This window comes from Mycolicibacterium chubuense (assembly GCF_001044255.1).
Lineage (GTDB): Bacteria > Actinomycetota > Actinomycetes > Mycobacteriales > Mycobacteriaceae > Mycobacterium > Mycobacterium chubuense.
On record NZ_JYNX01000060.1, the window covers coordinates 165,612 to 274,989 of the forward strand.

Below are 109,378 nucleotides of genomic sequence, written 5' to 3' on the forward strand. Positions count from 1 at the left end.
GCGCGGGCGGGTATCAGCCGTCCGCTCCCGAGGTGCCGGAGCCGGAGTCGCTGCCCGTCGTCGCGCCGCACATGGCCGAATCCGACGACGTGACGCCGGGACAGTGGTCGAGTCTGCGGTGGTTCGAACGACGCATCGTCGACGCCGACCGGTCGCCGCCGGCGCGGTCGCGCATCTGGTGGCGGCCCGACGGCCCGGTGCCCGACGAGGTGGCCGGTGACACGACGATGACGGCCGCGCTGGTCGCGTACCTGTCGGCGGTGACGCTGACCGAGCCGGCGTACGCGGCGCGCGGGAAGGTCGGGGCGTCGGCGCAGCGCGATCATTCGGTGTGGTTCCACGGACCGGCGGATCTGTCGGACTGGCTGCTCTACGACCAGTCCTCGCCGAGCAGCACCGACACGCTGGCGCTGGCCGGCGGGACCATGTTCAACCGCGACGGCCGGCTGGTGTGCACGGTGCGCCAGGAGATGTACTTCCCGCCCCCGCGCGCCTAGCCGCCCGGGTGGGCGCGGCGGAAGGCCTCCACCGCGGTGGGCAGCGTCGGGAAGATCCGGTCCTCGCCGATCGCGTCGATCAAGCCGGCGGCGACCAGGTCGTCGTGCAGCTCTCGCTTCACCCGTGCCATCGCGAATTCGATTCCGCGACTCTGCAATTCGGTCCGCAACTGACCGAGGGCGTCGAGTGCGGTCAGGTCGACCTCGACGTTGGCCTCCGCGTTGAGCAGGAACCACCGCACCGGGTCGGCGCTGTCGTCGACCGCGGCGAGCGCGCGCTGCCGGAAGTTCTCGGCGTTGGCGAAGAACAGCGGCGCGTCGTAGCGGTAGACCAGCAGCCCGGCCAAGGGGCTTGCCGTCGGATAGTCGTCGATGTCGTGCATTCCGGCCAGCCCCGGCACGAATCCCAGGATCGCGTCGTGGGGCCGGGCGACGCGGCGCAACAGTTCGAGCACCGAGACGGCGATCGCGGCCAGCACGCCGTACAGCGCGCCGAACGCCAGCACGGCCACCGTCGTCGTCACCGCGAGCAGCCACTCGCTGAGCCGGAACCGCCGCAGCCTGCGGAACTGGGCGATGTCGATCAGTCGCAGCGCGGCGTAGACCACCAGGGCGCCGAGCACGGCGGTCGGGAACAGCGCGAGCACTCCCCGCCCCGCGATCATCACCAGCAGCACGACGGCGAGCGCCACCAGCGAGTACACCTGGGTGCGGCTGCCCACCGATTCGCCCAGCGCGGTCCGGCTCGCACTCGAGCTGACGGGAAAGCCGTGGCTCAGCCCGGCGCCGACGTTGCAGGCCCCCAGCGCGCGCAGTTCGGCGTTGGCGTCGATGCGCTCGGACCGGCGCGCTGAGAACGATCGCGCGGTGAGCACGTTGTCGGAGAAAGCCACCAGGGCGATGCCGACGGCGGGAATCACGAGCCCGACGACGTCTGCAGGCCCGACCCCGGGGAAGCCCAGGGGTGGCAGACCGCTGGGGATCGGGCCGACCAGCCGGATGCCGTCGTCCTGCAGCGCGAACACGGCGACCACGACGGTGGTGACCAGGATGGTGATCAGCGGCCCGGGCCAGCGCGGGATGAACCGGGCCAGCCCCAGCAGCAGCGCCAGCGCGCCGACCGACAGGGCGACGGTCGGCCACTGCACTCCGTCCAGCCCGGACACGAACGACCGCAGCTGGCCGGTGAACTCCTGGCCGTCGACCGGGGTGCCGGTCAGCTTGCCGAGCTGGCCCGCGATCATCAGGACGGCGACGCCGGTCAGGTAGCCGACCAGCACGGGCTGGCTGAGCAGCTCGGCGAGGAACCCGAGCCGGACGACGCCGGCCAGCAGGCACACCGCGCCGACGAGCACCGCGAGCACCGCCGCCAGGGCGGCGTAGCGCACCGGGTCGCCGTGGGCCAGCGGGGCCAGCGCCGTGGCGGTGATCAGCGCGGTCGTGGATTCGGGGCCGACCGAGAGTTGCCGCGACGAGCCCAGCACCGCGTACACGGCCATCGGCACGAGCGCCGCCCACAGCCCGGTCACCGGCGGGAGACCGGCCACCGTGGCGTACGCCATCACCTGAGGGATGAGGTAGGCCGCGACCGTCAGACCGGCGAGGACATCGCCGCGGAGCCAGGACCGCTCGTAGTCGCGGTACTGCGCGATCGTCATTCTCGACATGGAAGCACGGTCACAGGCCGGGCCGGCGCAAGACGGCGCCGAACGGGTACACGGGCGCGATGAGCAGCACAGACCAGCGTGACCTCGGCGATTCCGACAGCCCGATCGAGGACGCCCTCGAAAAGGCCTTCAACCGCATGGTGGACGAGGGCACCCAGCGGCTGCACCGCACCTGGCGCGAGGTACTGGTGACCGGGTTCTTCGGCGGCACCGAGGTGGCGATGGGGGTGCTGGCCTACCTGTCGGTGCTGGTGGCGACGGGTGACCCGCTGCTGGCGGGGCTGGCCTTCTCGATCGGCTTCCTGGCGCTGCTGCTGGGCCGCAGCGAGTTGTTCACCGAAGGGTTCCTGGTGCCGGTCACCACGGTCGCCGCCAAACGCGCCAGCGTTGCGCAGCTGGTCAAGCTGTGGAGCGGCACGCTGGCGGCCAACCTCGTCGGCGGCTGGTTGATCATGTGGCTGGTGATGACGGCGTTCCCGAAGCTGCACGCCCAGACCATCACCTCCGCGCAGCACTACGTCGACGCGCCGCTGTCCGCGGAGTCCATCACGCTCGCGTTGCTGGGCGGCATGGCGATCACGCTGATGACGCGCATGCAGCACGGCACCGATTCGATGCCGGCCAAGATCGCCGCGGCCGTGGCCGGGGCATTCCTGCTGGCCGGTCTGCAGATGTTCCACTCGATCCTGGACTCGCTGCTGATCTTCGGTGCACTGATCGTCGGCAACACCTCGTTCGGATATCTCGACTGGCTGTCGTGGTTCGGCTACACGGTGGTCTGCAACATCGTCGGCGGTCTCGCACTGGTCACGCTGCTGCGCCTGATCCGCAGCAAGGATCGGCTCAAAGAGGAACGGCGCGAAGCGGATTCACCGACGGGGGAGTCCCGTTAGATAGGCGCGACCCGGTCGAACCACGGCGCCGCCCGCTCCAGCTGGGCACCGAGCTGGATCAGTCGCGACTCCCCGGCCAGCGGCGCGACGAACTGGACCCCGAGCGGCAGACCGTCGGCCGTCCAGTGCAGCGGCAGCGAGATCGCCGGGCGCCCGGTCAGATTCGCCAGCTGGGTGTAGGGCACCCAGCCGAGGTTGTCGTCGACCATGTCGTCGACGATCTTGGTGTAGCGCAGCAGCCCCGCGGTCCGGGTCTTGAGCAGGACGTCGGCCGAGCGGGCCAGCGCGGCGGGCAGGTCGAACGCGCCGATCCTGGGCGGCGGGGTGGCCAGTGTCGGGGTGAGCAGCAGGTCGTGGGAGGAGAAGAACGCGGTGAGCCGGCGGGTGTGTTCGTGGCGGCGCGCCACGGCGTCGACGTAGTCCACGCCGCTGGTGGCGCGGCCCAACGCGGCCATGATCAGCGTGTCCCGTTCGAAGGACGCGTCGCCCGCCCCGGTCAGCCGCTTGGCCTCCTCGACCTCGAAGGCGATCGAGACGAACCAGGTCAGCAGGAAGTCTCGGGCCAGCGCGGCGTCGTCGAAGGGAGCCTGCGGGAGTTCGTCGACGTGGTGGCCGAGGTCGGTCAGCACCCGCACGGTGTTCTCGACGGCGGCGTAGGCCTCCGCGTGGGGATGGGGGGTGATCGCCGACGGCACCCGCACCCCGATCCGCAGCGGGCCGGGGTCGGCATCCAGGCAGGACACGAACGACGCGTCCGGCATGCCGGGCACGTACGGTCCGCCGGGCTCACCGCCGCGCAGCACGTCGAGCATGGCCGCGGTGTCGCGCACGGTGCGGGAGACGACGCCCTGCACGGCGGCGCCGTGCATCGGCTCCGCGGCGCCGGGCCCCGAGGGCACCAGTCCACGACCGGGTTTGAGGCCGACGAGCCCGCAGCAGCCCGCCGGGATTCGGATCGACCCGCCGCCGTCGCTGGCTCCCGCACAGGGGACGATGCCCGCGGCGACGGCGGCGGCCGCTCCGCCCGACGAGCCGCCCGGGCTGTGGGCGAGGTTCCAGGGGTTGCGGGCCGGCCCGTGCGCGACCGGCTCGGTGACCCCCTTGGCGCCGAACTCGGGGGTGTTGGTCTTGCCGAAGATCACCAAGCCGGCGTCGAGCCAGCGTTGCACGACGGTGGAGTGCTCCGGCGCAGGTCGCGACGCCAGCGCACGTGAACCTGCACCGGTGGGTGTCCCGGCGTAATCCTGGCCGAGATCCTTGATCAGGAACGGCACGCCGGCGAAGGGGCCCTCGCCGTGCGCGGGCGCCGGGATGTCGCGCACGATGGCGTTGATCCGCGGGTTCACCGCCGCGGCGCGGTCACGGGCCAGCGTCAGCAACTCGGCCGCCGACACCTTGTCGGTGGCGACCAGTTCGGCCAGGCCGGTGGCGTCATAGGTCCGGTATTCCTCGAAGTCCATGGCCTGACCGTAGGTGGCCCCGCCCGCCCGGGGAAGGGTTTCGAATCGTTATCAAGGTTTGTCTCATTTGTCACATGGGTAACTTCAGTAACGACGCGGACGACGCGGTCCGACGCGCCACCCACCCGAAGAAAGTGACGAATGGATCATCCTCATGAACACAATCCTGTACTTCAGCGCCCAGGGCCCCGTTTATGAGACGCGTGCCTACACCAAGGCCGACGTCGACCGACTCATCCACGACCGCGGGCTGCAGTCTCTAGGCAGCGCCGACCGGCAGTTCGATTTCTGGTTCAGCTCCACCACGCCGGGGTGCCAGCGCCGCGTCAACCGCCGCGCCACTGAACTACTGCTCGCCACAACGAACTTCACTGCGAAGACCGTCCCGCTGCTGCGCGGAGCGGTGGTCGTCGCCACCCACGACGCCGACGGTGACCTCGACGGGCTGAGCTGGCAGCAGCTCGATCAGCTGGCGGCCCGCAACCGCTCCCTGAGCGCCCGCGACGAGCGGATCCTGAGCCGGCGGATCACCCGGGATCTGCAGCGGGCGCGCCGCGCCCCGCAGGCACCTGCGCCGGCTGCCGTGCCCGTCGCCGCCCGGCCACGCACCACCGCGACCCGCTAGCTCAGCCGAACTGCGCGACCCGCTCGGCGAGCTGGTCGAGGATGCGCAGCGACTGATCGAGCGGCTTGGTCGGCAGCAGCAGGCCCAATTCCCCGAAGCCGAGTTCTGCTGCGGCACTCCAGTACTGCGGATCGTTCGGCGCGGCGAACATCGTCAGCGGGACGTCGTGCCCGGCGCCCTCGGTGATCTGGTCGATCCGCATCCGGAGCCGTTCGACCGGCAGCGGGTTGGAGATCCAGCCCGCCTTGTGCCGGATCACCCTCTTGACCGTGGCGTCGGAGTCACCGCCGATCAGCACCGGCGGGTGCGGTGTGCGCACGGGCTTGGGTCGGCAGTAGGACGGGTCGAAATCGACGAACCGGCCGTGGTACTCGGCGGGTTCGGTGGTCCACAGCGCCTTGATGGCCTCGATCCGTTCGTCGAGCAGCGCGCCGCGCGTCTTCGGATCGGTGCCGTGATCGCGCAGTTCCTCGATGTTCCAGCCGGCCCCCACTCCGAGCACGAATCGCCCGCCGGAGATCAGGTCGATGCTGGCGGCCTCCTTGGCGGTGATGATGGGGTCGCGCTGGATCAGAAGCGCGATGCCGGTGATCAATTCGATGGTGGACGTCACTGCGGCGGCGGCCGCCAGCGTGACGAACGGGTCCAGTGTGCGGTAGTAGATCGACGGCAGATCACCGCCCAGCGGATACGGCGACTGCCGGCTGGCCGGAATGTGGGTGTGCTCGGCGACGGCCAGCGACGTGAAGCCGCGCTCTTCGATCGCCCGTGCCAGGGACACGGTGTCGATGGTGTCGTCGTTGACGAAGGTGGAGATGCCGAACTTCATCTGACCGAGGTTATGCCTGCGCGCATCTCAGACGTACTCCAGGGTGGTCATCATTCCGGCGTCCATGTGATAGCCGTTGTGGCAGTGCAGCATCCACACCCCCGGGTTGTCGGCGTCGAAGGCGACGGCCACCGACGTCATCGGCGCGACGATCACGGTGTCCTTGCGCGGGCCGGGCGCTCCGTCGGAGCGCAGCACCTCGAAGGTGTGACCGTGCAGGTGCATCGGGTGCCACATCATCGACCGGTTGACGAAGTGCAGCACGGCCCGCTGGCTCTCGGCGACGGTCAGCGGGACGGCGTCGGTGAAGGGCCGTCCGTTGATCCGCCAGTCGTAGCCCATCATGCCGCCGGACAGCACCGCCTGCAGTTGCGCGTCGGGCGGCGCGGGGGCGAGCCGGACGGGCGCGGCGGCACTCAGGGCGGCCGCGGTGGCCACCCGGCCCGCCAACTCGGCCGGCCGGAAGTCCGGGCCGGGATCGCTTCCCACCCGGGTGCGCAACAGTGCACGCGCCGCACCGTTCTTACCTTCGGCGACCGCCACCAGAGGGAAGACGCCGTCGGCCGCGGTGACGAGCACGTCGTAGCGTTCCCCCATCCCCAGCAGCACCGCATCCACGTCGACGGGTTCGACCGGATATCCGTCGGTGTGCGTGACCGTCATCGGGTGACCGGCCAGCGCGACGCGGAACGCGGTGTCGGCCGCGGCATTGATGAACCGGATGCGCAGCCGCTGCCCGGCGCGCGCTGTGAAACCGGTTGCCGCCGAGGGGATGCGACCGTTGACGAGGTAGTAGGGATAGCTGACATCGCCACCGTCGCCGGCGAGCAGGGGGCTTGCCGCGCCGCCCATGCCGTGCATCGACATCCCGCGCGACCGCAGTCCGTCGAGAATCTGGTGCGGGTCGGGGCCCACGCCCGCGGTCCAGTCGTCGAGCACGACGATCCACTCCGCGTCGTAGTCGCCGGGTTCGGCGGGATCGTCGACGATCACCGGCAGGTACAGCCCGTAGTCGGTGTCCAGCCCGGCGTGCGGGTGGGCCCAGTAGGTGCCGGGTACCGGTGAGGTGAACCGGTAGGTGAAGTCCGCGCCCGGGGCGATCTCGGGGGTGGCCGGCGCGGCGCCGTCCATGTCGTTGCGCAGCGCGATGCCGTGCCAGTGCACGGAGGTCGGGTGGTCGAGGCCGTTGGTGACGGTGACCGCCAGCTCGTCCCCGACGTTCCCCCGCACCACGGGGCCCGCCACCCGGCCGTCGTAGGCGAGGCTGCGGACCACCGGACCACCGAGGTCCAGGTCGCTCGATCCGGCGCGCAGGTGCGCGGTGACGGTCCGTCCGGTGTGGGGACGGGCTGCCTCGGTGCGGGCGATCGCCTCGGTCAGGCCTGCTGCGGGTTGCCGAGGGGCGGGCGGTGCGGTGGGCCGCGCACACGCGCTCAGCGCGGCACCCGCCGCCGCGGCGGCCAGAAAGCTCCGCCTGCTCAGCGCCATCGGGTCATACCGCCGCGGCCGTTCCCTTTTCGGACTCTTCGTGAACGTCCGTCTCAGCGCCCGCGTCACGTGCCTGGCGATCGTGGGGCGGAAGCTGCGCCGTTTCGGGTGGACGGCGCCAGCCGAGGTAGCCCAGGGTGACACTCAGCGCCGAATAGACCGCGGCCTCGGTCCACATGTAACCGACGCCCCATCTCCGTCCGAGGAACACCGGTTCGTCGACGACTCCGCTCGAGGTCGCCACGGCATAGGCCGCGTGGGCATAGGCCAGCGCGGCGAACGACCCGGCGAAGAACTTGCATGCCTCACGATTCATGATGGCTCCTTTTCCCGTTGCCGCTCCAGTGTCGGGCCGGGTGGCCGCCGTGGACAGGGCCGTAAGACCCCCGATGGCGCCCTTGCTATGGCAAGGCTTGGTTTGCTGGCAGAGTGCTGCGAACCTGGTTACGGTGACGCGGTGGCCATCCCATCGCATCCCGCCGAACCGCATGTCGGTTCCGTTGCCGCCAAGCTGAATTGGTTACGGGCCGGAGTCCTGGGGGCAAACGACGGCATCGTGTCCACTGCCGGCATCGTCGTCGGTGTCGCCGCGGCCGTGTCCGAGCCCGGCCCGATCCTCACCGCCGGTATCGCCGGTCTTGCCGCCGGGGCGGTGTCGATGGCACTGGGGGAGTACGTGTCGGTCAGCACGCAGCGCGACACCGAGAAGGCGCTGCTCAGTAAGGAGCGCCGGGAGCTGCGCGACGACCCGGCCGCCGAGCTCGACGAACTCGCCGCGCTCTACGAGCAGAAAGGCCTGACGCCGGCCACCGCGCGCACGGTCGCCGAGGAGCTCACCGACCACGACGCGTTCGCCGCGCACGCCGAGATCGAATTGGGTATCACGCCAGGCGAACTGACCAACCCGTGGCAGGCGGCGCTGTCCTCGGCGCTGTCGTTCACCGTCGGCGCTGTGCTGCCGATCGTGGCCATCATCTTGCCGCCCACCGCGTGGCGCATCCCGGTCACCGTCGTCGCCGTGCTGGCGGCGCTGGTCCTCACCGGAGCGGTCTCCGCCCAACTCGGCGGGGCGCCCAAGCAACGCGCGGTGATGCGCAACGTGATCGGTGGCGGGCTCGCGTTGCTGATCACCTACGGCATCGGTCACCTCGTGGGCGCGGCCATCGCCTAGCTCACGGTGTAAGGAATCCCGTCAGGGGTATAGCAGCGCGATGACTTCCTCCCCAGCGCCCGTGCCCGAGGATCTCCGGCGCCTGGCCGCGGCCCACGGGGTCGCGACGTCCTACCGCAACGAGCGCCGTGAGCCGGTGCACGTCGACGCCGACGTCGTCATCCGGGTGCTCGGTCTGCTGGAGGTCGAGGCCCGCTCCGAGGAGCAGCGCCGCGCTGAACTGTCCCGGCTCGAGGAGCGCAGCCGCGCCGGGGTGCTGCCGCCCACACTGGCGGTCCGGCTGACCGGGCAGCCGCGCCCGGTGCCCGGGGCGACGATGCTGATCGCCGAGGACGGCACCCGGACCGACGTGCGCGACGAGATCCCCGCCGACCTGGCGCCCGGTTGGTACCGGCTGCACACTGGCGACGGGCAGGAGGTCACCGTGGTGGCGGCTCCCCCGCAGGTGCCCACCGCGCCCGACACCTGGGGCTGGATGCTGCAGCTCTACGCGCTGCGCTCCGATCGGTCGTGGGGCATCGGTGACCTGGGTGACCTTCGCGAGTTCATGGACTGGACGGTCACCGAACACGGCTGCGGCGCAGTGCTTCTGAACCCGCTCCACGCCCCCGGCCCGACCCATCCGGTACAGCCGTCGCCCTACACCCCCTCGAGTAGGCGGTTCGCCAATCCGCTCGCGCTGCGCATCGAGGACCTCGAGGCCTACCGGCAGGCCGATCCGGCGACCCGCGAGGAGATCGATGCGCTGCGGGTGTCGGCGAGCACCCCGCGCATCGACCACGATCTGGTGTGGGCGGCGAAGCGCTCGGCGCTGGAGGTGCTCTGGCGCTCGGCGGGCCGGCCCGATCCGCTCGCTGACGCCGCGACCTCCGACGGTCTGCGCGACTGGGCCACCTACTGCGCGTTGGCCGAACGGCACGGCGGCCGGTGGAGCCGCTGGCCGGAAGCGCTGCGTGACGTCTCCGGTGCGGCCGTGGCGTCGGCCCGCCGGGAGTTGGCGCCGCGGTTGGCGTTCCACGCGTGGGTGCAGCAGCGCTGCGCCGAGCAACTCGCCGCGGTGCGGGACGCGGGCCGCACGTCCGGGATGGCGCTGGGCGTGCTGCACGATCTGGCGGTCGGCGTCGACGCCGACGGCGCGGACGCGTGGGCGCTGGCCGATGTGCTGGCCACCGGTGTCAGCATCGGCGCTCCGCCGGACAACTTCACTCCGCGCGGCCAGGATTGGGGGCTGCCGCCGTGGCGTCCGGACCGGTTGGCCGCCAACGGCTATGCCCCGCTGCAGGACATGCTGCGCGCGGTGCTGTCGCACGCCGACGGGCTGCGCATCGACCACGTCGCCGGGTTGTGGCGGCTGTGGTGGATTCCGCCGGGCGACGGCCCCGATCGCGGCACCTACGTGCACTACGACGCCGAGGCGATGCTGGCGGTGCTGGCGCTCGAAGCGCACCGCGCAGAGGCCACGGTGGTCGGTGAGGATCTGGGTACCGTCGAGCCCGAGGTGACTCAGGCGTTGGCGGACAACGGGATGCTGGGCTGCGCGGTGGCGTGGTTCACCCGGGACCTGGACGTTCCGGACGAGCCGTTGCTGCCGCCGGCCCGGTGGCCGGAGCGGGCCGCCGCGAGCATCTCCACCCACGACCTGCCGACCGCGGCCGGGTTCCTCCAGGGGGAGCACGTGCGGGCGCGCGCCGACCTCGGCCTGCTCGACGACGTCCCGGCCGAGCAGGCCAACGCCGACAAGGAACGCGCAGAGTGGTTTACGCTGTTGACCTCCGAGGGCCTGCTGGCCACCGACGAGCAGTCCGACGAGTCGGCGGTCATCCTCGCGATGCACCGCCTGCTGGCCCAGACGCCGAGCCGGCTCAAGCTCATCTCGCCCTACGACGTCATCGGCGAGACCCGCCAGCCGAACCTGCCGGGCACGGTCGACGAGTATCCCAACTGGCGGTTGCCGCTGCCCGAGACGCTCGAGCAGTTGCGCACCGATCCTCGCGTCGCCGCGATCACCGCGGCGTTCCGCAGGGCTCCGTAGTCAGCGCAGCTGCGGCAACACGTCGCGCTGGAAGGTGCTGAAGAACCCGTCCAGGTCCGGGCCGATCTGCTGCACGTAGATCTCGTCGACGTCGGCGTCGACGAACTCCCGGATCTGGGCGACGTGCGCGTCGACATCGGGTCCGCACGTCACCGACTCGGCCACCATGTCCCGCGGCACCAGAGACGAGGCCGCCTCGAAGTCGCGGGGCCGCGGCAGCGTCTGCGCGAGCTGGCCGGGTAGCGACTCGTTGGCCCACAGCCGGTGCGCGGCGTCGAGTCCGGCGTCCGCGTCGCGGTCCCAGCTCACCTTGGTGCCGGCCTGCACCGGCTTGTCGCCGCCCCCGCCCTCGCGGAAGGCCTTCACCAGCTCGGCGTCGGGCATCGTGGTGCAGAATCCGTCGCCGACCCGGCCGGCGAATTCTGCTGCCTGCGTTCCGAATCCGGACACGTAGATCGGAACGGGCTGCTGCGGGCGTGTGTAGATCCGCGCCTCCTGCACCTCGTAGTGCTCGCCGTGGTGGCTGATCTCTTCGCCCTTGTGCAGCAGGCGGATCACGTCGATGGCCTCCTCGAGCATCTCCAGGCGCACACCGACCGACGGCCACGGGTCGCCGAAGATGTGCTCGTTGAGCAGTTCACCGCTACCGACACCGAGCACGAACCGGCCGTCGAGTTGGACGGCGGCCGTGGCCGCGGCCTGGGCGATGATCGCGGGGTGGATCCGCATCGTCGGACACGTCACGGCCGTGCTCACCGGCAGCGAAGTCACCTGGGAGAGCGCGCCGATCACGCCCCAGACGAACGGACCCTGGCCCTGCGCGTCGTTCCACGGGTGAAAGTGGTCGGAGATCCACAGGGCCTCGAAGCCCGCGTCCTCCGCTCGTCTGGCCTGGTCGACCAGGCTCTGTGGGGTCCACTGCTCACTCGACAGGAAGTATCCGATCTTCGCCATGCCGGCGCGGTTACCCCGCGGCGGCACCTTCATACCTGGCCTGCCGGTCGCGTTCCGTCAGGCAGAGGATTGACGACGGCGGAACGGGGTAGAGCCCCCGCATGAACCTTCATCGCGCGCTCGCGGCTGTCGAGCGTTTCCGCGTCCTCGACGGCGTCGCGGCGACGGCCTCCCGGGTCGCCGGCACGGCGGTCGACCGTGCCCGGCTCGGCGGGGTCCTGCGCGGCTCCTGGCTGGGTCACCCGGTGCACCCGCTGCTGGTGACGGTGCCGATCGGGGCGTGGACCACGTCGGCGGTGTTCGACGTGGTGTTCAAGGATCCCGCCGCCGCTCGCCGGCTCGTGGGGATCGGGCTGTTGGCCACCCCGCCCACGGTGCTGGCCGGCTGGGCCGACTATGCGCTGCTGAACCGGCCGCAACAGCGGGTGGGTCTGGTGCATGCGGCCTCGAACGGCACAGCGGTGCTGCTGTTCGCCCTGTCCTACCGCGCCTACCGCCGTGAGCGCCTGCCGGCCGCGCGACGCTACTGCCTGCTCGGGCTGGCCGCGATGGGGGTGGGCGGCGCGCTGGGCGGCCACCTGTCCTATGCGCAGGGGGCCGGCGTGTTCCGGTGGCAGCCGGTGCGGGCGCTCACCGACCGCAGCCCCCGCGAATACCTGCACGCGGCCTGAGGATTCACAGGTCGAGCACGACTGGCTCGACCGGCTGCGCACAGCAGATCAGCACGTTGCCCTCGGCGGGCGGCTCCAGCGGTTCGGGGGCGTAGCGGACCGCGCCGGCCAGCAGCGCGGTCTCGCAGTTGTGGCACACCCCGGTGCGGCACGACCAGCGGGTGGGGACATCGCAGGCCTCGGCGAACTCGAGCAGGCTCGCGGCGGGCGGCCCCCACGGCGCCGTCATCCCGCTGCGGGCGAACTGCACCTCGGGTCCCGGCCCGGGTGGCCCGGCGGGCTGGTGCGGGGGCACCGTGTGGGCGGCGATACCCGGCGTGAGGGCGGGCCCGGCGCCGAAGATCTCGGTGTGCACCCGGGCGGCGTCCAGCCCGTGAGCGAGCAGCGCCGCCTCCATCTCGGTCATGAACACCTGCGGGCCGCACACGTAGGCGCTGGCGTCACGGGGTACGTCGAGGCCGTCCAACACCGCAGCCTCGAGCCGGCCGCGCTCGCTGTAGTCCACCCCGGACCGGTCGTCCGGCGCGGGCCGGCTGTACATCACGTGAAACCTGCTGCCCGGCAACTGCTTCAACAAATCTCGCGCCTCGGCGGCGAACGGGTGCTCCGTGCCGTCGCGCGCTCCGTGCAGCCACCACACCTGCCGGGTGGTCCCTGCGGCGGCGAGCACGTGCAGCATCGACAACACCGGCGTCACCCCGACGCCGGCGGAGACCAGGACGACGGGCGACTCGTCGACGGAGAGAAGGAACGTTCCCCGGGGCGCGGCGACGTCGAGGAGGTCGCCCGGGCGCAGCCGGGAATGGACGTATCCGCTGGCCGCGCCGTGGGGCTCCCGCTTGACGCTGATGCGGTATTCACCCCCACCGGGCGCATTGGACAGGGAGTAACTGCGGACCACGGCGGCCGATCCGTTCGAACCGGGGATGCGCAGCGTGATCGCCTGTCCGGCAATCCAATCGGGCAGCGGTGCGCCGCTCGGGTCGGCGAGCACCACGGACCGCACCGAGCGGCTCTCGTCGTGAACGTCGCGCACCGACAGCGCGCGGAACCCGGTCCACGCGGGCGGCGGGCCCGTGACAGCGAGCCCCGGATTGCCGGTCGTCTCGTTCTCGTCGGCCAGCGCACGCAACGACGTCTGCCAGCCCGGGCTCAGCGCGGGAATGCGCAGCGCGCGGTCGAGGGCGTCGCGCGGGTGGCCGGGAAGGTAGAGCAGCGCGTCGATCTCGGCGACCGTCATGCGTTCGGGGCCGTCGGCGACCTTCTCGATCTCCTGACCCGCTTCGAGCTCGCCCTCGGTGATGACCCGGCAGTAGAACCCGGGCCTGCGGTGCGCGACGAGCAGGGCGGCCATCCGTGGTTCCCCGATCCGCATTCCTGCGCGGTAGCAGGTGACCCGCGGCTGGGTCACCTCGAGAACCACGCCACCCACGCGGTACCGGTCACCGATGCACACCTCGTCGTCGGGCAGCCCCTCGACGGTGAGGTTCTCCCCGAGCAGGCCGGGCATCAGGTCGTCGCGGCCGAATTCGCGGGCCCAGTGCCGGTAGGAGTCGAGTTGGTAGACCAGCACCGCCCGGTTCTCGCCGCCGTGCCCGCCGAGGTCGCCCTGGCCGTCGCCGTCGACGTTGAGGCGCCGCACCATGCGGGGCCCGGCGACCGGTTCTTTCCACGCCCCGGTGTAGACGCTGCGGTTGTTCCAGGCGATGTCCCGGGGCATGCCGACGTTGACGGACACGAGGGTGGCCATCGCGCCATCCTCCCGTCCGTCGGGTTGCAGCGCAGCCGAAAGCGATTACCGCGACCGCCGCGCGGGTACCGGGAAGAAGAGCACGCGTTACAGACATACCGAGAACTGTCACGCGGCGACCGAAAGGACCGACATGACTTCCGCCGAATCAGCCGAACCCGACGATCAGGCCGACGATGTGCTGACGACCCCGGCCACCCCCGGCGCAGAAGCGCTGCCCACCACCGAGGACGACGCACCCGCGACCTGATCGCGCGGCGGTTCGCGCCCTGCGCGCGGTGCGCTGCGCTATGACAGAGCGATGGCAGACAGCCTCCGCCCACCCGGAGCCCCGACCGCGTTCCGCTATCCCGATGTCGGCCCGCGGCGGGCTCGGCTCCGTTCGGCGATCCGGCGGCTGACCGGGGTCGACCCGTTCCCGTCCGATGCCGTCGCCCGCGCCTTCATCGACGGTCTCACCGAGGGCGATCCGGTGGCCGAGCGATTCGTCGCGCAGACCTATCACGGCGCGATGGGCGCCCGCCGGGCCCGCGACCTTGTCGAGCGGGCCCAGCGCGACGGCATCGACAGCGTCCCCGACGCGCCGGAGTCGATGCGGGCGCTGTTCGAGGAGTTCGAGACGCTGCCCGACTGGGTGCAACCCGATCTGGTCGAGCGGGGCGCGGCGGTGTGGCGGCGCTGGGCCTACGCGCTGGGGGCGCTCGGCAACGCAGGCACCACCGACACCTACACCGAGGGCTGGCTCGCCGTCCCGCTGTCGCTGTCCGGCGGGTACGCCGGCCGGCGTGCCCTGCACCGCTACCTCGAGACGTCGCGCTGGTGGATCGAGGTGTGCCGTCCCGGCGCCATCCTGACGCCCGGTTCCCTGGGGCGCAGCATCTCCCTGCACGTGCGGATCATGCACGTCAGCGTCCGCGAGCGGGTCCGGCAGCATCCCGAGTGGGATGCGCAGCGCTGGGGGCTGCCGATCAGCCAGTCCGCGATGCTGCTGACCCTGCTCGGCGGCAGCGTCGCACCCGCGCTCGGGCTGTTCCTGCTCGGTCATGTGACCTCTCGGGCGGAGATGCGCGCGGTGCTGCACTTCAACCGGTACTGCGGTCATCTGGTCGGGGTGCGCTGCGAGGGCTACTTCCCCGAGACGGTCGCCGACGCATGGCGCATCCTGCTGATGGCGGACTCCGCGCGCAGCCACGACAGCGGCTCCGACGGAGCCGAACTCGTCGAATCCTTCGTCCCCGCCTTCGCGCCCACCCCCGCACACCGCGGCCTCGGCCGGCTGCGGGCCGAATACCACTACCGGGTGCAGGCGGGCTACCTCGGGCTGTACATGCTGCCGTGGAATCGCCGCCGCTACCGGTTGCCGTCGGCGGCGCCCGGAATCGCGTTGCTGGCTTTGCGGTTTCCGGTGGTCACCGCGCTGGAGATCGGCCGGCGGGTGTCGCCGCGGCTGGACCGGCGCTGGCAGCGGACGAACCTCGAGCGCTGGGAGCGCTGGCTGCGCTGGCAGTCGGCGGGGAAGACGGCCGAGTTCGAGGCGGCAGCGCCGTTGCGTCGCTGATGTAACCCGCCCGCCTACTTCTTGACGAGACCACTCGCCGAGAAAGGCAGCCCGCCCATGTCCGTCCTGTCCACCCGTGCCCTACCCCTCGACCAGTTGACCGCCACCCGGGCATCGGGGGCGGTGGTGCTGATCCGCCTGTACGTCGGCCTGATCTTCGCCGGCGAGGGGGTGCTGAAGTTCCTCCGTCCCGACACGCTGGGACCCGGCCGCTTCGCGAAGTCGGGGATCCCGTCGGCGACGTTCCTCGCCTACGGCGATGGGACATTCGAGATCATCTGCGGGGCAATGATTCTCGCCGGGATCCTGGTTCGGCTGGCGGTCCTCCCGATGATCGTGGACATGATCGGCGCCCTGACCATCACCAAGATGCCGCTGCTGTGGCACGGCGCGCCGCTGTATCCGACCGAGGGCGGCTTCTGGGATTTCTTCCACGAGGGACGTCTGGAGATCGCCATGCTGTGCGGCAGCATCTTCCTGCTGATCGTCGGCGCCGGGGGCGTCTCGCTGGACCACCGTCTGGGGCGCCGGTCATGACGCTCCCCACCTTCGGCGCCCTCCTGGCCGCCTGCGCCTGTGCCGCCCTGGTGTCGGCACCCCCGTCGGTCGCCGACACCAGTCCGTTGGTCCCCTACGGCACCAGCCCACAGGTGCAGATACCCGTCGCCGTGCACTCCTGCAACGACGACGAGATCGACACCACCGCCGGCTCGATCGACCTCCCCTTCTGACCGTGCATCCACAGCGAATCGGCAGCCTGATTCGACGACGCCCGTCATGACCGCAGGACACAATGAGATGCCCGGGTCCCGCGATGCGCAGACGCCACCCTGGCGCGGGAGGCTCCGGCCGGTGACCGAGACGTCGTATCCGAACTGGGACGCGGTGTACCGCGACAACGTCACGTGGGTGTACCGCCTGATGTACGCGAAAGTCGGCAACAAGCCGGACGCCGAGGACCTCACCGCCGAGGTGTTCATGACGGCGCTGCGCCCGATGCGGGTGTCGGCGACCGTGCCCGAGGTGCGTACGTATCTGCGCAGGACGGCGCGGACCGTGCTGGCGTCCTACTGGCGGCACCGGATGGGCCGGGAGGTGACGACGATCAGCGACGATGTGGACGACATGCCCGAGGCGCCCGAGCGCGAGGTCGCCGACGCCGCCGCTCCCGGCCGGGTGCGCGGACTGCTGGACGCTCTGCCCGACAACTACCGGCGCATCCTGGAGCTACGGTTCCTGCACGCGATGAGCATCCGGGACGCAGCGGGGCAGATGGGGATCAGCGTGGCCAACGCGAAGGTGTTGCAGCACCGGGCTTTACGCATGGCCGCCCAGAAAGATGCGGAGGGCACGCCATGAGTGACCGGACGGTGCGCGAGTTCGTCGAGGATCTGCTGCGGGGCCGGGCCACCCGGCCGGCGCGTCCCGACGAGTTCGAGGCCGCGCAGATGGCGGCGGCGATCGAGCTGCGTGCCGCCCGCACCGGCAGCGACGCCCCCAGTGAGGACTTCGTCGCCGACCTCCATCGCCGACTGGCCGCGGAGACGGCCGGCGAACATCCGCCCGCCGCACGGGTCTCGGGTACCCGTCGGCAGGTGGTCGTGGGCACCGGTGTCGCCGCCGCTTCGGCAGTGGCCGGCATCGTCGTCGGCCGCAACCTGCTGGCGTCCAAAACCCGCGTGCCGCAGGCGGAGCCGGCCCCGCAGGGGACGCTGGAACCCAACGGCGGCACCTGGCGGGCGGTGGGCGCGGCCGCCGACCTGCGCGCGGGCGGCGCCCTGGCCTTCGACCTCGGCTCGGTGAGCGGATTCGTGCACCGCCGCGACGGCGCGCTGCAGGCGGTCTCGGGGGTCTGCACCCACCAAGGGTGCAAGCTGTGGCTCGACGCGCCGGACGGGCGGCTTCGCTGTCCCTGCCATTCGACGTCGTTCTCGCTGACCGGGCAGACGCTGACGCATCAACTGCCCGTCGCTCCCCCGCCGTTGCCACGGATCGAGGTGCGTGAGAACAACGGCGTGATCGAGGTTCTCGCCCCCACCGAGCCCGCATGATGCCCGAGAGGTCCCCGTTGCGGGCGCGCCTACGATGAGGTGATGGCCGAGCAATTCGCAGTCGCCGACGTCCCTTTCACCCACGACCCCTGGGTCGCGTCACCCCAGCGCTACACGGAGATGCCGTACCGCAGGGTGGGCTCCTCGGGGCTTCTACTGCCGGCCGTCTCGCTGGGTCTCTGGTACAACTTCGGCGACAACCGGCCGTTCGACACCCAGCGGGAGGTGTTGCGGCACGCGTTCGACCGTGGCATCACCCACTTCGACCTGGCGAACAACTACGGCCCGCCGTACGGCTCGGCGGAGGAGAACTTCGGCCGGATGCTGCGCCGCGACTTCAAGCCGTACCGCAACGAGCTGATCATCTCGACCAAGGCCGGCTGGGACATGTGGCCCGGTCCGTACGGTCAGCTCGGCGGTCGCACCTACGTGCTGAACAGTCTCGACGAGTCCCTCGACCGGCTCGGGCTCGACTACGTCGACATCTTCTACTCCCACCGCATCGACCCGAACACTCCGCTCGAGGAGACGATCGGCGCGCTGGACACGGCGGTGCGCTCCGGCAAGGCCCGCTACGTCGGGATCTCGTCGTACTCCCCCGCGAAGACCGCCGAAGCCGCGGCGATCGCCCGCCGGCTCGGCACCCCGCTGGTGATCCATCAGCCGTCGTACTCGTTGCTCAACCGTTGGATCGAAGACGAGTTGACCGGCAAGCTCACCGAGGCCGGCATGGGGGCGATCGCGTTCACCGCGCTGGCGCAGGGGTTGCTCACCGACCGCTACCTGAAGCAGCCGGCGGGCGGCGTGGAGCGGGCGACGGCCCGGCCGACGTTCGACGACGATCAGGTGACCGATGACGTGGTGGAGCGCCTGCGCGGCCTCGCCGGTATCGCCGACCGCCGTGGCCAGTCTCTGGCCCAGCTGGCGCTGGCGTGGGTGCTGCGGGACCCGACGGTCGCCTCGACGCTGATCGGCGCCTCCAGCGTGGCCCAGCTCGACGAGAACCTCGGCGCGCTGAAGAACCTGGAGTTCAGTCCCGACGAGCTCGAGGAGATCGACCGCTACGCCGTGGATTCCGGTATCGACCTGTGGCGCGAGAGCTCCGACGTCTGAGCCGTGGTCACCCCGGAGACGCTGGGCGCGTGGGTGATCAAGTGCAATCCGCGCCGCACGCCGGTCGACGCCATGCGCGCGGCCGGGCGCGCCCGGCCGCAGTGGTGCGTGGCCGGCAACTACCGCTCGCGGTTGATGCGCGCCGATCAGCGGGTGCTGCTGTGGGTGACCACGCACCGCGACCGTGGGATCTGGGGCTGCGGCCGGCTGCTCGGTGAGCCGGTCGAGGAGGACGGTCGGCTGCACGTGCCGGTCGACATCCCGCTGCTGCGCCGGCCCGTGACGGCCGCCGAACTGGCCCGTCTGCCGGGCCTGCGGTCGATGGAGGTGTTCCGCGCGCCGCAGCAGGCGAACCCGTCCTGGGTGAGCCGGGCGGAGTGGTCGCTCATCGACGCGGTGCTGTCGTCGCAGTGAACCTCACATCAGTCCGGCGCGGGCGGCGATCAGCGCGATGTCCGCGGCGCGCTCGATCAGCGAGTCGTCGATGGGGTCGCCGGTGGTGACCAGCCGGTAGAACAGCGGGGCGCGGAACGTCGAGAGCAGTTCTCCCGCATCGCAATCGGCGGGCAGCTCGGCGCGTTCGATCGCCCGGGCCACCACCGGCCGGGCGCGCGCGGCCTGGTGGTCGAAGTAGCGGCGGGTCGCCTCGCCGAGGCGCTCGGAGCGCAGCCCGGCGGTCAGCACCATCGCCGCCACCTGCCGGCCCACCCCGCCGTTGAGCAGGTCCGCGAGATCCCGGCCGAGGGCCAGCAGGTCGGTCTCGATGCTTCCGGTGTCGGGAACCGGAACCGCTTCCACCGACCATTCGGTGAGGGCGTCGACCAGCAGGTCGTCCAGGGTCGCCCAGCGCCGGTAGACGGTCGTCTTGTTCACGCCGGCCCGCGCGGCGATCGCCTCCATGCCGAGCGCGGGGTAACCCGTCTCGGTCAGTTCGTCGACCGCGGCCTCGAGGATCGCCCGGCGGACCCTGGCGCTGCGCCCGCCGGTGCGCACACCGTGGTTGACCTGCCGGTTCGTCACGTCGGCTGCCTCGCCGGAATGGTGTGCCGGGTTCTCGCGTTGCGCACCTCATGAGCTTAAAGCAACACTCCGGTGCGTTAAGCAACCGACACGAGAGGACGCCGATGCCGACGACGATGAAGGCCATCCGGGTGCACCGGTTCGGAGGTCCCGAGGTGCTGCGCTACGAGACGGTGCCGATGCCCGAGCTCGCCCCCGGCGAGGTCCTGATCCGCGTGCACGCCGTCGGCGTGAACCCACCCGACTGGTACCTGCGCGACGGCTACGCCCGCCAGGAGTTGCCGCCCGACATGCGGCCGGTGATCACGCTGCCCGCGATCCCCGGTTCCGATGTGTCGGGCGTCGTCGCGGCCGTCGCACCCGACATCGCCGACACAGCCGACATCGCCGTCGGGGACGAGGTGTTCGGCATGATCCGCTTCCCGTCGTTCGGGGACAGCGCCGCCTACGCCGAGTACGTCGCGGCCCCCGTGACGGATCTCGCGCGCAAGCCGGCCGGCATCGACCACCTGCACGCCGCGGCGGCGCCGATGTCCGGCCTGACCGCCTGGCAGTTCCTGCTCGAGCTGGGTCATGAGACACCCAATCCCCTTCAGCCGCAAGCACATCGACCGGTTCCACTGGCCGGTGCGACGGTGTTGGTCAACGGGGCGGCCGGCGGTGTCGGCCACCTCGCGGTGCAGCTGGCGAAGGCCCGCGGTGCGCACGTCATCGCGGTGGCCTCCGGCCGCCACACCGATTTCCTGCGCGAACTGGGTGCCGACGAGGTCATCGACTACACCGAGCGCACTCCCGAGGACGCCGTGGCCGGCCTCGATCTCGTCCTCGACACCGTCGGCGGACCGGCCACCGGCCGATTCCTGCGTAGCCTGCGGCGCGGCGGGGCGCTGTTCCCGGTGTTCCCCGGGTTCTCCGACACCGCGGAGGCGGCCGCACGCGGTGTCACGGTGTCGATGACCCAGGTCCGCTCCAACGGCGCGCAGCTCGCCGAACTGGGCCGGGCGCTCGACGACGGCACGGTCAGGATCGCCCTCGACAGCACGTTCGGCCTCGCCGAGGCGCGTGCCGCCCACGAACGGGCCGAGCAGGGACATCTGCGCGGCAAGATCGCGCTATCGGTCCTCGGGTAGGGCCAGCTCGTCGCCTCCGATGCCGGCCACGCCCGTCAACGCGCTGACCGCGCGGCCCAGCGGACCCGAGGCGAGCCGCGCACCGGCGTGCACGACGCGGATTCCGGTGCGGGAGCGCGGGTTCGCGAGCCGGAGCACCTCGGCACGGACGGTGGGGGCGGTCTTGACGAACGGCTGCATGGCGGTCTGGTACCGCGTCAGCGCGGCGGCCGGGTCGGGTCCGGCGGCCAGCTCACCGGCCAGCAGGTAGGCGCCGATCAGCGCGAGGCTGGTGCCCGCGCCGCCGAAGGTGGCGTTGCAGAACGCGCTGTCCCCGAGCAGCCCGATGCGGCCTCTGCTCCAGGACGACGGGTGCACCTGGCCGACGGCCGAGAAGTACATCGGCGCGCCGTTGTCGAGTTCGTCGAGGATGCGCGGGGCCGCGCCGCCGACGTCGGCGAAGGTGGCGCGCAGCAGGGTGATCTGGTCCTGCTGGCCGAGGTCCTCGAGGCCGCGCACGTCGGACAGGAAGGACAGGATGGCCCGGGTGGTGCCGACGTTGTCGGGCCGCAGGTGCACCCCGCGTGACTTGGTCACGTGCTGCCAGTTCCACCAGCGGTCGTCGGTGTCGCGGCGCGGCAGCGTGACGTAGGCGAAATACATGCCGAGGTTGTGCACCTCGGCGGAGCTGACGAACCGGCGCGAGCGCGAGCGCAGCCCCTCGGCGATGACGAGCAGGTCGGCGTCGATCGCGGTGCCGTCGTCCAGCGCGGCGGTGACGTGGTCGCCGTGGTCGGTGACATCGGCCAGTTGGGTGCCGAACCGGTAGTCGGTGCGGTCGGCGGTGCGCTCGACGAGGATGCGGGACAGCTCGCCGCGCAGGATCTCCAGTTCCGCGGTCGGTCCGTCGGGCCGCCCCGATCGCGCCACCGGGAACGACGCGGCGGGTGTTCCGTCGGCGGTGACGAACCGGGTGCCGATCTCCCCGGTGGTGGCGGCGCGCACCTCGCCGTCGATGCCCATGCGACAGATGACCTCACGGGCCGCGCCACGGATGTCGACGTTCTGCCCCTCGTCGCGTCGCTGGGGGTATCGCTCGAGCACGGTGGTGCGCCAGCCGCGCGCGGTGAGTTGGTGAGCGAGAGCGGGTCCGGCGACGCCGGCACCCGAGATGACCGCATGGAAGGGCACGTGTCATTGTGCCTGAGGCCTTCGGACAACGAAATCCGTAGCACATCGAAACGAATTGGCCTCGGCGTCAATTGCGCAGCTGCAGGGCGCCACAGACAACTCCCAGCTCGCAACGGGATTGGCGATAATCGCCCCAGACCTTCCGCTCAAACGAAATCCGTATTATCTTGACATTGGTTGAGCTTCCAGCCCACGGGACGTGCTGTGATCAGCACCTGCATGACCGAGTGGCCGACCAGCATCCACGTCCGGTGTTCACGAGTTCAACTGATCCCCGAGGTTGACACATGACCGCCGTCGAGAAGCAACACAGCTTTTCGTTCCCCAGAATCCCCCGCGACGACGAATTACGTTGCGGCAAAGCCACATTCGCGTCTCGGTACTGTTCGGCGACCCGCGTGGCCGTCGCCGTCGTCGGCGAGATCGACGCGCTCAACGGCCGCGAGTTCGGCCGGTACGTGGAGCGCCACACCCGAGTGTCGAAGCAATTGGTCCTCGACCTGCGCGCTGTCGATTTCTTCGGAACGGCCGGGTTCACCGCGCTGTATTACATCAGCGTGCACTGCGCGCGCAGCGACGTCGATTGGGTCATCGTCGGTCGCCGCCCGGTCCGGCAGCTGCTGTCGGTCTGCGATCCGGATTCCGAACTGCCGTTGGTCGACGACCTGTCCGCGGGGCTGGCGCGGCTGGACCGCCTGGCACACGGGGTGCAGCACGTCATCTGGACCGCGCAGGCCGGATGGCACCGGCCGTCACCGGCCGAGCGGGCCCCACGTCGTCGTCTCGGCGAGCGAACGCCGAACCGCTGAGGGCAGTGTGGCGGCGCCGGCGGCCGGCGGACCGATGCGGATCAGGATCTGCGGGTGGGCGCGGCCGTCGAAGATCTCGCACGCCAGCGCGAGCCGGTCCCGCGTGGAACGCAGCGGTTCGGTGAGCGGGCACGACGCCAGGCCCAGCGCGGTGGCCGAGAGCAGCAGGTGGCTCGCGGCCTCCCCCGCCCGCAGCCGCGCCAGATCGTCCTCACCGTCGGTGGCCAGCACCACGAGCATCCCGTCGTCGTCGCGGTGCGCACCGTCGGCTTCCCGGCCGTACTGCAGCTGCACCTGGCCGTCCTCGATCCGGCGCCAGCGGTCCTGAGGCACCACGTTCAACTGCACCCCGAAGCGCGCGGCGCGGAACAGCATCAGCTCGACCGTGGTCGGCGGCAGCACCGAGCCGCCGTATCCGCGGCGGTCCGACCGTCGTCGCGGGATCACGTCGACCAGTTCGCGGGACGCCGGACGGGGCGACGATTCGATCACCTCGAAGGACGCGAGGCGGCCCGCGCGATCGGGGAAACGGCGGATGCGGGCATCCCAGCCGGCCGCGGACAGCGCCAGCGCACAGTGGTCGAGCACCGCGCCGCAGGCGAGCAACACGTCGCACCGGTCGAACGGGCTGTCCCCGAGGCTGCGGTCCCAGTCGGCGTCGAGGTGCAGCCCGGCGGCGTCCACATGCCATCGCCACGGCTGCGAGTTCTGGGCCGACGGCGCCCACGCCGCAGCCTCCAGTACCGCCTCCAGCGTCGCGGTGTCGGGTCCGCTCACCAACGCGCTCACCTTCCGTATCGAACAGTTCGACCAAAAACTCTACGCGGCGAGCGGCGGTCTACGCGTCGATGATCGCGACGGCTCTGGTCCAGCCCGCTGATGCGGCGTCGACCTTGACCGGGAAACAGCACACGGTGAAGCCGGTGGACGGCAGGGCCTCGAGGTTGTGCAGCTTCTCCAGGTGGCAGTACCCGATGTCGCGGCCGGCCTTGTGGCCCTCCCAGATGATGGAGGCGTCGTGGGTGCGCGCGTAGCGCTGCGCGGTGAGGGAAAACGGCGCGTCCCAGCTCCAGGCGTCGGTCCCGGTGAGCCGGACGCCCTGCTCGAGCAGGTGCAGCGTGGCCGCCCGGCCCATTCCGCAGCCGCGGTCGACGTAGTCGTCGTGGCCGTAGCGGGTACCGGCGCTGGTGTTGACCACGACGATCTCCAGCGGCGAGAGGGTGTGGCCGATGCGGCGCAGTTCGGCGTCGACGTCGTCGGGGGTCACCACGTATCCGTCGTCGAGATGCCGGAAGTCGAGCTTGACCGCCGGCTGGAAACACCAGTCCAGGGGCACCTCATCGATGGTGATGGCCTGCTCGCCGTGGTTCATGGTCGACGCGAAGTGGTACGGCGCGTCGAGGTGGGTGCCGCTGTGGGTGGTCATCGACACCCGCTCGATCGCCCACCCCTCGCCGTCGGGGAGGTCCTCCTCCCGGGCGCCGGGGAAGAAGGACAGCACGTCGGCGACGGTGTCGCGGTGCGTCAGGTACTCGATCTGCGGCCGCAGCCCGGGCGGATCCGACGCGATGCCGGCCTTGAGCGGCACCGAGATGTCGATCAGCGTGCGCATCGCCCGGTGCCCGGCTGGATCACCAGCCCGCGTTGCGGGCCAGGTCGATCGCGTACTGGTTGACGAAGGTGCCTGCTCCGGGTTCCCCGCGACCGCACGAGCCGTCGGATTCACCGGGCCGCTTGATCCACAGGAAGGCGTCGACCTGCGGGTTGCCCGTGTTCGCGGTGGGGGCGACGCCGAGCGCGCGGCCGTCGGGATTGCACCAGTACAGCGGGTCGCCCTCGACGGGTCCGGCGCCGTTGCGGGAGGTGTCGATGACGAACGGCTTGCCGCCCGTCATGCCGGAGATCGCGTTGCCGTAGCCGATCTCCTCGTCGGTCGTGAAGAAGTTCGCGGTGTTGAGGCTGAAGCCGCGGGCCTTGGCGACGCCGACCTGGTTGAGCCGGTTGGCCATCTCGTCGGCGCTGACCCAGCGCGAATGACCGGCGTCGACGTACACCGCGGTGGCCGGATTGCGGGTCAGCGTGTCCACCGCGTACGAGATCAGGTCGAAGCGCTCCTGGCGCTGATCACCGGACAGGCAGTCGGCCATGGCGAGCGCGTCGGGTTCCAGGATGACCGTCGCCGGGCCCGAGCCGATGGCGCCCGCGACGCCGTCGATCCAGCTGCGGTAGGCGCCCGCGGAGCCGAACCCGCCCGCGGCGAAGCTGCCGCAGTCGCGGTGCGGGATGCCGTAGAGCGCCAGGATCGGCATGGTGCCCGCGGCCTGCGCCGTGGCGATGTACTTGGCGTCGACCGCGGGTGTGGAGAGCTGATCCATCCAGTACGCGGTCGGTGTGTTGACCACCCGGTCGAGCGTTGGATTGCCTGCGCCGCGTGCGGCACGCATGCCCTTGGAGTCGGGATTGACGTAGAAGGGCAGTCCGGCCAGCGGGTTGCCGTCGGCGGCCAACCGGATCGCCGGCTGCGGTGTCGACACCAGGCCGGCGACCGCGAGGAAGGCCATGAGCGGAACGGTCCAGCGCGCGATGGCGCGGGCAGCGCGGGAGATCACCCCGAGAAACATAGTGCGGGTCGCCGACCTCGCGCCAATCCGAGCGGCGCTCAGCCCGCGACGGCGGCGCCGCAGATTCCGCACACCTCGAGCTGCCTGCGCTTCCACCGCAGGACCGGGATGAAGAAGACAGTGAACTGGCGGAACTGCCGCATTCGCGTCCATTGCGTGGTGTTGTGGCAGCGCGGGCAGGTCCGCATGTCTCCGACGCCGAGGTACTTCTGCTTGGTGCCGATGCCGAACAGGAAGAACAACACGTCACCACCGTAGAGGCGGGAATAGGTGACATGTCACGCAGGTTGCAGCGGGAGTCAACGGCAGGGAAAGGAAGACATCATGGGACAGCTGGACGGCAAGACAGCATTGGTCACGGGCGGAACCTCCGGAATCGGACTGGCGACCGCGCAGCGGCTGGCCGCCGAGGGCGCGCACGTCGTCATCACGGGTCGCCGGCAGGAAGCGCTGGACGCGGCGGTGGCCTCGATCGGCGAAGCGGCGACCGGCGTCCGTAGCGACGTGTCCAAGATCGAGGAACTCGACGCGGTCGTCGACGCCATCCGGGCGCGCGGCAATGGCCTCGACGTCGTGTTCGCCAACGCCGGTGGCGGCGAGTTCGCCGCGCTGGCCGACATCACCGTGGAGCACTTCACCTCCACATTCACCACCAACGTCGGCGGCACGCTGTTCACCGTGCAGAAGGTGCTGCCGCTGCTCAACAAGGGCGCATCGGTGATCCTCGCGGGATCGACCGCAGCGTCCAACGGCACTCCGTCGTTCAGTGTCTACGCCGCGACGAAGGCGGCCATCCGGTCCTTCGGCCGGACGTGGGCGGCCGAACTGGCGAGCAGCGGCATCCGGGTCAACACCGTGGTGCCGGGACCGGTGGAGACGCCCGGACTCGTCGGGCTGGCGCCCGGCAGCGAGCAGGAACTGCTGGACGGGGAGGCGGCCAAGGTGCCGCTGGGCCGGGTCGGCAGGCCCGAAGAGCTCGCGGCGGCGGTGTTGTTCCTCGCGTCGGATCAGAGCAGCTTCATGACCGGCGCGGAGCTGTTCGTCGACGGCGGCGCAGAACAGGTGTGATCACTCGGCCGGCGGGCCGAAATCCGGCGGCGGCAACGTCCCGCGCCGCAGGATCGAGTCGTAGACCGCGGCCAGGATGTCGGCGAGCGCCGCTTCCTGGCCGCGGTCGATGTCGGAGAAGACCGTGCTGCGCACCCACGCCGCATGCACGGGGACTGCCGCATGAAACCGCTGCGCGCCCTCCGCGGTCAGGGTGACGTCGGTGGCGCGGCCGTCCTCGGCCGACTGCAGCCGCTCGATCAAGCCGCGGCGGGCCATCCGCTGCAGGTGATGGGACAGCCGGCTGCGCTCCCAGCCGATCACCGTCGCGAGGCTCGACAGCTGCGCCGTCCGCTCCGGCGCGTTGTCGAGCGCGTTGAGCACCGTGTAGTCGCCGAGCGACAGACCGCAGTCCCGCTGCAGGTGCCGGTTCATCTCGTATTCGAGCCGGTGATAGACGCGCATGTAACTGACCCACGCGCGCTGCTGGGACGCGGTGAGCCCGTCCCGCGCCGCCTTGTCCGGCCGTCCTGCCATGCCGATCAGTGTCGCGCGCCGCGGGGCCGTCGACTGTGGGGGCTGTGCACGTGTTTCGGCGATTCGGCGTACACAGGCCCCACACTCGCGGTCCGGGATCGCCGTCGATCGCCTGTCGCGCTGCGGGTTACTGTGCAGTCCATGACCGCACCGGCAGAAACGTCTCCGCTCGAAGCCCGCGTCGGCCACTACTACCAGATGGACGGCACGTACCTGGTGGGCCGCGAGAAGCTGCGCGAGTACGCCCGCGCCGTTCAGGACTACCACCCCGCGCACTGGGATGTCGCGGCCGCCGCCGAGCTGGGCTACCCCGACCTGATCGCGCCGCTGACCTTCACCTCCGCCCCGGGCATGCAGTGCAACCGGCGCATGTTCGAGGAGGTGGTGGTCGGCTACGACACCTACATGCAGACCGAGGAGGTCTTCGAGCAGCACCGCCCGATCGTGGCCGGTGACGAGTTGAAGATCGACGTGGAGCTGACGTCGGTGCGCAGGATCGCCGGCCGCGACCTCATCACGGTCACCAACACGTTCACCGACGCGGACGGGGAGCGGGTGCACACGCTGCACACCACCGTGGTCGGTGTGACCGCGGAGGACATCGGCGCCGACGTCAAGACCGCGGTGCAGAACGCGATGATGCACGACATGAACATCCTCGACATCGGCGGTTCGGATGCCCAGTACCACAAGACGATTCGGCCCGAAGGGGCGATCCGGGTGTCCGAGGGCGGCCTGACCCGCACACCGGGGAGCCGCTCGTTCGACGAGCTGGCGGTCGGCGAGACGCTGCCCGTGCACCACACCCGGCTCTCCCGCGGTGACCTGGTGAACTACGCCGGCGTGGCCGGTGATGCGAACCCGATCCACTGGGACGAGGACATCGCCAAGCTCGCCGGGCTGCCCGACGTGATCGCCCACGGCATGTTGACGATGGGCCTGGGCGCCGGCTTCTTCTCGTCGTGGTCCGGCGATCCGGGGGCTGCCACCCGCTTCGCCGTGCGGCTCTCCTCACCGACGATCGTGCCGGCCAAGGAAGGCGCCGACGTCGAGTTCAGCGGCAAGGTGAAGTCACTGGATCCGGCGACGCGGTCCGGGGTCGTCATCGTCGGCGCGAAGTCCGCCGGCAAGAAGATCTTCGGCCTCGCGACGCTCGAGGTCCGCTTCCGCTGAGCGCGACCGGGTCAAGGGGTGTGCCGGGCCGCCAGTCGGCTGTAGGCGGCGGTGAAGGCGCTCGCCCCCGCGAGGAGTTGCTCGCGTTCGCGGTTGCTCATCTGCGCCGCGACGCCGCCCATGCGCTCGACCCGCTGGGCCACGACCTCGTCGAGCACCGACCGGCCGGCGGCGGTCAGCTCGAGCAGCGTCGCGCGCCGGTTGTGGGGCGGGATGCTGCGCGTGATGAGTCCGGCCTCGGCGAGCCGGTCACTGAGCCGGCTTGCGCTCGACGGCGCCAGATCGAGGTCCTCGCCGAGCTCGGTGACCAGACTGGGTCCCAGGCGCTCCAAGGACTGCAGCGCACGCAGGGTGGATAGCCCCACCCGTTTCTCGATGTCCTCGAGCACGAGGACGTTCAACGCGAGGAGACCGCGCGTCGCGCGCTCGAGCTGCGCCGCGTAATCGGTCGTCTCTGTTCGTCGCGCTGCCATCAAGCACGCAGCATACATCCAGCTCACACGTCTTCCACCAACACTATTTTCGCCAGTTTGGATATCATCCATATTGGATACTTTGCTTCTAAGCAACGAATGGGAGACGTCATGGCGCGAGACACCCGCGGTCCGCTACCGCCCGAGACCGACAACCTGCGCCGGGTCAGCGTCAACCCGTCGCACTGGCGGCAGGTTCGCCGGCTGCTGGCTGCGGAGGCGTTGGCCATGGGTCTGCTCGGCGTGGTCGGCCTGATCGGAGTGGCCGTCGACGACCGGCACGCAGGGTGGCGCGTACTCGGGGTGCCTCTGACCCCGTGGCTCAGTGCCGTTCTGGTGGGCATCGGGGCAGCGGCGGCCATGGCACGCACGCGGCGGCAGGTGGCCAAGGTCTTCACGCTCACGATGAGCGCGGTCGCCGTCGCGGTGATGGTCATCTGCGGGGTGGCCTCGGCGCATCGCGACCCCGGACCGCTGGGATTCACCGCGCCGGCGATCCTGCTGTGGACCCTGCTCTTCTGCTGGAGCATCGCGTTGGCGATATGGGTGCTCCCCGACCAGATCGAGGGACCCGCCTGGTTGCCTCGCCGGCGCGGTACCGATTCCAGCGGGCGGGGGCGACGGTGACCGCTCGGATCGGCAACCCGCACGTACTGCGGGAGTACGCCCTCCTCGCCGACGGATACCGCGGTGCGCTGATCGGACCGCGCGGGGAGATCAGCTGGATGTGCGCGCCGCGATGGGACAGCGATGCCGTGTTCTCCGCGCTGATCGGCGGCACCGGGGCGTTCGCGATCACCCCTCGGGGACGCTTCGTCTGGGGCGGGCACTATGAGGACGGCAGCCTGATCTGGCGCTCGCGCTGGGTGACCACCGACGGCATCACCGAGTGCCGCGAAGCCCTCGCCTACCCCGGCGACCCGCACCGTGCCGTGCTGATGCGCCGGCTCGTCGCAGTGCGCGGCGATGCCTGCGCGACAGTGACGTTCGCGCCTGGTGCCGGATTCGGGCGGCACGGCATGGACGACCTGGTTCGTGACGACCACGGCCGCTGGCACGCCTCGTGCGGCCCGCTGCGCATCACGGTGCACGGCATCGCGCATGCAGAGGTGACCGACGGCTCCGTCGGTGTCACTGCCCTGCGCTGCGATCTGAAGCTGGCGCAGGGCCGCCATCACAACGTCGTCGTCGAGTTGTCGGATCGTCCCGGTGCCGCACCGTTGCCGCACCCCGACGCACTGTGGAATGACACCGAGAACGCCTGGGGTGCAGCGCTTCCGGCGTTCACAGCGAGCGCCGCTCCCCGCGACGCCCGGCATTCCTATGCGGTGCTGCGCGGCTTGACGACTCCGGGCGGAGGCATGGTGGCCGCCGCGACGATGAGCCTGCCCGAGCGCGCCGCACAGCGTCGCAACTACGACTACCGCTACGTGTGGATCCGCGATCAGTGCTACGCGGGTGAAGCCGTGGCCCTCGACGGACCCCACCCGGTGCTCGACGACGCCGTCGGATTCGTCGCTGCGCGCCTGCTCGCCGACGGCCCCGATCTTCGGCCCGCCTACCGCGTCGACGGCACCGCGGTACCCGACGAGAGCTCGCTGCGGCTGCCCGGCTATCCCGGCGGCACCGATGTTCTCGGGAACCACGCGCACAGTCAGTTTCAGCTCGACGTCTTCGGCGAAGCGCTGCTGCTCTTGGCCGCGGCCGCCCGGCACGACCGGCTCGACGGTGACAGCCGTCGCGCCGCCGCCATCGCGGCGTCAGCCATCGCGCAGCGATGGCGTCAACCCGACGCCGGTGTGTGGGAACTGGAGACCCGGAACTGGGCGCACTCGCGGCTGACCTGTGTTGCCGGCCTACGGGCGTTCGCCACGCACGCCGAGCAGAAGGACGCGTCGCGGTACCAGACGCTGGCCGACACCATCCTGGCGTCGAGCACCGATTGCGTGCATCCGAGCGGGCGCTGGCAGCGCGCTCCCGACGACCCCCGTGTCGACGCCGCATTGCTGGTCCCCGCCCTGCGTGGTGCCCTCCCGCCCGACGACCCGCGCAGCGTCGCGACGTTGCGCGCCGTGCTCGACAAACTCGAAGACGACGGGTTCGTCTACCGGTTCCGCCATGACGATCGGCCGCTCGCCGAGGCCGAAGGGGCGTTCCTGCTGTGCGGGTTCTGGACTGCGCTGGCGTGTCTGCAGCGCGGCGACGTCGTCGGGGCCACCCGGCACTTCGAACGCAACCGCGCCGCCTGCGGACCGCCCGGTCTGTTCGGCGAGGAGTACGACGTCGAGCAGCGCCAGCTCCGGGGCAACATCCCGCAGGCGTTCGTGCACGCCCTGCTCATCGAATCGTCGCTGCGCCTCGCGCACCCACCCCAGCTTTCGAAGAACAGCATCGGAAAGGAAGCGTCGTGACCGTCATCCCGCCCCGCACCGTGGTCGTCACCGGAGCCAGCGCCGGCATCGGGCGTGCCGTCGCACGCGCCTTCGGACGGCGCGGAGATCGGGTAGCGCTGCTGGCCCGCGGTGCCGCCGGCCTGCGCGGCGCCGCCGAGGACGTCGAGGCCGCCGGCGGCCGGGCACTGTGCCTACCCGTCGATGTCGCCGACTTCGACCAGGTGGACGACGCCGCCACCCGGGTCGGGGACACCTTCGGACCGATCGACGTCTGGGTCAACGTGGCCTTCACCTCGGTGTTCGCCCCGTTCACCGAGATCGAACCCGCCGAGTTCCGCCGCGTCACCGAGGTCAGCTACCTGGGGTTCGTGCACGGCACCATGGCGGCACTCACCCGCATGAGACCGCGTGACGCGGGCACCGTCGTGCAGGTGGGGTCGGCTCTCGGCGCCCGCGCCATCCCCCTGCAGTCCGCGTACTGCGGCGCCAAACACGCGATCAACGGTTTCACCGAATCCGTCCGCACCGAACTGATGCACGACCACAGCAACGTGCACATCACCGTCGTGCAGATGCCGGCGCTCAACACCCCGCAATTCGACTGGGTGCTGTCCCGGCTGCCCCGCCACCCGCAACCCGTTCCACCGATCTATCAACCCGAGGTGGCCGCCCGCGCGGTGGTGCGGGCCGCCGATCATCCCCGGCGCAAGCAGTACTGGGTCGGTGCCAGCACCGCCGCGACCGTCGTCGGGCAGCGCGTCATGCCGGCCGTGCTGGATCGCTACCTCGCGCGCACGGGTTACTCGTCGCAGCAGACCGGCGCGCCGGTCGATCCGGACCGGCCGAACAACCTGTGGGAGCCGCTCGACGAGGATCCCGGCACCGATCACGGCGCCCATGGATCCTTCGACGACCGATCGCTGAGCGGCTCCCGGCAGATCTGGCTGTCGCGGCATGCGCGCGCACTGTCGATGGCCGCCGCGGGCGTGGCCCTGACCGCCGGCGGGGCTGCGCTGACTCACTACCGGAATTAAACCGCAACACCTTTCGAAGGAGGCGACATGTCAGACACCGTGGGTGACGTCCTACTGGCCCGGCTGCGGGACTGGGGCGTCCGACAGGTCTTCGGGTTCCCCGGCGACGGCATCAACGGGCTGCTCGCCGCGTGGCAGCGCGCCGGCGACGACCCCCAGTTCGTCCAGGCCCGCCACGAAGAGATGGCGGCGTTCGAAGCGGTCGGCTTCGCCAAGTTCTCCGGCCGGGTGGGGGTGTGCGTGGCCACCAGCGGTCCGGGCGCGGTGCACCTGCTCAACGGGCTCTACGACGCCAAGCTCGATCACGTCCCGGTGGTCGCGATCGTCGGCCAGACCGAACGCTCGGCGATGGGCGGCTCCTACCAGCAGGAGATCGACCTGCTCAGCCTGTTCAAAGACGTGTGCAGCGAGTACGTCCAGATGTGCACCGTCCCGCAGCAACTGCCCAACCTCATCGATCGCGCCATCCGGGTGGCCCTCAGCGAAGCTGCGCCCACGGCGATCATCGTGCCCTCCGACGTCTTGGAGCTGACCTACGAGCCGCCGGGCCACGCGTTCAAGCAGGTGCCGTCCAGTCTGGGCATGTCCGAGGCGCGGGTGGTCCCCGACGATGACGCGCTGCGCCGCACCGCGGACCTGCTCAACGCCGGCGACAAGGTGGCCATGCTCGTCGGACAGGGTGCCCGCGGATGCGCCGCCGAGCTGACCGAAGTCGCCGACCTGCTCGGCGCCGGTGTCGCGAAAGCCCTTCTGGGCAAGGACGTTCTGTCCGACGACCTGCCGTGGGTGACCGGCTCTATCGGGTTGCTCGGAACGACGGCGAGCTGGCATCTGATGCAGGGCTGCGACACCCTCCTCACCGTCGGGTCGAACTTCCCCTACACCCAGTTCCTGCCCGACCTCGACCAGGCTCGCGCCGTGCAGATCGACCGCTCCGGCAAGTGGATCGGGATGCGCTACCCCTACGAGATCAACCTCGTCGGCGACGCGAAGAGCACGCTGCAGGCGCTGATTCCGTTGCTGGAGCGCAAGACCGACCGGTCCTGGCGCGACAGGATCGAGAAGTGGGTGGCGAGTTGGTGGACCACCGTGCAGCGCCGGGCGATGACCGATGCCGACCCCGTGAACCCCATGCGCATCTTCTGGGAACTGTCCGAGCGGATGCCGGACAACGCCGTCATCGCCGCCGATTCGGGTTCGTCGGCCAACTGGTACGCGCGGCATCTCAAGTTCCGCGGCGACGTGCGTGGCTCCCTGTCCGGCACGCTCGCCACGATGGGACCCGGAGTGCCGTACGTGATCGGGGCGAAATGGGCGCATCCCGACCGGCCCGCCATCGCGTTCGTCGGCGACGGGGCGATGCAGATGAACGGCATGGCCGAACTGATCACCATCAGCAAGTACTGGAGACAGTGGACCGACCCGCGCCTCATCGTCGCGATCCTGCACAACAACGACCTGAACCAGGTCACCTGGGAGATGCGCGCCATGGAGCACTCACCGAAATTCGAAGCGTCGCAGAGTCTTCCCGACGTTGACTTCGCCGGGTTCGCCCGTAGCCTCGGCCTGCACGGCGACAACATCGACGATCCGTCGGTGCTCGGTGACGCGTGGGAGCGCGCTCTGGTCGCCGACCGGCCCACCGTGCTCGACGTGCGCTGCGACCCCGATGTACCTCCCATTCCGCCGCACGCCACCTTCGACGAGGCGAAGTCGCTCGTCGAGGCAGTTGTCGGCGGTGACGAGGACAGCGCGGGATTCATCAAGCAGGGCATCAAACAGAAGGTGCAGCAGTACTTCCCGAGCGAGAAAAAGGACCGCTGATGAGACCCGTGCGCGCCGCGGTGCACGCCATCCGCACCGGACGTTTCGAACGCACCCTCTCCGCGCTGACCGCTGCCGGAGCCGCCGTCACCACCGCCGAGATCTACCTCTCCCACGACGGCGCCAGCTTCGGCAACCGGATGATGTACTGGCCGGTCGTCATCCTTCCCACGGCGGTACCGGCCGGGTTGGCCGGGTTCTTCTCCCGGCGCGCCGCGCACACGGTGTTGCCCGCCGCCAGCGCGCTGATCGTCGCCAACGGCGTGCAGGGCACCTATTTGCACTGGCGCGGAATCCGGCAGCGGCCCGGCGGGCTCACCAGATACAACATGGAATCCGGGCCGCCGGCGTTCGCGCCGCTGCTGGCCTCCCTGGTCGGAGGGATGGGACTGCTCGCGTCGCTGCTGCGCCGGGAGGACCTGCCCGGGGACGGGAGGCGATGATGTCGCTGCGCTCCACGCATCAGCGCGGCGTCACCCCTCAGGGTCGGGGCCGCTTTCCCGGCTTCGACGTGCTGGCACAAGCCCACGTGTGGGACGAGGTCACCGCCGGTGTCGTCTTGGGCCGACTCGCCCCGCCGACCACGCCGGCGTTCTTCACCGTCGACGAGGTGGCGGTGGCCGAGCCGCTGCTCGATCTGCTGCTCGCCCAGGACACCGAGCCGAAGGTCCCGGTGTTGGCGTTGATCGACATGAGGCTGGCCGCGGGCGAAACAGACGGATGGCATTACGACGACATGCCCGAGGACGGCCAGGCATGGCGCGACTCCCTGGCCGCACTCGACAACGACGCCCACGAGCACTACGGCGCCGGCTACGGCGAACTCAGCCTCGCCCGGCAGGCCCGGCTGCTGCAGGACGTCCAGGACCACGCCGATGCGGGACACAGTTGGCACGACCGGCCGGCCCGCCACGTGTGGAGTCTGTGGACGCGGTACGCCTGCACGGCGTTCTACTCGCACCCATGGGCGTGGAACGAGATCGGGTTCCCCGGCCCCGCCTACCCCCGCGGTTACCTCAACCCCGGCATCAATGCCCGCGAATCCTACGAGGTTCCTGATCACCGCGACATCGACCCGGTGCCCTTCGCCGCACGGGTGGAGGCCACCCGCCGCGCCGACGCAGACCTGCCCGAAGGGCGCACCCATGGGTGACGGGAGCGCCGTGCGGGACCGCAACGCGTCGGCCTGGCTGCTGCCCCACAACGGTGTCCGCACCGATCACCGGCTGCGCGCCGACATGCGCCGCTATCAACCCGACGACGAGGTCGACGTCGTCATCGTCGGGGCCGGGGCCGGAGGCGCCACCCTCGGGCAGCGCCTCGCCCGCGCCGGGTGGAGCGTGGTGTTGCTCGACGCCGGGCCGTTCTGGGATCCGGACGCGGACTGGGTCAGCGACGAACGCGGCTCCCACGGCCTGTACTGGACCGATGCCCGTCAGATCGGCGGCGACGATCCGGTGCCGTTGGGCTCCAACAACTCCGGGCGCGGTGTCGGCGGATCGATGGTGCACTACGCCGGTTACACACCGCGGTTCCATCCCTCCGACTTCCACACCCTGAGCAGCGACGGCGTCGGCGCTGACTGGCCCATCGACTACACCGAACTGCGCCCCTACTACGAACAGATCGAAGCCGAACTGCCGGTGGCCGGCCAGGACTGGCCGTGGGGCGACCCGCACCGCTATCCGCACAGTCCCCACCCGGTGAGCGGCAACGGGTTGATCGCGCTGCGTGGTGCCGATGCCCTGGGCGTCGACATGCGTGTCGGGCCGGTCGCAATCCCCAACGGCCGCTTCGGCAACCGCCCGCACTGCATCTACCGCGGCTTCTGCATCCAGGGCTGCAAGGTCAACGCCAAAGCCAGCCCGCTCATCACCCACATCCCCGACGCCCTGGCGCACGGCGCCGAGGTCCGGCCCGACTGCCACGTCAGCCGCATCCTCGTCGACGACACCGGATCCGCGACCGGCGTGGTGTATGTGCACGACGGTGTGCTGCACCGGCAGCGCGCCCAGGCCGTCGTCGTCGCCGGCTACTCCATCGAGACGCCCCGACTGCTGCTGCTGTCCTCCTCGTCCCGGTACCCCGACGGCCTCGGCAACGACCACGACCACGTGGGCCGTCACCTCATGGTCCAGGGCGCTCCGCAGGTCGCGGGACGCTTCGCCGAGGAGATCCGCATGTACAAGGCGCCGCCCCCAGAGGTCAGCAGCGAGCAGTTCTACGAAACCGACCCCAGCAAGCCCTACCGACGCGGCTTCTCCATCCAGACCGTCAGCCCGCTGCCGATCACGTGGTCTGAACACGTTGCCGCCCAGGGTCATTGGGGCCAGACGTTACGGGAGTACATGCGTGACTACGTCCACTGGGCCACCCTGGGGGCTCTATGTGAGCTGCTGCCGCTCCCCGGCAATCGCGTCACACTCGCCGACGAGACGGACGGGCACGGTTTGCCCGTCGCACACTTCTCCTACAGCCAGTGCGACAACGACAGGCAACTCATCGATGCCGCGAGCACCGTCATGTCCGACATGCTGCGGGCCGCGGGCGCCGAGGAGGTCATGACCATCAACCGCTACGCCCACCTGGTCGGCGGTGCGCGGATGGCGGCCAGGCGGCAGGACGGCGTGGTCGACGGGGAGCACCGCGTCTACGGCGTCGACCGGCTCTACGTCGTCGACGGCAGCGTGATGCCCACCCAGGGCGCGGCCAACCCGGCCCTGACCATCATGGCGCTCGCGGCGCGCGCCGCGGGCCTGATGAAGCGCCACGCTGTCCAGTCGTGAACGCCCAGAAGGGATGTGAGGCAATGGCATCGACGCGAATCGACGGGCTCGACGTGGCGGTCTACACCGTGCCGACCGAGCGGCCCGAAGCCGACGGAACGCTGCGGTGGGACTCCACCACCGCGGTCGTCGTCCACGCGCACGCCGCGGGTCTCGTGGGGCTGGGATGGACGTACAGTTCCCCGGCCGCCGCCGGGGTCATCGTTCACCATCTGCGCGACGTGGTCGTCGGCCGGCACGCGGCGGACCTGCCCGGCGCCTTCACCGCGATGAAGCGCGCGTGCCGCAATCTGGGCACCCGCGGCCTGGTCGCCCAGGCTGTCAGCGCCGTCGACATCGCCCTGTGGGATCTGCGTGCCCACCTGCGCAACCTGCCGCTGGCCACGCTATTCGGCCGCTGCCACAGCACCGTTCCCATCTACGGATCGGGCGGGTTCGTCAACCTCGACGACGATGAACTCGCCGCGCAGGTCCAGGTATGGCGCGACGCCGGGTGCACCGCGATGAAGATCAAGATCGCGCAGTGCTGGGGTAGCGATCCTGAGCGAGACCTGCTGCGCGTCAGGGTGTTACGTTCGCTCGCGGGCGAATCGGTCGAGCTCATGGTCGACGCCAACGGCGGCTATTCGGCCGGCCAGGCCCGGCGCGTGGGGGCCGCCCTGGATCAGCTGGGCGTCACCTGGTTCGAGGAACCGGTCAGCAGCGACGACATCGAAGGACTCGCCGCCGTGCGTTCCGCCGTCCGGTGTGACGTCGCGGCCGGCGAATACATCGCTGACTGTTACGACGCGCGCCGGCTCGCGCCTGTCGTCGACTGTTTGCAAATCGACGTCACCCGCTGCGGCGGATACACCGGCTGGCTGGCCGCAGCAGGCATCGCCGCGGCACACAATCTCGAGGTCTCGGCGCACTGTGCACCGGCCCTGCACATTCCGGTCGCTGCGTCCGTGGCGCGGCTGCGCCACCTCGAGTACTTCATTGATCACACGCGATTGGAGGCTGAATTGTTCCACGGTGTGCCCATTCCCACCGGCGGCCACCTTCCTGTGACCACCACCCGGCCCGGGCATGGCATGACGCTCACGCCGGAGGCGCAGATGTACCGGGAGGCGCCGTGCTGAGCGGACGCTACCGCACGGTGGAGATCTTCCGTGCGGCATGGGGCGCGGCGCTGCTCATCGCCCCGGAGCGGGTGCTGAACGCCACGCACAGCGCTCCCGTCGACGCCGCGAGCCGCGTCGTGACGCGTGTGCTCGGTGCGCGTCACCTTGTGCAGGCGGCACTGTCCGGACTCCGGCCGGACCCCGACGTGCTCGCGATGGGGGTCTGGGTCGACGCGGTGCATGCACTGACCGCATCACTGCTCGCAGCCAGCGACCCTCGCCGCGCCCGGGCGGGATACACCGACGCCGTCATCGCGGGCGGATGGGCGGTCGCGGGCTGTCACGATCTTCGCCGCGGCCGTGTCGCTCCGCGAGAGCACCAGCGTGTCCGCGACGGGCTCGCCGCCCTGGTCCTTCGGCACGTTCCGGGCGGCCGCCTGATCCGTGGCCAGCAGCGGGCCTAAGAGTTCATGCCCGGGTTCGCCGCCTCAGACCGCCGCCGACGGCGCCGCGTGATCACGAAGCGCAGAGCCCAGATCACGACGCCGGCCAGCACGACGTACTGCAGGGTCGCCGTGTACGGATCGATGGCGTGCCAGTTGGCGCCCAGCGCGTAGCCCGCGGAGATGAGCGCGGTGTTCCACACCAGGCTCCCCAGCAGCGTCAGCACGGTGAAGACCGCGGCGTTCATCCGCTCGGTGCCCGCGGGCACCGAGATGAAGCTGCGGAACAGCGGCACCATCCTGCCGAAGAACACCGCCTTCGTTCCGTGGCGGGCGAACCACGCGGTCGTCTTGTCGATGTCCTCGGCCGCCACCAGCGGGATGCGCAGCGCGAGGCCACGCATCCGATCGTGCCCGAGCCACGCGCCGAGCCCGTAGAGCACCCAAGCGCCGATCAGCGAGCCCACCGTCGCGCCGATAATCGCCTCGGCCAGCGACAGGTCGCCGAGCCGCGCGGCGAAGCCGGCCATGGGCAGGATCACCTCGCTCGGAACCGGCGGGAACAGGTTCTCGGCGGCGATCGCGAGGCCCGCGCCGAGGCCGCCCCACCGCTCCATCAGCTCCACCGTCCAGCCGGCGACGCCGTCGAGCTCGATCGCGGAGTGGGTCGCCAAGACGCAGCCTTTCGTCGGGGGGTGTCCCCGGCGAGGGTACCGACGTCAGCGATGCAGGGTCAGCGCCAAGCGGGCCCCGTCGGGCAGTTCACCGGGTGGAAGCAGGGCGATCCAGCCGCCGCGACCGAGCACGATCTCGATGAGTTCGTCGACGGCGTCGTCGATGACGTCGGGTCGGTCCACCTCGTCGGTGGGGATCAGACTGTCCCCGTCCTGCCCCAGCCGCGCCGGGTAGAAGAAGTCCTCCTCGACGGCCAGCAACTCGGGGCGCTCCCAACGCGCGGCCAGCCAGGCGCTGTTGATGTCGGTCAGCACCCGCCCGCCTCCGGCGCGCTGCTCGACGAGATCGAGTGCCTCCTGCGCGCGGGAGCGCAGGTAGTCCTGCAGGACGGGGCGGGTGAGCGCGGTCAGCTCGTCGGCGCCGGTGTGCAGGTGGCTGCCCTTGACGACGCCGGCCAGGCGCCCGGTGTTGCGCGACAGGTGATGGAATCGCGAGGCGGTCGGTTCGGCGGCGACGAGCACCAGCGGCATGGGGTCCAGGCGCAGGGCCACGCCGAGCGCCCGATCGACCCTTCGCAGGAAGTCGGTGGGACGCTCGTCGGCGCGGCTGCGTCGCGCGCCGAGCGTGCGCCGGCGGGCCGGGAACCCGCCGGATGCCGCCGGGGTGAGGACGCCGCCGCGGTCGTGGAGAAGGCGCGCTTCGTTGGTCGACAGCAGCAGGACGGCGTGGTGCGGGGTGTGCTGGAGGGCACGCACCAGGTCGCGGGTGGCGAAGGTGGGGTCGATGACGCACCGGTTCACCACGGGCACAGGCAGATTCACACGTCGCCGGTCGGCGGCGCTGACGAACAGCGCGACGCCGCGGTCGGTCGGCCGGCCCGCCGCCTCGGCGATCATCGCGTGGAGGGCGGTCACCAGGCTCTCCGGGTCGGCGTCGAGGTGGCGGGAGTCCTCCGCCGCCAATCGGCGCGCCGCGCTCGCCGCCAGACTCCGGAGCGTGCTGATGTCCTCGCCGTGCATGGTGGACCCCGGGCGGGTGGTCGCCAGGATCGAGATGCTCGGATAGGCCCGCATCGCCTGCAGTTCGGTGACCTGTTGCGCGGTCAGAATGGTCTGGGCAGCGCGGGGTGTGGTGGCAGTGGACATGCACTCCTCATCTCGTCGAAAGATGAGGTCTCGCTCGACCCGCAGTCGCGGGTGCCTGGCGCCGGATCCGGTGGGCCGGAACGTGTTGACGACGCCGGGCTTGGTGAGGTACTCCCCTCGTCCGCCAGAGTGCCGACGTTCTTTCGAGGTGTCAAGCGTCGATGCGCTTGCGGGGCAGCAACGCCGCGGGCAGGTAGGCGACCGCGATCATCAGCGCGGCGACCACGAACACCATCGTGTAGGCGTGGGACAGGTCGTGCATCACCTGGTCGGCGAAGCCGGGGTGCATCGCCTCCGGCGGAAGCGCCGCCGGGTCGAGCGGTCGACCGGTGGCGCTGGCCTGTTCCTGCAGTGCAGCAACCTGATTCGCCGTGGCCACTGCGTCGCTGCGGTTCACCTGGTTGGTCAGGATCACCGACATCACCGCGGTACCGATCGAACCGGCGACCCGCTGGTTGACGTTGATCAGCGTCGACCCGCGGGCGATCTGCTCGGGCCGCAGCGTCTGCACGGCGGCGCTGGACAACGGCATCATGGTGGCGCCCATGCCGAACCCGAACACCACCAGACCGGTGATGAGGACCGGGACGTAGGCGTCCTGATGCCAAGCTCCGTAGGCGAACACGCCCATTCCGGCCACCATCAGGGTGATGCCCGTCAGCACGATCTTGCCCGGGCCCTGCCGGTCCACCAGGCGGCCGGCCAGCGGCATCGTGATCATCGCCCCGAGCCCCTGCGGAATGACGTGCAGCCCGGACTGGAACGGAGTCAGATGAAAGACCTGTTGAAAGTAGCTGGGCAGCAACAGGATCGCACCGAAGAACGCGGCCGCGAACACCAGCATCGCGGCGTTGGCGACGGCCATCAGGCGGTTCTTGAACAGGCGCAGATCGATCAGCGGGTGGGTCGTCCCGCGGAGGGCGTGCAGGACGAACGCGGCGTCCAGCAGAGCGCCACCGCACGTCGGCAGCCAGACGTGGACGTCGGTGACGCTGTTGTGCTCGGGCAGCGAGGACACGCCGTAGAGCAGGCTCGCCAGCCCCGGGGACAGCAGCAGCATGCCGACCACGTCGAACGGCTCCGCGTCCGACGGCTCGTCCCTGGCGAAGATCAGCGCGGCGAGCACCAGCGCGAGAACGCCGATCGGCACGTTGATCAGGAAGATCCACCGCCAGCCGTAGTCGTCGATGAGCCAGCCGCCCAGCACCGGTCCGGCGACCGGTCCGAGCAGCATCGGGATACCGAGAACCGACATCAGCCGGCCGAGCCTGCGGGGGCCGGCTTCGCGGGTCAGGATCGTGAAGACCAGCGGCATCAACATGCCTCCGCCGAGCCCCTGGATCACGCGGTAGAGGATCAGCTGGGTGATGTCACCCGCGGTGGCACAGAGCAGGGAGCCGGCGGCGAACAGCACCACCGATCCGAGGAACAGCCGCTTGGTGCCGAACCGGTCGGCCGCCCATCCGGTCAGCGGGATCACCGCGGCGAGCGCGAGGGTGTATCCCGTGGCGGTCCACGCCACCACCGCCTGGGTCGAGCCGAAGTCGGCGATGAAGGTGCGTTGGGCGACGTTGACGACGGTGGTGTCCAGGATCGTCATGATGGCCGCCAGCACGCAGACACCGGCGATGCGGAGAAGGCGGGCGTCGAGGCGGTCGGACTCCGTTGCGGGTTCCGCGCGCCGCTCACGGGCGGGCGCTCGCGGGACCGGATTGTCGACGCGGTGGACCACGGCGGCCTCCTCGAGTTCGAAACAGAGACCCGCTAACAATTCCCGGGCCCACCCCGCACCAAACGCTCGGGAATGCTTGCAGCCCTTCCTGTGTGGTTGCTGTGAGCATGCGTCGAGAACAGTTAGGCCGGGTAACCTTTTGGACGGAGCGTAAGGAGTCTTCGCGTGGATCTCGGAGTGTGGGGTGACCTCGCGGCGCTGGCCGCGGTGGCAGAGATCGTCTTCGCCACCTGTGTGTTCGTGTACATCACCCGGTTGGAGCGGCGGACGTCGCATCCGCTGGGTGACCAGGTGGGTGCCCATAAAGCCGTGCTCGCCAAGGTGCGCAAGCGTGAGCCGCTGACCCGCGACGAGGCCGACTACGCGGCCGAACTCGTGGCCGACGCCCGCTCCCCGCTCGCGTACGCGATCCCCGCTGCGCTCTTCACGCTCGGCTTCTTCTACGTCGTCGGCTGCCTGTTCGTGCTGCACCTGGACGGCGGACACCCGTCGTTCCGCACGTTCATCGGCGGCATCCCGATGCTGACGTCGATGAACATGGCCGGCCAGCTGCGCAGAGTCGCGCACCTGAAGGGCAAGCTGCGGGACATCGAGGTGCTCGACGCCGAACCGGTCGAGCAGCGCATCCTCGCCCGCGTCTGATCCCGCGGACCCGCCCCGCCCCGCCCCCCGCGGAATAGCATTCCCGGCTGCGATCGGTGCCTCGAGCACAACCCGGAATGCGCTTCCGCGGCACCGTGGGGCCCCGTCAGCAGCGGCGCCCGGCCGGGCTACTTCCCTGCGGGCTTGACCGCCGGGTCGTCGTCCTCCCACAGCAGCAGCTGACGCACCGCCGCGCGTGATCCGTAGGGCTGCAGCATCTGGCTGGCGGGGCGCGGGCGCACCCGCAGCGGCCACCAGAACCAGCGGCCCAGGAGAGCGGCGACGGCCGGGGTCATGAACGAGCGGACGATCAGCGTGTCGAACAGCAGCCCCAGCGCGATCGTGGTGCCGATCTGGCCGAGGATGCGCAGATCGGCGAACACGAACGACGCCATGGTGGCGGCGAACACCAGACCGGCCGCGGTCACCACTGCGCCGGAGCCTGCCATCGCGCGGATGATGCCGGTGTTCAGCCCGGCGCCGATTTCCTCCTTGAACCGCGCGATCAGCAGCAGGTTGTAGTCCGATCCCACCGCCAACAGCAGAATGATGGCCAGCGCCAACACGATCCAGTACAGCTGGATGCCGAGCAGGTCCTGCCAGATCAGCACCGACAACCCGAACGAGGCGCCCAGCGACAGCGCGACGGTGCCGACGATGACGAACGCCGCGACGATGCTGCGCGTGATGAACACCATGACGAGCAGGATCAGGCACATCGCCGCGATGCCGGCGATCATCAGGTCGTACTTGGCTCCGTCCTGAATGTCCTTGTAGGTGGCCGCAGTTCCGGCGATGAAGATGCGGGAGCCGGCCAGCGGGGTACCCTTGACGGCCTCGCTGGCGGCGTGCCGGATCGAGTCGATGTGCGAAATGCCCTCGGTGGTCGCGGGATCGCCCTCGTGGGTGATGATCATGCGCGCGGCCTTGCCGTCCGGGGACAGGAACAGCTTGAGCCCGCGCTGGAACTCCGGGTTGGTGAACGCCTCCGGCGGCAGATAGAAGGAGTCGTCGGTCTTCGACGCGTCATACGCCGCACCCAGTGCCGTCGAGTTCTCCAGTGCCCGCGAATTCTGGTCGTTGATGCCGGACTGCGTCGCGTAGTTCGTCATCGTCAGGTCGCGGTTGGTCTGCTGGTTGGCGATCTGCGGCGGAATGAGCGCCAGCAGCTTCGGTTGCAGCGCATCGAGTTTGGCGATACTGCCGGCCACGTTGGCGAGCTGGTCGGTCAGGTCGTTGATCCCGTCGAGCGCGTCGAACAACGAGCGCAGCGCCCAGCAGATCGGAATGTCGTAACAGTGCGGCTCGAAGTAGAAGTAGTTGCGGATGGGCCGGAAGAAGTCGTCGAAGTTGGCGATCTTGTCGCGCAGGTCCTGGGCGGTGGCCACGGTCTGCGCGAACGCCTGGGTCTGCTCGTCGGTGACCGCGGCCGACTGCTGCTGCAGCGCGTACTGCTGGCGCAGGGTGTTGATGGAGTCGTTGATCACGCCGACCTGCTTGAGCAGGTCGGCAGTGCGGGCCTGCTGGAACGGCAGCGCGTTGATCTGTGCGGCGCTGCTGGCGCTGAGCTGGAACGGGATCGACGTGTGGTCCAGCGGCGTGCCGAGCGGACGGGTGATCGACTGCACCTGCGCGATGCCGTCGGTGTGGAACACCGCCTTGGCCACCCGTTCGAGCAGGATCATGTCGGTCGGGTTGCGCAGGTCGTGGTCGGCCTCCACCATCAGCAGTTCCGGTTCCAGCCGTGCCTGGGAGAAGTGCCGCTCGGCGGCAGCGTAGCCGACGTTGGCCGGGGCGTCGGCCGGCATGTAGGTGCGGTTGTCGAAGTTGGTCTTGTAGTTGGGCAGCGCCAGCAGACCGATCAGGGCGATCGCGATGGTCGCGACGAGGATCGGGCCGGGCCAGCGGACGATCGCGGTGCCGATGCGCCGCCAGCCGCGGGTGTTCATCGGGCGAGCGGGCTCGAACAGACCGAAGTGCCGGCCGATGGACAGCAGCGCCGGGGCGAGGGTCAGCGCGGCGACCACCGCCACGAGCACGCCGATGCCCGCGGGCACGCCGAGGCTCTGGAAGTACGGCAACCGCGTGAACGTCAGACACAGCACCGCACCGGCGATCGTCAGGCCCGAGCCGAGAATGATGTGCGAAGTGCCGTGGTACATCGTGTCGAAGGCCTCGACGCGGTCCTGTCCGGCGTAGCGCGCTTCGTGGAATCTGCCGAGAATGAAGATCGCGTAGTCGGTGCCCGCCGCGATCACCAGCAGGGTCAGCAGGTTCGTCGAGTACGTCGACAGGTTGATGATGCCGGCGTTGGCGAGCACGGCGACCACACCGCGTGACGCGGTCAGCTCGATCATCACGGTGAAGATCACGAAGAACACCGTGGTGAGGCGGCGGAAGTAGAACAGCAGCATCACCGCGATGACGCCGATGGTGATCAGTGTCGTCTTCAAGGTGCCCTGCCGGCCGACCTCGAACTGGTCGGTGATCAACGGCGCGGGTCCGGTGACGTAGGCCTTCACCCCCGGCGGGGCCGGGGTGTCGTCGACGATTCGGCGCACCGAGTCGACGGACTCGTTGGCCAGCGACTCACCCTGATTGCCCGCCAGGAAGACCTGCACCAGCGCGGCCTTGCCGTCCGAACTCTGCGAGCCGGCCGCGGTGAGCGGATCCCCCCAGAAGTTCTGGATGTGCTGGACGTGCTTGGTGTCCTGCTCGAGTTTCTGAACCAGGCCGTCGTAGTAGCGATGCGCATCCGCACCCAGCGGTTGATCCCCCTCGAGGACGATCATCGCCGAACTGTCGGAGTCGTACTCCTGAAAGTCCTTGCCGATGCGCTTGCTGGCCTGCAGGGACGGCGCGTCCTTCGGGCTCAGCGACACATTGTGAGATTCGGCGACCGTCTCCAGCTGCGGCACGAAGACGTTGGTGAGAACGGCGGTCGCCAGCCAGAACAGCGCGATCAGCACCGAGAAGCGGCGGATGAGGGCAGGGACCTTGTTCATCCGGACGTTCATCCGGACTTGTCCAGGCAGAAGGTGTAGGCGTTCAGGGTGTTCACCTGCTTCTCGTCTTTGACCGCGTCGTCGATCGTGATGCGGCAGCCGATGGAGTCGCCGTTCGCCTGGGCGGCGACGTTGACGAACACGGCGGGGTCGGTGGTGACGGCGTCATACGACCAGGGCAGCGGGACGTCGACCGCCTTCTGCGGCTGGGCGTGGACGTCGAGGTAGGTGATGGTCGCGGTGGTGCCGGGCGACCCGAAGACGTCGAGGACGACATGCTTGGGGTTGAACGGGACGATCTGGCTGTCGGATCCGCTGGCGGTCGTCGTGACGTCCTCCGAGGCGAAGATGCCGCGCAGCCGGTACACGGAGAACCCGGCGACCGCGATGACCACGACGGCGACCACCAGCGTCCAGCGTCGGCCGAGCCGCCGGGCAATCGAGACCCGCTGCATGCGTGACCCTTTCAGGAGCGGCGACGCCCACGGACGCGTCCACGTCGGTCCGGCGATCTATAGGGTGACTAATCAACTTCGTTGACGGTACGACACGGCACCGGACTCCACAACATCGGCCGGCGTCCCTGAGTGTCTGCTGGGAAAGTGCTGGGAGCCAGGGCGTTCCGGTCAGGCCCCGGCGGCCGCACGGACCCGTTCGGCGATCGCATCGCCCAGCATGCCCGTGGTCGCCTGTCCGCCCATGTCGGGGGTCAGCACATCGCCGCCGCGCGCGAGAGTGTCCTCGATGGCCGCCACGATCGCGTTCGCGGCCGCGGGCTCACCGAGATGGTCGAGCATCATCGAGGCACACCAGATCTGGCCGATGGGATTGGCGATGCCCCGTCCCGCGATGTCCGGGGCGGACCCGTGCACGGGCTCGAACAGGCTCGGGTATCGCTTCTCGGGGTTGATGTTCGCGCTGGGCGCGATCGCGATGGTGCCGGCGCACGCGGGGCCGAGGTCGGACAGGATGTCGCCGAACAGATTGCTCGCGACCACCACGTCGAACCAGTCGGGGTGCAGGACGAAGTTCGCCGTGAGGATGTCGATGTGGTACTTGTCCACCTCGACATCGGGATAGTTCTCGGCCATCTGCAGAACACGTTCGTCCCAGTACGGCATGGTGATCGAGATTCCGTTGCTCTTCGTCGCCGACGTCAGATGCCGCTTCGGGCGGCGTCGAGCGATGTCGAAGGCGTAGCGGAGGATGCGGTCCACTCCGACGCGGGTCATCACCGTCTCCTGGATGACGGTCTCGCGGTCGGTGCCTTCGAACATCCTGCCGCCGATGCTGGAGTACTCGCCCTCGGTGTTCTCGCGCACCACCACGAAGTCGACGTCGCCGGGGGCCCGCCCCGCCAGCGGGCTCGGCACGCCGGGCATCAGCTTCACCGGCCGCATGTTGACGTACTGATCGAAGTGCCGACGGAACTGCAACAGGCTGCCCCACAGTGAGATGTGGTCGGGGACCACGTCGGGCCAGCCGACGGCCCCGAAGAATATGGCGCCGAACCCTCGGAGCTCGTCGAACCAGTCGGTGGGCAGCATCGCGCCGGTGCGGGTGTAGTAGTCGGCGCTGGCGTAGTCGAAGTGTTCGTAGGCCAGGGTGAGATCGAAGGCGGCCGCCGCCGCGTCGAGCACCTTGAGCCCCTCCAGCACGACCTCGGTTCCGATGCCGTCGCCGGGGATCACGGCGATGCGGTGGGTGTCGGTCATGCGGGGGCTCCGTTCGCGGCGGGGATGCCGTCCAAGCCTGCCGCACTCACGGTGCCCGGGTCGATCCCGGTACGCCCGCTCACCGCGGCGACGAGGTCGTCGTAGGTCCGGCACACCACCGTGGCACCGGTCGCCGAGGTGACCGTCCAGCCCGACGGCAGGGCGACGACGCGGTCGCGCTTCAACAGCGCGGTCATGCGCCGGGCGACTGCCATGCGCCGGCGCGGGCCGCTGACCCACTCGGCGGCCCAATCCGGCGGCGCCCCGGCGCATCCGCCGCACATCAGGGCATCACGTCGCCCGAGTTGGGGCCGAGCACCTGCCCAACGTAGAGGTTGCCGCCGGGGTCGGAGGCGAGCAGGACGGCGGTCGGCGCGATCTCGGCGGGCGTGCCGAACCGACCCAGCGGCAGTTCGGCGCGTTTGTCACGCTTCCACTGGTCGTCGATGCCCTCGACCATGGGCGTGTCGATCGGCCCGGGCGCGATCGCGTTGACGAGCACGCCGTGCCCGGCGTTCTCCAACGCGATCGACTTCGTCATCGCGATGACGCCGGCTTTGGCCGCGGCGTAATGCGCCAGTGAGACACCGCCTTTGAGGGCCAGTTGCGAAGCGACGTTGATGATCCGGCCGCCGCCCTGATCGAGCATGGGCCGCAGCGCCGCCCGGTTCAGGAGGAACACCGCGGTCAGGTCGACATCGATGGTCTCCCGCCACATCGCGGCGGGCATCTCGACCGCGGGTGACTGCGTGAGGATGCCGTGGGAGCAGACCAGGATGTCCAGCCGGCCCTGATCGCCGACGATGGTGTCGACTAGAGCGTCGACGGCCTGTTCCGATGTCGCGTCGAGGATCTCGCCGCGGCGGGCGCCGATCTCCGCGGCGACCTCGGCCACCCGTGGGTCGCGGTCGGCGATGACCACCTCCGCGCCCGCGTCGACGTAGGCGGCGGCGATCGCCCGGCCGATGCCCGACGCCCCGCCCGTGACCAGTGCACTTCTACCTTCGAGCACCGTACTCATCACCTCATCCACCGATCATGTTGTGTCAGTCGCGCATCGCCACGGTCAGTGCGCCGTCGACGACGATCGCCTGACCACTGACGTAGGACGCCTGCGGGCTGGACAAGAAGGCGATGACCTCGGCGACCTCGCGCGGGTCACCGACGCGGCCCCATGGGATGTAGCCGCCGGCACGTTCGAGCCCTTCGGGGCCCAGCGAGTTGACCGCGTCTGTGGACTGCGGCGTTCTGATGAGCCCCGGGATGATCGCGTTCGCGCGAATCCCGCGCGGCCCGTATTCGACGGCGAGGCTGCGTACCAGACCCAGCACTCCGGCCTTGGCGGTGGCATAGTGCGCGTGCGCCTGCCAGCCGTACACCCCACCGGCGATGGACGAGATTGCCGTGACCGATCCGCCATCGCCCATGTGCCGCAGGCCCGCCCGTGCCGTGCGCATCACCCCGTGCAGGTCGACGTCGAGAAGGTCGTGCCACTGCTCGTCGGAGAGGGTGTCGAAGGCGGCCTCGCGCAGGATGCCGGCGTTCGCGACGGCTACGTCGAGCCGGCGCCACGTCGAGACCAGCGTCTCCGCGAAGGCGTCGACGGAGTCCGTGGACCTGACGTCCACCTCGACGATCATCCCTTCCCCGCCGCCGTCGCGCACGTCTTTCAGCGTCGTTTCGGGGTCGTGCGGATCGCCCGGGAACGTGCCGATGCCGACACGAATCCCCCTCTCCGCCAGGCATACTGCTGTCGCAGCACCGATTCCCGACGCGGCGCCGGTGATCATCGCGACCGGCTGATCGGACATCACTGCACCTCCGTGATGGTCTGGGCGCGCTGCATCGCCTCCGAGGCGCTGGGCGGGGCGACCTTGCGGGCGCCGAGCACCACGACACCGGAGATGACCGTGCCCAGCGCTCCCACCCACAGCGCCGCGGTGGAGTACCCGATGCTGGCCGCGGTGAGCCCGGTGAGGATGAAGCCGGAGATGATCGCACCCGGCTGCGACATCGCGCCGATGAACGCGCTTCCCGTTGCGCGGCAGTCGGTGTCGAAGCACTCGGCCTGGAAGAACATGATCGCGGCGTAGGGCCCGAGCAGGAAGAACAGCCCCATCATGTAGGTGACGAGGACGTAGCCGGGGTTTGACGGCCCGAGCAGCATCGCCGCGAAGAACACCCCGGCCGCCAGCCATCCGACGGCGATGGTGTTGCGGCGGCCGAACCGGTCGCCGGCCCAGCCGTGGGCGAGGTAACCCGCGATGCCGACGATGTTGGACAGCACCACCAGGATCAGCGTGCTGGAGGCGTCGATGCCCTTGCCCAAGGAGTACCGCGACAGCGTGCTGCCGCCGCGGGTGTCGGCCCGCGTGGCCATNAAGCGGAAGGCGACCGATGCGGGTTCGTGACGTCGAGTGGGCGACGCTCGCCGACTCCGTCCTGTCCCGAGAATGTCTGGATGCCGAACCAGTTCAGCAGCCACGCCAGCGACAGCACGACTGTGTTGCGCAGGTGCTTGCCGGTGAAGATCCGCTTCATCGGTGCCGCGGTCTGCTCCACGGTCGCGGTGGCGGCGGCCAGGGCGACCGCTTCGTCGTTCTTGCCTTCGCGGCGCAACGCGCGGATGCGGTGCTGCGCCTCGAACTGTGGGCTCTCCTTGAGCGTGCGACACAGCAGGGCGACGAGAACGGCGGGAATCGTGGCCAGCAGGAAGGCTATTCGCCAGGCGTCGGCCCCGAAGATCGCGGTGATCACGGCGACGAAGCCCGCGGCCAGAAGCGCACCCGTCGGCCAGCCGGTCTGCACCATCGAGTAGACGAACCCGCGGCGCTTCTTGATCGCCTCGTCCTCGGTCACCTCGTAGAGCTCGTTGAGGTAGGTGGCGTTCACCGATTGCTCGGCCAGGCCCAGCCCGCTGATCGATCGGACACCGATGAGTGACGCCGCACCCATGGTCGCGGCGGTGGCCGCCGAGGACGCGGCGGTGCCGCCGACGGAGATGATCATCCCCTTGCGCCGCCCCAGCTTGTCGACCATAGGGCCGACGGCGAGGACGACGATCGCGGTACCGACGCTGACCAGGGTGGAGACCAGCAGCGCACGGCTCGTCGACCAGCCGAACGACTCCGAGATGCGCGGCAGCAGAGTGCCGAACAGGATGAAGTCGTACACCGCGATGGTCCAGGCGATGAAGGAGATGCCCGACGCCCGGCGCGTCTCTTTCCCGGTGACCCGCCGCAATCCGGGGACCTTCGGGGTGTGAGGTGTTGACATGAGACTGAAACCCTTCGTGTGGGTGGATCAGTTGCGCGGACGCCGTTTCTTGAAGTCCTCGGCGATGGTGTTGAAATTGGCCCAGGTGACACCGTCATGGGAGTTGATGTGCTCGATCAGACGCTCGAGCATGAGCAACACCTGGGGCCGTCCTGAGACGTCGGGGTGAATGGTGAAGGTGAACACCGCGTACTCCGATTCGCGGTAGACCCAGTCGAATTGGTCGCGCCACATCTCCTCGATATGGCGCGGGTTGACGAACCCGTGGCTGTTCGGGCTGCCCTTGATGAACATCATCGGGGGCAGGTCGTCGAGGTACCAGCTGGCCGGAATCTCGACCAGGTCGGTCTCCTCACCGCGCACCAGAGGCTTCATCCACTCGGCCGCCGGCTTGTCGTAGTCGATCGGTGTCCACGAGTCGCCGACGCGCACGTAGTACGGCTCGAAGTCGCGGTGCATCAGCGAGTGGTCGTAGGTGATGCCGCGTTCAACCAGCAGTTCGTTGGTGACCCGGCTGAACTCCCACCACGGTGCGACGTAACCGGTGGGCCGGTTCCCGGTGCGGGTGGTGATGAGATCCAGGCAGTAATCCAGGATCTCGGATTCCTGTTCGCGCGTCATCGCGATCGGGTTCTCGTGGCTGTAGCCGTGCACCCCGATCTCGTGGCCGGAGGCGACCACGGCGTCGAACTGCTCGGGGAACGTCTCGATGGAGTGGCCGGGCCAGAACCAGGTGGCGGGCAGGTCGTACCGCTCCAGCAGGGCGTTCAGGCGGGGCACGCCGACCTCGCCGGCGAATACTCCGCGGGAGATGTCGCCGGGCGAGTTCTCACCGCCGTAGGAACCGAGCCATCCGCCGACCGCGTCGACGTCGATGCCGAACGCCACGAAGATTTCTTTTGCCATGAGTCATTCCTCCTTGTTGTCTTCTTCATCGGCAAGGTCTGCACAGGCCGCGATCATCGATCTGACCCGGTCGGGCTCGGCCTTGTTCTCAGAGAGCCACAGCGCCAGCAGGATTCGCAGCTGAGTGGCCGGTAGTCCCGATGCGGTGGGCACACCGGCGGCCACCAGGTCGGCCCCGCCGCCGTCGCCGTAGACGCCCCGCACCGGCCCCTCGGGCACCCTGGTCGACAGCACGACGGCCACGTCCGTGCCGACGAGTCCGCGGATCGCCGTCACCACCACCGGATTGGCGTTGCCGATGCCGGTGCCGGCCAGCACGATGCCGCGAGCGCCGGCCGAGACGGCTGCGGCGATCAGCACATCGTCGGCGCCCGGATACATCTCGAGCAGATCGACCCGCGTACCGTCGAATGCGGAGGTCGGGCGGGGCAGCGGCGGGGGACGCCGGGGCACCGCGTCGACGGTCACGGTGCCGTCGGACACCGTCCCGACGGTGCCGCAGGCGGCCGACCGGAACGCATCGAGCGCAGTGGTGTGCACCTTGCGGGTCGCCCGCGCGGGCAGCACCCGCCCGGCGAAGACGATCAGCACGCCGAGACCCCGGCACTGCGGTGCCGCGGCGGCGAGCACCGCGTCCGCGAGGTTGCGCGGGCCGTCGCCGTCGAGCGCGTCGCCGGCCCGCTGCGCACCGGTGAGGACGACCGGTCGCTCGTCGTCGTGCACCAGGTCGAGCAGGATCGCGGTCTCCTCCATCGTGTCGGTGCCGTGCGTGATCACGATGCCGTCGACGGGGTCGTGCGAACGTCGCAGCAACGCGTCGACCGCGTCGCTGATGGACCGGAGATGCCCCAGCGTCATGCGGTAGGAACCGACCGTCATCAGGTCATGGGTCTCGACCTCGATGTCGCCGAAGACCGCGCCCTCCAGAACCGCGGCGGCCGTGCGCGTGGCGACGACGCCGCCCTCGGTGGCGGTCGAGGCGATGGTGCCGCCGGTGGCGATCACCGCGATCCGCGTCATCCCGCGTTCTGACATGTACCGAGTGAACCACGACACAATCGTTGTCCGCAATCGTTTGTGTAACTTCGGACAAACGTTTGTGTAAATCGCCACGTAACATTCGGGCGTGTTGTTAGGGTGAGTCCCACATCACGGAGGTGGATGGCGGTGGCGGCACAACAGGGTCCGATGACCCTACGGAAGATCGCCGATGAGCTCGGTGTGAGTCCGTCCACGGTGTCTCGCGTCCTGGCCACTCCCGGCAGCGAGGCGCTGCGCTGGGGTTCCGCCGACACGGTCGCGCGGATCCGCGCGTTCGCCGAACAGCACGGCTACTCCCCCAACCCGCAGGCGTCGAGTCTGCGCACCCGCCGCTCCGGCTTGATCGGCGTGCTGGTGCCACGGCTGCAGGACTACGTGCTGGCAACCATCTACGAGGGCATCGAGGAAGCCGCCTCCGAGGCGGGGCTGTCGACGTTCGTCACGAACTCGCGCGACGTCACCGAGAACCAGCGCGCACGCACCCGCATGATGATCGACCGCCGCGTCGACGGTCTGATCTACGGCGACGCCCACCTCGACCACGAGTTCCTCGACGAGGTGCACGAGCAGGGCATCAAGTTCGCGCTGGTGTCGCGCAGCGCGGGGAACTATCCGTCGGCGACGGTCGACGACCACAAGGGCGGATGGCTCGTCGGCCAGCACCTCGCCGAGACCGGCCGGCGCGACGTGGCGATCCTGGCGGGCCTGGAGTTCACCTCGACGGCCCGACTCCGATCGACCGGCTGTGTGGAAGCCCTGCGGGCCAACGGGATCGACGTTCCGCCCGAGCGCATCGTGTACTCCGGCTTCGATCCTGCCGGCGGCCGTGCCGCCATCGAGCAGATCCTGGCCGGCGGTTCGGTGCCGGATGCGATCTTCGCGACCAACGACTTCGCGGCCATCGGCGCCTTCGGAGTTCTGCGCGACCGCGGCATCCACGTGCCCGACGACGTCGCCCTCGTCGGTTACAACGACACGCCGCTGGCCGAGGGCGGTGCGGTCCCGTTGACCACCATCCGCTCCCCGATGCACGAAATGGGTCGGTGCGCCGTGGGATTGCTGCTCGAGGTGCTGGCCGGCAGACAGCCCGAGTCGGTGGTCCTCGAACCGGAGCTGATCGTGCGCGGCAGCAGTATGGCGTCGGGCACGAACGTCGTAGGCTCGATGGGTGCTGGGCCCGCCCGGGATTCGGTTCCTGTCCCTCGGTGACCGCCGGCTGGCGTACGAGGTGCGCGGGCCGGCGGACAGCGCTGAGCCGCCGCTGATCGCCCCGGCCTGGTGGGTGAGTCACCTGGAGCTCGACTGGCAACACCCCGGCGTGCGCCGGTTCTGGGACGGCGTCGCCGCCGACCGGACGCTGATCCGCTACGACCGCCTCGGCGCCGGCATGTCGGACCGGGAGGTGCGCGAATCCGACCTGACGCTCGAGCACGAGGTGGCGACGCTGCGCGCGCTCTGCGATGGGCTCGGGCTGGACCGGGTGTCGCTGGTGGGCGGATCGTCGGGAAGCTGCACCGCGGTGGCGTTCGCTGCGACGTATCCCGAGCGCGTGGACCGGCTGGTGCTCTACGGCAGCTACGCCTATGGCGCTGAGCTGACTCCGCCGGGGGTGGCCGACGCGATCGTGGCGGCGATCGACGCGCACTGGGGCCTCGGATCGCGGGTACTCGGTGACATCTTCCTCAGCGGCGCCGACAGCGCCGAGCACGACCGTTTCGGGCGCCTGCAACGCGAGTCGGCCACCGCGCAGACGGCCGCAGCGCTGCTGAGGCTGGTCTACCGACTCGACGTGCGCGACTGCCTTGCCGGCGTGCGCGCACCCACCACCGTGGTACACCGCCGCGACGACCGGGCCGTCCCCTACCGACTCGGACGCGAGGTCGCAGCCGCCATCCCCGGCGCGACATTCGTTCCGCTGCAAGGTACGTCGCACTTTCCCTGGCACGGTGACGTGGACCCCGTCGTTCGCGCCTGCCGAACCGGACTGGCGGAGGCGCAACCGGACGAGCAGTCGCCCGACCCCGGACCGCTCTCGTCGCGCGAGCGGGAGGTGCTCCGCTGCGTGGCGCGCGGACTCAGCGACCACGAGATCGCCGAGCACCTGGTCGTCAGCCCGCACACCGTGCACCGTCACGTCGCCAACATCCGCCGCAAGCTCGGCAGCCCGTCCCGCACCGCCGCGGTCGCCGTCGCGGCTCAGCTGGGCTTGCTTTGACGTCACCCGAACCGGCCATCGGGCCGCAATAGCCGGCTCGGGCGATGCGCCCACCCTGCTCCCACCCCTACCTTCAGGACATGAACCAGGCCTGGCTGCGCGTGATGGCACTGCTCTACGACCCGTTCCTGTGGTGGGGCGAGGCCGTCGGAATGCGGCGTCGGCGGCGCGCTGTGCTCACCGCCGCCCACGGGCGCGTCCTCGAGATCGGCGCCGGCACGGGCCTGAACCTCCTTCACTATCCCGACAGCGTCGATGAGCTGCTCCTCACCGAGCCCGAGCCCGGGATGCGGCGGCGGCTGGCCAGGCGGCTCGATCGGCACGGCCGCGCCGCCCGCATCATCGACGCTCCTGCCGAACGGCTGCCCCTGCCCGACGCGTCCGTGGACACCGTCGTCGCGACACTGGTGCTGTGCACCGTGGCCGACCCCGAACGCGCCCTGCGCGAGATCGCCCGGGTGCTGCGCCCGGACGGGCAGCTGCTGTTCATCGAGCACGTGCGTGCGCAGTCGCGGTGGCTCGCCGTGTGCCAGGACGCGATGCTGCGGCCGTGGCGGGCGTTCGCGGGCGGATGTGTCTGCAACAGAGCGACTTTGGAGACCATGAGTGCCTGCGGCTTCACCACCGAGACCGGCGATGCGGCCTGGCACGGAATGCCGGCCATCGTGCGTCCGCTCGTCGTCGGGCACGCGAGGGTGTCGTCTCACCTGCCGGTGCACTGATCGTCCGAACAGGCCAGTTCGCGCTGGGCTCTGGTGTCAGACCAGCATCTGCCGGTACTCCTGAGCCGGCTCACCGGCGGCGGTCGCGAAGTCCTCGAGGACCGCAGCCAGCAGGTCGCGCTGCTCGGGCGCCATCTGTCGCAGAGCCCGCCGGATCGCGTTGCGTCGGTGCCGGATCACCCCGTCGATCAGCGCCTGCCCGTCCGCGGTCAACGTGAGCGCGATGTTGCGCCGGTCGGCGGGGTCTTCACGCCGGTCGACCAGGCCGATCTTCAGCAGCCGATCGACGAGCCGACTGGCGTTGGACGGATTGACCTGCAGCGCGTCTGCAACAGCGGCGAGGTTCATCGCGCCGCGGGTGGCGATCATCATCAGCACCCGGAGCTGGGGCACGGTCACCACGTCGTCGACGGTCATGATCGACGCCGCGGTGATCCCGACCAGCGCGCGGGAAGCCCGCATCACGGACTCGATCTGGTCGTTCGTCACACCCGAAGTGCTGCGCTCGGCCATCCCGCCCCCGCTCGTCAGAGTCATCAGTTCTCAGTGCACAAATATTGCTTGTTTGCAACAAGTGCGTACTGGCAAGTCATGGTACATGCAGGCAATGACGGTGCGGCCGGGAAGCGCCGGAACACTCCGTGTGGACGATATGGGCGAGCCGCGACCCGGACCCGACGACCTGCTGGTCGACGGTCTCGCAGTCGGCGTGTGCGGAACGGACAAGGAGATCGTCAGCGGGCGCTACGGATGGGCACCAGCCGGGCGGGACAGGCTGGTGATCGGCCACGAATCGCTGGGTCGGGTCACCGAGGCCCCACCCGGGAGCAGCTTTCACACAGGTGACCTGGTGGTCGGCGTCGTGCGCAGGCCCGACCCGGTGCCGTGCCGGGCTTGCGCCCGTGGCGAGTTCGACATGTGCCGCAACGGCCGCTACACCGAGCGGGGCATCAAGGAGATCGACGGCTACGGCGCGCAGCGCTGGTGTGTCGAGGCCGACTATGCGATCACGATCGACGAGCGACTCGCCGACGTAGGCGTGCTGATGGAACCGACCACCGTGGTCGCCAAGGCCTGGGAACAGGTGTGGCGGATCGGACAGCGCGCCTACTTCGAGCCCGAACGCGCGCTGATCACCGGAGCCGGGCCCGTCGGTCTGCTCGCGGCCATGCTCTCGGTGCAGCGGGGGCTCGACACGCACGTCCTGGATCGGGTCACCGACGGACCCAAACCGGGCATCGTCGCAGCGCTGGGCGCGACCTATCACCACGACGACATCGACACCGTCGCGGCACGGCTCCAGCCCGACGTGGTCATCGAGGCGACCGGTGCCGGACCCGTGGTCTTCGGGGCCATCGCGAATACGTCGACCTACGGAATCGTCTGCCTCACCGGGGTCTCCGCGGCAGGGCGAGGGCTGAAGATCGACGCCGGCGCGGTCAACCGCGAGCTGGTGCTCGAGAACGACGCCGTGGTCGGCTCGGTCAACGCCAACCTGCGGCACTACCGTCAAGCCGCCGATGCGCTGGCCAGGGCCGACAAGGACTGGCTGGCCGGCCTGATCACCCGCCGCGTTCCCCTGCACCGCGCCGCTGACGCGTTCACCGCCGAACCCGGCGACGTGAAGGTGATCGTCACCCTCGATGGCTCGGACTGAGCGTGACATAGCGAGCACAGCATCTCCACCCGCGCAAATGCTGACTTGTGGGCAATCATTGCGACAACGCATCTATTCACGTAGAAAGGAGGTAGCACTCCTGTCCACGACGGAAGCAGGAAGAACGACCATGACCGGTGCGCTCACTGCCTCGGATGTCACCGACCCCGACGTGGAGGATCTGCGCCGCGAGGTCGCCCAGTTACGCGAAAAGCTCACTACCCAGCCCGTCATCGAACAGGCCAAAGGGATGTTGATGCAGACTTTCGGCTTGGACGCCGGCGGTGCGTTCGACATCCTCCGGGTGCTGTCGCAGAACGGCAATGTCAAGCTGCGCAGCATTGCAGGAGAGATCGTCGAGGCCTGGACACGTGACGGACCTCGAGCCGACTTCGACCGCGCCTCCGATCTTCTCGTCGACCTCCGCGAACGCCTGCGGGGCAACCACCCCTGGCACGGCGCGGATGCCGACGGCTGACCGATACACCCGACACGAGGAGAATGACGATGCGGCCATCATCCCGTCGCCTGACGGGAATCGTGCTGTCGTTGTGCGCCTTTTCCATAGTGACTCTCACCGGTTGTTCCGACACCTCCCGGCCGGGTTCGTCCAACCGCGGCTCGGGATCCGCACCGGGAGCCGTCACCATCGAGAATGCCTTCATCGTCCCCACTTTCGTGCCCGGACACTGCGCCATCCAGCAGGGCACGGGCGGCAGGCTTCGCTTCACCGTGAGCAACGCGCGGCCGGCGGGCCAGGTGCGCCTCGACTCCATTTACACAGAGGCGGTCGCCGATTCGAACATCCTGGTCGGCGTGGACATACCCGCCAAGTCCAGCATCGGCTTCGGCCAGCCCAGTGCCGCGCAGGTCGACCAGGCGGGAGCCGTTCCCGCAGTGCGGCTGGACGTCATCGATCCCGGGCTACGACCGGGCATGTCGGCCGACATGACGTTCCGCTTCGACCAGGCCGACGACGTCACGATGGCCGTCCCCGTCGAGGCCTGCCCGACACAAGACAGGTGAGGTGCGCTTCATGCGATGGATACTGCTGTTCACGGGAGTGGCCGCCATGTTGGTCGGCGGCGTGGGACTGCTGACCCCGGTCTCGGTAGACCCCCGGCGTGTGGTCGTCAGCTGCGGGACCGCGGTGTCACCGGACATGCCCGTTCCCCCCGGGGACGATGACGCGGCGGTCGACCCGGATTACGCGCGACTGTGCCGCATGGAAGTGACCGATCGGCGACTCTGGACCATCACGCTGTTGGTCGTCGGTGCAACGACGACCGCCGCCGGAGTCGCTTACGCCCGACGGCGCGCCCAGGCCGCATCGAACCGGCTGCGCTAGGCCGACTTCTCCTGCCGCGCGGTATAGCTCTGGTGCACAGGCGATTCCCAGGTGTACGGCTCGTCCGGATGTCCGGATCCGCCGAGGATGAATGCCCGGTCACTGCGATTGGCTCTCGCGATCGTGGCCAGCCAGGTGCCGACGGTACTGAACCGGTTCCGCACCCCGGTGAGAAAGGCGATGTGGATGAATCCCCACCCGAGCCATCCGAGCAAGCCCGCGAGTTTGATCGGACCCGCCTGCAGCAGCGCGTTGCCGCGGCTGATGTAGGCCGCCGATCCGAGGTCGCGATAGCGGTAGTTCTTCCGGCGCTCGCCGCGCAGTTCGCGGCGGATGCAGGCCGCGGCGTGCAGACCGCCCTGCATGGCGTTCTCCGCTACCCCGGGGAGTCCGTCGCGCCCGGCGAGGTCACCGATGACGAACACCTCCGGATGCCGGGGCACCGACAGGTCGGCGTCCACCGCGATGCGTCCCGACCGGTCGGTCTGCGCGCCCAGCGCGGCGGCGACATGCCGCGCGAAGGGCACGGCTTCCACGCCTGCGGTCCACAGCACCGTGCGCGTCGCATACTCCTCGCTCGGGCCACCGTCTTTCGGGCTGACCGTCACGCCGTCGCGCCGTACATCGGTGACGTGGGCGCCGAAATGCAGTTCCACACCGAGCTCCTCGAGCGTGTGCTGTGCGCGATCGGCAAGCGCCGGCGCGAAACTCTTCAGCACCCGGTCGCCGCCGTCGAACAACAGCACCCGCGCCTCCTCAGGATCGATGCTGTGGAACTGATTGGCCAATGTCCGTGTCGCCAATTCCCTGATCTGCCCAGCCAATTCGACACCGGTCGGGCCGCCCCCGGTGACGGCGAAGGTCAGCCACTGGTCGCGGTCGGGGCCTGGCGGCAGCGTCTCGGCGATCTCGAACGCGGCGAAGACACGACGGCGGATGCTCAGCGCGTCGTCGAGCGTCTTCATGCCGGGCGCCCAGGTCGCGAACTCCTCCTTGCCGAAATAGGACTGCCGCATGCCCGCCGCGATCACCAGGTAGTCGTAGTCGAGATCGAAGGTGGTCTCGTCGGGACGGCGCGCGGTGACGCGGCGCGCGTCAGCGTCGAGCCGGACGGCTTCACCGAGCAGGGTGGTGACGTTGTGATGGTGTTCGAGCTCCTGCCGTAGCGAACGGCTGATCTGTCCGATACTGAGAGTCCCGGTGGCGCACTGGTACAGCAGCGGCTGGAACACATGGCATGCCGCACGGTCGAGCAGCGTGACATCGGCGTCGACGTTCTGGAAGCGACGGGCGCAGAACAGTCCGCCGAAGCCTCCGCCGACGATGAGGACCTTCGGACGAGAATTACCCATACCCCGGCGGTACCCGTTCCCGGCCCGATTACCCCCGAGGCGTCATCCGGCGAGCGCCGGGCGCAGAGCACGCCGCCAGGCGAGCGGATTGAGATTGCGGAACGGATCGTTCTCGCGCCGCGTCCGCAGGTCGTCGAGGATCTCCTCCAGCGCGGTCTGCGTCTGTTCCTTGACGGTGGCCTCCCACTGCGCGGCCGGTGTGCGCGCGGGCCGGGTCGTGTCGATCGGGGAGCCGAACCGCAGGTACATCCGCTGCGGCCGCGGCACCATCGTCGGGCCGATACCGCGCATGAGCGGGATCCCGACGCCGGTGACGCCGTGCAGGCGTTCGCCGAGGCCGCGGGTCATCCGCTCCCAGGTGCCGCCGCGCTCCACCAGGCTGTGATAGACGTCGTCTCCACCGACCAGCCCGACGGGGACGATCGGGTAGTCGTGGGCGATGGCCAGCCGGGCGAACCCGCTGCGTCCCTGCCAGAGCAGCTGGTACTCCTCGCCTTTGAACTTGAGCATGTCCCGCCCCCCACCGGGGAAGACCAGCACCGTCTCGCCCTGGCGCATCAGCTCGGCGCCGGTCTCGGGGTCGCCGACCACCGCGCCGGCCGCCTCCATCACGTCGCGGCCGATGCCGCGCATGTCGGCAAGCTGGCGGGTGGCCAGCCCGCGGACGCGGACACCGAGCTCGCGGTGCACGAAGTAGGGGGTCAACACGATCTCGGCCCATCCCGAGGTGGTGTGGTTGCCGACGAGCAGGAAACGTCCGTCGCGCGGCAGGTTCTCCAGCCCGTCGACGTAGATCCGGGAGAGGTCGACGACGGGTCCGATCAGGTCGGCGACGGTGAAGATCGCCTTCTGCACGGCCTGAACTCGGCCGGCTCGATCAACGAATGGATTGGTCACGGTGGTCTCCTCGTCCCGGGATGCCGATCGACGGTCGACACCGAGCGTACCCGAGGAACTGACCAGACGACCGATTTGGTCAGTTTGATCAGTCAGGGTCCGCCGATCGCTATAGTCACCCCGGTGAGCCCTGCGCCCGTCGGCCTGCCCGAACAGCACTCGACCAAGGCGGCGCGCCTGCTGGCCGCGGCGAGTGACCTGCTCCTCGGCCGGGGTGCGCGCGGCTTCACCGTGGCCGACGTCGCCCAGCGCGCCCACGTCGGGAAGGGCACGGTCTACCTGTACTGGCCGACCAAGGAGGATCTGCTCATCGGCCTGCTCGGTCGGGGCTTTCTCGGCCTGCTGGACGACCTGATCCGTCGACTCGGCGACGAACCCGACCTCGCGCGTCCGTCCCGGTTCTGCCCGACCATGCTGGACGTCGCGACGAGCCAACCGCTGCTGGCCGCGCTGCAACGCCATGACGACGACCTGCTCGGCATGCTGACCGACCATCCGCGCTCGGTCGCTCTCCACGAGGCGCTCGGCCCGAGCGCGGTGATCGGTGCGGTGCTCCCGGTGTGGCGCCGCCATGACTTGGCCCGAACCGATTGGGACACAGCTGATCAGGCGTTCGCACTGCACGGACTCGTCACCGGAATCGCGTTGTCGATCGTTGGTCCTGCGCCGGGTCCCCGTCCCGCGGACTCTCCGCTCACCGTGCTGGGCGCCTCGGTGACCGCGCTGCTGGGGCCCGAGCGAGCGACTCAGAAGCAGATTCGTTCAGCGGCAACCGACATCATCGAGTTCCTGAACCGCGGCCGGGAAACCGCGCTGGGGCTGATCGCCTAGGTCCAGGCCCGATCTCGCCAGCGCCATGCGGCGTCGAGCAGGAACTCGTGCAGTGAGCGCGGCGGGCGGCCCAGCAACCGCTGTACGTCGTCGGTGACCGGCTGGTTGCGACCGATTTTGGTCAACGTGTAGACCGCGGACATGAATCCGATGGTGTCCCAGCCGACTCCGCGGCGCCGCAGTCGCACGGCGAACCGTGGCAGGCTGGGGTTGACGTAGCGGATCGGGCGGCCCAGCGTGGCCGTCAGTTCAGCGGCGACCTCATCCATGGTCAACGGCGTCGGCCCGGTGAGGTGGTACACCGCGTCGCGATGGGCATCCGGGTCGGTGAGTACGGTCGCGGCCACCTCGGCCGCGTCACGCGCATCGATGAACGTCGTCTTGCCCCTGCCGGCAGAGATGAAGAGTTCGTCCGCATCGGCGATGTCGACACCGTGGGTGGAGATCGCCCGGTGCAGATTCTGCATGAAGAAGCTGCACCGCAGAACGGTGGCCGACATGGCCGAATCGCGCAGTGCGGCCTCCACTGTGTGGTGCGGGATGAAGCGCGCCCGGTCGGCGCCGAACACCGAGACGTACACGACGTGGCGGCAGCCGGCGCGCTCGGCGGCGTGAATGAACGGCACGATCGCCTGGCGCGCGGCACGATTCCCCGGCAGCGGAAAGAGCAGGAACAACGCCTCGACGTCCTCGAGCGCCTGAGCCCACGTGGTGCGATCGAAGAAGTCCAGGCGCACGGGCTCGGCCGAGGTGCCCCCCGCGAGCTGCACGGGATGGCGGCTACCGACGCGCCAGGGTCGCCGGTATCGCCGGCCGAGAAGGTCGACGAGCTCGTGGCCGACGTTGCCCGTCGGGCCGGTCACCAGAAGCACGCGGATCTCCTCCCGAGGGTCGCTGACGGAGTTCTCTGCAGTCCATGATGGTCGTCATGGAGGCGACGCGGGTGGATCGCTGGTTGTGGGCGGTCCGCTTGACCAAGACGCGGCCCGATGCGGCCGAGGCGTGCCGGGGCGGGCACGTGCGCGTCAACGACCGGCCGGCCAAGCCGTCGACGATGGTGGGGCCTGGCGACACGGTGCGCGCCCTGGTCGGCGACCGCACCCGGATCGTCGAAGTGGTGCGGGTGATCCAGAAACGCGTGGGCGCCGCCGATGCGGCCACCTGCTACCTCGACCGCACTCCCCCGCCGCCGGTGGCGGCGATCCCTGTCGCCGTGCGCGATCGCGGCGCCGGCCGGCCCACCAAGAGGGACCGCCGACTGCTCGACAAGTGGCGCGCACGGCAGGGATGAACACCGACCGATGACCCGGTTCGCTCACGCCGCCACCCTGCTCGCCGTCATCGCGGTGCCGGTGATCGGATGGTTCACGCAGAACTGGTCAGGAGCCACCACATTGCTGGTGTACTGGTTCGAGACCGCCGCGGGATGTGCATTCATCGCGGTGCGAATCCTGTTGCATCAGCGGTGGTCTCCGCGGCGCGGCCACTTTCGCTACGACGCACCGAGTGAGGACAGGCGCAGGACGACGCGCTCGACCTTCCTCGCCGGCTTCGTCGTCACCAGCACCGCGTTCACCCTCGCCCACGGCATCTTCCTGGCCGTCATCATCACCCTGCTGAATCGGAACACCGACGACACGATCGCGGAGATCAACTGGGGCGACGTGCGATGGGGCGCCCTCTGCGTCCTGGCGTTTCTCGCGCTCGACTTCGTGATCGATCTCAAGACCCTGCGCGGATGGCCGTTCGCGCGGCTGGAACAGACAGCGCAACGGGCACTCAGCCGCGTCGTCGTCGTGCATCTGTCGCTGATCCTCGGCATGGCAGGCGTCGCGGTGACCGGCGCGTCGTCGAGCTTGTTCAGCGTGTTCGTCGTCCTCAAGAGCATGGCTGCGCTGAGCGTAGTTGTCCCTCAATGGGAGCCGACCCGGCCACCGGCGTGGCTCAGCCGAGTGCTGAATCGCATTCCGAATGCCCATCCCGGGCAGCGGTTCGAAGAGTTCTGGGCAAGCGACCGTGCGAACGACCAGATGCGCCGCGAACGCAACGAGCAGCCCTGGCCGTGACATACGACGAGGGCGCCCGCTGTCGCGGGCGCCCTCGTCAGGTCTCGATCAGGGGTGGACGGTGGTGTCCACGTGCGGCACCCTCACCGTCGGGAACAGCTGATGGATCCACGGGTAGTCGTTGTTGTAGCCGTACCCGTAGCCGTCGTGCCCGTAGCCGTAGCCGCCGAACCCGAATCCGGTCTGGTCGGCCTGCGCCGGACCGGCGAAGCCGATCACCGCTGCGGACAGTGCACCGGCCACCAGACTCATCAAGCCGATTTTCTTCATCGATCTCGCCTCTTCCGTTTCCCTCAGGCGGTGATGCCGCCTATGCAGGGTGGAACAGGGAGGAGGGCGATTTGATTCCGCCGGCTCCGGGCCGCGCTTTACCGAACAGATAGCCCTGCCCCAACGCGCACCCCCATTCGAGAAGGACGGCGCGCTGCTCCTGGCGTTCGATGCCCTCGGCGATGACCGTCATGCCCAGGCTGGTGCCGAGGCCCACGATCGCCTTCGAGATCGTGGCGCTCCGGACGTCGGCCGGTAAGCCTGCGATGAAGTGCCGGCTGATCTTGAGCATGTCGACCGGCAGATCGGCGATCTTCACCAAACCGCTGAAGCCGGTGCCGACGTCGTCGATGGCGATGCGAATACCGAGTTGCCGCAGCATGTTCAGATCATCACCGAGGGAAGCGGCGACCCGACCGGCGTGCGTCTCGGTGAGTTCGAGGACGAGTCGATGAGGATCCAGTCCGCTGACGTCGAGTGCGTTGAGGACGTCGGCACGCAGGTCGCCCACTTCCAGTTGCCGGCCGGAGACATTGACGTGCACGGCGGAACGTTCCGCAGGACCGGTCCACATCCGCGCCTGCCTGCATGCCTCGTTCAACACGCCCCGCCCGATGGCCGGCATGAACCGGGACGCTTCCGCGATGCTCAGGAACTCGTCGGGGCCCAGCAGGCCCCGCTCAGGGTGCTGCCAGCGCAGCAGTGCCTCTGCGGCGACGCATTCGCCGGTGCGCAGATCCACGATCGGCTGGAAGTGGACCGCGAACTCGTGAAGGTCCAGTGCCCTGCCCAATTCGGGCGTCAGCTGCATCTCGCGCAGCAGCGCGGCCTCCTCGGCGGGTCCGCTGCCCATCGTCACGCAGTCCTTACCGCTGCGCTTGGCGAAGTACATCAGCTTGTCCGCTCGCTGCAGCAGCGTTTCGCTCTGGCACCCCGGCTGCGAGATCACCACGCCGGCGCTGACGGAAAGCTGGTCGTACATCCGACCGGGTCCGAGCCGCACGGGCCGACGCATCTCGGCGCGGATCCTCTCGGCGGCGCTGCGCAGGGATGCGACATCGGCGTCGCGCGGGCAGAGCACCGCGAACTCGTCCCCGCCCAGTCGCGCCGCCGTGTCGTACGGTCCTATCGACGATTTGAGCCTGTCGCCGACCACCTTGAGCACCTCGTCGCCCTGCGCGTGTCCCCAGGTGTCGTTCACGGTCTTGAATCCGTCGAGATCCAGGAAGATCAGTCCGACATTGTTGGAGCCCGTCCGCTCCGCGTCGGCCAGCGCCTTGTCGATCCGGCCCATGAAGAGCGCCCGGTTCGCCAGCCCGGTCAGCGGATCGTGGGAGGCCAGGTAGTGCAGCTCGTCTTCGACCCGCTTGCGCGCGGTGATGTCCTCCACCAGGCAGATCCCGTAGGGTTCCGACCCACGCGGTGCGACGACGGACGCGGACACCAGCCCCCAGACCGTGCCGCCGTCGGCGCGGCGGAACACAGTCTCGGCGTCGAGCGTCTGACCCACTCGCAGTGTCAACAACTGTTCCAACAGCGCTGTCTCCGAATGGCTTTCGAGTCCGTCCAGTTCCGTCACCGTCAGTTGCAGCACGTCGTCGGGCCGGCGCCCGAGAACGTCGGCCATGGCCTGGTTGCAGCGGGTGATCCGGCCGAAGCGCTCCGGGGTGACGTCGAACATGAACATGCCCATCGGGGCGGTGTCGAACGCCAGCCGGAAGCGCTCTTCGCTCTCGGCCAGCGCCTGTTCGGCCGCCTTCTGTTCGGTGATGTCGGTGGCGACGCCGATGTACCCCACGCAGCGACCGTCCTGATCGGTCATCTGCGAGATGGCCAGACTCACAGCCACGTGCGTTCCGTCCCGGCGCACGTACGTCCACTCCCGCACGTCGGCCGAATCGGGTCCGACCCCGTGGACGAAGACGTCGAAGCCCGCGGCGCTTCCTGTCTCCGCCGCCCTGGCCTCCACCTCCGGCAGGTAGTGGAATTCGAGCGGCATCCGGCCGATCATCTCTGCCGCGGTCCAGCCGAGCAGACGCTCTGCGCCGTTGTTGAACACCGTGATGCGTCCGGCGGCGTCGGTGCCGATGATGGCCTGCTCGGATGCGGCCTGCAAAACCCCAGCGAACAGGTCACGGGCCTCGCGCAACTGCTGTGCGTGGGTGCGTTCCTCGGTGACGTCGCGGAAGGCGACGACGCGGAACGGCGACTGCCGGGCCAGCGGCGCCGTCGTCAGCTCGATGACCCGCGAGTGCTCGGCCTCGACCACCACGTCACGCCGCGCGCCGGGCGCGGGCACCTCCGCGAGGTCGCGTGAGGCGGTGACGACGTCGCCGACAAGGCCGGAGTCGGAGGCGCGGGCGTTCTGCAGCACGACCTCGCCGGTGGCGCCGATGAGGATCACGCTGTCGTGAATGCTGTCGAGGACTGCGGCGAGCAGCTGGGAATCACGGTCCGCGGCGTCGCGGGCGAGTTCGAGTTCGTCGATGAGGCGGGCCCGGGAGTCTCGGTAGAGCGCGAGGGCCAGCACGATGACGGTCAAGCTGATGACCATCGCCTGCGCCAGCAACGCGCGGATCTGCAGGTCGGGAACGATGAACGTGCCTCTGTCAAGAAGCGTGGCGCAGATGATCCAGATGCCGGCTGCGGTGACGAAGAGGGTGCTGATCGTCGTGCTGTATCGCAGCGCGAGGCACATCGCCGGCACCAGCACCAGGAACGCCATCGGCACACCCGTGTTCAGCCAGAAGGCCCAGACGAGCACGCCCAGGACGCTGCCGCCGACCGCCACCGCCTCCAGGACCGCGAACGGCGTGAGGCGCGGACGCTCGAACGTCAGATCGTGGAGCCTCAGCCAGATGGCCACCCCGAGCAGCGCCGAGGCGGCGTTACGCACGGCGAAGAGCGCGAACGTCTCTGCGGGGGGATCGCCGTCGACCACCGTGAAGTAGCCGGCCGCGAGAACCGCGCCGCAGCAGTTACCGACGATCACCGCGGCGATGAGGTGTGCGAGATCGGCGGGATCGCGCAACGCCACCTCGCGCCGCCCGTATGTCAGAACACTCACCGTGACGGCGGCGAGCACCACGTTGACCAGGACGAACCACGCGGCGAGCGGGACGGCCGCGCCGGTGTACAAGTTCACGACGAACGTCAGCCCGGTGAGCAGGAGGAAATGGGCCGCACGTTCACGCGGTCCGCATCGATACGCGGCGAGAAGCCAGATGGTGGACACGGCCGCCGCCGGCCACACCAGCGCGATCTCGTCGCCCCCCAGCCGGGTTGCCCGTCCGACGAGGATCGCGAGCGCGTAGGCCAGCGGAAACGCAACGAAGTACGTCGCTGAGCGAACAATCCGACCCATTGCGCCACCCTTTGCTTGAGCGTCAATATCAGAATGCCTGTCGAGAACCGCTTCCGCTCGCAAAAGGACGGATCGCGCCATTGCGCTATGTCATCGTCACGCCGCTTCAGCGCGTAGGTTCGAGCGCCACCGATCGCGCCCGGGGGTCCAGTCGGCGGTAGGGATCCGCCCTGCGGAGTTCGCCGAGTTCGGCGAGCGCGCGCTCGAGTGCCTGCTGCGTACGCCGCTTGACGGTCGTCACCCATTCGTGCGGGTCGGCGCCCTCGGGCGCCACGGTGTCGATCGGGGCAGCGAACCGCAGATACATCCGCTGCGGCCGCGGGATCATCGTCGGTCCGATCCCCCGCAGCAACGGCATCGCGGTGTCTGTGCGGCCCGTCATCCGGCGTGACACCGCGCCGGTGAGCCGCCCCCAGGCGCTGTCGCGGGCCACCAGGCTGCGGTAGATCTCATCGCCTCCCAGCAGCGCCGCGGGCACGATCGGGTAGGCGTGCTCGATCGCGATCCGGGCGAAGCCGGCCCGGCCCTCCCACAGCAGCGTGTTCTGCTCACCCTTGAACTTCGAGATCTCCCGCGCCCCGCCGGGGAACACGAGGATCGGCTCGTCGCGGCGCATCAACTCCCGAGCCGTCTCCGGGCTTCCCACGACGCCCCCGGCGGCGGCGAGAAGATCTCCGGACAGGCCGCGCATCCGGCCCATCTGGCGGTCCACCAGCGGCCGCACCAGCACGCCCAGCGAGCGACGCACGAGGTAGGGAACCAGAAACGATTCGACGCCGGCCTGAGTGTGGTTGCCGACGATCAGGAACCGACCGTCCCGCGGGAGGTGCTCCAACCCGTCGACGTACGGGCGGGTCGCATCGACCAGCGGTCCCGCCCGGTCGGCGGTGAACTCGAGGGCGCGTCGCAGCGAACGCACCCGGGCGGTCTCGCGGGCGACAGTGGGCTTCATCGGTGCGGCTCCGGTCGGCAGGGAACCCGGTCCATCGTACCGACGCTGCGAGGCCGCGCTTGACCGTCGTGTCACTGAGTGACACAGCGACGTTGTCACCAAGTGACAGGAGAGAGGTCCTGCGCCCTGCTGACCATCGAAACTCCCAGTGTCACAACCTCCTAGGAGATGTTCCGCCGACGAGCACCGTGCCGGTGGCCGGATCCTTCACGCCCACAACACGTCAGGAGAGGACGCACCGTGGCCCTGCCCGATCTCATTCCCGTCGAGGATTTCTTCCGCCCGCCCACGCGCGCGGCATCTCGGGGGCCGGGAATGACAGGGTGATGGGACCGTCGTGAGCGAATGTATGGCGCTTACCTACCTGCTCGGGCACAATCCGCTCGCAGCCGTCGAGCGAGGAGAACGTGATGGGCACCTACAACACCGCGATGCAGAAGGCTTTCCTGGCGGGCTCCGACAGTGACGTCCACGGACTGATCTCCAAGCGCACCGTCGAACTCGACGGGGTGGCGGTCACGCAGGTGACCTTCGGCGTCGGTGCCCGGTGGTCGAACGACTTGAAGTCCTACGCCGGCACGGAACTGTGCGAGCTACCGCACGTCGCTTACGTGGTGTCCGGAACGCTGGCTGTTCGGATGGCCGATGGCGCCGAGGAGAGCTTCCCGGCCGGTCACGTGATGTTGTTGCCGCCCGGCCACGACGCGTGGACCGTCGGTGACGAACCCTGTGTCTTCATCGAGTTCTCCCGCGGCAACGACTATTACGCGCACTAGTCCCGCGGCCACACGATCATCGGCACTGGCAACGCCCTCATGATCTTGGTCGCCGAGTGACCGAGGAACAGCCGCGGGGGCTGGCCCAGCCGACTCGAGCCGATCATGACGATCTCGCTGTCGTCGAACGCTAGGCCCTCCACCGCGTCCTCAAGCGAATTCCCATGTCCGACAACACTTATGACCTCACTGCCGGAAGGAAGGCCGCTTCTCGCCTTGTCGACGAGCGCCGTCGCGTGCTCTTCGGCCAGCCGGGTCCACTCCCGGCGGCGTTCTTCGCCGACAGCAACCAGAGACATCAACCGCAGCGGGACCTTCCATTCGCCCGCCAGGCGGACCGCGTTGTCGAACAGGACCTCGTTACCGGGCCGCTGTCCGACAGCGCAGGTGATGCGGGTGATGCCGGACCGGGCCTGATACTCCGCCGGGGCGAGCGCCACCGGCACCGGCGACGCGTGCAGTAAGGCGTCGGCCAGGCTGCCCAGCCCGAAGCGCCCGCTGCGCACACGGTGGTAGGTGCCGATGACGATCAGGGCGGCCTCGCCACGTTCGGGATCGACGGCCGAGTCCAGCAGGCCCTGGGTGATGGAATCCGCCCTGCGCAGATGCGCCTCTGCCCGCACGTCCTCGGGCACCCGGGACAGCCCGTCCTGCAGCCATTCCCGGCCCTGCTCTTCGACTTCGGCGTTGAACGCCTGGTCGGGCGAGTACCGGTGGAAGGTCGGGGCGTCGCTGGGCAGCACCGAGACGAGATCGAGCGTCGCACCTGAGGACCGGGCCAGGGTCGCCGCGAGGTTCACCCCGTCGACACCGCGCTGGCGCGGTCCGTACCCGACGACATACCGCATGGGTGGTGACGGTACACCGCTGGGACGCCGCAAAAGGGCAAGTGCGGGGACCTTCTTGTGGTAAGCCCCCAGGGTAGGTTTCGGCACGAGCGAGATGGCGGTATCACGATGACGCAGGCTGCCTCGGGATCGACGCAAAGAACGACGCTGGCCCGCACGCTGGGGCTCTGGGCGATCGTCGGTCTCGGCCTCGGGTACATGACCCCGACCGTCGTGTTCGACACCTTCGGCATCGTGTCTGCCGAGACCGGCAACGTCGTGCCCACCGCCTACATCTTCGCGCTCGTGGTGATGACGTTCACGGCCGTCAGCTACGGCAGGATGACACAGGTCTTCCCCTCCGCTGGTTCGGCGTACACCTACACCTCAGAAACCATCAACCCGAGTTTCGGTTTCTTGATCGGCTGGGCGGCGCTGCTCGATTACCTTCTGCTCCCCCTGGTGAACGCCCTCATCATCCGCAGCTACTTGTACTCGTTCTTCCCCTCGGCACCCCAGTGGCTCTGGGTCGTCGTCTACGTCGCGGCGATCACCGCGATGTGCCTGTTCAGCATGACCAACACCTCGCGGGTGAACATGCTGCTCGTGGTGTTCGAGGTGGTGCTGATCGGGGTGTTCCTGATCCTGGCCGGCAAGTCGCTGATGGACGGGATGGGCAACGGCACCCTGTTCTCGACCGAGCCGCTGTGGCATGAGGGCGTGCATCTGAACCTGGTCATCACCGGGGCGACGATCGTGGCGTTCTCGTTCATCGGCTTCGACGCGATCACCATGTACACCGAGGAGGCCAAGGACTCCTCGACGGTGCCGAAGGCGATTCTGCTGGCCCTGATGATCGGCGGCGCGATCTTCTTCGTCTCCGCGTTCTTCACGCAGTCGCTCTTCCCCGACGTCTCGAACTTCAGCCAGGAGTCGCTGGAGAACAGCGCGCTGCCGGAGATCGCCTACAACGTCGGCGGGCACCTGTTCAAGATCCTGCTCACCTCGGCCGCGTTCGCGGCCACAGTGGCCTCCAGCCTCGCCTCGCACGCGTCGGTCTCGCGTCTGCTCTACGTGATGGGACGCAACGGCAGGGGGCCGATCGGGCGGTTCTTCGGTTACCTGCACCCCAGCTTCCAGACGCCGTCGTACGCGATCATCTTCGTCGGCCTCGTGTCGTTGCTGGCGATCGGATTCAACCTGGACTTCGTCGCCTCGTTGATCAACTTCGGAGCACTGATCGCGTTCACGATGGTGAATCTGACCGTGATCGTCTATTTCGCCTACCGGCGCCGTGAGGTGCACGGAGCGCGTCAGATCCTGCGCAATATCGTGCTGCCGGGGCTCGGGGTCATGTTCACCGTCTTGCTGTGGCTCTACCTGTCGGCCGAGTCGACCCGGTACGGGATCATCTGGTTCGTCATCGGAATCGTGGTGTTGCTGTGGCTGACCCGCTTCTTCCGCCGGCCCCTGACCCTCAACATGGGCGAGCCGGAGTAGGCGTCAGGCCTGCCATCGAAGCCGGCACACAAGTGTCGGCCGGCGACCTAGACTCGCTGCGAACAGAGTCGACAGAGGCGCCAACGCACGACAACGAGGAGCGAATCGAAGATGAGCACGTCCCTGTACGCGGTAGTCGACCCGTCCACCGGGGAGCTGGTGAAGGAGTACCCGACCGCCACCGACGAGCAGATCGAGCAGGCGATCGCGGCGGCCGACAAGGCCCACCGCGAGTGGTCCCGCAGCACGTCGGTCGCCGATCGGGCAGCGCTGATCCGTCGCGTCGCCGAGCTGCACGAGGAACGCAAGGAGGAGCTGGCCCGGATCATCCAGCGCGAGATGGGCAAGCCGCTCGACCAGTCGGTCGGTGAGGTGGAGTTCAGCGCGGCGATCTACACCTTCTACGCCGACAACGCCGAGAAGTTCCTCGCCGACGAACCCATCGACCTGCTCGACGGCGAGGGCTCGGCCGTGGTGCGCCGCAGCTCGGTCGGCGTGCTGCTGGGCATCATGCCGTGGAACTACCCCTACTACCAGGTCGCCCGCTTCGCCGGCCCGAACCTGGTCATCGGCAACACCATCGTGCTCAAGCACGCTCCGCAGTGCCCGGAATCGGCCGAGGCTCTGCAGAAGATCTTCACCGACGCCGGCTTCCCCGAGGGCGCCTACGTCAACGTCTACGCAACCAACGAGCAGATCGCCACGGCGATCGCCGACCCCCGCATCCAGGGCGTGTCGCTGACCGGCTCCGAGCGGGCGGGGGCGGCGGTGGCCGAGATCGCGGGCCGGAACCTCAAGAAGGTGGTGCTCGAGCTCGGCGGCTCGGATCCGTTCATCGTGCTGTCGACCGACGACCTCGACGCCACGGTGGAGGCCGCCGTCGACGGTCGCTTCGAGAACACCGGTCAGGCGTGCAACGCCGCCAAGCGCATCATCGTCGCCCAGGACGTGTACGACGAGTTCCTCGACAAGTTCACCAAGAAGGTGCTGGAAAAGGCCGACGGTCTGGCGCCGCTGTCGTCGGTCGCGGCCGCCGAGCGGCTCGAGGAGCAGGTGCAGCGCGCGGTGTCCTCGGGTGCGCGCCTGATCAGCGAGGGCCAGCGCAACGGCGCGCACTACCCGCCGGCCGTGCTCACCGACGTGCCCGCTGACTACCGCGAGGAGCTGTTCGGTCCGGTGGCGTCGGTGTACAAGGTGGCCGACGAGGACGAGGCCGTCGCCGTCGCCAACGACACCCCGTTCGGGCTGGGGTCCTACGTGTTCACCACCGACACCGAACAGGCCAAGCGGGTCGCCGACAAGATCGAGGCGGGCATGGTCTTCGTCAACGCGGTGGGAGCCGAAGGTGCGGAACTGCCGTTCGGCGGGGTGAAGCGTTCAGGCTTCGGTCGCGAGCTCGGCCGGTTCGGCATGGACGAGTTCGTCAACAAGAAGCTGATCCGCATCGCCGGCTGACGCGAGGAGACGGGCGCCGGCGTTCAACCACGCCGGCCCCGCTCCAGGATCCGGTCGCGCACCCGGGTGGGCACGGCCAACCCGACGGCCATCGCGACAACGGTCAGCAGGGCGGTGGAGCCGTTGTTCGCGACCTCGAGCAGGGTCTGTGCACCGGCCCCCGCGGCGAGCTCGGCGACTCCGGTGACGGTCCGGAAGACGTACATGCCGGGCACCAGAGCCACCACTGACGCGAAACCCACTGCGGCGAAGTGCATGTGCCGCAGGTACGCCATCGGGGTGAGAACCGCGCCCGTCAGCAGACACGCCAGCAGCGCCGCCACCGGCAGACTCGCATGCCAGCTGTCGATCGCCCACCAGTGCAGCGCATGCGCGGCCATGCCGACGGCGATGGGCCAGCCGAGCAGGCGGTAGGGCATCGAGAAGAACACCGGGTAGCACGCAGCGGCGACGCCCGCAGCGAGGACGTCGACCGCGAACGGGACCGCAGCCGGTGGTGACGTCAACGGCAGCGGTTGCCCACCCGGCCACAGGCCGACCATCAGACCAACTGCGATGGTCGCCAGCACGAGCAGCGCATAGCTCAGCCGTGCGACCGCCAGCGTCATCCGCGCCGCGAGCAGATCCATTGCGCCGATGAGGATCTGCGGACCGGGCACCAGCACCATGGCCGGGCAGACGGCGATCAGTCCCGCGGCGGACTGCAGACCGATCACACCGCCGACAACCCCGGCTGCCCCCGCGATCACCGCGGCCACGAACGTCTGGAGCAGCGGGTCGGCGCCGAGCCTCGCCAGCCCGCGGCGCAGCGCGCCACCCAGCGCCGCCGCGGCGGCGATCAGTCCGACGACCCCGATGTCGTTGGCGCCGAACACGACCGCCAGGGCGGCCGCGCCCAGCCCGCAGGCCGCGACGAACGCGACGATCGAGGACGGCGCGAGCCGCTCGGCCGTGTCGATGACGTGCTCGATGTCGTCGCGCTGCACGGGACGGCGGCCGGCGTCATCCACCGCCCGCATCATGGTGGCCACCCGGCGCATGTTGACGCCGATCGGACGCGTCTGCCCGATCAGCGCGTTCACGCCTCCCGCGCGGGGATCGTAGACGGTCACCGACGCCCATCCCGGAATCACGACGGCGGGCTGGCCCAGCCCCCGCGAGAGTCGTTGCACCGCTTGCACGGTCATGCTCGTCGACTGCCCGCTGTCGTGGAGCAGCTGCGCTGCGTGCAGGATGGTGCCCAACGCTCCGGCGGCGTCGGGGCGTTGGGCATCGCGCGTCATCTGAGCATTGTGCACGGCGGCAGCGGAACGCAGGCGGCGGTCCGTTCGCCGTCCACTTCTACTCGGCGGGGAGGAGCAAGGTCTTGCCGTGCAGGCGACCGTTGTCGGAGGCGTCGTGCACCGCTGCGGCCTGGTCGAGCGGACGCCGGTCGGCGATCTCGATGCGCAGCGTCCCGTCGTCGACGCGATGCACCAGCTCGGTGAGCTGCGCGGCGTCACTGCGCACGAAGACCCGCTGCGTCCGGATCCCCCGCGGCGGCTTTTCTGGGCCGAAAACCATTGTCCCGACGTGGAACCCACCATCGGTCACCGCGCCGAGCAGGGCCTCGGTCTGTTCGTCGGTGGTGCTGACGAGGTTGAGCACCACGTCGAAGGGGCCTCCGTCGACCTGGATCGGTGACCGCCCGTAGTCGATGTAGTCGACGATGCGGTCGGCGCCCAAAGCACGTAGTCGCTCGGCATCACGCGCCGTGGCAGTGGCCGTGACGACGGCCCCGGCCTGCTTGGCCAGCTGAACGGCATAGCCTCCGACCGCGCCGGATGCCCCGTTGATCAGGACCGACTGACCACCGGTGAGCCCGGCGATCTCGAACAGGGCCTGCCAGGCCGTCAGCGCGGGTTCCGGGAGCGCCGCGGCGTCGGTGAGCGGCACCGCCGTCGGCGCGGCGGCCAGCGATTCCGCCGGCACGAGCGCGTACTCGGCGGCGGCGCCGTCGGCGTCGAGCGGCAGGAACGCCACCACGGCGTCACCGATCGTCCAATCCCGCACGCCCTCGCCGATGTCGGCGATGGTTCCCGATACGTCGACGCCGGGGATGTGCGGGAAGCTGACGTCGTAGACCTGCGCCAGATAGCCACCGCGAATGCCGGCGTCCACCGGGTTGAACGCGGTGGCCGCGACCTTCACCACGACCTGTCCAGGCCCCGGCACAGGACGGGGTGCGTCCTCGTACCGCAGCACGTCGCTGTCTCCGTACCCGTGATACCGCACTGCCTTCATGATGTCCTCCTCCGTCGTTTGCTTCGATATCGAAGCAGCTACAGTCCTGACAACTTGCTTCGATCTCGAAGCGATACCCCGGCCCGGGTGTGACGCTGCCCACAGTTCGAGCGGAACCTTCGTCAATGACGGTGAGCGCCGACCCGGAATACCGTCTCGGCGGTGCGGTGTTGCCCAGACGAACGGGGAACTTCGCAGGAGGCTGACATGCAGATCGGAATCATCGGAGCAGGGCACATCGGTGGCACGCTGACGCGGCGGCTGCGCGAGCTGGGACACGACGTGAGGGTGTCGAACTCGCGGGCGCCCGAGACGCTCGCCGATCTCGAGAAGGAGACGGGAGCGACCGCGGTGTGGGCCAAGGACGCTGCCGCCGACGCCGAACTCGTGATCGTGAGCATCCCGCAGAAGAACGTGCCCGACCTCGCCGACGGCATCGTCGATGCGCGCAAGCCGGGAGCTCCGGTGATCGAAACCAACAACTACTACCCGCAACAGCGCGACGGCGAGATCGCGGCGATCGAGGACGGCCAGGTCGAAAGCGCCTGGGTCGCCGAGCTCATCGGCGCTCCGGTCTACAAGGTGTTCAACGGCATCTTCTGGAAGCACCTTCTCGAGAGGGGCAAGCCCCAGGGTGTGCCGGACCGGATCGCGCTTCCCATCGCCGGCGAGGACGGCCCGGGCCGGGCACTCGTCCACGATCTGGTCGACCAGCTCGGATTCGATCCCGTCGATGCCGGGCCGATCTCCGAATCGTGGCGCCAGCAACCCGGCACCCCCGTGTACGGCAAGGACTTCACCGCGGAGCGGACCCGCGAAGCGCTCGCCGAGGCGACGCCCGAGCGCACCCCCGACTGGAGCGCGCGGACGGCGTGATCGCTCTCTAGGCTTGCGGAACCTCGATGTCGGAGAACAGCACACGGACTCCGCCGGTCGAGAGCCGCCCCATCGCTTCGAAGAACCGCCCCGCCTCGGGAGACGTCACGGCCTCGCTGGCTGATGCGTAGTCGGGATAGTAGAGATCGATCATGCGGTACGCGGGTGTGGGGCTGCCGTCCTCTTTGGGCCAGACCTTGGACGCCTCGAGCCTGATGTGACCGGGAAACGACCGGGCGACGTCCAACTGCTGTTCCGGGTAGCTCGCCTCGAATTCCTCTGGGCTCAGCGGATTGTCGTAGATGACGGTGATCTTGGTCTCGGACATCTCTTCTCCTCATGAGCCGGTACGGGCGACGATGCGATAGCGCGAGCGTCACAGCGAGTGTGGCACGGCGCCCGTGGTGACGTTGCGCTGACGAAACACTCACCACTGAGCAACGTCGCTCTACACTGAGCGCGACGCGGAGGTGACAGTGAGCGACGAGCAGGCCCAGGCGCCCAACCGGTTGGAACGGCGCAAGCAGCGCACACGTGCCGCGCTGATCCGCGCGGCACAGACGTTCATCGCCGACGGCCGGCTCAACGCACCGATCCTGGAGATCACCCAGGCCGCAGACATCGGATTGGGGTCGTTCTACAACCATTTCGAGTCGCGCGAGGAGCTGTTCGCGGCCGCGGTGGCCGAAGTCCTGGACGCGCAGGGGGAACTGCTCGATCACTTGACCGCGCAGATCACCGACCCCGCGGAGAGATTCGTCTGCCGCTACCGGTTGTGTGGGCGGTTCTTCCGGCGGCAACCGCAGGAGAGCCGCATCATGCTGTCCATCGGTCCGGCGCTGCTGTCCTCCGACCGCGGCCTGGCCCCGCGCGCCAAGCGGGACATCATCGCCGCGGCCGAGGCCGGCCGATTCACTGTCGACGATCCCGACGTGGCGCTCGCCGTCGCCGGTGGCGCACTCCTGGGCCTGGGCCAGTTGCTCTTCGCCCAGCCCGACCGCGACGACGCCAGGACCACCGACGACGTCGCCGCCCATGTGCTGCGCACACTCGGCATGACCGGCAGGCAGATCCACGCTCTGGTGTCGCGGCCGCTGCCCGACCTCGCGTCCATCGATCCCTAGAGTGAGCTCATGTCGGTCGAACAGCAGATGCACGTCGGGAGCCTGCACCGTTACCCCGTCAAGTCGATGCTCGGAGAGTCGGTCCCGCTGCTCGACGTCGGCCACGGGGGCGCGGAGGGCGACCGCCGGCTGGCGTTGATCGACGACGAGACCGGGCGGGTGGCGAGCGCCAAACAGGCGCGACTGTGGCGGCAACTGCTGACGTGCTCGGCCCGCACCGACGACGACGGCCGCGTCTGGGTCCGGCTGCCCGACGGCGCGGACGTGCCGGCCGACGATGCTGCTTTCGCGCCGACCATGACCACTCTGCTGGGGCGGCCCGTGCGCCTGGCCACACAGCGGATGCCCGGGGCGAGCGTGGAACGCGCCGATCCCGAGCAGGTGCTCGATCAGGGTCTCGACGCCGAGGTCGACGCACCGCTGCTCGAGCTGGCGGAGGCGACGCCGGGCGAGTCCTTCGTCGACCTCGCTCCGCTGCACGTGATCACCGCGGCCACGCTCGCGCACATCGGCACCGAGGCACTGCGCTACCGACCCAACATCGTCGTCGCGACGCCGCCCGGGCACCCCCCGTACAGCGAGAATGACTGGGAAGGAGAGGTTTTCAGTGCGGGACCGGTGCGGTTGAAGGGCATGGGACCCACGCCGCGCTGCGTGATCCCCACCCTCGCACACGGCACCCTGGATCGCGCTGCGCACGCGCTGCGTACGCCTGCGGCGGAGAACCTCGTCGAATCCTTCGGTCTGGGCCGCTTGCCGTGCGCCGGCGCTTACTTCGAAGTGATCACCGAGGGCAGGATCTGCGTCGGTGATCGTTTCGCACGGGTCTGAGACCGCTCAGCTGCATCCGCAGGAACTGCGGTGGTGGAACATCGTCGGCACTCGGATGCGCTGCGGCGGCCCGTCCTCCTTGCGGATGCGTCGCAGCAGCAGTTGGGCTGCGGTGGCGCCGATGGTCTCGACGTCCTGCCCGGCCGCAGTGAGCTTCGGCTCGAACAGGTCCGACCATTCGAAGTCGTCGTAGCAGACGAACGCCACGTCACGGGGAATCGACAAGCCCAAGCTGCGAACGGCTTTGAGGGTTCCGATCGTCATCGCGTTGTTCATCGACACCAGCGCCGTGGGCCGCTTCGGGCTTGCCAGAAGTGCGCGGACTTCGCGTTCGGCCACGTCGGTACTGGACTCGCCCTCGACGACCAGGCTGGGGTCCAGGCCGATCCCCTGGCCGGCCAGAGCCGCCACGTAGCCGTCGAACCGTTCGGTGGTGGAGGAGATTCCGGGGATTCCGCGGACGACGGCGATCCGGCGGTGGCCGAGATCGAGCAGATGCTCGGTCAGCATCCGGGCCGAGGTCACGTTCTCCGGGCCCACCTGGTCGCAGTCGACATCGAGCATGCGGTCGATCAGGACGAGCGGTGTTCCCGTGCGGGTGATCCCGGGGAGCGTGGACCGTTCCGATCCGGCCGCCGGCGCGACGATCATCCCGTCCACCTGGCGGTCGAGCAGCGATTCGGTGACCCGCTTCTCCGATTCGACGGCGTCGTGGGAGTCGCCGACGATCAGCACGTAGCCGGCGTCGGACAGCGCCCTCTCGACGGCGTGCACCAGGCTGCCGAAGTACGGATTCGTCAGCGCCGAGATCGACAGCCCGACGGTATGGGTCCGTCCGGCCGCCAGCGACCGGGCGACGCCGTTGCGCCGGTACCCGGTCTCGGCGATGGCCACCTCGACGCGTTGGCGGGTCGCGGCGTCGACCTTGCGGGTGCCGTTGAGGACGTGCGAGACGGTTGAGGCCGAGACGCCGGCGAGGCGGGCGACGTCGCCCATGGTGGTCATGGCAGGCGCAGGATCCGGTCGGCGCGGCCCGCGGTCGACTCGATCAGTTGGGCGTTCCGCTCATCGGATCCGAGCGCCCACCGCTTCGCGTCCTCCGGTGACTTGCCGTACGCCTCGTGGCGGCGCACCAGCCGTCGATGCCGAACGGCGGTGTCGGGGATCAGGAACCACACCTCGTCGAGGCAGGACCGCGCTGCCGGCCACGCGTCGGACTCCAGCAGCAGGTAGTTGCCCTCGGTGACCACCAGCGGCGTGGTCGGGTGCACCGGGATCGACGAACCGATCGGCTCCTCGATCTCACGGCGGAACCGCGGCGCGTACACGACCGGGTCATCGGTGCGCTGCGCCCGCAGCGTGGCGAGCAGCCGCGCATACCCGCCGTCGTCGAAAGTGTCGTGCGCGCCTTTGCGGTCCCGGCGGCCCAGGGCGATCAACACCTCGTTGGCCAGGTGGAAGCCGTCCATGGGGACGAGCACGGCCGCGGCTGGTCCCAGAGCATCAACCAATTGCTCAGCGACGGTGGACTTTCCGGCACCCGGTGCGCCGGTGAGTCCGAGGATCCGTCGCTGCCCCGGGACCACGAGCGCGCCGGCCCACGCGACCAGCTGATCGAACGTGGCGTCCTCGACGTCGGCGATGCTCACCGGCCATCCCTCCCTGTCTGCAGGGCGGATAGTTCCCGCAGCCATGCACGCGGTCCGACGATCGAGCATCGCAGCGCCGCCACCTGAGCCGAGCGCTGGATGCGCTCGACGATGCCGAGCCGCTCGGGGTAGAAGCAGTAGGCGCCGTGGAAGACATCGCCGGCCCCGAGGGTGTCGACCGCGCGCACGGCCGGGACCGGGACCGATCCGGACTGTCCGTCGGACCACCAGTCGACCGGATCGGCGCCGTGGGTGGTGACCACGGTACGGACCCCGCTGCTGACGAGCGCGGTGGCCGTCGAGCGCGGGCCGTCGGTGTCCGGGACACGGAAGTCGTTGGAGCACACCATGTCCGTCGCATACTCGATGAGGTCGTTCATCACCGGCTTCCACCGGCCGGCGTCGACGACCACCGGGACAGCGTGCGCCGCGGCGTGCCGAACGGCGGCCCCGGCGATCACCGGGTGATGCCCGTCGACGAGCAGCACACCGGCGCCCCCGACGACGTCGTCGAGGTGCGCCGGCGGGGCGGCCTCGGAGCTCACGGCATCGAGGGACACCACCGACCGGTCCCCCGTCGACTCGACCACCGACACGGACGACACCGGCACCGGCCGGGTGGCGCCCTGCGCGGCGTCGATCACCTCGACGCCGTGGGTCGTCAGGTCGGCGCGGATCAGGTCGGCGACCGGTTCGTCACCGAGCGCCGTCACCAATGTCGCCACCCCGCCGAGGGCGGCGAACGTGACCGCCGCGTTCGCGGCCGGCCCGCCGGCGGACACGAACTGCGCCGTCGACGTGATCTTCTGGTTGACCTCGGGAGGTTCGGCAATACGGTGGATCACGTCGAGCGTCGCCAATCCGACGAAGACACCGATCGGCCGTTTCTCAGAGCCCGGCGCGTTCCTCATCGGTCGGCTCCTCCGCACCGGTCATGAGCGCTACCACCTCGGACATCGAGCGCTTCTTCGGATCGACGACACCGGCGCGCTGGCCGAGCCGGTGAATGTGGATACGGTCGGCCACCTCGAACACGTGCGGCATGTCGTGGCTGATCAGCACTACCGGGATCCCGCGCGCGCGAATGGATTTGATCAGATCGATGACCTGTCCCGACTCTCTCACCCCGAGCGCAGCGGTCGGTTCGTCCATGATGATCACGCCACGGCCGAACGCCGCCGCGCGCGCCACCGCGACGCCCTGCCGCTGCCCACCCGACAACGTCTCCACGGTCTGGTTGACGTTCTTGATGCCGATCTTCAGGTCGGAGAGGTGCTGGGCGGCATCCTGCCGCATGCGGGGCATGTCCAGCCGACGGAAGATGCTGCCGGCAAATCCCTTTCGGCGTACCTCGCGCCCGAGGTAGAGGTTCGAGGCGATGTCGAGCGCCGGCACCACGGCGAGGTCCTGGTACACCGTCTCGATGCCGGCGGCCCTGGCGTCGCGGGTGTTCTTGAACGCCATCAGGCTGCCGTTCATCAGGATCTGGCCCGCGTCGGGAATGACCGCCCCGGCCAGAGCTTTGATCAGGCTGCTCTTGCCCGCTCCGTTGTCGCCGATGACCGCGAGCACCTCGCCGGCGCGCAGCTCGAAGTCGGCGCCGTTGATCGCCGTCACGTTGCCGTATTTCTTGACGAGGCCCCGCGCTTCGAGAACAGGTGCGCCGCTCATCGTGATCTCCTGCGGGTGAACTGGTCCACGGCCACCGCGACGATCACCAGGATTCCGGTGGCGATGTTCTGGTAGAGGTTGTCGACCCCGGCCTGGGTCAGGCCGTTGCGCAGCACGCCGACGATCAACGTGCCGACCAGCGTGCCGCCGACACCGCCCCGGCCACCGAACAGGCTCGTCCCACCGATGACCACCGCCGTGATGGTCTCGAGGTTGGCGTTCTGGTAGGCGTTCGGGTCGGCATTCGGGATGCGGCCGAGGGCGGCCCACGCCGCGATCGCGGCGATCACGCCGGTGGTGATGTACACCGACAGCAGCACCCGGCCCGACTTGATGCCCGACAGGTCCGACGCCTGCGGGTTGCCACCGACGGCGTAAATGTGCCTGCCCCAGGCAGTTTGGGACAGCGCGTACCACATCACCAGGTAGACCAGCAGCATCGCGACCACGCCGAAGGTCGTGGAGAACGATCCGATGCGGAAGGACGTGCCGAGGAACGTCAGCGGACCCGGTTCCACGCGGTAGGTCTCGGACCCCGCCAGCAGCCGGGTCGCCGCCTGGATCGCGGTGAACGTGCCCAACGTGACGATGAACGGTGGCAGTCGCAGGCTGGTGACCAGCCCGCCGTTGATCGCACCGAACACCACGCACACCAGCAGCGTCGAGCCCAGCGCCACGACAGGCCCGTTGGCGCCGGCGCTCTGGGCCATCACGATGGTGCCGAAGACGGCCACCGCCCCGATCGACAGGTCGATGCCGGAGGTCAGGATGATCAGCGTCTGGCCCACGGCGAGGATGCCGACGACCACGGACTGCTGCAGGATCAGCGAGACGTTCTGGGGTTCGAGGAACGAATCTGAGACCGCGCTGAAGATGATGATCGCGATGACGAGCGCCACCAGCGGGCCGAGCAGCGGTTCACGCAGCAGACTCTCCGCGGTGAACCGGCTCGCCAGCGACGGCTTCGCCTGTGCGGGCGCGCCGGTGGTCATGACCCGGCTTTGCCCCAGCAGTTCTGTTCGCCCCAGGCGGTGTCTTTCGACGGCAGGCCGGGGACGGGCTTGTCCGTGATGAGCTCGGACCCGGTGTCGTTGAAGCCGCTGGGCTTGGTGCCGTCCTTGGCGAACTTCACGACGGCCTGCACCCCCAGTTCGGCCATCTTCGCCGGGAACTGCATCACTGTGGCGCCGATCTTGCCGGCCTTGACGTCCGCGACGCCCGTGCAGCTGCCGTCGATCGAGCCGATGGTGATCTGCCCGGCCCGGTTGGCGGATTGGATGGCCTGGTACGCACCAGCGGCGGCCGGCTCGTTGATCGTGTACAGCGCGTTGATGCGCGGCGCGCGCTGCAGGATGTTCTCCATCGCGGTCTGCGCCTTGGTCTGGTCGCCGTTGGTGTTCTCCTGCGCGACGATCTCGGGCGAGCCGTTGGTGATGCCGAAGCCTTCGAGGAAGCCGTCGTGCCGGAACGTGTCGACGGTGCCGCCCGGGGTGCCGTCCAGCATCACGACCTGGGGGGCTGCGTTGCCGATGGCCGCACGGACCCACTTGCCCTGGCTGACGCCCGCCGCCTTGTTGTCGGTGGCGTAGGTGGCATCGACCGCGTCTTCGGGGTCGGTCGCGGTGTCGAGGGCGATGACGATGACCCCGGCGTCGCGCGCCTTCTTGATGGCGTCGAGAACGCCGGTGGAGGAGTTCGGGGTGATGAGGATGCCCTTGACGCCCTGGCCGACCATGTTCTCGATCGCGGTGACCTGGCCCTCGTTGTCGCCGTCGAAGGCACCGGCCAGCGCGATCAACTGCGCGCCGTCCTTGTCGGCCTGGGCCTGGGCGGCCTCGCGCAGTTTCACGAAGTAGGGGTTCGAATCGGTCTTGGTGATCAGGCCGACCTTCCCCTCGTCCGAGCCCGACCCGCCGCACCCGGTCAGACCGAGAACCATCGAGCCGGCCATGAGGACGGCCCCGACCGTAAGCGTGGACCGGTTGCGCTTTCCGACCATGTGGACTCCTTTGTCCGGTGTGCGACGCCGTCCGCGCCGCGGCTGTGCAGGAGCCTAGAACCCAGGCAAGCGCTTGCGCATGCGCTTTCGCGAATTGGATCGGTTTCGTTCTGCCGGCGGCGGATCTCCCCGATACTGGCCTGCGTGGCCGACGAACATCGCGACGCGAACCGGGCCCTGTGGGACGAACGCGCCCCGGCGCACGCCGCCTCCCCGGACTATGCCGTGCAGCGGTTCCTCGATGACCCCGACTGGCTGTCCGACGTCGTCCGCTTCGACCTCCCGCGCCTCGGCGACATCAGCGGCCTGCGTGGCGTGCATCTGCAGTGCCACATCGGGACGGACACGCTCTCGCTCGCCCGGCTCGGGGCCCGCATGACCGGTCTGGACTTCTCGGGGGTGTCGGTGGCGATCGCCCGACGCATCGCCGCCGGAGTGGGGATGGACGTCGACTATGTCGAGTCTGACGTGTTCGACGCGGCGATCGCGTTGGGCGAGGGCGGTTTCGACCTGGTGTACACCGGCATCGGCGCTCTGATCTGGTTGCCGGACGTGCGCCGGTGGGCCCAGACCGTCGCGCGGCTGCTGCGCCCGCACGGACGGCTCTTCCTGCGCGATGGGCATCCTGTCCTCTGGTCGATCGACGAAGAACGCACTGACGCGCTGGTGCTCGCCTACCCGTACTTCGAGCAGGCCGAGCCGGTGCGGTTCGACTCGCCGGGAACCTACGTCGAGACCGATGTGGTGTTCACCAACACCGAGTCGCGGGAGTGGAACCACGGCCTGGGGGAGCTGATCACCGCCCTGCTGGAGGCGGGTCTGGACCTCACCATGCTCGTCGAGCACGACTCCGTGCCCTGGGAGGCGCTGCCGGGACGCATGCACTGCCAGGACGGGGAGTGGCGGCTCGTCGAGAACGGCGATCGGCTGCCGCTGAGCTTCACCCTCCAGGCCGTCAAGAGGGCGCGAGCCCTCAGCTGACCGTCTTGCGCAGGCGAATCGCAGCACTCACCACCAGGGCGATGACGCCACCGACGACCGCGGCGATGAGCAACGAGACACCCTGTGCCACATCGGCATTCCAGCCCAGGAAGTTGATGGTGGTGTGCACGGTGTTCTGCAGCACGAAGATCAGCAGCGCGATGCTGAGAATGCCCGCGGCGATCAGGGCGAGCTTGGCGCCGACACCGCCGGAGCGACGGGACTGCGTGTGTTCTGCGGTGTTCATCGAAGGTCCTTTCTTTGGCAGCACTTCGTGTGCTTCTGCCGGTGTAGTCGTCGGCATCACGCGGAAAACGAACGCCGACCGCGGGTGTTCTGACTCACAGGCGACACCGCGGCCGCGGGGCAGGAAAACCCCTGGTTGGCAACACCCACCCTGCTGGGCTACCGTCGAAAACCTGACCACACGGGAGCGCACCCGCACGTGCGCTGAGAGGACGGCAACGGGCCGTCGACCGTAGAACCTGACCGGGTAATGCCGGCGTAGGGAGTGACAATGAAATTGCAGACATCGCAATCTGTTCGCGCGGTGTACCGGTGGCGCGTGGTCGACATCGTGGTCGCCAGCGTGCTCGCTGTCGCCGCCGGGCTGGTGTTCGTCCTGTGGAACATCGCGTCCAACCCGATCGGCGCACCACTGAGCGCGGTCCTGCCCGGGCTGCAGGGTCTGATCGGCGGAGGCTGGCTGTTCGCCGGCGTGCTCACCGCCCTGGTGATCCGGAAACCGGGCGCGGCTCTCTACGGTGAGCTGGTCGCCGCCGTGGTCTCGGCGCTGGTCGGCAACCAGTGGGGTGTGCTCACCATCGAGTCGGGACTGGTGCAGGGCGCGGCCGCCGAGCTGATCTTCGCCGTGTTCCTGTACCGCAGGTGGGGTCTGCCGGTGGCCGTCCTGGCCGGCGCGGCGGCCGGCCTGGCAATGGGGATCAACGATCTGTTCCTCTGGTATCCCGGCTCGACCGCCACCTTCTCGGCGATCTACGTCGTCTTCGGGATCGTCTCGGGCGCCGTCATCGCGGGCGCCCTGTCGTGGTACGTGGTGCGCGGCCTCGCCAAGACCGGTGCACTGTCGCGCTTCGCGTCGGGCCGGGTGGGCGCACCCGCCGACGCCCGGTCGTGACCGCGTCCCACCGACCGTCCGGCGGCGTCGCCGTCGCCGCCACAGACTGGCATTGGCGCCATGCCGGTCGCAGCCGTTGGGCGCTGAGCGGCCTCGACCTCACGATCGAGCCCGGCGAGCGGGTGCTGCTGCTCGGGGCCAGCGGCTCGGGCAAGTCGACGCTGATGCAGGGGCTGGCCGGTTTGCTCGACAGCGACGAGGACGGCGACGAGTCGGGAGCCCTGCTGGTCGACGGTGCGGCGCCCGCGCACAGCCGTAGCCGCATCGGCATGGTCCTGCAGAATCCCGACGCCCAGGTGATCCTTTCCCGGGTCGGCGACGACGTCGCGTTCGGCATGGAGAACTTCCGAGTGCCGCGCGAGGAGATCTGGCCGCGGGCACGGCGGGCGCTGGCCGCGGTGGGCCTGGAACTACCGGTGCGCCATGACACGTCGCATCTGTCCGGTGGTCAGAAGCAACGGCTGGCGCTGGCCGGCGTGCTGGCGATGAATCCCGGTCTGCTGTTGCTCGACGAGCCGACCGCCAACCTCGACCCCGCCGGTGTCGGCGAGGTCCGCGACGCCGTCGCCTCCGCGGTCGAGCAGAGCGGCTCGACGTTGATCGTCATCGAACACCGCACGGCGGTATGGCTTCCCGTGGTCGACCGGGTGATCGTGCTGGGAGGCGACGGCCGGGTCGTGGCCGACGGAGCACCCGCCGGTGTCCTCGACGGGCAGCGGGAGGAGCTGCGGCGCGCCGGGGTGTGGGTGCCCGGGCTGGAGCTGCCGGCGATCCCCCGTGACCGCGCGCCGGGCCCGGCGCTGCTGGCGGCCGCCGACCTGTCCGTGGGCTATCCGTCAGGCCCGTCGGCGCGCATGGTGGATTTCGAGATCGCCCGGGGCACAACGACTGTCGTCACGGGCCCCAACGGTGCGGGCAAGTCGGCGCTGGCGCTGACCCTCGGCGGGCTGCTGCCCCCGCGCGGTGGCCGGCTGGATGCGGAGCGCGGCTTCGCGCCGTCGCCGCATCGCCGCGATCCGCTGCGGTGGCGGTCACGGGAGCTGCTGACGCGCATCGGCAGTGTGTTTCAGAATCCGGAGCACCAGTTCCTGACCGGCAGTGTGCTCGACGAACTGGCCCTGGGACCCCGCGCGCTCAAACGCGACCCCGCCACCGTCACCGCGGTATGCGACGAGCTCCTGGAACGGTTGCACCTGACCGATCTGGCGCAGGCCAACCCGTACACCCTGTCCGGCGGCGAGCAGCGTCGGCTCTCGGTGGCGACGGTGCTCGCGACCCGGCCCGAGATGATCATCCTCGACGAACCCACCTTCGGTCAGGACCGCATCACCTGGGAAGAACTGCTGCGCCTGCTCGCCGACATCGCCGATCAGGGGACCGCGGTGGTCGCAGTGACCCATGACGCCGACTTCGCCACGCTTCTCGCCGACCAGCGCATCGACCTGCACCAACTGAACCCCGACGCCGTGGCGGTCTCACGATGAGCGTCGTCACCGATGCGGCGGCCGTCCCCGTCGCGCAGGTCAACCCTGTCGCGAAGCTGGCGGCGGCGTTCACCATCGCCGTCGGCCTGGTCCTCAGCGTCGACTGGGTGTCGGCGTCGACCGCTCTGGTGCTCGAGGTGATCCTTCTGGCAGCGATGCGAGTCCCGTTGCGGTCCTTGCTCAATCGCGGAGCGATCCTGGTGTTCGCCGCCGCGCTGACGGCGGTGACCATCACGCTCTACGGGGAACCGAGCGGCACGGTGCACTGGCATTTCCTGCTCATCACCGTCAGTGACGGGTCCATCACCCTGGCGGTCGCGACGTTCCTGCGGGTCTTGGCGATCGCACTGCCCGCGGTCTTCCTGTTCATCGACACCGATCCGACGGAGCTGGCCGACGGCCTGGGACAGGTGCTGCGGCTACCGGCCCGGTTCGTGCTCGGCGCGCTGGCCGGCGTGCGCATGATCGGGCTGCTCGGCCAGGACTGGCGCTACCTCGGATATGCCCGCCGCGCACGGGGTGTCGCCGACCACGCCCGCATCCGGCGGGCAGCGGGGCAGGCGTTCGCGCTGCTGGTCTTCGCGGTCCGCCGCGGATCGATGCTCGCCACAGCGATGGAGGCGAGAGGGTTCGGCGCCCACCCCACCCGGACGTGGGCGCGGCCGTCGCCCTTCGGTCGCCGCGAAATCGCGCTTATTGTTTCGGGTTTCGTCATCGTGGCGGTGGCGGTCACGACGTCGGTCGTCACCGGCCATTGGAACTTCATTGGAAGTCGGTGACGTCGCGCGACGGCTGTCCGACAGCGACGGCCGCACAGTCCTGATCGACGGGCGATCCGGATCGGGCAAGACGACTTTGGCACACGAGTTGCACCGGATGTGGGACTCCAGCGTGGTGGTCCGGCTCGACGACATCTACCCGGGTTGGGACGGCTTGGCGTGGGCGGTCGATCACATCCGGACCGAATTGCTGGAACCGCGCTCGGTGGGCCGGCCCGGCCGATGGCGCGGATGGGATTGGACGACGAATGCACCGGCGGGCTGGCATGTCGTGGAGCCCGGCCGGCGGCTCATCGTGGAAGGCGTGGGCGCGCTGACGGGGCCGAACCGCGCGCTGGCCGACCTCGGCATCTGGGTGGACACCGACGACGACGAGCGAAAGCGGCGCGCACTGCAGCGGGACGGGGACACCTACCGGCCGTACTGGGAGCGGTGGGCTGCCCAGGAAGTGGAGTACATGGCTACGTATCAACCTCGCGCGCAGGCTGATTGGATCCTGTCGGAGACGCCGGAAGGCCGGGTGTGGATTCCGGCTATTCAGTGAGGAAAGTGACGTTGGCCTCGAGCGGGTTGCGCGGGACGTCGAGGTGGTTGGCAGGGAACGTGGGATCGGGGTAGCCGATGGAGACGCCGCACAGGATGCGGTGCTCCTCGGGGATGCCGAGCTGGTCGCGTAACACCTCGGGGTAACCGGCGATCGAGACCTGCACGCAGGTACCGATTCCTCGGGCGCTGAGCGCGAGGACGAAGGTCTGCAGGAACCTGCCGACACCGAGTGCGTCGACCATGCCGAGGTCGCCGTGACTGACCGAGGGGAGCCGACGTGTACGCGGACGATGAGAACGTTTTGGCCTGGTTGCCGGCTTCGGCGCGGGTGCGCGTTCCACGACGAGGACTTCCGGGCCGCCACGGTGGTGCGCGCGCACGCAGTCATGTCAGCCATGGTCGGGACCTCTCCTGCGCGCCGATGCGCACCTCGATCCCAGCGTCCTCTCCTCGGGCGCCGCCCGGAGCGAAAGGGGCTTCAGGGCCGCCAGCGGGGATCGCGTCCGATGAATGCCGCCAGGCGCGTGACCGGATCTGCATCGGTGGGAACGGCGACGGCCGGACCATACTGTCCCGAAGATCGGAGCACGTCGTCCATGGCCGACATCCCGTCGACGAGTGTCGCCGCGAACTGCGGGTCCAGCTGCGGGGCGCGGCCGGCCGATATCGCCAGATCCCAGGTGTGCATGAACACATCGGCGGTGTAGAAGCGGTCGATGGCCTCGGCCAGTACGTGGGTGCCCGCGTACGGGTGCGTGAACGGAGCTCGCGATTCCGGCCCGTCGAGCAACGCCTGCACCTCGGCGCAGTGGACACCCCACGCTTTTCCGAGATCGTCGCCTCGCGGCAGGTCGGCAGACAGTACGAGGCCGCCGACGCTCAGGAACTCGCGCGACCATCCGATGAGGTGCTCGACGACGTCTCGTGTACGCCACCCCGCCACCGGTGTCGGCGCATGCCAATCGGTCACGGCTGCACAGTGTTCGGCGAAGTGCGCGGACACCGACCGGTGACGATCCGCCGGGTCGAGGTCGCACACCGACAGCGTCATGTCAGAGGCTGCCGGCCAACGTGTCGAGCTTGGCGTAACCCTCGTTGACGCCGGTCTCCATTCCTGACCGCAGCCAGGCGTCGCGTCCTTCGAAGCTGTCCACCAGGGACTGGGCGTGCAACCGCGTGCGCCCGTCACCCAAATCTTCGAACCGCAGCGTCTCCAGCGACACGTCATCGGGTTGACCTTCGAAGGTGAACGTCTGCACGATCACGTCCTCGCCCACGGTGTGGAAGCAGCCGCGGAACGCGAAGTCCATACCGTCGCGGGAGGCGACGTAACGCCATGAGCCGCCGTTTCGGGCGTCCCACTCGAGGATCGTGGTGTCCATCCCGTCCGGGCCCACCCAGCGCGCGAACAGTTCCGGATCGATGTGGGCTCGCATCAACTGGGCCGGGGTGGCGCGGAAGTCGCGCGTGATGCGGATGATGGGGACGTTCGGATCCGCCTCGATGACGGCGTCGGAGATGTTCGTGCCGGATGCGTTCATGATGCGTTGCCCTTCCGTCGTGGTTTCTCTTCCTCGTCGTTCATTTCTGCCAGCACTGCGTCCAGCCGCCGGTAGCGCTCCTCGGCCCGGACGCGGTAGCGCTCCATCCATTTGTCCATCAGGTCGAAGACCCGCGCCTCGAGGTGCACCGGCCGGGTCTGTGCCGCGCGTGACCGGCTCACCAGTCCGGCGCTTTCGAGCACCTTCAGATGTTTGGACACCGCCTGCATGCTGATGTCGTAGTGCTGCGCCAACGCGCTCACCGTCGCGTCGCCCGTCGCGAGGCGCGCGACCATGTCCAGCCGGATCGGATCACCCAGCGCAGCGAACACTTTCGACAATGCCTCGGTCATGAACGTCCTCAACCTTTCGGTTGAGTACGACCATGCGCGATCGCCGCCCCTTTGTCAACCGTTGGGTTGAGGACATTCGTTTGCGCGGCTCACGGACGGCCCCGGCGGCGCCGTCACGACACCGTGCGAGCGCACACGACGGTGGACGCGACGATATGAGAGGATGGCCTCCACTCACGCCGGCGTGACGCTCCGCCGCGTCTCACAATGAGCCAGAACTCATGGAGTTTCGATGTCTGACAAGCATTTCCGTTCTCTTACGCAATGGCCCCGCGGGCTCGCCTACGCGATCGCCGCAGTGGTGGCGGGCATCGTCGTCGGCGAGCTCGCAGCCATGCTGATCTTCGCGGGCTCCACCGACCGCACGCTCGACGAGGAGGCCGCGCGCAGCGCCACCTCGGCGCCCGCGGTGGTCGCGGCGACGAACGACCTGGACCGTGCCAGGCAAGCGCGGTCGACCCTCGACGACGCCGTCGCGGAGGCGGGCCGGCAGCGCGACCAGGCGCTGATCATCGCCCGCTGCGAGTTCAGCGCCGCGCCGCAGTGTCCCCGGACACGCATCACCGGCGTGCCGGGCGCGGGACCCGAGCACCGCACCGCGGACGAGTTCCTCGCGGACACGCAACGCGACCTGGAACGCGCCACATCCGAGCGTGACCGGCTCGCACCGGCACTCGATGCCAGGATCGCCGACGGAGAACGAGCGCTGACGGCGGCGCGCGACGCCGCGATTGCCGGTGCTGACCGTGGGTTCGGTGCGCGGTGGCTGGCGATGAACGCCCACACGCTGGCCAGTCCGGGGGCCATGGTGTTGCGCGCCGTGACGGTCGGCGTGTTCGTGGTGGTGTTCCTCGTGCCGCTGGTCCTTCGGCTCGCGCGAGAGAAGACCCTCGCGGATCGCCGCGCGGCGGCGGCGGCCGAGCGCGAGCGGGCAGACCTCGAGGCCGACACCGCGATAGCCCTCAAGCGGGCGGAAGTACGCGCCACGGTCGCAACCATGTGGGCCGAGCAGGAACTCGCCAGCACCCAGATGGCGGTCGCCGCGCAGGCGGAGATCGACCGGGAGGCGCAGCGCCGTCGCGTCGAGGCTGCCCTGGCGGCGCCGACACCGGTGTCCGCCGAGCGGATCCCCGAGACGATGGCGGAGCCGCCGGCTCAGCTCGAGGCCGCCCCGACGACGGCACCGGCGTCGGACCGGGTGCCCGCGGTGCGGGAGTCGCGGCCGGTCAAGCGGTCGGTGCTGCCCTCCGTGCCCGACGTCGCCGGAGCGGCGCTGCGCTGGGTGCGTCCGTTCGTACCGCCGATCGTCGCCACCGCCATCGAGACGACGACCAAGCCGCTCCGCACCGCGCGGGAGGTGTTCGAAGAGACCGAGGAGATCCACCTCAGCCTGCGGCGCAGCCACCGGGTCGCGGTGACGTCCGAGGAGTCCGTCGAGCCTCCCGAGGCCACCGCCGTGGCGGGTGAGAGGTGGGTCACGGCAACCCGCGTGGCACCCGTGGCACAGGCCGCGCCCAGCTCGGCCGAACTCCCGAAGCAGCAGTCGTACAGCGCAATTCGCGGAGAAGACGGCCGACGCCGGCTCCCCCCGTCGGAGGGCTAGGCGCCCGGCCCCGCAGGAGGGGCCTCCCACTCCGCCGCGGCTGAGCCATGATGTCCGTCCCGCCGTTTACGATTTCCGGCACACCCATGACCGTTGAAAGGGGCGCGCAGTGAGTTACACCGCCGCCGACATCACCGAGCTCGACGATGTCCAGCACACACGCCTGCGACCGGCGGTCAACCTCGGGCTCGACGTGCTCAACACCGCTCTGCGGGAGATCGTCGACAATGCGATCGAGGAGGTTGCCGACCCGAGCCACGGGGGAACCACCGTCACCATCACGTTGCACGCCGACGGGTCTGTCAGCGTCGCCGACGACGGCCGCGGCCTGCCCGTCGACACCGACCCGGTGAACGGGAAGAACGGCATCGTCAAGACGCTCGGCACCGCGCGGGCGGGTGGCAAGTTCTCCGCGCACTCCGACGCGGCCAGTACCGGCGCCGGCCTGAACGGGATCGGCGCGGCGGCCGCGGTGTTCATCTCCGCGCGGACCGACGTGACCGTGCGCCGGGCCGGCAAGACCTACCTGCAGAGCTTCGGCGGCGGCTACCCCGGGGTGTTCGAGGGCAAGGACTTCGACCCGGATGCCTCGTTCACCCGTGCCGACACGCAGAAGCTGCGCGGCTCGGGCAACCGGAAGCCGGATGCCCACGGCACCACGGTGCGCATCCTGTTCGATCCCGCCGTCGTGCCGGACAGCAGCGTGGACATCAACGAGGTGCTGCTGCGCGCGCACGCGGCTTCCCGGATGTCCCCCGGGGTGCACCTGACCGTCATCGACGAGGGGTGGCCGGGTGACGAGGTCCGGCCCGAGTTGCTCGAGGCGTTCAGCGGCCCGTGGGGCACCGACACCCTGCTCGACCTCATGTGCGCCGCCGCGGGCACTCCCGTGCCCGGCGTACGCGCGGTGGTCGAGGGCCGCGGCGAGTACACCACCGGCCGCGGCCCGACGCCGTTCCGGTGGTCCTTGACCGCCGGCCCCGCCGAGCCCGCCACGGTCGCCGCGTTCTGCAACACGGTGCGCACCCCCGGCGGCGGATCCCATCTGACGGCTGCGGTGAAAGGACTGTCGGAGGCGTTGGCCGATCGCGCGTCCCGTATTCGTGACCTCGGGCTGGCCAAGGGCGAAGACGGCCCGGAGGCGCAGGATTTCGCCGCGGTGACCGCGCTCGCCGTGGACACCCGCGCCCCCGACGTGTCGTGGGACTCGCAGGCCAAGACTGCGGTGTCCTCGCGCTCGCTGAACGTCGCGATGGCCCCCGATGTGGCGCGCAGTGTCACCATCTGGGCGGCCAACCCGGGCAACGCGGACGCCGTGTCGCTGTGGACCACATTGGCCCTGGAGTCGGCCCGGGCGCGGCGCAGCGCCGAGGGCGCCAAGGCCCGGTCGCGGGCGGCGTCGAAAGCCAAAGGCCTGGGCACCAATCTGTCGCTGCCGCCGAAGCTGCTCCCCAGCCGTGAGACCGGGCGCGGATCGGGCGCCGAGTTGTTCCTGTGCGAGGGCGATTCGGCATTGGGCACGATCAAGGCGGCGCGCGACGCCACGTTCCAGGCGGCCTTCCCGCTGAAAGGCAAGCCGCCCAACGTCTACGGGTTCACCGTCAACAAGGCACGTGCCAAGGACGAATTCGATTCGATCGAGCGCATCCTGGGCTGCGGGGTTCGCGACAACTGCGATCCGGAGTCGTGTCGTTACGACCGGATCCTGTTCGCCTCCGACGCCGATCCCGATGGCGGCAACATCAACTCCAGTCTCATCTCGATGTTCCTCGACTTCTACCGGCCGCTCGTCAAAGCGGGCATGGTCTACGTCACGTTGCCACCGCTGTTCGTCGTCAAAGACGGTCAGCAGCGCATCTACTGTCAGGACGAGTCCGAACGCGACGCCGCGGTGGCGCAGCTGAAAGCCGCGTCCAACCGCAAAGTCGAGGTCCAGCGCAACAAGGGCCTCGGCGAGATGGACGCCGACGACTTCTGGAACACCGTGCTGGATCCGCAGCGCCGCACGGTCATTCGCGTCCATCTCGACGACGGCGACCCGAAACTGCACCACACCCTGTTCGGTGGGCCCCCCGAGGGCAGGCGCAGCTGGATGGCTGAGATCGCCGCGCGGGTCGACACCGCCGCTCTGGATCTGACGTAGGAGAACACGTGACCGCCACCCTGGACGTTCCCGACCAGAACCCCGACCTGGTGCTCGACCAGAGCGCCGACGACTACTGGAACCACTACCAGCTGACCTTCGCGCTGTACAGCGTCAGCGACCGCGCGATCCCCTCGGCCTTCGACGGTCTCAAGCCCGGCCAGCGGCGGTTGCTCTACCAGATGCACGACTCGAGGCTGCTGCCCGGGAACAAGCCGCAGAAGTCCTCGAAGGTCTGCTCGGCGGTCACCGGCAATCTGCATCCGCACGGCGGCGCGTCCATGTACGGTGCCGCCGCACTGATGGCCGCAGAGTTCCAGCGCGTGAAAGTCATTGACGGACAGGGTGCGTTCCCCCGTATCCAGGGTGACATCCCGGCGGCCGATCGCTACACCGAGATGCGGCTGTCGGCACCCGGCGCGGCACTGACCGCCGAACTCAACGACCACGCGGTGCCGATGGTCCCGACGTTCGACGGCGAGTGGATCGAGCCGACCGTGCTGCCCGCGCAGTGGCCGGTGCTGCTCTGCAACGGCGCGGTCGGCATCGCCGAAGGCTGGGCCACCAAGGTGCCTGCGCACAATCCGCGGGAGATCATGGCCGCCTGCCGGGCGCTGCTGAAGACCCCGAACATGACCGATGACCGATTGCTCAAGCTGATTCCCGGGCCCGACTGGGGATGCGGAGCTTCCGTGGTCGGCACCGCCGGGCTGCGCGAGTACATCACCACCGGTCGAGGCGCGTTCACGGTCCGTGGCACGGTGTCGGTCGAGGGCAAGAACTGCATCATCACCGAGCTTCCGCCCGGGGTGGCGAGCAACACTGTGCAGGAACGGATCCGGGCCCTGGTGGAGTCCGGTGAGATGGCGGGTGTGGCCGACATGTCCGACCTCACCGACCGGCGCAACGGGCTGCGGATCGTGGTCACCGCCAAGCGCGGGCACAACGCCGAGACCATCCGTGACCAGCTGCTGGCCCTGACGCCGCTGGAGTCCACGTTCGCCGCCAGCCTGGTCGCGCTGGACGAGGATCGGGTGCCCCGCTGGTGGTCAGTGCGCGAACTGATCGCCGCGTTCCTGCACCTGCGCGACTCAGTGGTGTTGCGGCGCAGCGAGTATCGCCTGGAGAAGGTCACCGCGCGGCGCCACCTGGTGGCCGGCCTGATGACGATCCACCTCGACATTGATACTGCCGTCGCGATCATACGGAGCTCCGACACCGTCGACGACGCACGTCAAGGCCTGAAGGAGCGGTTCGGTATCGACACCGAACAGGCCGATTACGTGCTGGCACTTCAACTTCGCCGATTGACCAAGCTCGACGTCATCGAACTGCAGGCCGAAGCCGAGAAGCTCGACGCCGAGTTCGCACAGCTCACCGAACTGGTGTCGAATCCCGATGCGCGCCGGAAGGTGATCGACCAGGAACTGGTGGAGACCGCCAAGCTGTTCAAGGGCGCGGAGTTCGACCGGCGCACCGTGCTTGACTTCGAGGCCACCCCGACCGTGTCCGGCTCGGACGAGGACGGCGCCCGCGAGCGCAAGATCAACCCCGCCTGGCGCCTCGATGACCGCGGGGTGTTCTCCGACAGCCACGGCGAGCTGCTCACCTCCGGTCTGGGCTGGGCTGTCTGGACCGACGGCCGGGTGAAGTTCACCAACGGCAACGGTCTGCCGTTCAAGATCCGCGACATCCCGGTGGCGCCCGACATCACCGGACTGGTCCGGTCGGGGGTGCTCGCACCCGGATCCCATCTGGCTCTGGTGACGCGACGCGGCAAGGTGCTGCGGATCGATCCCGCCGCGGTGAATCCGCAGGGCGCGGCCGGCAACGGGGTCGCCGGCGTCAAGCTGGCGGGCGATGACGACGAGGTGATCGCCGCCCTGCCGCTGACGTGCCAGAACGGTGAAGCTCTCCTGTCGATCTCCGGGAAGGCCTGGAAGGTCACGGACGTCGCCGACATCCCGGTCAAGGGCCGGGGCGGCGCCGGGGTCGGCTTCCATCCGTTCGTCGCCGGAGAGGACGCGCTGCTGGCCGCGGCGGTGTCGGCGACCGGGTACGTGCGCGGAACGAAGGCCGTGCGCGCGGAGAAACGCGCCAAGGCCTCGATCAAGGGGTCCGGGGCAGACGTGACACCGGCGGGCTAGCCACCGCGCAGCCGCACCCCCGGCAGGTCATCGTCGACGTAACGTCGTTGGGCTCACGTCACATCCAGCTCGGCGGTCTGATCGAATTCGCGAGATCTACCAGGGTGTAACGGTGGCGCCTGCGCGGCGAATGCCGCGCGAGTGCTCGAAGTGCTGACTCGGTACCGATGCGCAATCCCTCTTCGTCGAACGCCTGCCCGAGGATCGAGTCGTCGGTGGCGGGGGTCGCGCCGGCGCGCAGCCAATCGAGAGCAGCACCCAGCACGATCGCACCCACCTGCAGCGCCCGCGGCTCCGTCGCGGACAGCTGGCCGACTCGCTTCGCCGCATCGCGCAGATCGGCTTCGGTGATGTCGGCGACAGGTTTCCCGTCGAGCAGCATCAACACAGCGGTCAACTGGGCTTCGCCGTAGTGTCGCGACGTCAACGGGACCTCGTCGAGCACATCGATGGCAAGGGCCCGATCGCCGCGATCGGCGAGTTGACGAGCCAACCCGAACGCCGCACTCACCATCGAATGGTCGGTGCGCCACAACGTCCGGTAGTACTGCTCGCACGATTGGCGCAACGATTCGGCATCCCCCGCGTCATCACTTCCGAGCATCAGCTCGGCCGTGGCGGCCCACGCCAGCTTCGGGGCGGCTTCCCCGGGTACCGCGGCGACCACCCGCTGGAAACACGTCAGTGCTGCCTGGAGGTTTCCGTCCAGCGCGGCGATTCCGTCGTCCCAGTCCATCCGCCAGTCAGTTTCCGGACCCTCGGTCGGGACGGGGGTCGGCAGTGCACGGGCGACATCGCCGGCATCGAGCCGAGTGATGTGCACGCGGCCATCGACAAAGACATCGGTTCGCCGCGGCGCCAGATCCGCTCCGAACTCGCAGCCGTGCATGGCGAAGAGCACAGACGTTCCCGGATGCGGCACACCGGTCTGCTCCGCGAGGACTTCACGCAGCACCCCCCGACATTGGGTGGCCATCTCTTCCGCCGATGAGAACCGCTGAGCTGGGCGGGGATTCGTCGCGCGGACCAGCAGGCGGTAAAACGATTCATAACGCTGGAAAAGGGCCACGTCGTCGCGGTTGGGCAACGTCTCCGCATAGCGGCTGTCGGACATATCGACGGTCAGTTGAGCCAGCGTTCGGCCGACCGTATAGATATCGGTCGCCACGGTCGGGCCGGTGCGAACGACCTCGGGCGCCTGAAACCCCTTGGTGCCGTATATGTATCCGCAGTCTCCGATACCCGAAACCGCACCCATGTCGATCAGCTCGACGTTGTCCTCGGTGAGCATGATGTTCTCGGGCTTCAAATCGTTGTAGACAAGCCCGAGTGAGTGCAGGTAGGACAGCGCAGGCATGACGTCGAGCAGGTAACCGAGCGCCTCCTCCACCGGCATCCTCGGCTCGGCCTGGCCCTGCTGCGTTTCCGCCCGCTGCGTGGCCAGAAGGGCCTGCAGCGTCGTGCCTCCGATGTACTCCATCACGATGTAGCCGACGGGGCGGCCGTCGAAACCCGGATGTTCGACGAAGTTGTAGATCTTGACGATGCCGGGATGGTTGACCATGGCCAGGAATTGGCGTTCGGCAACGGCGATCGCCTGCGCCTGCTGTCCGCTCGGTTGAAGCAAACCCTTGAGTACCACCCACCGATCGCTGACGTTGCGATCGATCGCCAGATAGATCCAGCCGACGCCGCCGTGGGCGATGCATCCTTGAACCTCGTACTGATCGGCCACCATCTCGCCGGCTTCCAGATGCGGTGTGAACGAGAACAACGTGCCGCAGTGGGGGCATACACCTTCGCTGGCCCCCGGCCGGCCGCCGGAAGTCCGTCCCACCGGATGCCTGCAGCTGCTGCATTCCCGTTTCGATTCGGCCAGAACAGGATTCGTGAGGATCGCGCTGGCAGGCTCGATGTCCTCGCGAATCGGGATCTCGACCAGGCCGCCGCCGATCCGCCGCCGACCCGTGCGCAGTCGCGGGCGGGTCGGCTCGACCCTGGCCGGCTCCGATTCGGTGACCAGAACGGCGCGCGTTCCCTCGGTCCCTTCCATGTCAATCCCGATACTTCGGTTCCGGGGGCGTGGGCGGGGGGCCGAGCGCAGTGAGCCATTTCCGGTACAGCGCCACCCAGGTCCCGTCGTTCCGGATCCGGTTCAGGCTGGCGTTGACCGCCCGCACCAGGTCGTCCTGGGACTTGTTGATACCGATGCCGTACGGCTCTGCTTCCAGAGGCGGCCCGACGATCTCCAGATTGGGATCCTGGGCGACCATGCCCGCAAGAAGTACATCGTCGGTGCTCGCCGCGTCCGCCTGCCCCTGCTGAAGCGCAACCAGGCAGTCGTCCATATTCGGAACACCGAGTATGGTCGCCGCCGGTGCGACCCGGGCAACGGTGGCGATGGATGTCGACGCCAGTCCGGAGCAGATCCGTTTGCCTGCCAGGTCGGCCGGACCCCGCACCGGCGACCCTCGTGGCACCAGCAGCCGTTGGCTCCCCTCGAAGTACACCGTGGAGAACGCGATCTGCTCGGCACGTGGACAGGTGATCGTCGTCGCTTTCGCCAGGATGTCGACGGTCTTGTTCTGCACCGCGGGAATGCGGTCGGGCTCGGAAACCAGACGGAAATCGGCCTTGTCGGGATCGCCGACGAGGTCCCGGACGATCTCGCGGGAGAGGTCGACGAGGAAGCCCTCCAATTCGCCGGTCACCGGATCGCGAAAGCTGAGCGGATTGTTGTTCTGGTCGACGCCGACGACCACCCGGCCGCGCCGCCGGATCGCATCGACTGTGGGCTCGGGCTCAGAAGACGGGCGCAAACTCGCGGTGGCATCGCAACTCTCGACCGCGGCACCGGAGACGGACGGCGCCACCTCAGCCCCGCTGGGCATCGGCCGCGTGGTGAGCGAGGCGGCCACCTCGGTCAGCGGCTGCACCGTTGCGCAGCCGGCGACCAGCACCGACACCACTATCAGGACGGTCGCGATCGTACGCATCAGTGGTACTCACTCAGTCGTGGCGCGACGCCGGCGGCCACCGCCAGCGCAGCGAACACACTGATCGCCGCCGCGCCGAACGGAAGGAGGTTCAGCGCGGTGTAGGCCTGTGCGATCCCGTCGCGTTGCCGTTCGCGCAGTTCGGTGATCTCGTCCCGTAGCGCCGTGTCCAATTGCGTGAACAGGACCGTTGAGTGCTGCGGCGCGTCATCTTGCGCGATCGCCACTGCGCCGCCATAGTCACCGCCGGCCAGCTTGCTCCGGATCTCCTCATGCGACCGCATCCAGCGGTGTAGTGCGTCCGCCGCCCCGTCAACTCTGTGCTCGTCGAGCAGCCACCCCATCTGTGCGGTCCGCTCACCGAATCGCATGTCGGACATCGAATCGGAGCCCCGCTTGAGCAACCCGAGGATCTCCTCCGCACGGGCCTGCTGCGCGAGGATCCGTGCTTGGACCACGGTGTTCATCGGCTCACCGCCCTGCGTCCGCGCATTGCCGGCGGCATGCGTAGACACCAGCCCGGCCACCGACAACCACACCACGAGCACCGCCATCAGCGCCGACGCGAGCAGCAGTCCGGAGTTGAACCGACGATGGCTGCGCCGGGCAAGCATCACCTGGGAGAGCACCAGCAACACGAGCACGAGTAGGGCCACCGCGATCACGACTCGGAGCGGGCCGATGGAGCGCCCCGACGTGGTGACGGCATCGGATTGGCTGGCGTACAACTGTCCGGCGGCCGGCAGGATGCCCTTCTGCATCAATGCCGACGATTCGTTGAGATAGGCGACTCCGATCGGGTTACCGGCGCGGTTGCTGGCCTGAGCAGTCGCTACGATCCCGGTGTACACCGCCAGTTGATTGGAGATGTCGGTCAGCATTCTCAGCGAATGAATATCGTTGGGCAGCACGCCATTAGAGGCGGTGACGAGGCCGGCAGAAGCTTGTCCGACGGCGGCGTCGTACCCACTGCGAACGTCGCGGGGAGCGACGCCACCGGACAAGAACCCGGTGGCCGCGCTCGTGTTCGCGAACGAGAGTGCGCTGTAGACCCGTTGTGCTGCGTCCGCCAGCGGTTCGGTGCGTGATCGGAGGGTCTCGAGCTGGCCCTGCCGGTCGTAAACCGTCTTAGATGTGGCCGCGCCGATGCACAGCAGCGCAACGACCAGAACCACCGCTGACCAGGCTATCCGGCCCGGTGTGGCTCTGAGGAAGTCGAGGACGGGCCGGTCTGTCTCCTCGTCGTCGACGAGCAGGGACTCGTCGAGTGTGCGCGTCCGCTGCTGCGCCAGCCCACCTCTGCCCACGTGACATCACCTCATCGCACGTTGGGCCTGGATGCCTCCATCCAGTGCCGATGGATCGCACGGTAGCCCTCGAAGGCGGATTGCGAAGGTGGTTGCCCATAGCTGACGGCCGCCCTGATACTCGAGGGTCCGATCCACCACAGGAATCGCGTTGATCCTGCGGTCGGATCTCCGTCAACCCAGCTGCGCCGCGAGATAGGGCGCCGTGCGGCTCACCGTGTCGGCGGCGACCACTGCCGGCGCGCCGGCCACCACGACGGCACCGCCGTCGTCCCCGCCGCCGGGTCCGAGGTCGATGACGTGATCGGCCCTGGCCACCACCGCCATGTCGTGTTCGGCCACCACGACGGTGTTCCCGACGTCGACGAGGCGGTGCAGCTGACGTTCCAGGAGCTCGACGTCGGCCGGGTGCAGTCCCGTGGTCGGCTCGTCGAGGACATAGAGGGTGTGGCCCCGTTTGGCCCGCTGCAACTCGGTCGCCAGCTTGATGCGTTGCGCCTCACCGCCGGACAGTTCCGTCGCCGGTTGCCCCAACCGAAGATACCCGAGCCCGACGTCCCGCAGCGTAGCCAAACTCCTTGCGGCGCTGGGCAGATCGCTCAGGAAGTCGGCAGCCTCGTCGACGGTCTGGGCCAGCACATCGGCGATCGTGCAGCCGCGGTAGGTGACCTCGAGGGTCTCCTCGGAGTAACGGGCCCCGCGACACGACGGACAGCTGGCGTAGGTGCCCGGCAGAAACAGCAGCTCGACCGCCACGAAACCCTCGCCCTGACAGGTGGGGCAGCGACCCTCGGCGACGTTGAACGAGAAGCGGCCGGCGCTCCAGCCGCGCCGACGGGCTTCGGCGGTGTCGGCGAACGCCTTACGGACGGCGTCGAACAGCCCGGTGTAGGTGGCCAGGTTCGACCGCGGAGTGCGTCCGATCGGGCGCTGGTCCACCGTGACGAGACGGTCGATCACCTCGGCTCCGTCGACGGACACCCCGACACTGGAGTCGACATCGATGTCGAGGAGCTCGCCATCACCGTCGGACCCGGCGTCGTCGGGCTGGACGGAGCTTCCCAACTGCCTGGCCATCACATCCCCGAGCACTTTGCAGACCAGCGTCGACTTGCCCGATCCTGACACCCCGGTGACGGCGACGAACATCCCCAACGGGATGTCGACGTCGACATCGTGCAGGTTGTGGAAAGTGATGCCGCGCAGCCGCATGACGCCGATCGGCGTGCGGGTGGGTCGCTGGGTGGGCGGCCCGTCGGCGAACAGAAACCGTCGGGTCACCGAGGGTTCGATGTCCGCGAGGCCGGCCACCGGCCCGCTGTAGAGCACGTCGCCGCCCAGTTCACCGGCGCCGGGACCCACATCGATGATCCAGTCGGCGCGGCGCACCACATCCATGTCGTGCTCGACCACGAACAGCGAGTTCCCGGCGCGCCGAAGCCGGTCCAGCACGTCGAGCAGCGGTTCGGCATCGGCCGGATGGAGCCCTGCCGACGGCTCGTCCAGCACGTACAGGACGCCGAACAGCCCGGCCCGCAACTGGGTGGCCAGCCGCAGGCGCTGCAGTTCGCCGGGTGACACCGTCGGCGTGCGGCGGTTCAGGCTCAGGTAGCCGAGCCCCAGGTCGACCAGCACGGCGATCCTCGCGACCAGGTCGGACGCGATCATGGTTGCCACTTCGGTGAATTCACCGGACTCGGTGGATTCGTAGGCCGCGGCGAACTCCGACCTGGCGGCCGCCGGCGACAGGACCTCGGCGAGCACGGTCAGCGGCAGGGCCGCCAGCTCGGCGATGGTGCGGCCGGCGAACGTCACCGCGAGCGCTTCGGGCCTCAGCCCGGAGCCGCCGCAGACGGGGCAGTCGGTGCTGTGCACGTACTGCAGCACCCGGCGTCGCATCGTCGCGCTCTGCGAGTTGGCCAGTGTGTGGCGGACGTGGCGTTCGGCGCTGGAGAAGGTGCCGTTGTAATAGTAGTCAGCGGTGACCGGATGTTGGCTCGGATCGATCTCGACGGTGGGCTGATCCTCGGTGAAGAGAATCCACTCCCGCTGCCGCTTGGGCAATGTGCGCCACGGCTTGTCGATGTCGTAGCCGAGTGTGATGAGGATGTCGCGCAGATTCTGCCCCTGCCAGGCTCCGGGCCAGGCCGCAACCGCGCCTTCGCGGATGGTCAGCGACGGGTTGGGCACCAGCGTCTGCTCGGTGACCTCGTGGATGCGCCCGAGGCCGTGGCATTCCGGGCACGCACCGATGGTGGTGTTCGGCGAGAACGCATCGGAGTCCAGCCGCACGGTGGCACCGGGCGGAAAGGTTCCGGCGCGGGAGAACAGCATGCGCAGCAGATTCGACAGCGTGGTGACGGTACCGACGGTCGACCGCGACGTCGCGGAGCCGCGGCGCTGCTGCAGTGCGACCGCCGGCGGCAACCCGGTGATGTCGTCGACCTTCGGCGCGTCCTGAGGCAGCAGCAACCGGCGCGCATACGGTGCGACCGACTCGAAGTAGCGGCGCTGGGCCTCGGCATAGATGGTGCCGAACGCCAGCGAGGACTTCCCGGATCCCGACACCCCGGTGAACACCACGAAGGAGTCGCGCGGGGCGGCGACGTCCACGGTCTTCAGATTGTGCACACGTGATGCGTAGACGCGCAGATAGGGATCGGTCTCGGGTGTGCCTGGTCCAGTAGCGCCGTCCATCTGAGCCATTGTGTTGGATCGGCGAGTCCGACCCATAACCCCGCCGACACCGAATCTGCCCGCGAACCTGCCCACATCCCCAGGTGGTGCCACCACCAGGGGTTAACCTACCCGGATGCCGTCGACGCCTCTTCCCGTGGTGCTGGCAACGCTCGCCCTGCGGCGCAGGCTCAAACAGCTGGCCGACATGCTGGTGCCGCCCCAGATCGCGATGCTCGATCTCGGCGAGGGCGTCGGCGGCGTCCAGGTCGCCGCCGCCATCGCCGAGCTGGGCATCGCCGACGTGCTGGCCGGCGGGCCGATGACCGCGGCGCAGATCGCGGCCCGGATCGACTGCGATGACGACACCACGCATCGTCTGCTGCGCGGCGCCGTCGCGTGCGGTCTGTGCACGATCGATCGCCGGACGGGGGCGGCGAAGCTGACGCGGATGGGTGCGGTGCTGCGCACCGATCACCCCGCGTCACTGCGGGCCTGGATGCGCTACAAGGGGATGCGGTCGACGGTCGATGCCTGGGGTGGCCTGGCCGCCAGTGTGCGCAGCGGCCGCAGCGCCTTCGAGATCGTGCACGGTATGTCGGTGTGGGAGTGGTACGCGGCGCACCCGGAGGAGCAGCGCGTGTTCGCGGCGACGATGCGCCAGGCGACCGAGATCAGTGCCCGCGCCATCGCGCGGGTCTACCCGTGGCCGGACGGCGCGGTGGTGTGTGACGTCGCCGGCGGGATCGGCACGCTGCTGTCGGTGATCGTGGCCGAGGCGGGTGCGGACGTGCGCGGCGTTCTGGTCGACAGTGCGGGGATGATCGCCGAGGCCCGCGGACTCCTCGCTGAGCGCGGGGTGGCCGACCGCGTCGACTGCGTCGAGGGCGACATCTTCCGCGCCGTCGACACCACGGCCGACGTGTACCTGCTCAAGGACGTGCTGCACGACTGGGACGACGAGCGCTGCGCGAAGATCCTCAACGCGGTGGCGGCGACCATGCCTCGTGGCAGCAGGCTCGTGGTGATCGAGTACCTCCAGCCGCCCCACCGGCCGAACGCGTTCTCCCCGCTGCTGGACCTGCACACGTTGACCCAACGCGACGGCGGACGTCTTCGCTCCGCCGCCGAACTGTCCGACCTGCTGACCGGCGCGGGCCTGCGCCCCACCGGCCGGACGTTCTCGGTTGTCCCCCACGACCTCATCGAGGCCGAGAAGATCTGATTCATCTGTCCGGCAGCCGATATCGCGTCACCTCGACGGCGGAAGATTGGTCAGCCGCGTGGTGTCGTGGTGATGTGCACGTGGTCGAAGTGGCCGTACCCGGAGGCCTGCGGACCGGCCGGCGTGGAGTAGGTTCCCCGCCAGATCACATCCTGCAGGCCGAATCGTCCCGCATTGGCCAACGCGAACGCGCGAATCTGATCGCCGAGCGCGATGCCCTCGGGGCTGTCGGGGTTCGGGATCATGATGTCGATCGCCAGGCCGCGGGGATGCCACGGCTTGGAGTCCGGCCGGACGCCGTCGATGGTGGCGATCTGGGGAAACTGCCGGCTGATGGCCCGCGCGGCCAGGATGGTGTTGGGCTGTAGCCCAGCCTCGTTCGCCACCCCGACCGGCAGCGCCTCGGGGATGTCAGCGAGCGCAGGCGCGGGAGGCGGAGCCAGGTCGCCGGGAGGAAGGCCGGGCATGGCCACGATCGCCGGGTCCTGCGGTGGCAGCGCCGCCGGTGGCGGAGGTGCAGCGTCGACGATCGCCTGCTGTCGCGGTGTCAACGCCGCGTACTGCGCCTCGGCGGCCGAGATCTGGCGAAGGAGGTCCTGCCACTTGGCCTGCAGCTCTGCCCGGACCGCGGCGGCCCGCTCGGCCGCGACCCGAGCGTCTGCGGCCGATCTCTCCGAGGTCTGCGCGGCCGTGGCCGCGCGCTCCCGTGTCGCCCGATACGCCTTCATCTGATCGGCCGTCGTGGCGCCCACCATCCGCTGCAGCGACAGCCGGTCGATGAGGTGCTGCGGTGAAACCGCGGTGAGGACGGCGACCATCTGACTGTCGCCACCACTCATGTAGTCCATCGCGGCCACCCGGTCGACGGCGGCCTGAAACGGCAGGAGCTGAGCATTCGCGAGTTCCAGGGCCGCCAGATCGGCGCGGTGACGGTCGGTTGCCGCGACCTGCTCGGCCAGCGTCGCATCGGCCTCGCGCTGGGCTGCGGTGACGGCCTCGCGGCTCTGCACCGCCTGCTGGGACAGCTCGTTGAGCCGAGCCAATGCGTCGTCCGCCGGGTCCGCCCGGACGCCGCCGATGGCTGCGGCCGCCATCGCGACGGCGACCACGAGACCGCTCACCGTGCGGCGAAGGCCGGGGCGTACGCCTGTTACGCGGATGGTCACGATCCCTCTCTCACGGACCGACCCTGGTCCGGCTGTCGACACCCCGGGCAAGGCTACGAACTGTGACCGGCGATGTCCACCGGGCGACGCTCAGTTCAGGATCTCGGCACGCTCGTCGGAGAGGAGCACGGAGAGTCGCTCCCGCCATGTCTGCAGCTGCTCGGGTGTCAGGCGCGTCCACTCGGTGATTTCCCCGACGATCCGCAGAGGTGCGGTACTGCGATAGGACCGCGTCGGATTGCCGGGAAACTTCTTGTCGGTCACGTTCGGGTCGTTCTCGAACTCCCCGATCGGTTCGACTTCGTACACCCTCGGCTGCGCCGCGCCCGCGGCCAACTCGGCCGCGATTTCCGCAGCGAGGCCGGCTCCCTCCACGCGCGATGTGAAGTAGATGTGGTTCATCACGATCTCGGGACGGTAGTTCGACGGCCGGCCGGCAGTGAGGAACTCACCCACGCTCAAGTCGGCGATGGTGCCGTGGAAGAACGGACCGTCATCAAGCGGTGCGGACACCTGAAACCCCCTTCAGATGGAAACGAGACGGGCCAGCATGCATCACAGACGGGGCCTTGCCGCAAGCCCCCCACCGCGCCCTATCCTGGAATGGGAAGCCCGGCCGAGCGATCTCACTGCGCGCGAGAGGCGGCCGCCGCATCCAGCAGGACATCGACCAGGCGCGCGGCCGCGGGAGTCAGCCTGTTCGCCGGAGGGGCGGCAAGGTATACCTGCCACAGCACGGGGATGGCCAGTTCGACGGCGCGCAGGTTGCCGAATCTCCCCGATTCCGACACCGGCATGAAGGTGACTCCGAGGCCGGCGCGGACCAGAGCGGCGATCTCAGCGAACCCGGCCGGAACTTCGTACAGCGTGCGCGGCTGCACTCCTGCGGAGTGAAAGGCGTCGTCGACCAGACGGCGCAGGCCGAACCCCGGCGGAAATCCGACCAGGTCGTCGTCGGCGACATCAACGAGACTGACCGCACCCCGGGCGGCCAGCGGGTGGTCCTCACGACAGACGAACACCATCGGCTCCTCGAACAGCAGCCGCATCTCGAGTTGAGGCGGAAAACGTTCGGGCACCGAGATCAGCGCGACGTCCAGCGACCCCTCCACCAGGGCGGACAGATAGGTCGAGGCCCCCGTCTGACTCAACCGCAACCGCAACCGCACGAACGGGTGCTCGCGGTGGAAATCACCGAGTGCGCCGGCCACATCCATCGGCCCGTAGGAGATCAGTGATCCGAATTCGACTGTGCCTGAGAGGGTTCCACGATATCCGGCGACCGATTCGGCAGCGTTGCGACTGACGCGAAGCACCTCGAAGGCGTGAGAACGGAAGCGCTCGCCCGCCGCGGTGAGGCGGATCTGCTGGCGGGCCCGATCGAACAGCTCGACGCCGAGTTCACGCTCCAGCTTCGCGACGGAGGTCGACAGCGCCGACTGAACCACGTGCACCCGTTCGGCGGCGCGGGTGAAGCTCAGTTCATCGGCGACGGCGACGAAGTACTCGATCTGGCGGAACTCCACCACCTGACCCTATCGCTTCTATAGATGGTTTCCATCTAAGACAATCGTTGGACTAGATGGATCGCGTGGGCTGTCATGGACGTATGGCGCTCACCAGACGAGACTTCGGACTACTCGCCACGATGGCCAGTGCCGTCACCCTGGCGGGCTGCGCATCGACGCCGGCCAAGGCCGGACCACCCGCCGCACCGACACACTCACTTGGTGCGGTGGCCCAGATCGCTGCCGGCGACCTCGACATCGGCTACACCGAGGCGGGCCCGCCCAACGGACAACCCGTCGTCCTGCTGCACGGCTGGCCCTACGACATCCACAGCTATGCCGATGTGTCGGCGATCCTCGCGGCGCAGGGGTTCCGGGTGATCGTGCCGTATCTGCGCGGCTTCGGGACGACGACATTCCGGTCTTCCGAGACCATGCGCAACGGCCAGCAAGCCGCGCTCGCGCACGACACCGTCGCGCTGATGGATGCCCTCGGCATCCGCAGCGCGATCCTCGGCGGGTACGACTGGGGTGGTCGCACCGCCAACAACGTGGCAGCGCTGTGGCCGCACCGTGTTGCAGGCCTGGTGGCGGTCAGCGGTTACCTCACCGTCGATCTGGCCGCCAACCTCAAACCACTACCGCCGCAGGCCGAATACGGCTGGTGGTACCAGTACTACTTCGCCACACCCCGCGGCGAGGCCGGCTATCGCGAGCACACCAAAGACTTCAACCGGCTCATCTGGACCAACGCATCCCCCCTCTGGCGCTTCGACGACGCCACCTACGACCTGACCGCTGCGGCCTTCGACAACCCCGACCACGTCGACGTCGTCATCCACAACTACCGCTGGCGGCTCAGCCTCGCACCCGGCGAGAGCCGCTACGACGCCGACGAGAAGCTCTTGGCCACTCGGCCGGCGATCACGGTTCCGACCATCACGATAAGTAGCGACTTCGACGGGGCGGCCAAAGACGGCAGCGCCTACCGATCGCTCTACACGGGCCCCTACCAACACCGCGTGCTCGACGGCATCGGGCACAACGTGCCGCAGGAGGCCCCTCAGCAGTTCGCGTCGGCGATCACCGACGTCGCCGAACACTAGAGAAACGGATGACACTGATGAATGCATCAAATCTCGCGGGACGCACCGCCCTGGTCACCGGCTCCACCTCCGGTCTGGGAGCCGGCATCGCCGTCGCCCTGGCCCGCGCCGGCGCCCACGTCGTGGTCACCGGGCGGACCCGGTCGCGCGGCGAACAGGTGATCAGCCACATCGAATCAGACGGTGGGCATGCGGTTTTCGTCCCGGTGGACTTCTCCACCGGCCCCCAGGCCGTCAACGAGCTCGCGGTCGCCGCCACCGACGCCGCGGGCGGCCGCATCGACATCCTGGTCAACAACGTCGCCACGCTCGTTCAGCCGGCGCCGACCGCTGAGGTCACCGCAGAAGAGATCTCCGGCGCGTTCGGCGTCAGCGTGATCACGCCGTTCCTGTTGACCGGTCTTCTCGCGCCGGCGATGGCGCAGCGCGGCGAGGGCGCGATCGTCAACATCGGCTCCATCAGCGGGATCAACGGCGCGGCGGGGTCGGCGCTCTACGGCGCCACCAAGGCCAGCGTGCACATGCTGACCAAGGCCTGGGCCGCCGAGTACGGGCCGTCGGGGGTGCGTGTAAACGCCGTGGCACCGGGTCCCATCGCCACCGAACGCAACGAGGAGTTCGCCGACGGGATCGCGCCGATCCTGGAGCGGGTCCCGTCGCACCGGATGAGCACAGTCGACGAAGTCGCCAGTGTCGTCACGTTTCTGGCCGGTCCCGAAGCCGGCAACGTCCACGGCGCCATCTGGAGCGTCGACGGCGGAACGACGGCGATCTGACATGCCCGCCGTTCACCTGCAGATGACATCGCGTCTGAGCGCTCCGCAACTGATGTCCGTGCTGACCGATTTCTCCGCGGCCCGGCCCGCGACGTGGCCGACCATCGACGCCGACCACTTCGCCGTCCACGCCCTCGGCGACGGCTGGGCCGAGGTCACCGAGGGAACCGCAGCCGCGTGGGAGCGGGCCCGCTACGAGTGGGATGTCCGGCGCAGACGGGTCACCGTGACCACCCACGATTCCAAGGTGTTCGGCCCGGGCGGCGGCTGGGTCTTCCAACTGACCCCGGAGACGGCGGGAACCCGTGTCGACATCGAACTCACCCGCACACCTGCGACATTCGGGCGCCGACTCCTGGCAGCCCTTCTGCCGCTGGTCGCCCCACGATCATTGCGGAAGTCGTTCGCCGCGGCTCTGCAGGCGAGTTGATGTCACTGCTTTCGCGACCCGTCGTCGCCGACACGTTGGCCCGGTTGTTCGCCGCCACGGTGAATCCCGCACCGAAACCCGCGGTGCGATTCACCGAGATTCCGGGCCGCACGTCAGCGGTGTCGATCCCCAGCCGGTACGGCGCCGTCGCCGCCACGATCTACCACCCACCGAACGACGTCGAGCGGCCGCCGGTGTACCTCAACCTGCACGGGGGCGGCTTCGTGGTCGGTCACCCCGAACAGGACGATCCGTGGTGCCGGTACCTCGCCGCTCGCGCCGGCGTCGCCGTCGTCAACCCCGACTACGTGCTCGCCCCAAGACACCGCTTTCCCGCAGCGCCGCAACA

The 109,378-nt window shown here is 69.2% G+C and carries 112 protein-coding genes, 1 pseudogene and 1 riboswitch (2 of these 114 only partly in view); of the genes and pseudogenes, 56 read left to right on the top strand and 57 right to left on the bottom strand.

Annotated elements, in window-relative coordinates; translation table 11 throughout:
• A protein-coding gene (locus MCHUDSM44219_RS21565; RefSeq protein ID WP_048420273.1) for an acyl-CoA thioesterase crosses the window boundary here: on the top strand, positions 1-497 show its 3' portion. 343 nt of this gene lie to the left of the window's left edge; only the last 497 of its 840 coding nucleotides appear in the window; its start codon lies beyond the left edge, outside the window; the stop codon is at positions 495-497.
• On the opposite strand, the gene MCHUDSM44219_RS21570 is transcribed toward MCHUDSM44219_RS21565, so the two are convergent.
• The gene (locus MCHUDSM44219_RS21570) at positions 494-2,155 is read right to left on the bottom strand and encodes a SulP family inorganic anion transporter (protein WP_236695541.1); all 1,662 of its coding nucleotides are present in this window, start codon (positions 2,153-2,155) and stop codon (positions 494-496) included. The two genes, MCHUDSM44219_RS21565 and MCHUDSM44219_RS21570, sit on opposite strands and share 4 nt — an antisense overlap.
• A gap of 68 nt (positions 2,156-2,223) precedes the next feature.
• Here MCHUDSM44219_RS21570 and MCHUDSM44219_RS21575 point away from each other — a divergent pair, with 68 nt between their 5' ends.
• On the top strand, positions 2,224-3,057 hold the full coding sequence (locus tag MCHUDSM44219_RS21575) for a formate/nitrite transporter family protein (RefSeq protein WP_048420275.1): 834 nt from the start codon (positions 2,224-2,226) through the stop codon (positions 3,055-3,057).
• Here MCHUDSM44219_RS21575 and MCHUDSM44219_RS21580 read toward each other — a convergent pair.
• On the bottom strand, positions 3,054-4,517 hold the full coding sequence (locus MCHUDSM44219_RS21580; protein WP_048420276.1) for an amidase: 1,464 nt from the start codon (positions 4,515-4,517) through the stop codon (positions 3,054-3,056). The genes MCHUDSM44219_RS21575 and MCHUDSM44219_RS21580 overlap by 4 nt on opposite strands.
• Positions 4,518-4,671: 154 nt before the next feature.
• Between MCHUDSM44219_RS21580 and MCHUDSM44219_RS21585 the strand changes: the two genes are divergently transcribed.
• Positions 4,672-5,142, top strand: coding sequence for a hypothetical protein (locus MCHUDSM44219_RS21585; protein ID WP_048420277.1), 471 nt, complete (start codon positions 4,672-4,674; stop codon positions 5,140-5,142).
• 1 nt (position 5,143) lies between these two features.
• On the opposite strand, the gene MCHUDSM44219_RS21590 is transcribed toward MCHUDSM44219_RS21585, so the two are convergent.
• Genes MCHUDSM44219_RS21590 through MCHUDSM44219_RS31295 form a run of 3 tightly spaced genes read right to left on the bottom strand, consistent with a single transcriptional unit; the run spans position 5,144 to position 7,775 of the window.
• Positions 5,144-5,971, bottom strand: coding sequence for an LLM class F420-dependent oxidoreductase (locus MCHUDSM44219_RS21590; protein ID WP_048420278.1), 828 nt, complete (start codon positions 5,969-5,971; stop codon positions 5,144-5,146).
• 27 nt (positions 5,972-5,998) lie between these two features.
• Positions 5,999-7,459 carry a multicopper oxidase family protein gene (locus tag MCHUDSM44219_RS21595; RefSeq protein ID WP_048420279.1) on the bottom strand — a complete coding sequence of 487 codons (1,461 nt, stop codon included), beginning with the start codon at positions 7,457-7,459 and terminating at the stop codon, positions 5,999-6,001.
• A gap of 4 nt (positions 7,460-7,463) precedes the next feature.
• Complete coding sequence (locus tag MCHUDSM44219_RS31295) at positions 7,464-7,775, bottom strand: hypothetical protein (protein ID WP_048420280.1); 312 nt, start codon at positions 7,773-7,775, stop codon at positions 7,464-7,466.
• A 141-nt stretch (positions 7,776-7,916) separates the two neighbouring features.
• Between MCHUDSM44219_RS31295 and MCHUDSM44219_RS21605 the strand changes: the two genes are divergently transcribed.
• Both MCHUDSM44219_RS21605 and malQ read left to right on the top strand, forming a co-directional pair.
• Positions 7,917-8,630 carry a VIT1/CCC1 transporter family protein gene (locus tag MCHUDSM44219_RS21605; RefSeq protein WP_048420281.1) on the top strand — a complete coding sequence of 238 codons (714 nt, stop codon included), beginning with the start codon at positions 7,917-7,919 and terminating at the stop codon, positions 8,628-8,630.
• 40 nt (positions 8,631-8,670) lie between these two features.
• Positions 8,671-10,662, top strand: coding sequence for a 4-alpha-glucanotransferase (malQ, locus tag MCHUDSM44219_RS21610; RefSeq protein WP_048420282.1), 1,992 nt, complete (start codon positions 8,671-8,673; stop codon positions 10,660-10,662).
• Here malQ and MCHUDSM44219_RS21615 read toward each other — a convergent pair whose 3' ends face one another.
• Positions 10,663-11,616, bottom strand: coding sequence for a TIGR03557 family F420-dependent LLM class oxidoreductase (locus MCHUDSM44219_RS21615; RefSeq protein ID WP_048420476.1), 954 nt, complete (start codon positions 11,614-11,616; stop codon positions 10,663-10,665).
• Between the two features lie 101 nt (positions 11,617-11,717).
• On the opposite strand from MCHUDSM44219_RS21615, the gene MCHUDSM44219_RS21620 reads away from it, so the two are divergent.
• On the top strand, positions 11,718-12,287 hold the full coding sequence (locus MCHUDSM44219_RS21620) for a DUF2231 domain-containing protein (protein WP_048420283.1): 570 nt from the start codon (positions 11,718-11,720) through the stop codon (positions 12,285-12,287).
• A 4-nt stretch (positions 12,288-12,291) separates the two neighbouring features.
• Here the strand turns inward: MCHUDSM44219_RS21620 and MCHUDSM44219_RS21625 are convergent, their stop codons facing one another.
• Positions 12,292-14,037, bottom strand: a complete 1,746-nt coding sequence (locus tag MCHUDSM44219_RS21625) for an MOSC and FAD-binding oxidoreductase domain-containing protein (protein WP_048420284.1) — start codon at positions 14,035-14,037, stop codon at positions 12,292-12,294.
• A gap of 301 nt (positions 14,038-14,338) precedes the next feature.
• Here MCHUDSM44219_RS21625 and MCHUDSM44219_RS21630 point away from each other — a divergent pair, with 301 nt between their 5' ends.
• The 7 genes from MCHUDSM44219_RS21630 (at position 14,339) to MCHUDSM44219_RS21660 (ending at position 19,173) form a co-directional block, all read left to right on the top strand.
• A complete protein-coding gene (locus MCHUDSM44219_RS21630) occupies positions 14,339-15,595 on the top strand; it encodes an oxygenase MpaB family protein (RefSeq protein WP_048420285.1) in 1,257 nt (418 codons plus the stop codon).
• 57 nt (positions 15,596-15,652) lie between these two features.
• Positions 15,653-16,132, top strand: coding sequence for a DoxX family protein (locus MCHUDSM44219_RS21635; RefSeq protein ID WP_048420286.1), 480 nt, complete (start codon positions 15,653-15,655; stop codon positions 16,130-16,132).
• Positions 16,129-16,326, top strand: coding sequence for a hypothetical protein (locus MCHUDSM44219_RS21640; RefSeq protein ID WP_048420287.1), 198 nt, complete (start codon positions 16,129-16,131; stop codon positions 16,324-16,326). Before MCHUDSM44219_RS21635 ends, MCHUDSM44219_RS21640 begins: the two co-directional genes overlap by 4 nt.
• A gap of 67 nt (positions 16,327-16,393) precedes the next feature.
• Positions 16,394-16,954 carry an RNA polymerase sigma factor gene (locus MCHUDSM44219_RS21645; protein WP_048420477.1) on the top strand — a complete coding sequence of 187 codons (561 nt, stop codon included), beginning with the start codon at positions 16,394-16,396 and terminating at the stop codon, positions 16,952-16,954.
• Positions 16,951-17,646, top strand: coding sequence for a Rieske (2Fe-2S) protein (locus tag MCHUDSM44219_RS21650; protein ID WP_048420288.1), 696 nt, complete (start codon positions 16,951-16,953; stop codon positions 17,644-17,646). The genes MCHUDSM44219_RS21645 and MCHUDSM44219_RS21650 overlap by 4 nt, the downstream gene beginning before the upstream one ends.
• A gap of 42 nt (positions 17,647-17,688) precedes the next feature.
• Positions 17,689-18,759 carry an L-glyceraldehyde 3-phosphate reductase gene (gene mgrA / locus MCHUDSM44219_RS21655; RefSeq protein WP_048420289.1) on the top strand — a complete coding sequence of 357 codons (1,071 nt, stop codon included), beginning with the start codon at positions 17,689-17,691 and terminating at the stop codon, positions 18,757-18,759.
• Positions 18,760-18,762: 3 nt separating this feature from the next.
• Complete coding sequence (locus MCHUDSM44219_RS21660; protein ID WP_053081337.1) at positions 18,763-19,173, top strand: hypothetical protein; 411 nt, start codon at positions 18,763-18,765, stop codon at positions 19,171-19,173.
• A 3-nt stretch (positions 19,174-19,176) separates the two neighbouring features.
• Here the strand turns inward: MCHUDSM44219_RS21660 and MCHUDSM44219_RS21665 are convergent, their stop codons facing one another.
• Positions 19,177-19,779, bottom strand: a complete 603-nt coding sequence (locus tag MCHUDSM44219_RS21665; protein WP_048420290.1) for a TetR/AcrR family transcriptional regulator — start codon at positions 19,777-19,779, stop codon at positions 19,177-19,179.
• 104 nt (positions 19,780-19,883) lie between these two features.
• On the opposite strand from MCHUDSM44219_RS21665, the gene MCHUDSM44219_RS21670 reads away from it, so the two are divergent.
• Positions 19,884-20,909, top strand: coding sequence for an NADP-dependent oxidoreductase (locus MCHUDSM44219_RS21670; protein ID WP_082162318.1), 1,026 nt, complete (start codon positions 19,884-19,886; stop codon positions 20,907-20,909).
• On the opposite strand, the gene MCHUDSM44219_RS21675 is transcribed toward MCHUDSM44219_RS21670, so the two are convergent.
• Entirely contained in the window at positions 20,892-22,079 is a 1,188-nt protein-coding gene (locus MCHUDSM44219_RS21675; protein ID WP_048420292.1) for an FAD-dependent monooxygenase, read from the bottom strand. The genes MCHUDSM44219_RS21670 and MCHUDSM44219_RS21675 overlap by 18 nt on opposite strands.
• 287 nt (positions 22,080-22,366) lie before the next feature.
• Between MCHUDSM44219_RS21675 and MCHUDSM44219_RS21680 the strand changes: the two genes are divergently transcribed.
• On the top strand, positions 22,367-22,888 hold the full coding sequence (locus MCHUDSM44219_RS21680) for an STAS domain-containing protein (RefSeq protein ID WP_082162319.1): 522 nt from the start codon (positions 22,367-22,369) through the stop codon (positions 22,886-22,888).
• On the opposite strand, the gene MCHUDSM44219_RS21685 is transcribed toward MCHUDSM44219_RS21680, so the two are convergent.
• The 4 genes from MCHUDSM44219_RS21685 to MCHUDSM44219_RS21700 form a co-directional block, all read right to left on the bottom strand.
• Complete coding sequence (locus MCHUDSM44219_RS21685) at positions 22,832-23,665, bottom strand: nitroreductase family protein (RefSeq protein WP_236695542.1); 834 nt, start codon at positions 23,663-23,665, stop codon at positions 22,832-22,834. The genes MCHUDSM44219_RS21680 and MCHUDSM44219_RS21685 overlap by 57 nt on opposite strands.
• A gap of 61 nt (positions 23,666-23,726) precedes the next feature.
• A complete protein-coding gene (locus tag MCHUDSM44219_RS21690) occupies positions 23,727-24,500 on the bottom strand; it encodes a cyclase family protein (protein WP_048420294.1) in 774 nt (257 codons plus the stop codon).
• Positions 24,501-24,519: 19 nt separating this feature from the next.
• Positions 24,520-25,494 (bottom strand): glycoside hydrolase family 6 protein, encoded by a 975-nt coding sequence (locus MCHUDSM44219_RS21695; protein ID WP_048420480.1) that lies wholly within the window; start codon positions 25,492-25,494, stop codon positions 24,520-24,522.
• Positions 25,495-25,547: 53 nt separating this feature from the next.
• Complete coding sequence (locus MCHUDSM44219_RS21700) at positions 25,548-25,754, bottom strand: zinc-ribbon domain-containing protein (protein WP_048420295.1); 207 nt, start codon at positions 25,752-25,754, stop codon at positions 25,548-25,550.
• 79 nt (positions 25,755-25,833) lie between these two features.
• On the opposite strand from MCHUDSM44219_RS21700, the gene MCHUDSM44219_RS21705 reads away from it, so the two are divergent.
• Positions 25,834-26,577 (top strand): SDR family oxidoreductase, encoded by a 744-nt coding sequence (locus tag MCHUDSM44219_RS21705; RefSeq protein WP_048420296.1) that lies wholly within the window; start codon positions 25,834-25,836, stop codon positions 26,575-26,577.
• Here MCHUDSM44219_RS21705 and MCHUDSM44219_RS21710 read toward each other — a convergent pair whose 3' ends face one another.
• Complete coding sequence (locus tag MCHUDSM44219_RS21710; RefSeq protein ID WP_048420297.1) at positions 26,578-27,093, bottom strand: MarR family winged helix-turn-helix transcriptional regulator; 516 nt, start codon at positions 27,091-27,093, stop codon at positions 26,578-26,580. It lies immediately after the preceding gene.
• A 141-nt stretch (positions 27,094-27,234) separates the two neighbouring features.
• On the opposite strand from MCHUDSM44219_RS21710, the gene MCHUDSM44219_RS21715 reads away from it, so the two are divergent.
• Positions 27,235-28,266, top strand: a complete 1,032-nt coding sequence (locus MCHUDSM44219_RS21715; RefSeq protein ID WP_048420298.1) for a fused (3R)-hydroxyacyl-ACP dehydratase subunits HadA/HadB — start codon at positions 27,235-27,237, stop codon at positions 28,264-28,266.
• A gap of 11 nt (positions 28,267-28,277) precedes the next feature.
• Here MCHUDSM44219_RS21715 and MCHUDSM44219_RS21720 read toward each other — a convergent pair whose 3' ends face one another.
• Complete coding sequence (locus MCHUDSM44219_RS21720) at positions 28,278-28,739, bottom strand: MarR family winged helix-turn-helix transcriptional regulator (RefSeq protein WP_048420481.1); 462 nt, start codon at positions 28,737-28,739, stop codon at positions 28,278-28,280.
• A 111-nt stretch (positions 28,740-28,850) separates the two neighbouring features.
• On the opposite strand from MCHUDSM44219_RS21720, the gene MCHUDSM44219_RS21725 reads away from it, so the two are divergent.
• The 9 genes from MCHUDSM44219_RS21725 to MCHUDSM44219_RS21765 all read left to right on the top strand — a co-directional run bounded on the left by MCHUDSM44219_RS21725 (position 28,851) and on the right by MCHUDSM44219_RS21765 (position 38,343).
• Positions 28,851-29,366, top strand: a complete 516-nt coding sequence (locus MCHUDSM44219_RS21725) for a hypothetical protein (protein ID WP_048420482.1) — start codon at positions 28,851-28,853, stop codon at positions 29,364-29,366.
• Complete coding sequence (locus MCHUDSM44219_RS21730; RefSeq protein WP_048420299.1) at positions 29,363-31,150, top strand: glycoside hydrolase family 15 protein; 1,788 nt, start codon at positions 29,363-29,365, stop codon at positions 31,148-31,150. The genes MCHUDSM44219_RS21725 and MCHUDSM44219_RS21730 overlap by 4 nt, the downstream gene beginning before the upstream one ends.
• Positions 31,147-32,166 (top strand): SDR family oxidoreductase, encoded by a 1,020-nt coding sequence (locus MCHUDSM44219_RS21735; RefSeq protein ID WP_236695543.1) that lies wholly within the window; start codon positions 31,147-31,149, stop codon positions 32,164-32,166. The genes MCHUDSM44219_RS21730 and MCHUDSM44219_RS21735 overlap by 4 nt, the downstream gene beginning before the upstream one ends.
• Positions 32,167-32,193: 27 nt before the next feature.
• Positions 32,194-33,990 (top strand): thiamine pyrophosphate-requiring protein, encoded by a 1,797-nt coding sequence (locus tag MCHUDSM44219_RS21740; protein WP_048420300.1) that lies wholly within the window; start codon positions 32,194-32,196, stop codon positions 33,988-33,990.
• A complete protein-coding gene (locus MCHUDSM44219_RS21745; RefSeq protein WP_053081338.1) occupies positions 33,990-34,433 on the top strand; it encodes a hypothetical protein in 444 nt (147 codons plus the stop codon). The genes MCHUDSM44219_RS21740 and MCHUDSM44219_RS21745 overlap by 1 nt, the downstream gene beginning before the upstream one ends.
• Positions 34,433-35,143, top strand: a complete 711-nt coding sequence (locus MCHUDSM44219_RS21750; RefSeq protein ID WP_048420484.1) for a gluconate 2-dehydrogenase subunit 3 family protein — start codon at positions 34,433-34,435, stop codon at positions 35,141-35,143. The genes MCHUDSM44219_RS21745 and MCHUDSM44219_RS21750 overlap by 1 nt, the downstream gene beginning before the upstream one ends.
• A gap of 85 nt (positions 35,144-35,228) precedes the next feature.
• The gene (locus MCHUDSM44219_RS21755; protein WP_236695558.1) at positions 35,229-36,776 is read left to right on the top strand and encodes a GMC family oxidoreductase; all 1,548 of its coding nucleotides are present in this window, start codon (positions 35,229-35,231) and stop codon (positions 36,774-36,776) included.
• A 23-nt stretch (positions 36,777-36,799) separates the two neighbouring features.
• Complete coding sequence (locus tag MCHUDSM44219_RS21760; RefSeq protein WP_048420302.1) at positions 36,800-37,897, top strand: enolase C-terminal domain-like protein; 1,098 nt, start codon at positions 36,800-36,802, stop codon at positions 37,895-37,897.
• Positions 37,891-38,343, top strand: a complete 453-nt coding sequence (locus tag MCHUDSM44219_RS21765) for a hypothetical protein (protein ID WP_236695544.1) — start codon at positions 37,891-37,893, stop codon at positions 38,341-38,343. The genes MCHUDSM44219_RS21760 and MCHUDSM44219_RS21765 overlap by 7 nt, the downstream gene beginning before the upstream one ends.
• Here MCHUDSM44219_RS21765 and MCHUDSM44219_RS21770 read toward each other — a convergent pair.
• The 3 genes from MCHUDSM44219_RS21770 to MCHUDSM44219_RS21780 form a co-directional block, all read right to left on the bottom strand.
• Entirely contained in the window at positions 38,340-38,996 is a 657-nt protein-coding gene (locus MCHUDSM44219_RS21770; protein ID WP_048420303.1) for a DedA family protein, read from the bottom strand. The two genes, MCHUDSM44219_RS21765 and MCHUDSM44219_RS21770, sit on opposite strands and share 4 nt — an antisense overlap.
• Positions 38,997-39,041: 45 nt before the next feature.
• A complete protein-coding gene (locus MCHUDSM44219_RS21775) occupies positions 39,042-40,142 on the bottom strand; it encodes a baeRF3 domain-containing protein (RefSeq protein WP_048420304.1) in 1,101 nt (366 codons plus the stop codon).
• A gap of 151 nt (positions 40,143-40,293) precedes the next feature.
• A complete protein-coding gene (locus MCHUDSM44219_RS21780) occupies positions 40,294-41,874 on the bottom strand; it encodes a DHA2 family efflux MFS transporter permease subunit (RefSeq protein WP_082162321.1) in 1,581 nt (526 codons plus the stop codon).
• 165 nt (positions 41,875-42,039) lie between these two features.
• Here MCHUDSM44219_RS21780 and MCHUDSM44219_RS21785 point away from each other — a divergent pair, with 165 nt between their 5' ends.
• A complete protein-coding gene (locus tag MCHUDSM44219_RS21785) occupies positions 42,040-42,516 on the top strand; it encodes a hypothetical protein (RefSeq protein ID WP_048420306.1) in 477 nt (158 codons plus the stop codon).
• Positions 42,517-42,644: 128 nt separating this feature from the next.
• Here the strand turns inward: MCHUDSM44219_RS21785 and MCHUDSM44219_RS21790 are convergent, their stop codons facing one another.
• The 10 genes and pseudogenes from MCHUDSM44219_RS21790 to MCHUDSM44219_RS21835 all read right to left on the bottom strand — a co-directional run bounded on the left by MCHUDSM44219_RS21790 (position 42,645) and on the right by MCHUDSM44219_RS21835 (position 52,453).
• Positions 42,645-45,521, bottom strand: a complete 2,877-nt coding sequence (locus MCHUDSM44219_RS21790; protein WP_048420487.1) for an MMPL/RND family transporter — start codon at positions 45,519-45,521, stop codon at positions 42,645-42,647.
• 8 nt (positions 45,522-45,529) lie between these two features.
• Entirely contained in the window at positions 45,530-45,976 is a 447-nt protein-coding gene (locus MCHUDSM44219_RS21795) for an MmpS family transport accessory protein (protein WP_048420307.1), read from the bottom strand.
• A gap of 171 nt (positions 45,977-46,147) precedes the next feature.
• Positions 46,148-47,236, bottom strand: a complete 1,089-nt coding sequence (locus tag MCHUDSM44219_RS21800; protein WP_048420308.1) for a tartrate dehydrogenase — start codon at positions 47,234-47,236, stop codon at positions 46,148-46,150.
• Complete coding sequence (locus MCHUDSM44219_RS29600; protein ID WP_174894754.1) at positions 47,233-47,520, bottom strand: hypothetical protein; 288 nt, start codon at positions 47,518-47,520, stop codon at positions 47,233-47,235. Before MCHUDSM44219_RS29600 ends, MCHUDSM44219_RS21800 begins: the two co-directional genes overlap by 4 nt.
• Positions 47,520-48,257 (bottom strand): SDR family NAD(P)-dependent oxidoreductase, encoded by a 738-nt coding sequence (locus tag MCHUDSM44219_RS21810; RefSeq protein WP_048420489.1) that lies wholly within the window; start codon positions 48,255-48,257, stop codon positions 47,520-47,522. Before MCHUDSM44219_RS21810 ends, MCHUDSM44219_RS29600 begins: the two co-directional genes overlap by 1 nt.
• A 25-nt stretch (positions 48,258-48,282) precedes the next feature.
• On the bottom strand, positions 48,283-49,047 hold the full coding sequence (locus MCHUDSM44219_RS21815) for an SDR family NAD(P)-dependent oxidoreductase (protein ID WP_048420309.1): 765 nt from the start codon (positions 49,045-49,047) through the stop codon (positions 48,283-48,285).
• A partial coding sequence (locus MCHUDSM44219_RS21820; protein ID WP_048420310.1) for an MFS transporter occupies positions 49,047-49,616 on the bottom strand: 570 nt, incomplete at its 5' end. The genes MCHUDSM44219_RS21815 and MCHUDSM44219_RS21820, both read right to left, overlap by 1 nt.
• A gap of 1 nt (position 49,617) precedes the next feature.
• Positions 49,618-50,512, bottom strand: a pseudogene (locus tag MCHUDSM44219_RS21825) (MFS transporter); the annotation flags it as partial.
• A 27-nt stretch (positions 50,513-50,539) separates the two neighbouring features.
• The gene (locus MCHUDSM44219_RS21830; RefSeq protein WP_048420311.1) at positions 50,540-51,418 is read right to left on the bottom strand and encodes a polysaccharide deacetylase family protein; all 879 of its coding nucleotides are present in this window, start codon (positions 51,416-51,418) and stop codon (positions 50,540-50,542) included.
• A gap of 3 nt (positions 51,419-51,421) precedes the next feature.
• Complete coding sequence (locus MCHUDSM44219_RS21835) at positions 51,422-52,453, bottom strand: asparaginase (RefSeq protein WP_236695545.1); 1,032 nt, start codon at positions 52,451-52,453, stop codon at positions 51,422-51,424.
• Between the two features lie 126 nt (positions 52,454-52,579).
• On the opposite strand from MCHUDSM44219_RS21835, the gene MCHUDSM44219_RS21840 reads away from it, so the two are divergent.
• The 3 genes from MCHUDSM44219_RS21840 to MCHUDSM44219_RS21850 all read left to right on the top strand — a co-directional run bounded on the left by MCHUDSM44219_RS21840 (position 52,580) and on the right by MCHUDSM44219_RS21850 (position 55,396).
• Positions 52,580-53,668: a LacI family DNA-binding transcriptional regulator gene (locus tag MCHUDSM44219_RS21840; RefSeq protein ID WP_048420313.1), complete on the top strand. Its 1,089-nt coding sequence runs from the start codon at positions 52,580-52,582 to the stop codon at positions 53,666-53,668.
• Positions 53,628-54,674 carry an alpha/beta fold hydrolase gene (locus MCHUDSM44219_RS21845; RefSeq protein WP_053081342.1) on the top strand — a complete coding sequence of 349 codons (1,047 nt, stop codon included), beginning with the start codon at positions 53,628-53,630 and terminating at the stop codon, positions 54,672-54,674. The genes MCHUDSM44219_RS21840 and MCHUDSM44219_RS21845 overlap by 41 nt, the downstream gene beginning before the upstream one ends.
• A gap of 80 nt (positions 54,675-54,754) precedes the next feature.
• The gene (locus MCHUDSM44219_RS21850; RefSeq protein WP_048420314.1) at positions 54,755-55,396 is read left to right on the top strand and encodes a class I SAM-dependent methyltransferase; all 642 of its coding nucleotides are present in this window, start codon (positions 54,755-54,757) and stop codon (positions 55,394-55,396) included.
• A gap of 36 nt (positions 55,397-55,432) precedes the next feature.
• On the opposite strand, the gene MCHUDSM44219_RS21855 is transcribed toward MCHUDSM44219_RS21850, so the two are convergent.
• On the bottom strand, positions 55,433-55,933 hold the full coding sequence (locus tag MCHUDSM44219_RS21855) for a MarR family winged helix-turn-helix transcriptional regulator (protein ID WP_236695547.1): 501 nt from the start codon (positions 55,931-55,933) through the stop codon (positions 55,433-55,435).
• 115 nt (positions 55,934-56,048) lie between these two features.
• Here MCHUDSM44219_RS21855 and MCHUDSM44219_RS21860 point away from each other — a divergent pair, with 115 nt between their 5' ends.
• The 4 genes from MCHUDSM44219_RS21860 to MCHUDSM44219_RS21875 all read left to right on the top strand — a co-directional run bounded on the left by MCHUDSM44219_RS21860 (position 56,049) and on the right by MCHUDSM44219_RS21875 (position 58,401).
• Entirely contained in the window at positions 56,049-57,053 is a 1,005-nt protein-coding gene (locus tag MCHUDSM44219_RS21860; protein WP_236695548.1) for a glucose 1-dehydrogenase, read from the top strand.
• 130 nt (positions 57,054-57,183) lie between these two features.
• Positions 57,184-57,531: an ANTAR domain-containing response regulator gene (locus tag MCHUDSM44219_RS21865; RefSeq protein WP_048420317.1), complete on the top strand. Its 348-nt coding sequence runs from the start codon at positions 57,184-57,186 to the stop codon at positions 57,529-57,531.
• A gap of 23 nt (positions 57,532-57,554) precedes the next feature.
• Complete coding sequence (locus MCHUDSM44219_RS21870; protein ID WP_048420318.1) at positions 57,555-58,079, top strand: hypothetical protein; 525 nt, start codon at positions 57,555-57,557, stop codon at positions 58,077-58,079.
• A gap of 10 nt (positions 58,080-58,089) precedes the next feature.
• The gene (locus tag MCHUDSM44219_RS21875) at positions 58,090-58,401 is read left to right on the top strand and encodes a hypothetical protein (protein ID WP_048420492.1); all 312 of its coding nucleotides are present in this window, start codon (positions 58,090-58,092) and stop codon (positions 58,399-58,401) included.
• Here the strand turns inward: MCHUDSM44219_RS21875 and MCHUDSM44219_RS21880 are convergent.
• The gene (locus MCHUDSM44219_RS21880) at positions 58,398-59,753 is read right to left on the bottom strand and encodes an NAD(P)/FAD-dependent oxidoreductase (protein ID WP_048420319.1); all 1,356 of its coding nucleotides are present in this window, start codon (positions 59,751-59,753) and stop codon (positions 58,398-58,400) included. The two genes, MCHUDSM44219_RS21875 and MCHUDSM44219_RS21880, sit on opposite strands and share 4 nt — an antisense overlap.
• 42 nt (positions 59,754-59,795) lie before the next feature.
• Positions 59,796-60,650, bottom strand: coding sequence for a lysophospholipid acyltransferase family protein (locus tag MCHUDSM44219_RS21885; RefSeq protein WP_048420320.1), 855 nt, complete (start codon positions 60,648-60,650; stop codon positions 59,796-59,798).
• Between the two features lie 123 nt (positions 60,651-60,773).
• Between MCHUDSM44219_RS21885 and MCHUDSM44219_RS21890 the strand changes: the two genes are divergently transcribed.
• Entirely contained in the window at positions 60,774-61,481 is a 708-nt protein-coding gene (locus MCHUDSM44219_RS21890) for a TetR/AcrR family transcriptional regulator (RefSeq protein WP_201778166.1), read from the top strand.
• Here the strand turns inward: MCHUDSM44219_RS21890 and MCHUDSM44219_RS21895 are convergent.
• Complete coding sequence (locus MCHUDSM44219_RS21895; protein ID WP_157868776.1) at positions 61,478-62,353, bottom strand: NAD(P)H-binding protein; 876 nt, start codon at positions 62,351-62,353, stop codon at positions 61,478-61,480. The genes MCHUDSM44219_RS21890 and MCHUDSM44219_RS21895 overlap by 4 nt on opposite strands.
• Before the next feature lie 56 nt (positions 62,354-62,409).
• Between MCHUDSM44219_RS21895 and MCHUDSM44219_RS21900 the strand changes: the two genes are divergently transcribed.
• Entirely contained in the window at positions 62,410-62,772 is a 363-nt protein-coding gene (locus MCHUDSM44219_RS21900) for an Hsp15 family ribosome-associated heat shock protein (protein ID WP_048420494.1), read from the top strand.
• Positions 62,773-62,782: 10 nt separating this feature from the next.
• Positions 62,783-63,547, top strand: coding sequence for a DUF6498-containing protein (locus tag MCHUDSM44219_RS21905; protein WP_048420322.1), 765 nt, complete (start codon positions 62,783-62,785; stop codon positions 63,545-63,547).
• Between the two features lie 48 nt (positions 63,548-63,595).
• Here MCHUDSM44219_RS21905 and MCHUDSM44219_RS21910 read toward each other — a convergent pair whose 3' ends face one another.
• The 3 genes from MCHUDSM44219_RS21910 to MCHUDSM44219_RS21920 all read right to left on the bottom strand — a co-directional run bounded on the left by MCHUDSM44219_RS21910 (position 63,596) and on the right by MCHUDSM44219_RS21920 (position 68,133).
• The gene (locus MCHUDSM44219_RS21910; RefSeq protein WP_407661905.1) at positions 63,596-63,799 is read right to left on the bottom strand and encodes a hypothetical protein; all 204 of its coding nucleotides are present in this window, start codon (positions 63,797-63,799) and stop codon (positions 63,596-63,598) included.
• 58 nt (positions 63,800-63,857) lie between these two features.
• Positions 63,858-67,181: a bifunctional diguanylate cyclase/phosphodiesterase gene (locus MCHUDSM44219_RS21915; RefSeq protein WP_048420324.1), complete on the bottom strand. Its 3,324-nt coding sequence runs from the start codon at positions 67,179-67,181 to the stop codon at positions 63,858-63,860.
• A gap of 106 nt (positions 67,182-67,287) precedes the next feature.
• On the bottom strand, positions 67,288-68,133 hold the full coding sequence (locus MCHUDSM44219_RS21920) for a lysophospholipid acyltransferase family protein (protein ID WP_048420325.1): 846 nt from the start codon (positions 68,131-68,133) through the stop codon (positions 67,288-67,290).
• 410 nt (positions 68,134-68,543) lie between these two features.
• Here MCHUDSM44219_RS21920 and MCHUDSM44219_RS21925 point away from each other — a divergent pair, with 410 nt between their 5' ends.
• Entirely contained in the window at positions 68,544-68,909 is a 366-nt protein-coding gene (locus MCHUDSM44219_RS21925) for a cupin domain-containing protein (protein WP_048420326.1), read from the top strand.
• Here the strand turns inward: MCHUDSM44219_RS21925 and MCHUDSM44219_RS21930 are convergent.
• Positions 68,906-69,757, bottom strand: a complete 852-nt coding sequence (locus MCHUDSM44219_RS21930) for a universal stress protein (RefSeq protein WP_048420327.1) — start codon at positions 69,755-69,757, stop codon at positions 68,906-68,908. The genes MCHUDSM44219_RS21925 and MCHUDSM44219_RS21930 overlap by 4 nt on opposite strands.
• A 108-nt stretch (positions 69,758-69,865) precedes the next feature.
• Here MCHUDSM44219_RS21930 and MCHUDSM44219_RS21935 point away from each other — a divergent pair, with 108 nt between their 5' ends.
• Both MCHUDSM44219_RS21935 and MCHUDSM44219_RS21940 read left to right on the top strand, forming a co-directional pair.
• A complete protein-coding gene (locus tag MCHUDSM44219_RS21935) occupies positions 69,866-71,236 on the top strand; it encodes an APC family permease (RefSeq protein WP_048420328.1) in 1,371 nt (456 codons plus the stop codon).
• A gap of 111 nt (positions 71,237-71,347) precedes the next feature.
• Entirely contained in the window at positions 71,348-72,691 is a 1,344-nt protein-coding gene (locus MCHUDSM44219_RS21940; protein ID WP_048420329.1) for an NAD-dependent succinate-semialdehyde dehydrogenase, read from the top strand.
• Positions 72,692-72,714: 23 nt separating this feature from the next.
• Here MCHUDSM44219_RS21940 and MCHUDSM44219_RS21945 read toward each other — a convergent pair whose 3' ends face one another.
• Together MCHUDSM44219_RS21945 and MCHUDSM44219_RS21950 are read right to left on the bottom strand one after the other, a co-directional pair.
• Positions 72,715-73,974, bottom strand: a complete 1,260-nt coding sequence (locus MCHUDSM44219_RS21945; protein WP_048420330.1) for a threonine/serine exporter family protein — start codon at positions 73,972-73,974, stop codon at positions 72,715-72,717.
• Positions 73,975-74,032: 58 nt separating this feature from the next.
• A complete protein-coding gene (locus tag MCHUDSM44219_RS21950) occupies positions 74,033-74,974 on the bottom strand; it encodes an NADP-dependent oxidoreductase (protein ID WP_048420331.1) in 942 nt (313 codons plus the stop codon).
• Positions 74,975-75,136: 162 nt separating this feature from the next.
• Between MCHUDSM44219_RS21950 and MCHUDSM44219_RS21955 the strand changes: the two genes are divergently transcribed.
• Positions 75,137-75,850 (top strand): NADPH-dependent F420 reductase, encoded by a 714-nt coding sequence (locus MCHUDSM44219_RS21955; RefSeq protein WP_269084096.1) that lies wholly within the window; start codon positions 75,137-75,139, stop codon positions 75,848-75,850.
• A 7-nt stretch (positions 75,851-75,857) separates the two neighbouring features.
• Here MCHUDSM44219_RS21955 and MCHUDSM44219_RS21960 read toward each other — a convergent pair whose 3' ends face one another.
• Positions 75,858-76,178 carry an EthD family reductase gene (locus MCHUDSM44219_RS21960; RefSeq protein ID WP_048420333.1) on the bottom strand — a complete coding sequence of 107 codons (321 nt, stop codon included), beginning with the start codon at positions 76,176-76,178 and terminating at the stop codon, positions 75,858-75,860.
• A gap of 148 nt (positions 76,179-76,326) precedes the next feature.
• Between MCHUDSM44219_RS21960 and MCHUDSM44219_RS21965 the strand changes: the two genes are divergently transcribed.
• On the top strand, positions 76,327-76,974 hold the full coding sequence (locus tag MCHUDSM44219_RS21965; protein ID WP_048420334.1) for a TetR/AcrR family transcriptional regulator: 648 nt from the start codon (positions 76,327-76,329) through the stop codon (positions 76,972-76,974).
• A gap of 9 nt (positions 76,975-76,983) precedes the next feature.
• Positions 76,984-77,805, top strand: a complete 822-nt coding sequence (locus tag MCHUDSM44219_RS21970; protein ID WP_048420335.1) for an MOSC domain-containing protein — start codon at positions 76,984-76,986, stop codon at positions 77,803-77,805.
• 6 nt (positions 77,806-77,811) lie between these two features.
• On the opposite strand, the gene MCHUDSM44219_RS21975 is transcribed toward MCHUDSM44219_RS21970, so the two are convergent.
• Genes MCHUDSM44219_RS21975 through MCHUDSM44219_RS22000 form a run of 6 tightly spaced genes read right to left on the bottom strand, consistent with a single transcriptional unit; the run spans position 77,812 to position 83,124 of the window.
• The gene (locus tag MCHUDSM44219_RS21975; RefSeq protein ID WP_048420336.1) at positions 77,812-78,810 is read right to left on the bottom strand and encodes a LacI family DNA-binding transcriptional regulator; all 999 of its coding nucleotides are present in this window, start codon (positions 78,808-78,810) and stop codon (positions 77,812-77,814) included.
• The gene (locus MCHUDSM44219_RS21980) at positions 78,807-79,454 is read right to left on the bottom strand and encodes a nucleoside/nucleotide kinase family protein (protein WP_048420337.1); all 648 of its coding nucleotides are present in this window, start codon (positions 79,452-79,454) and stop codon (positions 78,807-78,809) included. Before MCHUDSM44219_RS21980 ends, MCHUDSM44219_RS21975 begins: the two co-directional genes overlap by 4 nt.
• Positions 79,451-80,365, bottom strand: a complete 915-nt coding sequence (locus tag MCHUDSM44219_RS21985) for a PfkB family carbohydrate kinase (RefSeq protein ID WP_048420338.1) — start codon at positions 80,363-80,365, stop codon at positions 79,451-79,453. The genes MCHUDSM44219_RS21980 and MCHUDSM44219_RS21985 overlap by 4 nt, the downstream gene beginning before the upstream one ends.
• Positions 80,343-81,125, bottom strand: coding sequence for an ATP-binding cassette domain-containing protein (locus tag MCHUDSM44219_RS21990; protein WP_048420339.1), 783 nt, complete (start codon positions 81,123-81,125; stop codon positions 80,343-80,345). The genes MCHUDSM44219_RS21985 and MCHUDSM44219_RS21990 overlap by 23 nt, the downstream gene beginning before the upstream one ends.
• Entirely contained in the window at positions 81,122-82,117 is a 996-nt protein-coding gene (locus MCHUDSM44219_RS21995) for an ABC transporter permease (protein ID WP_172506306.1), read from the bottom strand. The genes MCHUDSM44219_RS21990 and MCHUDSM44219_RS21995 overlap by 4 nt, the downstream gene beginning before the upstream one ends.
• The gene (locus MCHUDSM44219_RS22000) at positions 82,114-83,124 is read right to left on the bottom strand and encodes a substrate-binding domain-containing protein (RefSeq protein WP_048420340.1); all 1,011 of its coding nucleotides are present in this window, start codon (positions 83,122-83,124) and stop codon (positions 82,114-82,116) included. The genes MCHUDSM44219_RS21995 and MCHUDSM44219_RS22000 overlap by 4 nt, the downstream gene beginning before the upstream one ends.
• Before the next feature lie 144 nt (positions 83,125-83,268).
• Between MCHUDSM44219_RS22000 and MCHUDSM44219_RS22005 the strand changes: the two genes are divergently transcribed.
• Entirely contained in the window at positions 83,269-84,105 is an 837-nt protein-coding gene (locus MCHUDSM44219_RS22005) for a class I SAM-dependent methyltransferase (RefSeq protein WP_048420341.1), read from the top strand.
• Here the strand turns inward: MCHUDSM44219_RS22005 and MCHUDSM44219_RS22010 are convergent.
• Complete coding sequence (locus tag MCHUDSM44219_RS22010; protein WP_048420342.1) at positions 84,098-84,352, bottom strand: lipopolysaccharide assembly protein LapA domain-containing protein; 255 nt, start codon at positions 84,350-84,352, stop codon at positions 84,098-84,100. The two genes, MCHUDSM44219_RS22005 and MCHUDSM44219_RS22010, sit on opposite strands and share 8 nt — an antisense overlap.
• 170 nt (positions 84,353-84,522) lie before the next feature.
• Positions 84,523-84,633: riboswitch (TPP riboswitch) on the top strand.
• Here MCHUDSM44219_RS22010 and MCHUDSM44219_RS22015 point away from each other — a divergent pair.
• From MCHUDSM44219_RS22015 to MCHUDSM44219_RS22030, 4 genes are all read left to right on the top strand, one after another.
• On the top strand, positions 84,623-85,243 hold the full coding sequence (locus MCHUDSM44219_RS22015) for an ECF transporter S component (protein WP_048420343.1): 621 nt from the start codon (positions 84,623-84,625) through the stop codon (positions 85,241-85,243). It overlaps the preceding riboswitch by 11 nt.
• On the top strand, positions 85,240-86,727 hold the full coding sequence (locus MCHUDSM44219_RS22020; RefSeq protein WP_048420344.1) for an ABC transporter ATP-binding protein: 1,488 nt from the start codon (positions 85,240-85,242) through the stop codon (positions 86,725-86,727). The genes MCHUDSM44219_RS22015 and MCHUDSM44219_RS22020 overlap by 4 nt, the downstream gene beginning before the upstream one ends.
• Positions 86,724-87,506 (top strand): energy-coupling factor transporter transmembrane component T family protein, encoded by a 783-nt coding sequence (locus tag MCHUDSM44219_RS22025; RefSeq protein WP_048420345.1) that lies wholly within the window; start codon positions 86,724-86,726, stop codon positions 87,504-87,506. The genes MCHUDSM44219_RS22020 and MCHUDSM44219_RS22025 overlap by 4 nt, the downstream gene beginning before the upstream one ends.
• On the top strand, positions 87,493-88,050 hold the full coding sequence (locus tag MCHUDSM44219_RS22030) for an AAA family ATPase (protein WP_048420346.1): 558 nt from the start codon (positions 87,493-87,495) through the stop codon (positions 88,048-88,050). The genes MCHUDSM44219_RS22025 and MCHUDSM44219_RS22030 overlap by 14 nt, the downstream gene beginning before the upstream one ends.
• Here the strand turns inward: MCHUDSM44219_RS22030 and MCHUDSM44219_RS22035 are convergent.
• From MCHUDSM44219_RS22035 to MCHUDSM44219_RS22050, 4 genes are all read right to left on the bottom strand, one after another.
• Positions 88,040-88,294, bottom strand: a complete 255-nt coding sequence (locus MCHUDSM44219_RS22035; protein ID WP_082162324.1) for a nitroreductase family protein — start codon at positions 88,292-88,294, stop codon at positions 88,040-88,042. The two genes, MCHUDSM44219_RS22030 and MCHUDSM44219_RS22035, sit on opposite strands and share 11 nt — an antisense overlap.
• A 236-nt stretch (positions 88,295-88,530) precedes the next feature.
• On the bottom strand, positions 88,531-89,103 hold the full coding sequence (locus tag MCHUDSM44219_RS22040) for a maleylpyruvate isomerase family mycothiol-dependent enzyme (RefSeq protein WP_048420347.1): 573 nt from the start codon (positions 89,101-89,103) through the stop codon (positions 88,531-88,533).
• Position 89,104: 1 nt separating this feature from the next.
• Positions 89,105-89,593 (bottom strand): SRPBCC domain-containing protein, encoded by a 489-nt coding sequence (locus MCHUDSM44219_RS22045; RefSeq protein ID WP_048420348.1) that lies wholly within the window; start codon positions 89,591-89,593, stop codon positions 89,105-89,107.
• Positions 89,590-89,946, bottom strand: a complete 357-nt coding sequence (locus tag MCHUDSM44219_RS22050; protein WP_048420349.1) for an ArsR/SmtB family transcription factor — start codon at positions 89,944-89,946, stop codon at positions 89,590-89,592. The genes MCHUDSM44219_RS22045 and MCHUDSM44219_RS22050 overlap by 4 nt, the downstream gene beginning before the upstream one ends.
• A 232-nt stretch (positions 89,947-90,178) precedes the next feature.
• Between MCHUDSM44219_RS22050 and MCHUDSM44219_RS22055 the strand changes: the two genes are divergently transcribed.
• The 3 genes from MCHUDSM44219_RS22055 (at position 90,179) to MCHUDSM44219_RS22065 (ending at position 95,839) form a co-directional block, all read left to right on the top strand.
• Positions 90,179-91,549 (top strand): DUF4407 domain-containing protein, encoded by a 1,371-nt coding sequence (locus MCHUDSM44219_RS22055; RefSeq protein ID WP_082162325.1) that lies wholly within the window; start codon positions 90,179-90,181, stop codon positions 91,547-91,549.
• Between the two features lie 109 nt (positions 91,550-91,658).
• Positions 91,659-93,692: a toprim domain-containing protein gene (locus MCHUDSM44219_RS22060; RefSeq protein ID WP_048420350.1), complete on the top strand. Its 2,034-nt coding sequence runs from the start codon at positions 91,659-91,661 to the stop codon at positions 93,690-93,692.
• 8 nt (positions 93,693-93,700) lie between these two features.
• A complete protein-coding gene (locus MCHUDSM44219_RS22065; protein WP_048420351.1) occupies positions 93,701-95,839 on the top strand; it encodes a DNA gyrase subunit A in 2,139 nt (712 codons plus the stop codon).
• Positions 95,840-95,897: 58 nt separating this feature from the next.
• On the opposite strand, the gene MCHUDSM44219_RS22070 is transcribed toward MCHUDSM44219_RS22065, so the two are convergent.
• From MCHUDSM44219_RS22070 to MCHUDSM44219_RS22085, 4 genes are all read right to left on the bottom strand, one after another.
• The gene (locus MCHUDSM44219_RS22070; protein WP_048420352.1) at positions 95,898-97,892 is read right to left on the bottom strand and encodes a serine/threonine-protein kinase; all 1,995 of its coding nucleotides are present in this window, start codon (positions 97,890-97,892) and stop codon (positions 95,898-95,900) included.
• Position 97,893: 1 nt separating this feature from the next.
• On the bottom strand, positions 97,894-98,835 hold the full coding sequence (locus MCHUDSM44219_RS22075; protein WP_048420353.1) for a glutamate ABC transporter substrate-binding protein: 942 nt from the start codon (positions 98,833-98,835) through the stop codon (positions 97,894-97,896).
• Entirely contained in the window at positions 98,835-100,142 is a 1,308-nt protein-coding gene (locus MCHUDSM44219_RS22080; RefSeq protein ID WP_048420354.1) for a GlnX family signal transduction membrane protein, read from the bottom strand. The genes MCHUDSM44219_RS22075 and MCHUDSM44219_RS22080 overlap by 1 nt, the downstream gene beginning before the upstream one ends.
• A gap of 174 nt (positions 100,143-100,316) precedes the next feature.
• A complete protein-coding gene (locus MCHUDSM44219_RS22085; protein ID WP_082162345.1) occupies positions 100,317-102,839 on the bottom strand; it encodes an excinuclease ABC subunit UvrA in 2,523 nt (840 codons plus the stop codon).
• A gap of 115 nt (positions 102,840-102,954) precedes the next feature.
• On the opposite strand from MCHUDSM44219_RS22085, the gene MCHUDSM44219_RS22090 reads away from it, so the two are divergent.
• On the top strand, positions 102,955-104,043 hold the full coding sequence (locus MCHUDSM44219_RS22090) for a methyltransferase (RefSeq protein ID WP_082162326.1): 1,089 nt from the start codon (positions 102,955-102,957) through the stop codon (positions 104,041-104,043).
• Between the two features lie 50 nt (positions 104,044-104,093).
• Here MCHUDSM44219_RS22090 and MCHUDSM44219_RS22095 read toward each other — a convergent pair whose 3' ends face one another.
• From MCHUDSM44219_RS22095 to MCHUDSM44219_RS22105, 3 genes are all read right to left on the bottom strand, one after another.
• On the bottom strand, positions 104,094-105,137 hold the full coding sequence (locus tag MCHUDSM44219_RS22095) for a VldE C-terminal domain-containing protein (protein WP_048420498.1): 1,044 nt from the start codon (positions 105,135-105,137) through the stop codon (positions 104,094-104,096).
• Positions 105,138-105,299: 162 nt separating this feature from the next.
• Positions 105,300-105,722: an NAD(+)--rifampin ADP-ribosyltransferase gene (arr, locus tag MCHUDSM44219_RS22100; RefSeq protein ID WP_048420357.1), complete on the bottom strand. Its 423-nt coding sequence runs from the start codon at positions 105,720-105,722 to the stop codon at positions 105,300-105,302.
• A gap of 113 nt (positions 105,723-105,835) precedes the next feature.
• Entirely contained in the window at positions 105,836-106,735 is a 900-nt protein-coding gene (locus MCHUDSM44219_RS22105; protein ID WP_048420358.1) for a LysR family transcriptional regulator, read from the bottom strand.
• Between the two features lie 83 nt (positions 106,736-106,818).
• On the opposite strand from MCHUDSM44219_RS22105, the gene MCHUDSM44219_RS22110 reads away from it, so the two are divergent.
• The 4 genes from MCHUDSM44219_RS22110 to MCHUDSM44219_RS22125 form a co-directional block, all read left to right on the top strand.
• Positions 106,819-107,823: an alpha/beta fold hydrolase gene (locus tag MCHUDSM44219_RS22110; protein WP_048420359.1), complete on the top strand. Its 1,005-nt coding sequence runs from the start codon at positions 106,819-106,821 to the stop codon at positions 107,821-107,823.
• Positions 107,824-107,840: 17 nt separating this feature from the next.
• A complete protein-coding gene (locus tag MCHUDSM44219_RS22115) occupies positions 107,841-108,599 on the top strand; it encodes an SDR family NAD(P)-dependent oxidoreductase (protein ID WP_048420499.1) in 759 nt (252 codons plus the stop codon).
• Position 108,600: 1 nt separating this feature from the next.
• Complete coding sequence (locus MCHUDSM44219_RS22120) at positions 108,601-109,029, top strand: hypothetical protein (protein WP_048420360.1); 429 nt, start codon at positions 108,601-108,603, stop codon at positions 109,027-109,029.
• An 83-nt stretch (positions 109,030-109,112) separates the two neighbouring features.
• Positions 109,113-109,378 carry the 5' portion of an alpha/beta hydrolase gene (locus tag MCHUDSM44219_RS22125; protein WP_048420500.1) on the top strand. The gene runs 556 nt beyond the window's last position, so 266 of the gene's 822 nt are visible here — the first part of the coding sequence; its start codon is at positions 109,113-109,115; its stop codon lies beyond the right edge, outside the window.

Excerpts from the sequence above, each read along its gene's own strand:
- MCHUDSM44219_RS21570 (WP_236695541.1), bottom strand. The coding sequence starts at position 2,155 with ATGACGATCGCGCAGTACCGCGACTACGAGCGGTCCTGGCTCCGCGGC.
- MCHUDSM44219_RS21575 (WP_048420275.1), top strand. The coding sequence starts at position 2,224 with ATGAGCAGCACAGACCAGCGTGACCTCGGCGATTCCGACAGCCCGATC.
- MCHUDSM44219_RS21580 (WP_048420276.1), bottom strand. The coding sequence starts at position 4,517 with ATGGACTTCGAGGAATACCGGACCTATGACGCCACCGGCCTGGCCGAA.
- MCHUDSM44219_RS21585 (WP_048420277.1), top strand. The coding sequence starts at position 4,672 with ATGAACACAATCCTGTACTTCAGCGCCCAGGGCCCCGTTTATGAGACG.
- MCHUDSM44219_RS21590 (WP_048420278.1), bottom strand. The coding sequence starts at position 5,971 with ATGAAGTTCGGCATCTCCACCTTCGTCAACGACGACACCATCGACACC.
- MCHUDSM44219_RS21595 (WP_048420279.1), bottom strand. The coding sequence starts at position 7,459 with ATGGCGCTGAGCAGGCGGAGCTTTCTGGCCGCCGCGGCGGCGGGTGCC.
- MCHUDSM44219_RS31295 (WP_048420280.1), bottom strand. The coding sequence starts at position 7,775 with ATGAATCGTGAGGCATGCAAGTTCTTCGCCGGGTCGTTCGCCGCGCTG.
- malQ (WP_048420282.1), top strand. The coding sequence starts at position 8,671 with ATGACTTCCTCCCCAGCGCCCGTGCCCGAGGATCTCCGGCGCCTGGCC.
- MCHUDSM44219_RS21615 (WP_048420476.1), bottom strand. The coding sequence starts at position 11,616 with ATGGCGAAGATCGGATACTTCCTGTCGAGTGAGCAGTGGACCCCACAG.
- MCHUDSM44219_RS21620 (WP_048420283.1), top strand. The coding sequence starts at position 11,718 with ATGAACCTTCATCGCGCGCTCGCGGCTGTCGAGCGTTTCCGCGTCCTC.
- MCHUDSM44219_RS21625 (WP_048420284.1), bottom strand. The coding sequence starts at position 14,037 with ATGGCCACCCTCGTGTCCGTCAACGTCGGCATGCCCCGGGACATCGCC.
- MCHUDSM44219_RS21630 (WP_048420285.1), top strand. The coding sequence starts at position 14,339 with ATGGCAGACAGCCTCCGCCCACCCGGAGCCCCGACCGCGTTCCGCTAT.
- MCHUDSM44219_RS21635 (WP_048420286.1), top strand. The coding sequence starts at position 15,653 with ATGTCCGTCCTGTCCACCCGTGCCCTACCCCTCGACCAGTTGACCGCC.
- MCHUDSM44219_RS21640 (WP_048420287.1), top strand. The coding sequence starts at position 16,129 with ATGACGCTCCCCACCTTCGGCGCCCTCCTGGCCGCCTGCGCCTGTGCC.
- MCHUDSM44219_RS21645 (WP_048420477.1), top strand. The coding sequence starts at position 16,394 with ATGCCCGGGTCCCGCGATGCGCAGACGCCACCCTGGCGCGGGAGGCTC.
- MCHUDSM44219_RS21650 (WP_048420288.1), top strand. The coding sequence starts at position 16,951 with ATGAGTGACCGGACGGTGCGCGAGTTCGTCGAGGATCTGCTGCGGGGC.
- mgrA (WP_048420289.1), top strand. The coding sequence starts at position 17,689 with ATGGCCGAGCAATTCGCAGTCGCCGACGTCCCTTTCACCCACGACCCC.
- MCHUDSM44219_RS21670 (WP_082162318.1), top strand. The coding sequence starts at position 19,884 with ATGCCGACGACGATGAAGGCCATCCGGGTGCACCGGTTCGGAGGTCCC.
- MCHUDSM44219_RS21680 (WP_082162319.1), top strand. The coding sequence starts at position 22,367 with ATGACCGCCGTCGAGAAGCAACACAGCTTTTCGTTCCCCAGAATCCCC.
- MCHUDSM44219_RS21690 (WP_048420294.1), bottom strand. The coding sequence starts at position 24,500 with ATGCGCACGCTGATCGACATCTCGGTGCCGCTCAAGGCCGGCATCGCG.
- MCHUDSM44219_RS21705 (WP_048420296.1), top strand. The coding sequence starts at position 25,834 with ATGGGACAGCTGGACGGCAAGACAGCATTGGTCACGGGCGGAACCTCC.
- MCHUDSM44219_RS21710 (WP_048420297.1), bottom strand. The coding sequence starts at position 27,093 with ATGGCAGGACGGCCGGACAAGGCGGCGCGGGACGGGCTCACCGCGTCC.
- MCHUDSM44219_RS21715 (WP_048420298.1), top strand. The coding sequence starts at position 27,235 with ATGACCGCACCGGCAGAAACGTCTCCGCTCGAAGCCCGCGTCGGCCAC.
- MCHUDSM44219_RS21720 (WP_048420481.1), bottom strand. The coding sequence starts at position 28,739 with ATGGCAGCGCGACGAACAGAGACGACCGATTACGCGGCGCAGCTCGAG.
- MCHUDSM44219_RS21725 (WP_048420482.1), top strand. The coding sequence starts at position 28,851 with ATGGCGCGAGACACCCGCGGTCCGCTACCGCCCGAGACCGACAACCTG.
- MCHUDSM44219_RS21740 (WP_048420300.1), top strand. The coding sequence starts at position 32,194 with ATGTCAGACACCGTGGGTGACGTCCTACTGGCCCGGCTGCGGGACTGG.
- MCHUDSM44219_RS21745 (WP_053081338.1), top strand. The coding sequence starts at position 33,990 with ATGAGACCCGTGCGCGCCGCGGTGCACGCCATCCGCACCGGACGTTTC.
- MCHUDSM44219_RS21750 (WP_048420484.1), top strand. The coding sequence starts at position 34,433 with ATGTCGCTGCGCTCCACGCATCAGCGCGGCGTCACCCCTCAGGGTCGG.
- MCHUDSM44219_RS21755 (WP_236695558.1), top strand. The coding sequence starts at position 35,229 with ATGCGCCGCTATCAACCCGACGACGAGGTCGACGTCGTCATCGTCGGG.
- MCHUDSM44219_RS21760 (WP_048420302.1), top strand. The coding sequence starts at position 36,800 with ATGGCATCGACGCGAATCGACGGGCTCGACGTGGCGGTCTACACCGTG.
- MCHUDSM44219_RS21775 (WP_048420304.1), bottom strand. The coding sequence starts at position 40,142 with ATGTCCACTGCCACCACACCCCGCGCTGCCCAGACCATTCTGACCGCG.
- MCHUDSM44219_RS21790 (WP_048420487.1), bottom strand. The coding sequence starts at position 45,521 with ATGAACAAGGTCCCTGCCCTCATCCGCCGCTTCTCGGTGCTGATCGCG.
- MCHUDSM44219_RS21795 (WP_048420307.1), bottom strand. The coding sequence starts at position 45,976 with ATGCAGCGGGTCTCGATTGCCCGGCGGCTCGGCCGACGCTGGACGCTG.
- MCHUDSM44219_RS21800 (WP_048420308.1), bottom strand. The coding sequence starts at position 47,236 with ATGACCGACACCCACCGCATCGCCGTGATCCCCGGCGACGGCATCGGA.
- MCHUDSM44219_RS29600 (WP_174894754.1), bottom strand. The coding sequence starts at position 47,520 with ATGTGCGGCGGATGCGCCGGGGCGCCGCCGGATTGGGCCGCCGAGTGG.
- MCHUDSM44219_RS21810 (WP_048420489.1), bottom strand. The coding sequence starts at position 48,257 with ATGAGTACGGTGCTCGAAGGTAGAAGTGCACTGGTCACGGGCGGGGCG.
- MCHUDSM44219_RS21815 (WP_048420309.1), bottom strand. The coding sequence starts at position 49,047 with ATGTCCGATCAGCCGGTCGCGATGATCACCGGCGCCGCGTCGGGAATC.
- MCHUDSM44219_RS21830 (WP_048420311.1), bottom strand. The coding sequence starts at position 51,418 with ATGGCAAAAGAAATCTTCGTGGCGTTCGGCATCGACGTCGACGCGGTC.
- MCHUDSM44219_RS21835 (WP_236695545.1), bottom strand. The coding sequence starts at position 52,453 with ATGTCAGAACGCGGGATGACGCGGATCGCGGTGATCGCCACCGGCGGC.
- MCHUDSM44219_RS21840 (WP_048420313.1), top strand. The coding sequence starts at position 52,580 with ATGGCGGTGGCGGCACAACAGGGTCCGATGACCCTACGGAAGATCGCC.
- MCHUDSM44219_RS21850 (WP_048420314.1), top strand. The coding sequence starts at position 54,755 with ATGAACCAGGCCTGGCTGCGCGTGATGGCACTGCTCTACGACCCGTTC.
- MCHUDSM44219_RS21855 (WP_236695547.1), bottom strand. The coding sequence starts at position 55,933 with ATGACTCTGACGAGCGGGGGCGGGATGGCCGAGCGCAGCACTTCGGGT.
- MCHUDSM44219_RS21860 (WP_236695548.1), top strand. The coding sequence starts at position 56,049 with ATGGGCGAGCCGCGACCCGGACCCGACGACCTGCTGGTCGACGGTCTC.
- MCHUDSM44219_RS21865 (WP_048420317.1), top strand. The coding sequence starts at position 57,184 with ATGACCGGTGCGCTCACTGCCTCGGATGTCACCGACCCCGACGTGGAG.
- MCHUDSM44219_RS21870 (WP_048420318.1), top strand. The coding sequence starts at position 57,555 with ATGACGATGCGGCCATCATCCCGTCGCCTGACGGGAATCGTGCTGTCG.
- MCHUDSM44219_RS21875 (WP_048420492.1), top strand. The coding sequence starts at position 58,090 with ATGCGATGGATACTGCTGTTCACGGGAGTGGCCGCCATGTTGGTCGGC.
- MCHUDSM44219_RS21880 (WP_048420319.1), bottom strand. The coding sequence starts at position 59,753 with ATGGGTAATTCTCGTCCGAAGGTCCTCATCGTCGGCGGAGGCTTCGGC.
- MCHUDSM44219_RS21900 (WP_048420494.1), top strand. The coding sequence starts at position 62,410 with ATGGAGGCGACGCGGGTGGATCGCTGGTTGTGGGCGGTCCGCTTGACC.
- MCHUDSM44219_RS21905 (WP_048420322.1), top strand. The coding sequence starts at position 62,783 with ATGACCCGGTTCGCTCACGCCGCCACCCTGCTCGCCGTCATCGCGGTG.
- MCHUDSM44219_RS21910 (WP_407661905.1), bottom strand. The coding sequence starts at position 63,799 with ATGAGTCTGGTGGCCGGTGCACTGTCCGCAGCGGTGATCGGCTTCGCC.
- MCHUDSM44219_RS21915 (WP_048420324.1), bottom strand. The coding sequence starts at position 67,181 with ATGGGTCGGATTGTTCGCTCAGCGACGTACTTCGTTGCGTTTCCGCTG.
- MCHUDSM44219_RS21920 (WP_048420325.1), bottom strand. The coding sequence starts at position 68,133 with ATGAAGCCCACTGTCGCCCGCGAGACCGCCCGGGTGCGTTCGCTGCGA.
- MCHUDSM44219_RS21925 (WP_048420326.1), top strand. The coding sequence starts at position 68,544 with ATGGGCACCTACAACACCGCGATGCAGAAGGCTTTCCTGGCGGGCTCC.
- MCHUDSM44219_RS21930 (WP_048420327.1), bottom strand. The coding sequence starts at position 69,757 with ATGCGGTATGTCGTCGGGTACGGACCGCGCCAGCGCGGTGTCGACGGG.
- MCHUDSM44219_RS21935 (WP_048420328.1), top strand. The coding sequence starts at position 69,866 with ATGACGCAGGCTGCCTCGGGATCGACGCAAAGAACGACGCTGGCCCGC.
- MCHUDSM44219_RS21940 (WP_048420329.1), top strand. The coding sequence starts at position 71,348 with ATGAGCACGTCCCTGTACGCGGTAGTCGACCCGTCCACCGGGGAGCTG.
- MCHUDSM44219_RS21945 (WP_048420330.1), bottom strand. The coding sequence starts at position 73,974 with ATGACGCGCGATGCCCAACGCCCCGACGCCGCCGGAGCGTTGGGCACC.
- MCHUDSM44219_RS21950 (WP_048420331.1), bottom strand. The coding sequence starts at position 74,974 with ATGAAGGCAGTGCGGTATCACGGGTACGGAGACAGCGACGTGCTGCGG.
- MCHUDSM44219_RS21960 (WP_048420333.1), bottom strand. The coding sequence starts at position 76,178 with ATGTCCGAGACCAAGATCACCGTCATCTACGACAATCCGCTGAGCCCA.
- MCHUDSM44219_RS21970 (WP_048420335.1), top strand. The coding sequence starts at position 76,984 with ATGTCGGTCGAACAGCAGATGCACGTCGGGAGCCTGCACCGTTACCCC.
- MCHUDSM44219_RS21975 (WP_048420336.1), bottom strand. The coding sequence starts at position 78,810 with ATGACCACCATGGGCGACGTCGCCCGCCTCGCCGGCGTCTCGGCCTCA.
- MCHUDSM44219_RS21985 (WP_048420338.1), bottom strand. The coding sequence starts at position 80,365 with ATGAGGAACGCGCCGGGCTCTGAGAAACGGCCGATCGGTGTCTTCGTC.
- MCHUDSM44219_RS21990 (WP_048420339.1), bottom strand. The coding sequence starts at position 81,125 with ATGAGCGGCGCACCTGTTCTCGAAGCGCGGGGCCTCGTCAAGAAATAC.
- MCHUDSM44219_RS21995 (WP_172506306.1), bottom strand. The coding sequence starts at position 82,117 with ATGACCACCGGCGCGCCCGCACAGGCGAAGCCGTCGCTGGCGAGCCGG.
- MCHUDSM44219_RS22000 (WP_048420340.1), bottom strand. The coding sequence starts at position 83,124 with ATGGTCGGAAAGCGCAACCGGTCCACGCTTACGGTCGGGGCCGTCCTC.
- MCHUDSM44219_RS22010 (WP_048420342.1), bottom strand. The coding sequence starts at position 84,352 with ATGAACACCGCAGAACACACGCAGTCCCGTCGCTCCGGCGGTGTCGGC.
- MCHUDSM44219_RS22015 (WP_048420343.1), top strand. The coding sequence starts at position 84,623 with ATGAAATTGCAGACATCGCAATCTGTTCGCGCGGTGTACCGGTGGCGC.
- MCHUDSM44219_RS22025 (WP_048420345.1), top strand. The coding sequence starts at position 86,724 with ATGAGCGTCGTCACCGATGCGGCGGCCGTCCCCGTCGCGCAGGTCAAC.
- MCHUDSM44219_RS22035 (WP_082162324.1), bottom strand. The coding sequence starts at position 88,294 with ATGGTCGACGCACTCGGTGTCGGCAGGTTCCTGCAGACCTTCGTCCTC.
- MCHUDSM44219_RS22040 (WP_048420347.1), bottom strand. The coding sequence starts at position 89,103 with ATGACGCTGTCGGTGTGCGACCTCGACCCGGCGGATCGTCACCGGTCG.
- MCHUDSM44219_RS22045 (WP_048420348.1), bottom strand. The coding sequence starts at position 89,593 with ATGAACGCATCCGGCACGAACATCTCCGACGCCGTCATCGAGGCGGAT.
- MCHUDSM44219_RS22050 (WP_048420349.1), bottom strand. The coding sequence starts at position 89,946 with ATGACCGAGGCATTGTCGAAAGTGTTCGCTGCGCTGGGTGATCCGATC.
- MCHUDSM44219_RS22055 (WP_082162325.1), top strand. The coding sequence starts at position 90,179 with ATGTCTGACAAGCATTTCCGTTCTCTTACGCAATGGCCCCGCGGGCTC.
- MCHUDSM44219_RS22070 (WP_048420352.1), bottom strand. The coding sequence starts at position 97,892 with ATGGAAGGGACCGAGGGAACGCGCGCCGTTCTGGTCACCGAATCGGAG.
- MCHUDSM44219_RS22075 (WP_048420353.1), bottom strand. The coding sequence starts at position 98,835 with ATGCGTACGATCGCGACCGTCCTGATAGTGGTGTCGGTGCTGGTCGCC.
- MCHUDSM44219_RS22085 (WP_082162345.1), bottom strand. The coding sequence starts at position 102,839 with ATGGACGGCGCTACTGGACCAGGCACACCCGAGACCGATCCCTATCTG.
- MCHUDSM44219_RS22090 (WP_082162326.1), top strand. The coding sequence starts at position 102,955 with ATGCCGTCGACGCCTCTTCCCGTGGTGCTGGCAACGCTCGCCCTGCGG.
- MCHUDSM44219_RS22095 (WP_048420498.1), bottom strand. The coding sequence starts at position 105,137 with ATGGCGGCCGCAGCCATCGGCGGCGTCCGGGCGGACCCGGCGGACGAC.
- MCHUDSM44219_RS22110 (WP_048420359.1), top strand. The coding sequence starts at position 106,819 with ATGGCGCTCACCAGACGAGACTTCGGACTACTCGCCACGATGGCCAGT.
- MCHUDSM44219_RS22115 (WP_048420499.1), top strand. The coding sequence starts at position 107,841 with ATGAATGCATCAAATCTCGCGGGACGCACCGCCCTGGTCACCGGCTCC.
- MCHUDSM44219_RS22120 (WP_048420360.1), top strand. The coding sequence starts at position 108,601 with ATGCCCGCCGTTCACCTGCAGATGACATCGCGTCTGAGCGCTCCGCAA.